At 44.2% G+C, this 115343-nt stretch carries 96 protein-coding genes and 1 riboswitch (2 of these 97 only partly in view); of the genes, 42 read left to right on the plus strand and 54 right to left on the minus strand.

What is annotated here, in order from left to right:
• Window positions 1–294 carry the 5' portion of a DUF3016 domain-containing protein gene (locus Q4561_RS01455; protein ID WP_303456933.1) on the minus strand. Its footprint begins 252 nt before the window's first position, so the window shows 294 of its 546 coding nt (coding positions 1–294); the start codon lies at window positions 292–294; its stop codon lies beyond the left edge, outside the window.
• A gap of 350 nt (window positions 295–644) precedes the next feature.
• On the minus strand, window positions 645–1010 hold the full coding sequence (locus Q4561_RS01460) for a hypothetical protein (protein ID WP_303456936.1): 366 nt from the start codon (window positions 1008–1010) through the stop codon (window positions 645–647).
• A gap of 319 nt (window positions 1011–1329) precedes the next feature.
• Here Q4561_RS01460 and ccoG point away from each other — a divergent pair, with 319 nt between their 5' ends.
• The 5 genes from ccoG (at window position 1330) to Q4561_RS01485 (ending at window position 7704) form a co-directional block, all read left to right on the plus strand.
• The gene (ccoG, locus tag Q4561_RS01465; RefSeq protein WP_303456938.1) at window positions 1330–2763 is read left to right on the plus strand and encodes a cytochrome c oxidase accessory protein CcoG; all 1434 of its coding nucleotides are present in this window, start codon (window positions 1330–1332) and stop codon (window positions 2761–2763) included.
• Window positions 2760–3731 carry a serine/threonine protein kinase gene (locus Q4561_RS01470; RefSeq protein WP_303456940.1) on the plus strand — a complete coding sequence of 324 codons (972 nt, stop codon included), beginning with the start codon at window positions 2760–2762 and terminating at the stop codon, window positions 3729–3731. The genes ccoG and Q4561_RS01470 overlap by 4 nt, the downstream gene beginning before the upstream one ends.
• Before the next feature lie 181 nt (window positions 3732–3912).
• Window positions 3913–4126: riboswitch (cobalamin riboswitch) on the plus strand.
• Window positions 4127–4177: 51 nt separating this feature from the next.
• Window positions 4178–6106 carry a TonB-dependent siderophore receptor gene (locus tag Q4561_RS01475; protein ID WP_303456942.1) on the plus strand — a complete coding sequence of 643 codons (1929 nt, stop codon included), beginning with the start codon at window positions 4178–4180 and terminating at the stop codon, window positions 6104–6106.
• Window positions 6107–6350: 244 nt separating this feature from the next.
• Window positions 6351–6983 carry a thiol:disulfide interchange protein DsbA/DsbL gene (locus Q4561_RS01480; RefSeq protein WP_303456944.1) on the plus strand — a complete coding sequence of 211 codons (633 nt, stop codon included), beginning with the start codon at window positions 6351–6353 and terminating at the stop codon, window positions 6981–6983.
• A gap of 118 nt (window positions 6984–7101) precedes the next feature.
• Window positions 7102–7704, plus strand: a complete 603-nt coding sequence (locus Q4561_RS01485; RefSeq protein ID WP_303456946.1) for an HD family hydrolase — start codon at window positions 7102–7104, stop codon at window positions 7702–7704.
• A gap of 129 nt (window positions 7705–7833) precedes the next feature.
• Here Q4561_RS01485 and Q4561_RS01490 read toward each other — a convergent pair whose 3' ends face one another.
• The 11 genes from Q4561_RS01490 to Q4561_RS01540 all read right to left on the minus strand — a co-directional run bounded on the left by Q4561_RS01490 (window position 7834) and on the right by Q4561_RS01540 (window position 24284).
• The gene (locus Q4561_RS01490; RefSeq protein WP_303456949.1) at window positions 7834–9090 is read right to left on the minus strand and encodes an alginate export family protein; all 1257 of its coding nucleotides are present in this window, start codon (window positions 9088–9090) and stop codon (window positions 7834–7836) included.
• A gap of 177 nt (window positions 9091–9267) precedes the next feature.
• Window positions 9268–10134, minus strand: a complete 867-nt coding sequence (locus Q4561_RS01495) for an ABC transporter ATP-binding protein (RefSeq protein WP_303456952.1) — start codon at window positions 10132–10134, stop codon at window positions 9268–9270.
• Window positions 10135–10150: 16 nt separating this feature from the next.
• On the minus strand, window positions 10151–11146 hold the full coding sequence (locus Q4561_RS01500) for an ABC transporter permease (RefSeq protein WP_303456955.1): 996 nt from the start codon (window positions 11144–11146) through the stop codon (window positions 10151–10153).
• A 36-nt stretch (window positions 11147–11182) separates the two neighbouring features.
• The gene (locus Q4561_RS01505) at window positions 11183–12598 is read right to left on the minus strand and encodes a CmpA/NrtA family ABC transporter substrate-binding protein (protein WP_303456958.1); all 1416 of its coding nucleotides are present in this window, start codon (window positions 12596–12598) and stop codon (window positions 11183–11185) included.
• Between the two features lie 478 nt (window positions 12599–13076).
• Window positions 13077–14393 carry a methyl-accepting chemotaxis protein gene (locus Q4561_RS01510; protein ID WP_303456961.1) on the minus strand — a complete coding sequence of 439 codons (1317 nt, stop codon included), beginning with the start codon at window positions 14391–14393 and terminating at the stop codon, window positions 13077–13079.
• Between the two features lie 210 nt (window positions 14394–14603).
• Window positions 14604–15599: a glycosyl transferase family protein gene (locus Q4561_RS01515; RefSeq protein WP_303456964.1), complete on the minus strand. Its 996-nt coding sequence runs from the start codon at window positions 15597–15599 to the stop codon at window positions 14604–14606.
• Complete coding sequence (gene cobA / locus Q4561_RS01520; RefSeq protein WP_303456967.1) at window positions 15583–16482, minus strand: uroporphyrinogen-III C-methyltransferase; 900 nt, start codon at window positions 16480–16482, stop codon at window positions 15583–15585. The genes Q4561_RS01515 and cobA overlap by 17 nt, the downstream gene beginning before the upstream one ends.
• A 79-nt stretch (window positions 16483–16561) precedes the next feature.
• Window positions 16562–19369: a nitrate reductase gene (locus Q4561_RS01525; RefSeq protein WP_303456970.1), complete on the minus strand. Its 2808-nt coding sequence runs from the start codon at window positions 19367–19369 to the stop codon at window positions 16562–16564.
• 73 nt (window positions 19370–19442) lie between these two features.
• On the minus strand, window positions 19443–19796 hold the full coding sequence (nirD, locus tag Q4561_RS01530; RefSeq protein WP_303456972.1) for a nitrite reductase small subunit NirD: 354 nt from the start codon (window positions 19794–19796) through the stop codon (window positions 19443–19445).
• A gap of 13 nt (window positions 19797–19809) precedes the next feature.
• Entirely contained in the window at window positions 19810–22359 is a 2550-nt protein-coding gene (gene nirB / locus Q4561_RS01535; RefSeq protein WP_303456975.1) for a nitrite reductase large subunit NirB, read from the minus strand.
• A gap of 359 nt (window positions 22360–22718) precedes the next feature.
• Entirely contained in the window at window positions 22719–24284 is a 1566-nt protein-coding gene (locus tag Q4561_RS01540; RefSeq protein WP_303456977.1) for a SulP family inorganic anion transporter, read from the minus strand.
• A gap of 314 nt (window positions 24285–24598) precedes the next feature.
• Here Q4561_RS01540 and Q4561_RS01545 point away from each other — a divergent pair, with 314 nt between their 5' ends.
• Together Q4561_RS01545 and Q4561_RS01550 are read left to right on the plus strand one after the other, a co-directional pair.
• A complete protein-coding gene (locus Q4561_RS01545; RefSeq protein WP_303456979.1) occupies window positions 24599–24883 on the plus strand; it encodes a hypothetical protein in 285 nt (94 codons plus the stop codon).
• A 327-nt stretch (window positions 24884–25210) separates the two neighbouring features.
• Window positions 25211–26581 (plus strand): nitrate regulatory protein, encoded by a 1371-nt coding sequence (locus Q4561_RS01550; protein WP_303456982.1) that lies wholly within the window; start codon window positions 25211–25213, stop codon window positions 26579–26581.
• 29 nt (window positions 26582–26610) lie between these two features.
• On the opposite strand, the gene Q4561_RS01555 is transcribed toward Q4561_RS01550, so the two are convergent.
• The 4 genes from Q4561_RS01555 to Q4561_RS01570 all read right to left on the minus strand — a co-directional run bounded on the left by Q4561_RS01555 (window position 26611) and on the right by Q4561_RS01570 (window position 28974).
• Window positions 26611–27216: a nucleotidyltransferase family protein gene (locus Q4561_RS01555; protein WP_303456984.1), complete on the minus strand. Its 606-nt coding sequence runs from the start codon at window positions 27214–27216 to the stop codon at window positions 26611–26613.
• A gap of 54 nt (window positions 27217–27270) precedes the next feature.
• The gene (locus tag Q4561_RS01560; protein ID WP_303456986.1) at window positions 27271–27945 is read right to left on the minus strand and encodes a phosphatase PAP2 family protein; all 675 of its coding nucleotides are present in this window, start codon (window positions 27943–27945) and stop codon (window positions 27271–27273) included.
• A gap of 77 nt (window positions 27946–28022) precedes the next feature.
• A complete protein-coding gene (locus Q4561_RS01565; protein ID WP_303456989.1) occupies window positions 28023–28337 on the minus strand; it encodes a BolA family transcriptional regulator in 315 nt (104 codons plus the stop codon).
• Window positions 28338–28344: 7 nt separating this feature from the next.
• Window positions 28345–28974, minus strand: coding sequence for an alpha-ketoglutarate-dependent dioxygenase AlkB (locus Q4561_RS01570; protein ID WP_303456992.1), 630 nt, complete (start codon window positions 28972–28974; stop codon window positions 28345–28347).
• 30 nt (window positions 28975–29004) lie between these two features.
• Between Q4561_RS01570 and Q4561_RS01575 the strand changes: the two genes are divergently transcribed.
• Together Q4561_RS01575 and Q4561_RS01580 are read left to right on the plus strand one after the other, a co-directional pair.
• On the plus strand, window positions 29005–30231 hold the full coding sequence (locus tag Q4561_RS01575; protein WP_303456994.1) for a methyltransferase: 1227 nt from the start codon (window positions 29005–29007) through the stop codon (window positions 30229–30231).
• A 9-nt stretch (window positions 30232–30240) separates the two neighbouring features.
• On the plus strand, window positions 30241–30864 hold the full coding sequence (locus tag Q4561_RS01580; protein ID WP_303456996.1) for a peptidylprolyl isomerase: 624 nt from the start codon (window positions 30241–30243) through the stop codon (window positions 30862–30864).
• Here the strand turns inward: Q4561_RS01580 and Q4561_RS01585 are convergent.
• From Q4561_RS01585 to efp, 5 genes are all read right to left on the minus strand, one after another.
• Complete coding sequence (locus tag Q4561_RS01585; protein ID WP_303456999.1) at window positions 30861–31379, minus strand: GNAT family N-acetyltransferase; 519 nt, start codon at window positions 31377–31379, stop codon at window positions 30861–30863. The two genes, Q4561_RS01580 and Q4561_RS01585, sit on opposite strands and share 4 nt — an antisense overlap.
• Window positions 31380–31382: 3 nt before the next feature.
• Window positions 31383–32060, minus strand: a complete 678-nt coding sequence (locus Q4561_RS01590) for a gamma-glutamylcyclotransferase (RefSeq protein WP_303457002.1) — start codon at window positions 32058–32060, stop codon at window positions 31383–31385.
• 40 nt (window positions 32061–32100) lie between these two features.
• Window positions 32101–34515, minus strand: coding sequence for a TonB-dependent receptor (locus Q4561_RS01595; protein WP_303457005.1), 2415 nt, complete (start codon window positions 34513–34515; stop codon window positions 32101–32103).
• A gap of 289 nt (window positions 34516–34804) precedes the next feature.
• On the minus strand, window positions 34805–35773 hold the full coding sequence (gene epmA, locus Q4561_RS01600) for an elongation factor P--(R)-beta-lysine ligase (RefSeq protein WP_303457008.1): 969 nt from the start codon (window positions 35771–35773) through the stop codon (window positions 34805–34807).
• A 298-nt stretch (window positions 35774–36071) separates the two neighbouring features.
• Complete coding sequence (efp, locus tag Q4561_RS01605; RefSeq protein WP_303457011.1) at window positions 36072–36641, minus strand: elongation factor P; 570 nt, start codon at window positions 36639–36641, stop codon at window positions 36072–36074.
• Window positions 36642–36677: 36 nt separating this feature from the next.
• Here efp and epmB point away from each other — a divergent pair, with 36 nt between their 5' ends.
• Entirely contained in the window at window positions 36678–37703 is a 1026-nt protein-coding gene (gene epmB, locus Q4561_RS01610; protein WP_303457014.1) for an EF-P beta-lysylation protein EpmB, read from the plus strand.
• Between the two features lie 2 nt (window positions 37704–37705).
• Here the strand turns inward: epmB and Q4561_RS01615 are convergent, their stop codons facing one another.
• Window positions 37706–37897 (minus strand): hypothetical protein, encoded by a 192-nt coding sequence (locus Q4561_RS01615; RefSeq protein WP_057793966.1) that lies wholly within the window; start codon window positions 37895–37897, stop codon window positions 37706–37708.
• Window positions 37898–38087: 190 nt separating this feature from the next.
• Between Q4561_RS01615 and Q4561_RS01620 the strand changes: the two genes are divergently transcribed.
• Window positions 38088–38402 (plus strand): hypothetical protein, encoded by a 315-nt coding sequence (locus Q4561_RS01620; protein ID WP_303457017.1) that lies wholly within the window; start codon window positions 38088–38090, stop codon window positions 38400–38402.
• Between the two features lie 51 nt (window positions 38403–38453).
• Here Q4561_RS01620 and Q4561_RS01625 read toward each other — a convergent pair whose 3' ends face one another.
• The 9 genes from Q4561_RS01625 to nudF form a co-directional block, all read right to left on the minus strand.
• Window positions 38454–39758: a hypothetical protein gene (locus tag Q4561_RS01625; RefSeq protein WP_303457019.1), complete on the minus strand. Its 1305-nt coding sequence runs from the start codon at window positions 39756–39758 to the stop codon at window positions 38454–38456.
• Between the two features lie 103 nt (window positions 39759–39861).
• The gene (locus tag Q4561_RS01630) at window positions 39862–40539 is read right to left on the minus strand and encodes an HAD family phosphatase (protein ID WP_303457022.1); all 678 of its coding nucleotides are present in this window, start codon (window positions 40537–40539) and stop codon (window positions 39862–39864) included.
• Window positions 40540–40767: 228 nt separating this feature from the next.
• The gene (locus Q4561_RS01635) at window positions 40768–42270 is read right to left on the minus strand and encodes a GAF domain-containing protein (protein ID WP_303457025.1); all 1503 of its coding nucleotides are present in this window, start codon (window positions 42268–42270) and stop codon (window positions 40768–40770) included.
• A 1-nt stretch (window position 42271) separates the two neighbouring features.
• A complete protein-coding gene (locus Q4561_RS01640) occupies window positions 42272–46780 on the minus strand; it encodes a chemotaxis protein CheB (protein WP_303457027.1) in 4509 nt (1502 codons plus the stop codon).
• Between the two features lie 532 nt (window positions 46781–47312).
• A complete protein-coding gene (gene parE, locus Q4561_RS01645) occupies window positions 47313–49208 on the minus strand; it encodes a DNA topoisomerase IV subunit B (RefSeq protein ID WP_303457029.1) in 1896 nt (631 codons plus the stop codon).
• A gap of 145 nt (window positions 49209–49353) precedes the next feature.
• Window positions 49354–49938, minus strand: coding sequence for a YqiA/YcfP family alpha/beta fold hydrolase (locus Q4561_RS01650; RefSeq protein ID WP_303457031.1), 585 nt, complete (start codon window positions 49936–49938; stop codon window positions 49354–49356).
• Window positions 49935–50690 carry a metallophosphoesterase gene (locus Q4561_RS01655; protein WP_303457033.1) on the minus strand — a complete coding sequence of 252 codons (756 nt, stop codon included), beginning with the start codon at window positions 50688–50690 and terminating at the stop codon, window positions 49935–49937. The genes Q4561_RS01650 and Q4561_RS01655 overlap by 4 nt, the downstream gene beginning before the upstream one ends.
• Window positions 50687–51082, minus strand: coding sequence for a DUF1249 domain-containing protein (locus Q4561_RS01660; RefSeq protein ID WP_303457173.1), 396 nt, complete (start codon window positions 51080–51082; stop codon window positions 50687–50689). Before Q4561_RS01660 ends, Q4561_RS01655 begins: the two co-directional genes overlap by 4 nt.
• Window positions 51083–51123: 41 nt before the next feature.
• Window positions 51124–51750 (minus strand): ADP-ribose diphosphatase, encoded by a 627-nt coding sequence (gene nudF / locus Q4561_RS01665; RefSeq protein ID WP_303457036.1) that lies wholly within the window; start codon window positions 51748–51750, stop codon window positions 51124–51126.
• Window positions 51751–52084: 334 nt separating this feature from the next.
• Between nudF and tolC the strand changes: the two genes are divergently transcribed.
• Together tolC and Q4561_RS01675 are read left to right on the plus strand one after the other, a co-directional pair.
• Window positions 52085–53452, plus strand: coding sequence for an outer membrane channel protein TolC (gene tolC / locus Q4561_RS01670; protein WP_303457038.1), 1368 nt, complete (start codon window positions 52085–52087; stop codon window positions 53450–53452).
• A 235-nt stretch (window positions 53453–53687) separates the two neighbouring features.
• Window positions 53688–54512 (plus strand): ion transporter, encoded by an 825-nt coding sequence (locus tag Q4561_RS01675; protein WP_303457041.1) that lies wholly within the window; start codon window positions 53688–53690, stop codon window positions 54510–54512.
• 177 nt (window positions 54513–54689) lie between these two features.
• Here the strand turns inward: Q4561_RS01675 and prsT are convergent, their stop codons facing one another.
• Window positions 54690–57467 carry an XrtA/PEP-CTERM system TPR-repeat protein PrsT gene (prsT, locus tag Q4561_RS01680; RefSeq protein ID WP_303457043.1) on the minus strand — a complete coding sequence of 926 codons (2778 nt, stop codon included), beginning with the start codon at window positions 57465–57467 and terminating at the stop codon, window positions 54690–54692.
• A 215-nt stretch (window positions 57468–57682) separates the two neighbouring features.
• On the opposite strand from prsT, the gene Q4561_RS01685 reads away from it, so the two are divergent.
• The 3 genes from Q4561_RS01685 to Q4561_RS01695 all read left to right on the plus strand — a co-directional run bounded on the left by Q4561_RS01685 (window position 57683) and on the right by Q4561_RS01695 (window position 62176).
• Window positions 57683–59446 (plus strand): DEAD/DEAH box helicase, encoded by a 1764-nt coding sequence (locus Q4561_RS01685; protein ID WP_303457045.1) that lies wholly within the window; start codon window positions 57683–57685, stop codon window positions 59444–59446.
• Window positions 59447–59571: 125 nt separating this feature from the next.
• On the plus strand, window positions 59572–60957 hold the full coding sequence (cysG, locus tag Q4561_RS01690) for a siroheme synthase CysG (RefSeq protein WP_303457048.1): 1386 nt from the start codon (window positions 59572–59574) through the stop codon (window positions 60955–60957).
• Between the two features lie 286 nt (window positions 60958–61243).
• Window positions 61244–62176, plus strand: coding sequence for a hypothetical protein (locus Q4561_RS01695; protein ID WP_303457049.1), 933 nt, complete (start codon window positions 61244–61246; stop codon window positions 62174–62176).
• Window positions 62177–62301: 125 nt separating this feature from the next.
• Here the strand turns inward: Q4561_RS01695 and Q4561_RS01700 are convergent, their stop codons facing one another.
• Complete coding sequence (locus tag Q4561_RS01700; RefSeq protein WP_303457051.1) at window positions 62302–63699, minus strand: PhoH family protein; 1398 nt, start codon at window positions 63697–63699, stop codon at window positions 62302–62304.
• 370 nt (window positions 63700–64069) lie between these two features.
• Between Q4561_RS01700 and rapA the strand changes: the two genes are divergently transcribed.
• The 6 genes from rapA (at window position 64070) to Q4561_RS01730 (ending at window position 73018) form a co-directional block, all read left to right on the plus strand.
• The gene (gene rapA / locus Q4561_RS01705) at window positions 64070–66898 is read left to right on the plus strand and encodes an RNA polymerase-associated protein RapA (RefSeq protein WP_303457054.1); all 2829 of its coding nucleotides are present in this window, start codon (window positions 64070–64072) and stop codon (window positions 66896–66898) included.
• The gene (locus Q4561_RS01710) at window positions 66898–67725 is read left to right on the plus strand and encodes a pseudouridine synthase (RefSeq protein WP_303457057.1); all 828 of its coding nucleotides are present in this window, start codon (window positions 66898–66900) and stop codon (window positions 67723–67725) included. The genes rapA and Q4561_RS01710 overlap by 1 nt, the downstream gene beginning before the upstream one ends.
• Window positions 67726–67897: 172 nt before the next feature.
• The gene (locus tag Q4561_RS01715) at window positions 67898–68755 is read left to right on the plus strand and encodes a hypothetical protein (protein ID WP_303457060.1); all 858 of its coding nucleotides are present in this window, start codon (window positions 67898–67900) and stop codon (window positions 68753–68755) included.
• A gap of 135 nt (window positions 68756–68890) precedes the next feature.
• The gene (locus tag Q4561_RS01720) at window positions 68891–69214 is read left to right on the plus strand and encodes a hypothetical protein (RefSeq protein ID WP_303457062.1); all 324 of its coding nucleotides are present in this window, start codon (window positions 68891–68893) and stop codon (window positions 69212–69214) included.
• A 133-nt stretch (window positions 69215–69347) separates the two neighbouring features.
• A complete protein-coding gene (locus Q4561_RS01725; protein WP_303457065.1) occupies window positions 69348–70676 on the plus strand; it encodes an MFS transporter in 1329 nt (442 codons plus the stop codon).
• Window positions 70677–70810: 134 nt separating this feature from the next.
• Complete coding sequence (locus tag Q4561_RS01730) at window positions 70811–73018, plus strand: response regulator (protein WP_303457068.1); 2208 nt, start codon at window positions 70811–70813, stop codon at window positions 73016–73018.
• A gap of 135 nt (window positions 73019–73153) precedes the next feature.
• Here the strand turns inward: Q4561_RS01730 and Q4561_RS01735 are convergent, their stop codons facing one another.
• From Q4561_RS01735 to rppH, 7 genes are all read right to left on the minus strand, one after another.
• On the minus strand, window positions 73154–74113 hold the full coding sequence (locus tag Q4561_RS01735) for a diguanylate cyclase (protein WP_303457070.1): 960 nt from the start codon (window positions 74111–74113) through the stop codon (window positions 73154–73156).
• Window positions 74110–75138: a response regulator gene (locus Q4561_RS01740; protein ID WP_303457072.1), complete on the minus strand. Its 1029-nt coding sequence runs from the start codon at window positions 75136–75138 to the stop codon at window positions 74110–74112. Before Q4561_RS01740 ends, Q4561_RS01735 begins: the two co-directional genes overlap by 4 nt.
• A 9-nt stretch (window positions 75139–75147) precedes the next feature.
• A complete protein-coding gene (locus tag Q4561_RS01745; RefSeq protein WP_303457074.1) occupies window positions 75148–75981 on the minus strand; it encodes a thymidylate synthase in 834 nt (277 codons plus the stop codon).
• Window positions 75982–75993: 12 nt separating this feature from the next.
• A complete protein-coding gene (gene lgt, locus Q4561_RS01750; RefSeq protein ID WP_303457076.1) occupies window positions 75994–76797 on the minus strand; it encodes a prolipoprotein diacylglyceryl transferase in 804 nt (267 codons plus the stop codon).
• 4 nt (window positions 76798–76801) lie between these two features.
• Window positions 76802–77608: a sulfite exporter TauE/SafE family protein gene (locus Q4561_RS01755; protein WP_303457078.1), complete on the minus strand. Its 807-nt coding sequence runs from the start codon at window positions 77606–77608 to the stop codon at window positions 76802–76804.
• 59 nt (window positions 77609–77667) lie between these two features.
• The gene (ptsP, locus tag Q4561_RS01760) at window positions 77668–79959 is read right to left on the minus strand and encodes a phosphoenolpyruvate--protein phosphotransferase (protein WP_303457175.1); all 2292 of its coding nucleotides are present in this window, start codon (window positions 79957–79959) and stop codon (window positions 77668–77670) included.
• 77 nt (window positions 79960–80036) lie between these two features.
• Window positions 80037–80579: an RNA pyrophosphohydrolase gene (gene rppH, locus Q4561_RS01765; protein ID WP_303457081.1), complete on the minus strand. Its 543-nt coding sequence runs from the start codon at window positions 80577–80579 to the stop codon at window positions 80037–80039.
• A gap of 116 nt (window positions 80580–80695) precedes the next feature.
• Between rppH and mutH the strand changes: the two genes are divergently transcribed.
• On the plus strand, window positions 80696–81370 hold the full coding sequence (mutH, locus tag Q4561_RS01770; RefSeq protein ID WP_303457083.1) for a DNA mismatch repair endonuclease MutH: 675 nt from the start codon (window positions 80696–80698) through the stop codon (window positions 81368–81370).
• Here mutH and Q4561_RS01775 read toward each other — a convergent pair.
• Window positions 81367–82452: an AraC family transcriptional regulator gene (locus Q4561_RS01775; RefSeq protein ID WP_303457085.1), complete on the minus strand. Its 1086-nt coding sequence runs from the start codon at window positions 82450–82452 to the stop codon at window positions 81367–81369. The genes mutH and Q4561_RS01775 overlap by 4 nt on opposite strands.
• Before the next feature lie 37 nt (window positions 82453–82489).
• Window positions 82490–83995, minus strand: coding sequence for an inorganic triphosphatase (locus Q4561_RS01780; RefSeq protein WP_303457087.1), 1506 nt, complete (start codon window positions 83993–83995; stop codon window positions 82490–82492).
• Between the two features lie 177 nt (window positions 83996–84172).
• On the opposite strand from Q4561_RS01780, the gene Q4561_RS01785 reads away from it, so the two are divergent.
• Window positions 84173–84775, plus strand: coding sequence for a TIGR04211 family SH3 domain-containing protein (locus Q4561_RS01785; protein ID WP_303457090.1), 603 nt, complete (start codon window positions 84173–84175; stop codon window positions 84773–84775).
• An 83-nt stretch (window positions 84776–84858) separates the two neighbouring features.
• On the opposite strand, the gene Q4561_RS01790 is transcribed toward Q4561_RS01785, so the two are convergent.
• From Q4561_RS01790 to Q4561_RS01810, 5 genes are read right to left on the minus strand one after another with little or no spacing between them, the layout of a single operon-like run.
• Complete coding sequence (locus tag Q4561_RS01790; protein WP_303457093.1) at window positions 84859–86229, minus strand: histidine kinase dimerization/phospho-acceptor domain-containing protein; 1371 nt, start codon at window positions 86227–86229, stop codon at window positions 84859–84861.
• Window positions 86222–86902 (minus strand): response regulator transcription factor, encoded by a 681-nt coding sequence (locus tag Q4561_RS01795; RefSeq protein ID WP_303457095.1) that lies wholly within the window; start codon window positions 86900–86902, stop codon window positions 86222–86224. The genes Q4561_RS01790 and Q4561_RS01795 overlap by 8 nt, the downstream gene beginning before the upstream one ends.
• A gap of 14 nt (window positions 86903–86916) precedes the next feature.
• On the minus strand, window positions 86917–90048 hold the full coding sequence (locus Q4561_RS01800; RefSeq protein WP_303457097.1) for an efflux RND transporter permease subunit: 3132 nt from the start codon (window positions 90046–90048) through the stop codon (window positions 86917–86919).
• Entirely contained in the window at window positions 90041–91408 is a 1368-nt protein-coding gene (locus tag Q4561_RS01805) for an efflux RND transporter periplasmic adaptor subunit (protein ID WP_303457099.1), read from the minus strand. The genes Q4561_RS01800 and Q4561_RS01805 overlap by 8 nt, the downstream gene beginning before the upstream one ends.
• Window positions 91405–92778, minus strand: coding sequence for a TolC family protein (locus tag Q4561_RS01810; protein ID WP_303457101.1), 1374 nt, complete (start codon window positions 92776–92778; stop codon window positions 91405–91407). The genes Q4561_RS01805 and Q4561_RS01810 overlap by 4 nt, the downstream gene beginning before the upstream one ends.
• A 165-nt stretch (window positions 92779–92943) precedes the next feature.
• On the opposite strand from Q4561_RS01810, the gene Q4561_RS01815 reads away from it, so the two are divergent.
• Entirely contained in the window at window positions 92944–94173 is a 1230-nt protein-coding gene (locus Q4561_RS01815; RefSeq protein WP_303457104.1) for a YHYH protein, read from the plus strand.
• A 233-nt stretch (window positions 94174–94406) separates the two neighbouring features.
• On the opposite strand, the gene putA is transcribed toward Q4561_RS01815, so the two are convergent.
• Window positions 94407–98204, minus strand: a complete 3798-nt coding sequence (gene putA, locus Q4561_RS01820) for a bifunctional proline dehydrogenase/L-glutamate gamma-semialdehyde dehydrogenase PutA (protein WP_303457107.1) — start codon at window positions 98202–98204, stop codon at window positions 94407–94409.
• A gap of 443 nt (window positions 98205–98647) precedes the next feature.
• On the opposite strand from putA, the gene Q4561_RS01825 reads away from it, so the two are divergent.
• The 11 genes from Q4561_RS01825 to rpoS all read left to right on the plus strand — a co-directional run bounded on the left by Q4561_RS01825 (window position 98648) and on the right by rpoS (window position 108778).
• The gene (locus Q4561_RS01825) at window positions 98648–100270 is read left to right on the plus strand and encodes a methyl-accepting chemotaxis protein (RefSeq protein ID WP_303457109.1); all 1623 of its coding nucleotides are present in this window, start codon (window positions 98648–98650) and stop codon (window positions 100268–100270) included.
• A gap of 140 nt (window positions 100271–100410) precedes the next feature.
• Window positions 100411–102129 carry a TIGR03545 family protein gene (locus tag Q4561_RS01830; protein ID WP_303457111.1) on the plus strand — a complete coding sequence of 573 codons (1719 nt, stop codon included), beginning with the start codon at window positions 100411–100413 and terminating at the stop codon, window positions 102127–102129.
• Window positions 102130–102236: 107 nt separating this feature from the next.
• Window positions 102237–102527 carry a cell division protein FtsB gene (ftsB, locus tag Q4561_RS01835; RefSeq protein WP_303457113.1) on the plus strand — a complete coding sequence of 97 codons (291 nt, stop codon included), beginning with the start codon at window positions 102237–102239 and terminating at the stop codon, window positions 102525–102527.
• Window positions 102528–102532: 5 nt separating this feature from the next.
• The gene (gene ispD, locus Q4561_RS01840; protein ID WP_303457115.1) at window positions 102533–103300 is read left to right on the plus strand and encodes a 2-C-methyl-D-erythritol 4-phosphate cytidylyltransferase; all 768 of its coding nucleotides are present in this window, start codon (window positions 102533–102535) and stop codon (window positions 103298–103300) included.
• Window positions 103291–103764: a 2-C-methyl-D-erythritol 2,4-cyclodiphosphate synthase gene (gene ispF / locus Q4561_RS01845; RefSeq protein WP_303457116.1), complete on the plus strand. Its 474-nt coding sequence runs from the start codon at window positions 103291–103293 to the stop codon at window positions 103762–103764. The genes ispD and ispF overlap by 10 nt, the downstream gene beginning before the upstream one ends.
• Window positions 103761–104831, plus strand: a complete 1071-nt coding sequence (gene truD / locus Q4561_RS01850; RefSeq protein WP_303457118.1) for a tRNA pseudouridine(13) synthase TruD — start codon at window positions 103761–103763, stop codon at window positions 104829–104831. The genes ispF and truD overlap by 4 nt, the downstream gene beginning before the upstream one ends.
• 10 nt (window positions 104832–104841) lie before the next feature.
• A complete protein-coding gene (surE, locus tag Q4561_RS01855; RefSeq protein ID WP_303457119.1) occupies window positions 104842–105585 on the plus strand; it encodes a 5'/3'-nucleotidase SurE in 744 nt (247 codons plus the stop codon).
• Window positions 105586–105627: 42 nt separating this feature from the next.
• Window positions 105628–106263 (plus strand): protein-L-isoaspartate(D-aspartate) O-methyltransferase, encoded by a 636-nt coding sequence (locus tag Q4561_RS01860; protein WP_303457121.1) that lies wholly within the window; start codon window positions 105628–105630, stop codon window positions 106261–106263.
• Complete coding sequence (locus tag Q4561_RS01865) at window positions 106260–106838, plus strand: YqaA family protein (protein WP_303457123.1); 579 nt, start codon at window positions 106260–106262, stop codon at window positions 106836–106838. Before Q4561_RS01860 ends, Q4561_RS01865 begins: the two co-directional genes overlap by 4 nt.
• Before the next feature lie 10 nt (window positions 106839–106848).
• Complete coding sequence (locus tag Q4561_RS01870; protein WP_303457125.1) at window positions 106849–107712, plus strand: peptidoglycan DD-metalloendopeptidase family protein; 864 nt, start codon at window positions 106849–106851, stop codon at window positions 107710–107712.
• A 73-nt stretch (window positions 107713–107785) separates the two neighbouring features.
• The gene (gene rpoS, locus Q4561_RS01875) at window positions 107786–108778 is read left to right on the plus strand and encodes an RNA polymerase sigma factor RpoS (RefSeq protein WP_303457128.1); all 993 of its coding nucleotides are present in this window, start codon (window positions 107786–107788) and stop codon (window positions 108776–108778) included.
• Between the two features lie 62 nt (window positions 108779–108840).
• Here rpoS and folA read toward each other — a convergent pair whose 3' ends face one another.
• A complete protein-coding gene (folA, locus tag Q4561_RS01880; protein WP_303457178.1) occupies window positions 108841–109329 on the minus strand; it encodes a type 3 dihydrofolate reductase in 489 nt (162 codons plus the stop codon).
• Window positions 109330–109658: 329 nt separating this feature from the next.
• On the opposite strand from folA, the gene Q4561_RS01885 reads away from it, so the two are divergent.
• The 5 genes from Q4561_RS01885 to Q4561_RS01905 are packed head-to-tail and all read left to right on the plus strand — an operon-like array spanning window position 109659 to window position 111641.
• Window positions 109659–110024: a hypothetical protein gene (locus Q4561_RS01885; protein ID WP_303457131.1), complete on the plus strand. Its 366-nt coding sequence runs from the start codon at window positions 109659–109661 to the stop codon at window positions 110022–110024.
• A gap of 15 nt (window positions 110025–110039) precedes the next feature.
• Window positions 110040–110570 carry a hypothetical protein gene (locus tag Q4561_RS01890; RefSeq protein WP_303457132.1) on the plus strand — a complete coding sequence of 177 codons (531 nt, stop codon included), beginning with the start codon at window positions 110040–110042 and terminating at the stop codon, window positions 110568–110570.
• Window positions 110571–110602: 32 nt separating this feature from the next.
• Entirely contained in the window at window positions 110603–110812 is a 210-nt protein-coding gene (locus tag Q4561_RS01895) for a hypothetical protein (RefSeq protein WP_303457134.1), read from the plus strand.
• An 11-nt stretch (window positions 110813–110823) separates the two neighbouring features.
• The gene (sodN, locus tag Q4561_RS01900) at window positions 110824–111321 is read left to right on the plus strand and encodes a superoxide dismutase, Ni (RefSeq protein ID WP_303457136.1); all 498 of its coding nucleotides are present in this window, start codon (window positions 110824–110826) and stop codon (window positions 111319–111321) included.
• Window positions 111322–111323: 2 nt separating this feature from the next.
• The gene (locus Q4561_RS01905) at window positions 111324–111641 is read left to right on the plus strand and encodes a S26 family signal peptidase (RefSeq protein WP_303457139.1); all 318 of its coding nucleotides are present in this window, start codon (window positions 111324–111326) and stop codon (window positions 111639–111641) included.
• Window positions 111642–111674: 33 nt separating this feature from the next.
• On the opposite strand, the gene cgtA is transcribed toward Q4561_RS01905, so the two are convergent.
• The 3 genes from cgtA to rplU form a co-directional block, all read right to left on the minus strand.
• A complete protein-coding gene (cgtA, locus tag Q4561_RS01910) occupies window positions 111675–112871 on the minus strand; it encodes an Obg family GTPase CgtA (RefSeq protein WP_303457141.1) in 1197 nt (398 codons plus the stop codon).
• A gap of 172 nt (window positions 112872–113043) precedes the next feature.
• A complete protein-coding gene (gene rpmA, locus Q4561_RS01915; RefSeq protein WP_013785541.1) occupies window positions 113044–113301 on the minus strand; it encodes a 50S ribosomal protein L27 in 258 nt (85 codons plus the stop codon).
• Between the two features lie 15 nt (window positions 113302–113316).
• Window positions 113317–113628, minus strand: a complete 312-nt coding sequence (rplU, locus tag Q4561_RS01920; protein ID WP_013785542.1) for a 50S ribosomal protein L21 — start codon at window positions 113626–113628, stop codon at window positions 113317–113319.
• Window positions 113629–114336: 708 nt separating this feature from the next.
• On the opposite strand from rplU, the gene ispB reads away from it, so the two are divergent.
• Window positions 114337–115311: an octaprenyl diphosphate synthase gene (gene ispB, locus Q4561_RS01925; protein WP_303457143.1), complete on the plus strand. Its 975-nt coding sequence runs from the start codon at window positions 114337–114339 to the stop codon at window positions 115309–115311.
• A 4-nt stretch (window positions 115312–115315) separates the two neighbouring features.
• On the opposite strand, the gene Q4561_RS01930 is transcribed toward ispB, so the two are convergent.
• Window positions 115316–115343 carry the end of a ZIP family metal transporter gene (locus Q4561_RS01930; protein WP_303457145.1) on the minus strand. Its footprint extends 692 nt past the window's final position, so only the last 28 of its 720 coding nucleotides appear in the window; the start codon falls outside the window, past its right edge; the stop codon is at window positions 115316–115318.

Below are 115343 nucleotides of genomic sequence, written 5' to 3' on the forward strand. Positions count from 1 at the left end.
AAACGAAGCCGGCCAAACTTGACCCGCCAAATCTAAATCAGTCACTGTAACGGACAGTTTTTGGTTTTCAGGGAGTTTTGCAGCGAGCTCTGTGAAAAAACCATCAAGCTCTTTAAAAGTACGTTCTCTAAAGCGAGTGCGAGAATCATTTGCTGGCCTCACATCTCGATAAGACTTAGGTTCTTCCCAGTTAACTTCGACTTGCGCGGCTTGCACTAGGCCCGAGATCCCTAAGCTTGCTAACACGACTGGAACCAAGCTCATGGATTTGATATTTGATGTGATAATTTTCATGAAACCTCCTGCCTACATTAAAATTAACCGGTAACAATCCACTGACAAATTGAGAAGACGGTAAATTTAGCCAAATTGTACTTAGCTACAAGTTTTACTTAACAAAATATGGTTCGAAAAAATGTCTATTTTGCTATCACTAGCACAACCTTGTGCTCAATAATAGCACAGGTACCTGAACCTAAAGTGAATAGGTTGCAAACCAATGAGGTCTATAACACTAAGAAGTAAAACGCTCAGGGCTGTAGTAACGCTCAGGGCTGTTATTTCGCTCAAGGCTGTTTATCGCTCAGATCGCTCAGGGCTGTAAATGAACGAGCCTAGAGGAAGCATTGTGGATGCTCGGTAGACTAGGTTTCGGTAGACAAGAGCTTAGATTGTTCGATAAGAGAACATAGCTGCTTACGCTTACCATGTGTAAAATTAGGGTTAATGTCGGTTGTTTCACAATAGCCAACATGGAATCGCATTACGCTTGTGCGACTTGCTAGAATTTTCTCTAAGTAATTTACCTCAAACTCTTTAAGAGGCGAAAGTTGTGAATTCGTTCGTTCTCTTAGCTGGTCTAGTTCACGGTGCTCAGGAAGTTCTGAGATTGAAACAAACCATTGTGAAACAGTGCTTTGTACATCTGAAAAAAAGTACTGCACAAACGAAGAGCGTAGCACAATTATCAATAATACGATTTCAGCAAAGATTATAAAGAAACGAAGCATTTTAAAATTCCATTACAAATACATTAGTTCAAACAGCACGGCCGTCATTGGCCAAAGACAAGCAACAGTTTCTTTACCAAAATCAGCAAGATAATTGCCTGTACAAATTTCAGACTGTATTAAAAACTATTTTGCCCATAGTAGTCAACTAGCTTTAAGTAAAGATTAAATTAACAATTTAATTTTCTGAACTTTCAGTATTGACTGAAAGATAAATAAAGCTGATCATATGCACTATCATTGATCTAAGTTAAACACGCTAAAATATCAGCTGTTATAATGCGCCGCGCAGTAAAAGAAGTTGGCTAAGGTTTAAAATATGAACGAACAAATTCCAGTGAAAAACGTTACCCCAGTAAAGGTTCACAAACCTGCATCCACCACTGAAGGGAAGCGATACGATTCGCGTAGTCGAATTTACGTTCGTGCAGTAAAAGGTCCACTGGAAACATTCAGGCGCTTTTTCGGTTTGTTTTTTCTTGCTATTTTTGCCGCTATTCCGTGGTTGAGATTTAATGGTCAGCAAGCAGTGCTACTCGATATTGTAGAGCAGCGCTTTTCTATTTTCGGGTTAACGTTATGGCCACAGGATTTAACCTTACTGGCCTATATTTTTATCGTGGGCGCATTTGCGCTATTTTTTGTAACCACGTTTGCAGGCAGAGTATGGTGTGGCTTTATGTGCCCTCAAACCACCTGGGTATACATTTACACCTGGTTCGAAGAGAAGATAGAAGGCCCTAGAAATAAACGAATAAAGCTCGACGGTAGAAAGATGGATACCGACAAGTTTGTACGCAAAACCCTGAAACATTCAGCCTGGGTTGCCGTTGCATTACTGACTGGGCTGACATTTGTAGGTTACTTCACGCCTATCGGCCCCCTCTTCATCGACTTCTTTACATTTAACACCAGCTTCTGGGCAGCATTTTCAGTGCTCTTTTTTGCGGTATGTACCTACGCAAACGCAGGTTACATGCGTGAAATAATGTGTACCCATATTTGCCCTTACGCACGCTTTCAATCTGCTATGTTCGATAAAGATACCTTCACCGTATCTTATGATGCGAAACGAGGCGAGCAACGAGGCCCTCGCCCCCGTAAACTTAGCCATGAGGCGGTTCACGAGAAAGGTTTAGGTGACTGTATTGACTGTAATTTATGCGTACAGGTTTGTCCTACCGGTATTGATATTCGCAACGGCTTACAATATGAATGCATCAACTGCGGCGCATGCGTAGATGCATGTAACGGCGTAATGGATAAAATGAACTACCCTAAAGGCCTAATTAGCTTCACCTCTGAAGAAGAGTTAGCAGGGGGTAAAACTCATATTGTACGGCCTAAGCTTATTGGCTACCTTCTCGTTCTTATTGTAATGGTAGGGCTATTAGTGGCCGATATCGCCACACGCGTTCCCCTTGAGATTGATATTATTCGCGATCGTAACTCGTTATACCGTGAAACCAATGAAGGGTTAATTGAGAACGTTTATACCATTAAGGTATTGAATAAATCTCAACAAACTCATACCTATACTATCTCTGTACAAGGGTTGCCTGAGTATACCTTTATTGGCAATCAAGAAGTCACCGTAAGTGGTGGTGAGGTTTACAGCACGCCGATTTCGGTTGCAACCGACCCGTATAATCTGGAAGATGTGGTAACAGAAATTCAATTCACCGTTACCACTACCACAAATACTGGTGAAGAAGTGACGGTCAATGAGCCAACCAAATTCCTTTATCGATGAAAGACTTTTCGTTTTCTGGATTAGATCCAGACACCATATTAGATGCCCTGGAAACTCAGGGCATTTTTCTTCAAAGCGGCTTACTAGCACTAAACAGCTACGAAAATCGGGTTTACCAATTTCAGGCCGATGACAACAAACGCTATGTGGTTAAGTTTTATCGCCCTGCCCGCTGGACTGATGCGCAAATTTTAGAGGAACATAGTTTCGCTAAAGAACTCGCAGACAGTGAAATTCCCATTGTGGCGCCCCTAGCGTTAAATGGAAAAACACTACATCACCATGGCGATTACCGCTTCACGGTTTTCCCTTCAGTGGGCGGTAGACAATTTGAGAACGACAACTTAGATCAACTTGAATGGATGGGGCGCTTTATTGGTCGTATTCACCGCGTGTCTCAAGCAAAGACATTTGAACAACGCCCTGATATTGATATTCAAAGCTACTTAGATGAACCTCGTCAGGTGCTTGAAAATAGTACCTTGCTTCCAGATCATCTTAAAACCGCCTTCTTTGCTATTTTGAACCCCGTTATTACGGCGGCGTCGTCTGCTTATAAAGCCACTGACGTTATACGATTGCACGGCGATTGCCACCCAGGAAATATCCTTTGGCGCGATGGCCCAACCTTTGTTGATTTAGATGACTGCAGAATGGGTCCTGCCATTCAAGATTTGTGGATGATGCTAAGCGGTGATAGGCAGCAACAATTGTTGCAACTTGATACGTTAATTGAAGCTTATGAAGAATTCCAGCCATTTAATAGTAACCAACTTGCGTTAATTGAACCCCTTCGTGCCATGCGAATGGTGCACTATATGGCTTGGTTATCTCGCCGCTGGGAAGACCCTGCTTTCCCGAGAGCCTTTCCCTGGTTTGCCGATGGTAAATATTGGGAAGGTCAAATATTGGCTTTAAAAGAGCAACTTTCAGCGATGCAAGAAGCCCCCTTAAAGCTTGGGTACTAGTTCAGGTACTAATTCCGGTATTTGACCGGATATTTAATCGTATTTTGACTAGGTCTTGAGGTCGGGTTTTACTTAGATTTAGGCTTGCATCTAGGTTTGGGCTTCGGCTTAGGCTCGGATTTACGCTCATATATTAGCCTACCTTCATTTATCCTTCTCGCAATTGATTAGGCACTTAAGCTATACTCTTCCGCGCTTAGGTGCCCCCTTAAGGGTTAAACGGGAAATCAGTGCAATCTGATGCTGCCCCCGCAACGGTAAACTCAGTGTGAACACACACATTCTTAAATTTACGCCACTGTGTCTTAGCTATTTTTAGCAACATGGGAAGGCTGAGAAACCATATTTTTCATGGTGAGTGAGCCCGGATACCGGCCTAGCTTCACGGCAGTTATTCTGCTTACATTCACCCTTGTACTCGGGCGGAGTACATAGCGAGAAACACAATGAAATTTCAAACACACTTTACCTGCACTGCAGTTTGCGCTGCCGTGGCGACACTTCTATCTGCGCCGGTTTTGGCTCAAACCCCTGACACTATTGAAACACTCACCGTTACTGGTACTCGCTTACCTGTACAACTGGCTAAGCTTCCTGCTTCAGTTAGCGTACTTACCGAGGAAGATATTCAAGCTTCTGGGGCAGTGCAATTAACCGAACTCATTCGCGGATTGCCTGGCGTAAGCCTCTCTCAATCAGGCAGCCCTGGCGGTCTTACTGAACTACGAGTTCGGGGCAGTGAAAGTAATCATTTACTTGTGCTCATCGATGGCGTGGTATCTAACGATATAGGCCAAGGAAGTTTAATTGATTTAGCACATTTAACCTCTGCCAATGTAGTACGCATCGAATTACTACGTGGCCCGCAAAGTGCCCTTTGGGGAAGCGGCGCGGTAGGTGGCGTATTAAGTATTACCACTAAAGCCGGTGAAGGAACTACAGAAAAGCCTAGCCTGAATGTAAGCGCAGGAATAGGTACACAAGGTACTTATCAAGGTAGCATTAATGCCGCTACCCGAAATGGCGACGTAACCGTACGCACGTATGCGAACTATCTAAAAACCGATGGCGATAATATTTCCCGCACCGGCAACGAAGATGACGGTTATGACAACATGACCGCAGGCATAAACGTTGATTATGCAGTAGCAGAAGCTCACACATTAAGTGCTAAATTCCGCAGCACCCATTACGAAAACGATTACGATGGGACTGATTATGTCACAACTGGCCTGCCAACTGATGCAGATAATGTCACCGACGGCAGTCAGATTAGTACTAAACTAGCCTGGCGTTATGCCCCAAGCACATCAGATTACGCCTCTACCCTCGCTTTCGATTACCGCAAAGATGAAAACGACAACACCACTTCGGGCGTCGATGCAGGTGGCACCACGGGTGAGCGCTTAGCCCTAAACTGGACAAATTTTTACAACTTTGATAACTGGCAAGTAGCGGGCGGTGCTGAATATTTGCAGCGTTTATTTGAACAGCGTGGCCCTGTTGTGTTTGGCGATCCTAATCAAAAGCAACACGACAACACCACCAGTTTGTTTGGTGAAGCCACAGGCGACCTTGTTGACAATGTTTTTGCTACATTAAGCGCCCGCTTCGACAACAACAGTGAATTTGACGATGCCGTAAGCTACCGTGCTGGCTTAAACTGGCAAGTAACTAAGACTTATGCGTTGTTTTCAAGCTACGGTAAAGCGATTAAAACCCCTACCTTCACAGAAAGATTTGGCTATTACCCTCAAAGCTTTATAGGAAATCCAGACTTAGTGCCGGAAGAAAGTGAAGAGTGGGAAGTAGGTGTTAAAGCGAACTGGGATTCGGTAACGGCACAAGTTAGTGGCTATACCGCAGACCTCGAAGATGAAATTAATGGTTTCGTTTATGACACTACTCAAGGGGTATATACCGCTGCCAACGCTAACGGTGAAAGCAGCCGTGACGGCGTTGACGTAGAAGTAAAGTGGCTTGCTTCTTTCGCCAAAATTTCAGCTTCATATAGCTATTTAGATGCTGATCAAGTGAGCTATGGGGTAACCAGTACCGAGCTTCGCCGCGCACGCCATCAAGGTGCTGTGTCTGTGCAATCTGATTTAGGCACTGAAAAATTCAGCCTTTATGCCAAACTGGCTTATACGGGAACCCGTTACGACACCTATTATCCTCCATACCCAGCATCAGCAGAAACCTTAGGGCTTTCGGCTTACACTCTTGCTTCAGTTAATCTTGGCTATCAAGTGTCTGATCAGTGGGCGTTATCGCTGAAAGTAAATAACCTATTTGATACCGATTATGAAGATATTGTGGGATATGCGGGTCAAGAACGTCGCGCAGTGCTGTCTGTTAGTTATAGCTACTTATAAGATACGTGTCACCCACGTTTAAGGTATAGCTGACGGTAAGTGAAAACGGCTAAGATCAGTTGCCATTTCATCTACCGCCTGTACTTTATGTTCGCTTCTTCACCTGAAGAAGCGAAACTTTCCGCTCTTTTATCATCCATTCGTTGCATTTTTCCGCTCGCTTGTCGCGTAAACTAGTGCCCAATAAAAGCCTGTGGTAACCTCAGCATTGATAGATAGATTTGAAATCAAAGGATTCAATTACATGAAGAAGTTTGCAGTATTGTTTGTAATGGCAATGCTTTTGCCATTAACCGCATGCGCACAAGAAGGTGCAGCTAAGTGGAAAGAAGGTACCCATTACACGGTATTAGACGAAGAAGCGACCAAGAAGCCGGTTATTACCGAGTACTTCTCTTTCTGGTGCCCACATTGCTTCCAGTTTGAGCCAATTGTAAAACAGATTAAAGAGAAAAAAGGCGAGAACACCAAGTTTGAAAAAGTGCACGTGAACTTTATGCGCTTTACTGGCCCTGATGTGCAAGATGCAGCCACTCACGCCATGTTAATTGCCCGTGCGATGAAGCAAGAAGACGCGATGAACACAGCTGTGTTTAACTACATTCATAAGCAACGTGCAACCATTACCAACCTTAAAGACTTACGAAACATCTTTGTGGTAAACGGCGTAGATGGTGCTGAGTTTGATAAGTTGTCTACCAGCTTTGGTGTGAACAACATGATTCGCAAAAACCAGCAGTTAATCGACAAGAACCGTGACTATCTAAGTGGCGTACCAAGCTTTATTATCAATGGTAAATATCAGCCTAAATTTACTTCTGAAATGACGTTTGATGATATTGCTGACCTTATTGTTTGGTTGTCTGAGCAAAAGTAATTAGCCTATATAGTTGAGCTAGGCGTCAATAAGCCTACTTCAATGCAAATTTAATGGGCCTTTGCGGTAATCGCTAAGGCCCATTTTTATTTTTTAATGCGTAAAGCCGGAGCTATTAATGTCGTTTTCACCAGAAGATTTCAGTGCCTTTATATGCGAATTAGACCAACTTAAAAGTGTTAAGCGGCAGATTACTCTACCTTGTGATGGTGACCGTCAGGAGAACTCTGCTGAACACAGTTGGCATGTAGCATTAATGGCAAGTTCCATTGCACATTACGCTGAAAAGCCAATAGATATTGCTCGCGTTATTCGCATGATACTCATTCATGATGTAGTAGAAATAGACGCTGGCGACTTATTTGCTTTTAACGAAGCGGCGGAACACGACGCACAAGCAAAAAAAGAGCTTGATGCCGCTAAGCGAATTTTTGGGCTACTACCTGCCCCTTATGCCGATGAATTGTTGTCGTTATGGCTAGAGTTCGAAGAAGCTAAAACGCCAGATGCAGAATTTGCAAAAGCGATGGACCGTGTGCTTCCCGTTTTCCAAAATATGCAAAACCAAGGTGGCAGTTGGAACAAACATGCTGTGACCAGAGATAAGATAGAAAAACGTAACCTTCACTTGAAGCATTGCGCGCCTAAGTTATGGGATTATGTTACTCGACAATTAGATACTGCCGTTGAAAATGGCTGGTTACTCCCTGCGAAAGACTAGAACAAATAACTATTTTCAAGCTAATACGCCCAGCATTTATTAGTTAGCAGTAACAAAAAAGGTTCTAAGGAAGATTTCCATAGAACCTTTTTTATTTAGGGCTTTAGTCACTAAGTTTTGGGCGCACGCCTAAAAACGCGTGCCTACCCATACCCACAATTTATTGGCATCAACTTTAATATCACCGGCTGAATAGCTTCCGTACTTAGCACCTAATGTCACCTTATCCTTTACTTTGGTGACGTACTGCACGTTGATTTCACTCCCCAAGTCATCTACTTCAGCAGACGCGTCATCGGCACTAAAATCATGGTAAGCCAAAAGCCATTTGCCCCCACCTAGTTTGCCCGATAGTGAAACATTAATATCTTGTAGCCCCTGCGCAGGCGTAGCTAAGAATTGGTCCGTCCAACCGTTAAACTTGTGCAGCGTTGCAAGGGGGGTTGCAAAACCATACGCGCCATCGTCAGAGCCCAGCACTTCGTAATCAATTTTAGCGGTTATACCAGAAATAGTGGCCGCTAGGTTCGCGTTTATGTAACTGGCATCATAATCGGTAGCCGTTTCGCCAGAGCCTGACTCACTGCTTTGGGTCGCAAATTCAGCACCATAAGCCCAGTTAACCGTTTCGCCTTTCATGCTACCGCTATAACGGATACCATAAGTATCAAGGGCGTTATCAATGTCATTATCTATTTCGAGTAGGTAACCGTAGGCAGTGAATTTACCCACCGCAGTTTTAAAGCTAGCGTTGAATACATGATCTTTTGAATCAAAGTCAGCGGCTTCTGCAAAAATACGGTTGCGCTGAGTTAAATACCCGTAGAAGAAATTCACTTTTTCATTAAGGGCATAGGTAGCGGTTACACCGTCGAAGGTTTGCCTATCTTGACGCCATCCAACGTGTCCAACAAAACGATGATTATCAAGGGCGATAACTTGTCTACCCCCCTTCAATGTTAACTTTTCATTTTTATACTGAATGAAGGCCTGGTCTACTTCAGTGGTTTCAGGATCTGCAATAACTGAATACTCACCTACGTTGTACCCTGTAGGCCCTACCGTGTAATCGCCTTGGCCCATCACAATGCGGCTATCTTCTACTTCTGCGGTAAAAGAGAAGCCATTTAATGTACCCGATTTAAAACCCAATCGAGTACGCAGCGTTAAAGCACTGGCGTCATCAACGGCATTATCTTGATCTACTGATTCATAACGTAAATTTAAGTCAGCCCACGCTGATGCTTCGCTTAGAACATCGTGCCAGCTTTCTGCAAACGATGGTGCACTAAAACACGCTAATAAGGCGGTAGTGATAGTGGCTTGAGCAAAGCGCTTGTGTGTTTTTAACTGCGCGACTGATTGTTTCGTTACCTGCGTATTCATGTGCGTTCCCTTGTTATCAACTTTATAAACTTCTTAACGTTTAATGATTAGCGTTCTTATTGACGATTTTTAAGTAAGGGGCTCCCTCCCAGTGAAAACTGGGATAAGCACCTAAGCGGTTAAATCGGATTAAGCTCTATATAGCGCCGAGTTGTGTATTAGCGAATTTCACCTAACTCACGCTGCGTCGGATTTACTGTTCGCTTTTTTTGCAGAACCACCTCCGGCTTTACTAGATTTGATGTGGGAAGACACCGGTTCAATTTTTTTTTGCTTATCGTACAAGAAGGTAAGCACTTCATGCCGGTAATGATTATATTCAGGGTTATCTGCTAATTTGAGCCTATCTCGAGGCCTAGGCAGCTCAATATTAAGTATTTCGCCGATAGTGGCTGCTGGGCCGTTATTCATCATTACAATGCGATCAGATAGCAATACGGCTTCATCTACATCGTGGGTAATCATAATAACGGTATTGCCTAAGTCAGCATGAATCTCCATTAAGGAGTCTTGAAGATGTGCACGGGTTAGCGCATCTAGCGCCCCGAAGGGCTCATCCATGAGCAATACTTTTGGTTCCATAGCTAACGCGCGGGCGATACCAACACGCTGCTTCATACCACCTGATATTTCGCTAGGTAATTTATCTAGCGCATGAGTCATATGCACAAGCTCTAGGTTGTGCATGATCCAATCGCGCATCTCTTTTTTAGATTTTCCACGCATGGTGTGTTTTACCGCAAGCTCTACGTTTTTATACACGCTTAACCAAGGTAACAATGAGTGGTTTTGAAACACAACGGCACGTTCTGGCCCTGGTGTTTTCACTTCAGCACCGTCTAAAATGACACCGCCTGTAGTAGCTTGGTGTAAACCAGCCACAATATTCAGTACGGTAGATTTACCACAACCTGAGTGACCGATTAGCGAAACAAACTCACCTTTCGCAATTTTTAAATTAACATCAGTGAGTGCAGTAAACGGCCCTTTTGGTGTAGGGAAATCGATGCCTACTTGTTCTAGCTCCAAGTGTTTAGCTTGCATAATCTATTCTCCTTAATTACCGTAAAACGCTGGATTTGTCCCAGCTCACTGCACGCTGAACTGACAGCATGATTCTGTCTAATATAAAACCGATAGCACCTATGGTAAGCACTGCAACCATAATGCGCGCTAACGATTCAGAACTCCCGTTTTGAAATTCATCCCATACGAACTTTCCTAGTCCAGGATTTTGCGCCAGCATTTCAGCGGCAATCAATACCATCCAGCCTATGCCAAGAGATAATCTCAAACCGGTAAAGATCATAGGAATTGATGACGGCAGAATAATTTTTGTAAGGTGCGAAGTAGGCGTTAAACGTAATACTTTACTCACATTGAGCAAATCGGTATCAATGGCAGACACACCAACTGCGGTATTAATTAACGTAGGCCATAAACAGCATAGCGATACGGTTAGCGCAGAAGTAACGAATGACTTTGAAAACGTAGGGTCATCGCTAACATAAAGTGCGCTTACTACCATGGTGACCAAAGGTAACCATGCTAAGGGTGATACGGGCTTAAACAATTGTATAAGCGGATTGATGGCGGCGTAGGCAGATTTACTGAGCCCACATAGAATACCCACAGGTACCGCAATCACAGACGCAATAATGAACCCCACCATGACGGTGTAAAGACTAGTCCATATTTGGTCAAAGAAAGTTGGAGCACCAGTAAACTCACGAATTTTTGGTTCGTAGGTGGGATCTTGTGCTACCCGAGCGGCATTACGCTCTTCTTGCCGAGTGTAAAATGCGTCAGCGCTATCTCGCTGCGCACCGTGCTCAGTAATAAGGGAACCAGCTTGCTCCCATACTTGAGCAGGACCAGGAAATTGCCCTAGAGAAGTATCAATACTTTTAGCCACACCATTCCAAACAGCGAGGAACATCAAAAGTCCAATGAGTGGCAATAACAAAGCTGGCGCTCGGCTATAAACCGCTCCCATTGGGCCGCTCATTGGTGATTTGGCTGGCGAAAAGCTTAATATATTTGCCATCTTACTCATGTTGTTCTCCGCTAATTTAGGGTGACTATGAAACCGTTAAAGAACGGTTTCACCTTTTAGCCCAATACCAAACTGTTCAAGATACGCATTAGGCTTGCTGCCGTCGTACGTAACACCATCGATAAATTCAGATTGAGGTGGCTTAAAGCCGGTTTCAGTGGCAAACGCTGGGAAATCTGTTGCTTTAGCTTTGCCTTCGGCAATAAGTGCTTTTGCAGCCATAGCGTAAACTTCTGGTTTGTACACTTTACGGGCAGTTTCTTTATACCAATCGTCAGATTTAGGCTCTGAAATTTGTCCCCAACGACGCATTTGGGTTAAGTACCAAATCGCATCACTGTAGAACGGGTAGGTTGCGTTGTAGCGAAAGAATACGTTGAAATCTGGCACGTCACGTTTATCGCCTTTTTCGTATTCAAATGTGCCTGTCATGCTGTTGGCTAATACATCTTCATCTGCGCCAACATAGTTACTTTTGGCTAAGATTTTTACCGCTTCAGGACGGTTAGCATTGTCGTTTTCATCTAACCACATGGCTGCACGAATTAATGCTTTAACCACACGAATATGGGTATTAGGGTACTTTTCAGCCCACCCCTGGCTTACACCAAATACTTTCTCTGGGTTGTTTTTCCAAATTTCGTAATCGGTAATAACGGGTACACCAATACCTTTAAATACAGCTTGTTGATTCCATGGCTCGCCTACGCAATACCCATAGATAGTGCCGGCTTCCATGGTGGCTGGCATTTGAGGAGGGGGGGTAACTGATAGCAAAGCTTCAGCATCTATCTGCCCAGCATTATCACCTTTGTGCGGTGCATAGTAGCCTGGGTGAATACCACCAGCAGCAAGCCAGTATCGAAGCTCGTAGTTGTGTGTAGATACAGGAAAAACCATCCCCATATTAAACGGCTTACCCGCATCACGATATTCTTCAACGACAGGCTTTAAATAATCCGCTTTAATAGGGTGCACTGGTTTGCCATTTTCTACCGGAATATGGGCTTTCATTTTTTCCCATATTTCGTTTGAAACCGTGATGCCATTACCATTTAAATCCATACTGAACGCCGTCACAACATGTGCTTCAGTACCAAAACCAATGGTTGCGCCAAGAGGTTGCCCTGCCAGCATGTGAGCGCCATCAAGTTGACCGTCAATCGTTCTATCAAGCAAAACTTTCCAGTTTGCTTGCGCTTCCAGAGTCACGTACAAACCTTCGTCTTCAAAAAAGCCTTTTTCGTAGGCAATAGCTAATGGCGCCATATCGGTAAGCTTAATAAAGCCAAATTTTAATTCTTCTTTTTCAGGCCAACCTATCTTTTGCTCACTTTGTGCAGCAGCTAACGGCGAGCCTAAGGCGAAGGAAAGCGTCATCACAGTAGTTAATCCAACCGTAATCTTTTTCTTTAATTGTTTGAGCATTGAAACGTTCTTTAACATGGTCATTTATGTTTCCTTTAGCCAAAAAAAAACCCACCAGCGAAGACGAATTAACGTCGCGCTTGGTGGGCTTCGATGCCGAGCCTGTAATCATTTTAAAATGAGATACAGGCGAACTTATTGTTTGGGTGTTCTATTCTTACTAATAGTACTTAAAGTACTTTATTGTTTTGATGTAGCTTTAGTCTGTTACTGATTCTCATAAAGCAGGGTTCGTGCCAAAAACCTAAACAACTGAAATCACTGCATTTAGTAAAAATAGGATTCGTAAACATAACTTTGCATGAACAATAAGAGTGCGTTTATTGCACTAATAGTGTTCGATGTGAAGCATTCGCCGTGAAGCGGTCGATGAGAACATCTAATGAAAATACATTGAAGTGATGCGCATGATGTGAGGAAGAAATGCGTTTCTCCCTCACATTATAGGTATAATAGTAACGGTAGTTAATGAAACTGCTGCTAATGGGCAACTACACTTAAGTTAAAGCCGCTGAGTAAATTGTCCAATAGCATTAACCACTTCAGTCGCGCCATTTTGAATTTCGTTCATTACTTTACCCGACTCAGTTGAGTACTCCAAAGCTTCTCTTGCTTTATCTTGCCCAGCCTCGATGAGTTGTACGGCATTTTCAGTAAGTTTACTGTTTTCAACAACTACACTCACAATCTCCTCGGTTGCAGTACTAGTGCGTGATGCAAGTTGGCGCACTTCATCAGCCACTACAGCAAACCCCCTTCCTTGATCCCCCGCTCTCGCTGCCTCTATCGCCGCATTAAGGGCAAGTAGGTTAGTTTGGTCGGCAATACCGCTAATGCTTTTAACCAGGTCTGCGACTTTTTGCGACTGCTCATCAAGCTCTCGAATTCCCTCACTAGCCGTTCCCATTTGCGAGGTGAGTTCCCCCATGATACGCACCATACTGCCAACAACTTCCTTACCTTTTTGCGCCTGTTCGCCAGTGCCTTGGGATATACTAAATGCCACATTGGCCGCTTCGGAAATAGCAAATTGTTGCTCCATTTGCTCGGTTATTACGGTGGCAAATTTAACCACTTTATAAAGCGCACCTTGGTCGTTTCTTATTGGGTTATAAGATGCTTCCAACCATAAAGGATTACCTCGACTGTCTATACGCTTAAAACGATCTGAAAACATCTTGCCTTGCGAAAGATCGCTCCAAAACTGCTTGTATTCTGGCGTATCGACATCCTCCGCGGGGCAAAATATTTTGTGATGTTTACCCTGTATTTGCTCCATCGAATAGCCCACTGCGGAAAGGAAGTTATCGTTGGCCTTTAGAATTTTTCCCGTAAGATCAAACTCAATGACCGCGGTAGAGCGATTCAATGCCTCGAGCATATCGTTCATTTCACGGCTTCTATTAATATTTTTTGTTTGCTCTGCCATATACAGCGCAAATCGACCCACGCCGCCGCCTTCACTAATAATCGGCTGCAGTATGCCTCTGAACCAACGCTCTTCATCATTAGCATTACAAAGGCTAATGGCACCATGCCAATGTTGGGTTTGCTTAATTGCTTGAAGAAACTCTTTTGTTGCAGGCTGGCTCATTACCCCTTTTGGAATAATGCTTTCGAGTACCTTTCCCGATAGATGGTTCGAAGAATAACTCATAACATCGGAAAAGCTATCGTTAACCCTTGTTATCCTGCCGCCACTATCTAGCTCGACATAGATCATTTCGGCTCTGAGTTCGCTTTCTACCGTATGAAAAGAATCAACCTCTTTTCTTAATCGCTCCACTTCTTCTATCAATTGTTTATTTTTAAAAAACATCCCGTGATCCTCAACATTCGGGCATAACACCTCACTCGCCTCTACTGCTAAAAATGCTAGTGAGAAAACGTGAAGTACAACATTGTTATTAAATTCATTGACTGCTTTAAAGATAGCAGAGGATTTTCAAGTTACTTAATTATTGGAATAAAATGAGGAAAGGATAATGAGCGAAAACGAAAATAAGAAAGTGAAAGAACGCCCAATAACCTATTTAGGGCCAAAGGGCAGTGCTGTTTTGTTTCTTTGTGACCACATTTGCGTAGCCACTTCATTGGCTTTAGCAAAATCGTAATTTTCTAGCAGAATAAGATAACTCACCAAAGTAGCCTGAATAGCTTGCTCGCCGTAGAGATGAGTAGACTCTCCTCGCCAAAGCGCTAGCATATCGTTAACGTCCATTTGAGTATCTTTTAGCGCCATTTTGTCAGTGAGTTCAGGCAGGATGATTTCTTCGGTACTTCCGTTACGGGTGATATAAAGCTCTGTTTTGCGTTCGCTATTAACTTCAGGATCGCCGCCATCGCCGCGAAAACACAAGGCTTGAAAGGCCGGAAAACTTTCGTTTACTCGGCAATGCTTATGATCCAGATGCATATGGTAAACACCCTGAACACAATAAGGCGCTGAGGTTGGGTTTAGCAAACGTGCTAACGTATTCGCGCAGGAGCGTAACGCAAACACTTCCCTTAGTTTTATTAACGTATTTAATGCAGGAAGTAAGTGAGATAAATCCAAGTAGGTAGCGCCGTATTCATTCATTTGGTCAGACGCATCGGCGATGTTGCTGGCTTCTGGTAACCCTAAAGCCGGCAATGCTTTACTAGCGTATAATCTACCCGAACCTGGCTCATGGGCGCCGTGTAACATAATGGTGTAACCATTGTTGGCCAACACAGCGATAGATAGTAGGTACCATGGAAGCTGACGTCGCTTACCGGCATAACACCCAACATCTAACGTGGGCGTTAAATTAGCGAGTTCAGGTTCAAGCAATTCTCTGCACGCATCTACAAACCCAATCACTTCCTCAGGGGTTTCTTCTCGTGTACGTAACAACATTAAAAACGCGCCACGTTGGTCGCCAGTCACTTGATTAGACAGGACCATTTTCATCGATTCGTAAGCTTCTTGGCGGGTAAGACTGCGCCCCCCTTTCTGACCCTTGCCGATAATTTTTATGTAGTTGCTAAATTGCTGAGACATGCTGCTTATTATGTAAAAGTGAAGTATCTACCCATTGTCGAGACTCTATCACCTTTCCAAAAATAAGTAACGTAGGGCCACTCACATTCGCTTGAGATACCTGCTCACTAATTGAGTTTAAGGTACCTTCAATAACACGTTGCTGAGGGCTGGTTGCATTTTCTACCGCGGCAACCGGCCAATCATCGGCAATACCTTGTTTTTTTAGCTCTTCACATAACGTAGATAAGCGGCTCAACCCCATGTAAACCACCACTGTTTGAGAGGCTACATTTTTAGCTAACTGCACCATATCTGGCCATTTTTCTGGGTTTTGAAAATGAGCAGTAATAAAGCTAACCGCTTGTGCGCAGCGTCTATCAGTAAGGGGGATACCTGTGTAAGCTGACATGCCAGAGGCTGCAGTAATGCCAGGCACAATAGCGAATGGAATATTCGCCTGTGTAAGAGCGATTGTCTCTTCGCAAGTTCTTGCAAATAATGCAGGGTCGCCGCCTTTAAGACGCACTACACAAAGTCCTGCTTTTGCTAATTCAACTACTCTAGTACTAATATCTTGCTGTTTCATACTGTGTTTGCCACAGCGTTTGCCAACATACTCACGTTTCACATGGCGAGGAATTTCAGCAATAACATCTTCACCCACCAAGGCATCAAACAACACAATATCGGCTTGTTTTATTAGCCTAAGAGCTTTTAACGTAAGTAATTCAACATCACCTGGGCCTGCGCCAACAATATAGACTTTACCTTCACTTTCATTGGTCTTACGGTTTTTGTCGCCACCTAACAAACCACTGAAGAAACTTGTCTTAGGCTGACGAACAGGGTGCGATAAATTTTCGCGGAATAACAACTGAAATTTGTTAGCTAAAATGTTCATGGTAGTGTCTCCAGAGCCTACGCTCTCGGTATTAGTTTCTTCAGGTATTTACTAAGCAGTGGCGAATGTAGTATCCGCATTAACGTTCGCGAGCAATGTCTTCTATCGGTGCAATGTAATCGTTTAACAATGTTGCCAACGCAGGCTTACATGAACCACAGTTGGTACCGCATTTTAGCTTGTCGCCAAGTGCTGTTACCGAGCTACAGCCTTCAGCTATCGCTTGATTAATGGTTTTCTCTCTTACCGTGAAACAGCTGCATATCACTTGGCCATTTAAGAAACTTTCATCAACTTCACAGCGCAAAAAACTGGCTAATGTTTCTGGGTCAAATGCTTGCTTCAAGGTGCTGTCTACCCAGCCATTAGGCACACAGTACTTTGGCTGTGTGCTTGGGTTTTGTTCCCCAACAAACGCCATAAAACAAAATGCGTTTTCATAAGTACCAACAAGTACATGGCTATCGGCACTTTTGTATTGATAACACACCCAATCTTTAGGCAAGCTGGCGAGCAAACGTGACATCAATACGTGGGGCGTGAACTGGCTGGCAACAGATAAACTGAAACCATTATCCATGAGATTTTTGGCCCAAAAATCACCCGTATTGTCGAAAATAGCCGTAAGCTTTTCCACTTCGTAGGAGGTAACGTTTGCAGAAGCTCCATCAGGAGAAACAAAACTTGGGGCTGTGCAATCATCACTAATGTAAAGGTTGCCGTAGCTTGCAAAATCGGCTGGCACGATAGAAACCGCACCATGCTTTAATTCTGGTTGCCCTGAAATTGGGTCGGTAACCGGTGCATAAAGCTTAGCTAACTTACTGTGCGATCCCCACTCACCTGACCAATGAATAGGAACAAATACATCACCTTGACGTTGGCGCTTGTCCACATGCACGGGGAAAACACACGGAGTTTCACCGCTCACTTTACTGCTTAAGGCTACATAATCGTTTTGCATTACCCCTAGCTTCGTTGCATCTTCAGGGTGGATATGCACATTCGCGTGAGTTGCATGTGCATGCAATATGGCGGCTTTACCGGTTCGGGTCATGGTGTGCCATTGGTCACGCATTCGTCCGCTGTTAAGCACAAACGGATATTCATTGCTGGTTGCTTGAATAGGCGCGTTAAATGTTACCGCAACAAAGTTTGCCTTGCCAGAAGGCGTAGAAAACACTTTGTTGTAATAGGGGCGAACCGGCGAGCATGTTTTGTTTGTATCAGCTTTAAGCGGCCACGTTACAGGTGCCATTACATTATATTCTGCCTCTGACTTACCCGTTAATGGCGCTAAATTTAGCAAGCGCGCACCATCATTTTTGTAGGCAGTTAAGCGAGCATGCTCATCAAATATTTCACTAGGATGTGAATACGAAAATGCGCTATTGAAACCCATTTTCCTTGCCACATCGCACATGATTTGCCAGTCGTGTTTAGCTTCGCCTGGTGGCGGCATAATGCCTCGTTGGCGAGAAATTCTGCGCTCCGAGTTGGTTACAGTACCGTCTTTTTCAGACCACCCTGTTGCCGGTAATGCGATATCTGCAAAGGCAAGAGTATCGTTACTTTGTACGATATCTGATACCACAACCATGTCGCATTTCTTAAGCGCTGATTCAACTTGCTCACGGTAAGGCATGCTGACTACAGGGTTCGTTCCCATTATCCACACGAACTTAATTCGCCCTGCATCCATGGCCGAAAATAAATCTACGGCTTTTAATCCACCCTGCTCGGGTATGGACGGAGATTGCCAAAACGCTTTTACATTCTCACGATGTTTAGGGTTTTCTATATCACAATGCGCCGCTAACATATTTGCTAAACCGCCTACTTCCCTGCCCCCCATCGCATTGGGTTGACCGGTAATAGAAAAAGGCCCACAGCCTGGCTTGCCGATAAAATCGAGCGCCAAGTGACAGTTAATAATGGCGTTAGCTTTATCTACCCCTGCAGAGGATTGATTAACCCCCATGGAATAGAAAGTAACGGCGCTTTCGGCGTTGATAAACCATTGATAAAAAGTAGCCAAATCTGCTTCATTTAAACCACACAAACCCGCAATATCTTTCGAATCTATCGTGTTTGCTGTAGCTAAGGCATCATCAAGGCCTTGGGTAAACTCACCAATTGAAGCGGCATCAATAGCATTGTTAGCGTGGGCGAACTGCAAAAGCCCGTTAAACAAGGCCACATCACTGCCCCCTTTAAGCGGTAAGTGTAAATCGGCGATAGTACATGTTTCGGTTTCACGAGGGTCTATCACCACCACTTTCATATCTGGATTACGAAGTTTGGCCCGTTGAATGCGCTGGAACAGTACAGGGTGCGCCCATGCTGTATTACTGCCGGTTAGCACCAACAGCGATGTACACTCTAAATCTGTGTAATCACAAGGCACTACATCTTCACCAAATGCACGCTTGTAACCCGCAACAGCAGATGACATACAAAGGCGAGAGTTGGTGTCTATATTCGCGCTGCCAATAAACCCTTTCATCAGTTTATTGGCAACATAATAATCTTCAGTTAAAAGCTGTCCCGATACATAAAATGCAACGGCATCCGACCCGTGTTCGGCAATAGTCTGCGAGATTTTATCAGCCACTGCGCGGGTAGCCGTGTCCCAATCTACCTTCGCACCTGCTATGGTTGGGTGAAGCAAACGGCCGCTAAGATCGTTTGTTTCAAGCAGGTTTGTGCCTTTAACGCACAGACGACCATAATTGGCCGGATGCTCTGGCGTACCAGTAACCTTGTCCAGGGAGGTAGTACGCTCACTTACGTTGCAACTTACATCTACACCACAACCTACACCACAATACGGGCAGGTGGTTTGCCGCAATTGTGCTTTAAATATCTCAGGTTTCGGTGTAGCCATATTCATATGGAATGCCTCTAAGTAACTAATTGTAACTATGGGGGTAACACTCTGCTAGTGCAGTAAATCAGCGTTATAGCGAGATTAAAATGCGTCCGCCATCTATCTTTACGGGGAATGAGATAACACTAACGTCATCCCTTTCTACGCATTTTCCAGTGGCTAATACGTAATGCTCTTTGTAAAGAGGAGAAGCCACCACCACATCATCACCAATTGAACCAATTAGGCCGCGGTAAAGCACATTCGCTTTACCAACAGGATCCCAATTACTGATTGCATACAGGTACTGCTGTTTGGCTTGCAACACACTGAAAAGCGCAATTTGTTGGTCGTTAATTAGGGCACAAACCCCACTGTTTGTTACTACATCATCAATACCACATACATCGTGCCATTGGGCTGCCACTTCCGTTTTTGCTGTCATCAGTATTTCCTCGTTAAATTACTTCAACCGCAATTAAGTTTTCAGCCCCTTGAGACTTCTCCACCTCAGTGGCGGGTCGCACTTGGCCTCGCTCAGATACAAATTGAATATTGCTATCTAGGTTGTCACTGTTTACAAACTGACGGAAACGCTTGCGTGATTCTTCACTGTCCAAAGTGGTCTTCCACTCACATTGATAAGCGCCCACTACGGTTTCCATCTGTGCTTCTAAATCAGCATTGATATTCAACGAGTCGTTCATCACTACCTCTTGCAAGTAGGCTAAACCACCTTCTAGGTTGTCCATCCATACCGAGGTACGTTGAAGCCTGTCTGCAGTGCGTACATAGAACATCAACACACGGTCGATATACTTCACTAAAGTTTCGGTATCTAAATCGGTAGCAAATAAATCTGCGTGTCTGGGTTTCATGCCGCCATTACCGCACACATATAAGTTCCAGCCATTTTCCGTGGCGATTACCCCTATGTCTTTGCTTTGCGCTTCGGCACACTCACGAGTACAACCCGAGACACCAAATTTAATTTTGTGTGGTGCGCGTAAGCCCTTGTAACGATTTTCTAAATCGATGGCTGTTTTCACTGAATCTTGCACACCATATCGACACCAAGTGCTCCCTACACAAGACTTAACCGTACGAAGCGATTTCGCATAGGCGTGACCGGTTTCAAAGCCACCGTCGATTAGTATTTGCCAAATATCGGGAAGTTGCTCTACACGAGCACCGAATAAGTCGATACGCTGACCACCGGTAATTTTTGTGTACAAGTTATATTTCTTGGCCACTTCACCTAAAATAATCAGCTTCTCTGGTGTTATCTCACCACCAGCAACCCGCGGAACCACAGAGTAAGTGCCGTCTTTTTGCATATTACCTAAGTAAATATCGTTGGTATCTTGCAGGGGTAAATGGTCATTTTTAAGAATATAGTCGTTGTAAACCGAGGCTAAAATTGAGCCCGCTGCTGGCTTACATATTTCGCAGCCTAATCCTTTACCATGCTTTTCTAGTAACTCATCGAAGGTAGTAATACCGTTTACTTTAACGATATGGAAAAGCTCTTGACGGGTATGATTGAAGTGCTCACAAATAGCTTTCGATACTTCTACTCCGCGCTTTTCAAGTTCGCTGTCTACCACGTTTTTCAACAGCGCAGTACAACCACCACAGCCTGTGCTGGCTTTCGTACAACTTTTTACATCACCAAGGCTGCAACACCCTTCGTCGATAGCGGTAACGATGTCGCTTTTAGCAACGTTGTGACATGAACAAATTGTCGCGGTATCAGGCAGTGCATCAGCACCTAATGCCGGTGCAGAACCAGAACTAGGTAAAATGAGGCTTTCTGGATTCTCAGGTAAATCAATATCGTTCAGGGCGTACTGTAAGAGGGTATCGTAGTCACTGGTATCCCCTACCAGAACAGCACCAATCACTTTTTGTTGGTTTTCATCAACCACTAGCTTCTTATAAACGCCTTCGGGTTGATTAAAATAGGTGTAGCTTTGCGCGCCAGTGGTACGTTCGTGCGCATCACCAATCGAGCCAACTTCAACGCCCATCAATTTGAGCTTGGTACTCATATCTGCGCCAGTAAATACGGTGTCGCCACCAACTAGTGCGCTTACCGCGGCGCGTGCCATGGTGTAACCCGGGGCAACTAAACCAAATATACGGTTTTGCCATAATGCACATTCGCCAATCGCGAAAATGTCTGGGTCTGAGGTTAAGCAGTTATCGTCGATAACGATGCCGCCACGTTCACCAAGGGCTAGATTGGTTTTGCGAGCTAACTGATCGGAAGGGCGAATACCGGCTGAAAACAACACCATGTCGGTTTCAAGAAAAGTATCGTCAGCAAATACCATGCGATATCTAGATTGTTCACCCGCTTCAATCACTTGAGTCGCTTTTTGGGTGTGAACGGTTACGCCGAGTGATTCAATCTTGTTACGCAGCACATCACCGCCAGTCTCGTCTAATTGCACGGCCATTAATTGCGGAGCAAATTCAACCACGTGGGTTTCAAGACCAGCTTGTTTTAATGCATTGGCTGCTTCAAGACCTAGTAAGCCACCACCAACAACAACGCCCACTTTGCTTTCTTTAGCCGAATTTTCAATAGCCACTAGGTCATCTATGGTGCGATAAACTAAGCAGTGGTCTTGATCATTGCCAGGAATAGGAGGAACAAAAGGGTACGAGCCCGTGGCAAGCACCAACTTATCGTATGAGAAAACTTGACCATCTGCGGTTAACGCCTTTTTTTCATCACGCAGTAAATCTGTCACCATGGCGTTAGTAACCACGTTTACGCCCCAATCACGATAGACGTCTGCGGTGGTAAGGGCTAAATCATCAGCACTCGACCCGCTGAAATATGACGACAAATGTACTCGGTCGTAAGCTAGTCTCGACTCGCCACAAAGTACGGTTATGTCAACGTTCTCACTGCTTTGATGAAGCTGTTCAACGAAATGATGGCCTACCATTCCGTTACCAACTACTAGAATTCGCGTTTTAGATGCCAAGGTTGTCATGGTCTCTCCCATTTATTCGGGACAAAAAAAAGCCCGCATCAACTTTCGTTGATGCGGGCTTCGTTGCCTGTCAAGCGCTACGAGTTATCATAGCTATCAAATTTTATGAGCGAGGTCGCTCTAAACATACACAATGTTTCACACTACTAAAGCATATCCAATATTAGTGCCAGATCATTACCAGCCTGTTTTATAAAGATTTATTTAAAAAACAACCTGTATGCACAACCTCAATTTGCACCAAACAAAAGCAATTGCGATATCATTTGGTGCATCATCATAATGTCGATTTAACGCAAGGCATTCTTATTTTGCGCCAATGACTTTGGTAAATTCACCAAAGCCACTTTGTTTGAAAACTAGGCTAACTTATCTGAGGCAACGCGATAACGTGGATCTTCATTCACGTTAATTTCTACGAACTTGTCCGCTTTACGCAGTAAGTTACGGCACTCATCACTAATGTGACGAATATGCAGTTTCTTACCTTGCTGTTCGTATTTATCCGCCAACGTATCTAACGCATCAATACCTGAAGAGTCCCAAATTCTAGACTCTTTAAAGTCGATAACTACATGCTCTGGGTCATTAGCAATATCAAACAAGTCTTTGAAGTGGCTAACTGAACCGAAGAACAAAGGCCCTTCTAAGTCATACACTTTCCAATCGTCGCTATCGATATGGCTCTTAACCTCAATGTGGCGAGCATGCTTCCACGCAAATACCAAGGCAGAAACGATAACACCTACCACAACTGCAATCGCAAGGTCGGCAATGACCGTGACAGCGGTAACTAAGAACAGAACAAAAGCATCTTCTTTATTTACACCACGAATAATACGGAAAGAGGCCCATTCAAAAGTAGCGATAACCACCACGAACATTACGCCAACCAATGCCGCTAGCGGGATCATTTCAATTAATGGTGCAGCGAAAAGGATAAAGGCAAGCAATACCAATGCAGCAGTAATACCTGATAAACGCCCACGACCACCAGAGTTAATGTTAATCATACTCTGACCAATCATGGCACAACCGCCCATGCCGCCGAAGAAGCCATTTACAGTATTCGCTACGCCCTGACCAACACATTCTTTATTGCCACGGCCACGGGTGTCTGTCATTTCATCGATAAGTGATAATGTAAGGAGTGACTCAATCAAACCAACCAAACATAAGATGATTGAAGTAGGTAATACAATCATTACGGTTTCCCACGTGAACGGCACCATAGGTATAGCAAACGTAGGTAACTCACCCGCAAGCGTAGCGCTGGCTTTTTGGGCTTCAGGTAATAAATCACGCACAAAATCGATAACCGTACGCGCTTCTAAATCAAGCCCGTGTACCATGGCGGTTACCGTTACAATAGCCACTAACGACGCCGGCACTGCGGTGGTGAGCTTAGGCAGTAAGTAAATAATCGCCATGGTAAGCGCGACAAGTCCAAGCATCCAATACAACATAGACCCTTGCATCCAGTCCAACTGACCTAACGCATTAACCACTTTAAACTGGCCTAGCTGAGCAAGGAAAATCACAATGGCTAAGCCATTTACAAACCCTAACATTACCGGGTAAGGCACCAATCGGATAAACTTACCGAGTTTAAATATGCCGCAAAGTATTTGCAGCAAACCCGCTAAAATGACGGCGGCAAACAGATATTGCACACCGTGCTGCGCCACTAGCGCTACCATTACAACGGCCATGGCACCTGTTGCACCAGAAATCATTCCAGGGCGTCCGCCGATGGCAGAAGTAATAAGTCCCATCATAAAGGCGGCATACAACCCAATCATGGGCTCAACACCAGCAACAAATGCAAAAGCAACCGCTTCTGGTACCAGTGCAAGCGCAACGGTAATACCAGACAGCACGTCATTTTTTACATTACTATCTCGATTAGTAATTAAATCAAACATGTTTTCTCAGGAGTCTAAAGGTTTTTAGGATTCGTGCGGTGTCAGTATAGCTGTGGATGCTGTAAATAACTGCCATGCACAATTTTTGGCGATTCTATCACCATTAGCCCTTAAAATCTTTTAATAGAATGTTAAGGGTGGCGTTGATTTTAAGCTGACAATGCTGGCATTCCATGGCATCGTATCGGGCTTAATTTATTGCTCTTGTGGTACGCATTGCTTTTATTGCCCTTGATAGAAGCCGGAATCTAGTAGCCCGAATCGTATTCACCTTGCATGGTCTTCATTATTTCTTCGACTGATAAGGAGTTAAAGTGGTCCCTTATTTATTAACTATTTTATGTGTGCTTGTGGCAGGTGCCATTCATTGGTCATTTCCAAAAACGTTTTGGAAATCAACGCTAATGTCTACCGCGGTCATTTTGCTATTTTCTATTGCTGCCTTATTTATCTTCAAAGCCTCTGGCATGCTAATGAATGAAACTGGCGAAGATCCCGATTTTTCCGGCAAGCTGCTAATGATTACTGCATTAACGTCTTTTTTCGGTCTGCTGATTTCTATCTTTGTCGGATGGTTTCTTCGTGTGATAAGAGCGTAATAACTAGCGTTTAAATTAGGTGTTTTGGCACAAGCCCTTAGCGAATAGGCTTGGCTAGAATACTGGCTGAATACAAGGCTAGGCTCAGACTTAAATGCCGAGTGAAACAGATCATCTTGCACTGTTATCGAGCATTTTTCGTAATGCCTTAGCAAATATCTCTGTTATATCGGTTAAAAGCCACTCCCCACACTTAAAAAATATAAAAATTACTCAATTAAATTCAAACAGTTAAGTTGAAACCGATAACCACCTGGGATTAAGGCACAAGCATTGCTTTTATTCTTTATCAACATTATCTAATGTACGCTAAATTTATAACGTATTATGCAAACAGACCATGAGATATCGGCTGCCACGCATTACAGTGATGCCACTAAACGCTTCTTGCTTGCCGCAAAACGCGCTGAAATAACGGTACTAGAGCAATTATCCAGTAATTGCCGTATTGTGATTTCAGTTCGAAATATGGTGCACGCCCTGCAGCGAGAGCGTGGTGCAACCAATATTTATTTGGCATCGAAAGGTGAAAGGTTCGCTCAACAACGGGCAAAGCACATTGAAGCAAGCTGTGATACTGAGTCTATGCTTCGAAGCCAACTCAAGTCACTGTATTTAACCGACAGTCACGACGCCGCTAACCCCCGTCTATTGAGCAGTATTACTTTAGCGTTACAAGGTATGGACTACCTGCCTGTACTACGTAAACAAGCAAAAGATTTAACCCTATCCCCGCTAGATTCAACTCGAGCATATTGCCGCTTAGTCGCTGGGCTACTCACCGTCATTTTTGAAGCGGCAGATATTGCCAGCGACCCGGTTATAACGCGTATTTTGGTGGCATTGTTTAATTTTATGCAAGGCAAAGAATATGCTGGGCAAGAACGGGCGTGGGGGGCAATAGGCTTTGCAGAAACCCATTTCGATAGACGATTATGCGATAAACTTAACGCCCTGCAACACGCACAGCAACATCACTTCACCGTATTCACTGAATTTGCTCGCACTTGTCACAAAGATGCGTATGCGCTGTTAGACGAAAGTCCGGCTGCACACGATATCAATCAGCTTCGTAAGATGATTGCCCAGCTTGCCGATGGCAGCCCTATTGCTGCTGAAATTAGTGAAGTCTGGTTTGATGTCGCGACTCGGCGCATTGATGCAATGCAGGAAATTGAAAACAAACTTACCGACAGTTTGACCAAAGAAGCGCAAACTAAAGTTAACGATGCTCATCACGAAATGAAGAACCATCAACGGTTAATAGAAAGCTTCACCGATGACCACGCACAAGATGGTTCACCGCTTACTATGCTGTTCGACCCCACTATGCCTGGTTTAGTAGAAGACAATGACCCTCTTCTAACCTCTTCTAATTTACCTGCTGTTAGAAAACCTGCAGATATTAGCGAACAGACGCAAACGTTGTCAGCACATCGCTCGTTTTACGATTTGCTAAGAGGACAAGCACAGTATATTGAAGATATGAGCCGCGAATTAGAAGAAGCGAAACGGGCCATTACTGAGCATAAATTAGTAGATAGAGCCAAGCTTATTCTTATGCAGCAATTCCAGTTAAGTGAGAATGATGCCTACCGCAAACTTCAAAAGCAGGCCATGAATGAGCATAAAAAGCTGACTGACATCGCTGCTATCGTGGTTGAAATATCTAATAAAGCCAACCAGCGCAGCACTTAAGCTGCACCTAATTCACACCCGTACTACACCTAGACTGCACCTAAAATTAATTTTGGCCATGTGTCCATCCACCCTTTAGATACCACCCGCTGCGTAAATACCTCAGCTCTAGGGTAACGAGGGTTTATTGAAATAGTACCCACGAAATTATTAACTAAGCCGTAAGGTGCGAGAATATCGAATTCATTCCCGTGAGCGCTACACCGAATGGCGACACAGGTCTCTTTTTCTATCCAATAGCTTATAGCGTCTTCGCAATCTTTATAAGCCTTATGCCCATGATGTAAATGCATACGCGCTTGATTCTTCACCTGCCAACACGCAGAAGGTACCTTCGCCGCCAACATCTGCTCTATGTTTTTGTCTGCTTGTTTGGAAGTATCGGAAGGGTTGAAGTAGATAACATCAATGTCATTTAACGGGGTGGCTTTTCCATAGCCATGGATATCATCCCATATCGCATTACGTAAAAAGCCTGCGGCTAAGTACCCTTGGGGCAGATTAAGCACGTTGAGCGCAGCTAAACACTGCATGCGATAGAGATCTTCGGCAATAATTCGACTAACAGCTAATCGGGCTTCGCTTTCTGTAATTTCTATAATTGCTAAGTTTTGGGTGCTTTCGGTGTTCATCATAATAGAAGCCATTTTTCTGTGGAAGCTAATATAAAAAAGCTTATACAAAAACGGCTATGGGTTACTACGAATACGTAAGTTTCGTTGCCACTTAATTACATAGAAACTAAATGCGGCTATCGCCCCGCCTCCTAACCATCCGGCTATTACGTCGGTCGGCCAATGTACGCCTAATTGCACTCGACTCAGGCCAATCACAAATACCAATAGTGTAGTCAGAGAATATACCCAAACTTTTAATTTAACTTTTGTGATAGAAAAGCAAAACAGCCTAGCAATACAGAAGTAAACAAGGGTAGACATCATGGCATGGGCAGAGGGAAAGCTTTGCGTTAATACGGTAACTTGATGGCCAGACAGCGGCGGTCTAGGGCGGTCTATACCGGCTTTAAGAACAAAGGTAATCACCAAACCTGCCGCTACCGCTATTAATAGCGTAAATGCTTTTTTAGGATGCCCGGTCAATTTCAACCAACCAGCGACGGCAAGTGAAAAAAAGATAAGTACTTCATTACTGCCAAGTGCGGTGAAATTTTCAAAGAAGCGTTGAACCACCCCCGGCATATCGTCCCACACCAACATTTCAATGACGGCTTTATCAAAAGGCGCTAATACTTCCATGGTGGCAAACAGCATTAGCAGCAAAAAGCCACCACCTAATAACACCACCTGCACCGTGGGTGTTTTTACTATTTGCAAATACGCGTTGACCGAACTTCTTACTTCCATGTTACGTAGCGCTCCTATTGGGGCTATAGAAAATTAAAATGAATACTTAATAAAAGAATGAAACGAATAAATATGCGTTAAGACTTGCTGCCACCTAAACACGCTGGGGATGTTAGCGCTTCGCCACCTCGTGCTACCCACTCTGTTGGGGTATATGTGTGTAATGCTAGCGCATGTACGGGCCCTTTCAAGGCTTCATCGACCAATGCATTGATTTCACGATGACGAGCAATTAAGCGTTTGCCTTCAAAGGCCTCAGTCACCACGGTTACTTTGAAATGACTTTGTGCACCGTCAGGCACATTGTGCATAAAGCTCTCGTCTTCTACCTTCAATAAAGCAGGTGAAAGTGCGCTGGTAATGGTCGATTCTATAAATTCTTTAACATTCATATGAAAACTACTTGGTTGAAATTAAATGCCGGAAAGTAAGGTTAATTCTACCACCGATATGTTTAGTCGTCTTAGCAATACCGTGCAGATAATGCGATTGAGTGGTTTCGCCCATAACCAACAGACTACCGTGCTCTAATATTTGGGTATAACGCGCACCGGTTTCTTTGTGTTTGAACACAAAAGGCCGAGACTCGCCAAAAGTTACCGACGCAACCACAGGATTTGGCCCGAGTTCAGGCTCATCATCAGCATGCATACTCATGCTGTCTTGACCATGTCGATACCAGTTTGCCAGCACACTGTTAAAAGGAATATGACAAACCTCGATGCATTTATCCCGAATAGCTGCCAACTCTTGAGTCCAGTGTTGTGGTGCAAGCTTAATGCCTGAATATTTATAAAAACACTCAGGATCACCATGCCAAGCCTGTAATCTAGGCACGTCTAGGCGCTTTCCATACATGCGGATAGTATCTTGTCGCCATGGCAATGTGCTTTCAAACACACCTTGATAGTCATTCGCTTGCTCTGAGCTAAGCCATTGCGGATAATAGCGCACCTCAGCTTCTGGCAACGGTAGCGTAATGGGTGAGTTTTTCGCTGCTTTCGCGTCAGTAAAAAGTGGTAATTGCATAACCCCCCGATAACTTTAGACAAGAAAATAATGAATACAGAATTTTCAATGGCAGAGCGCCAGTTTACCTTAATTCGCTACCCTGAAAAACATCAGCACAAAAGCCTGCAAGCGTGGGACAGTGCCGATGAATTGCTTATTGAGCATGTTGACGCGCACCTTGGCGCGCTTCTTCAATCCCAAAATGAATCGTCATCTACCTTGGGGCCCATACTCATTTTTAATGACGACTTTGGTACCCTTGGCTGTTGGTTTACGCAGTATAATCCTATTTGGATTTCAGATTCGTATATTAGCTTGCGATCATTACAAGAAAACCTAAGGCGTAACCATTTAAAACCGGTTATGAATGAGGAAGGCGCGCTAGCGTCACCCGTGACAAGTTTAACCAGTGTTGAAAGCCTTACTTTCATGCCAGAGAGTGCCCCAAGCGTAATTATGCTTAAAGTGCCTCGCACATTGGCATTGCTTGAACAACAGCTTATCGATATTAAGCGATATGCAGCGCCAGGTACGCATATTGTAGCGGCAGGTAAAATAAAAGCCGTGACCAAGTCGGTATCCGCCTTGTTCGAGAAAATCATTGGCCCTGCTAAAACGTCCTTGGCAAAGAAAAAGTCACGACTGGTTTTTAGTACCCTTGATGAAAGTATTGCCCCAATCCCTTCTCCCTACCCAGAAACCTGGGAATGCAAGGGCGCCACAGGCCAAACCTTCGTACTAAAAAACCACGCAAATGTATTTTCTCGCCAGTCGTTAGATATTGGTGCCCGCCTTATGCTTGAGCACATGACGGTAAGCGCCAATGAAACCGTGGTCGATTTAGGTTGCGGCAATGAGGTGCTAGGGGTAAACGCCTTAGCCTTGGCCGGCGACTGTAAGGTAATATTCATTGATGAGTCGTTTATGGCAGTGGAAAGTGCACGATTAAATGTACTTGAGAATTTTCCAGACAAAATTGATCAATGTGAGTTTATTGCCAGTAACTGCTTAGAATGCTTGCTAGAACAGCAACAATCGCCTTGGGTAACCAAGATATTGTGTAACCCCCCTTTCCATCAACAAAATGCCATTACCGATCATATTGCATGGCAAATGTTTAACGACTCAAAACACGCTTTGGTTAAAGGTGGGCAATTGGTGGTGGTTGGAAACAGGCACCTTGAACATCACGTTAAACTTAAACGCATGTTTGGTGGTTCAGACGTACTGGCAAGCGACAAAAAATTTGTTATTTTGGGCACCGCTAAACGATAAGGAATGCACATGTTAAAACCGCTTATAACGGCCTTAATCTTCTCAGCTTTCGTTTTTACGTTTGCAGCAATTAGCCCCAATGCATTGGCGGCTAAAAAAGATGATGGCTCGCAAATTCAGCCTGATAACTATTACCCTAGAGTTAAAATTGAAACCACCATGGGTGATATTGTGGTGGAATTAGACCGCCGCCGAGCGCCTCTCACGGTGAATAACTTTTTACGTTATGTAGACAAGCGCAGTTATGAAAACACTATTTTTCATCGTATTGTGCCGGGGTTTGTCGTGCAAGGCGGCGGCTATACTACTGATTTTGAGGGTAAGTCTAACTACCCTGAAATATTCAATGAGTCAGGCAATGGGCTTACCAACGATTTACACACTATCGCTATGGCAAGGCAAGATGACCCGCATACTGCCAATCGTCAATTTTTCTTTAACGTTAATGACAACGAAACCTTAAACCCAGGTCGAGACTGGGGCTATGCGGTTTTTGGCATGATTGTAGAAGGTGAAGATATTGTGGATGCGATGTCTGAAGTAGAAACCGAATACTCGTTAGTACTCAACACCAACAATGTACCCATTGAGCCTATTATCATTAAAAAGGTTACTGTACTTCCGCCGTTCTAACGGCTGGTGTAATCGCTGTTGCGCCAGAATAGGGTTTGAACCGGTGTGGACTTATCAATAAAATAAGGGCCGCGTTTTTTAAATCCTAGCTGGTGTAATAGATGTTGAGAACGCGTGTTCTCGGGATGGGTAGAGGCGGTTATGAAATGCATATGTTCTTCCATCTCCACCCAATCAATAACCGCTTTAGCGGCTTCTAACGCTATCCCCTGTTTACGGGCATTCGGTAGCAGCGCAAAACCTAAATCAGGGCAGCTGAAAACAAACCGATTGATAAGCCCACACACACCATGAGGCGCGTTGGTTTGCTTATTTCTTATTGCCAGCAACCCGTATCCCCACTCGTTAAGTTGCGCGTTAACCCGGTCAATATAATCGGCAGCATCGTCAACACTCGCCACACCGCGATTTCCAATAAACTGTTTCCATAACGGGTCTTGATGCATCTCCACTATCCACAGTTTATCTGCTTGGGTTAATGGGCTTAATTCCAATCGCTCGGTTAATAACAACATGAGTTAATACGCCTCTGGTGTTGATTGTTTTACTTTATTCATCAGCATATCGATTTGCGCTAATTGTTGCTGTGAAATAGCGGCAGCTCTTGGGTAAATCGGGTTTGCTCTGTCGTTAATTCTAGGGTGTTCCCAGCCATGAGTATGCTCAATAAAAGCGGTAGCTTCACTTACCCCACCATGCTCTAAACAGCCTACAAGACAGGTGTCGATATAAGATTGTGAAACCGGGAAGTCGGTACTAGCATGATGACAAAGTAAGGTTTCGCATAACCAGAGTTGGTGCTGGCTTAACGCTTCGCGAAGCGCAGGGGTGAAAGAAGGTTGATTGCACAAGAAGGAACTTACATGTTCAATTGCACTTGCTGGCACTTCCACAAAGCGATAATTCTTTTCTCGCGCCCGTAATGAAGGGTTTACCTCGGCGGGAATAAGCTGTGCATTTAATTGAGATGTTTGGTCGGCAACGGCGCCTACGTAGGTTTGTTTTTCTTGCAGACTACGAGTAACCCATGCGCGTTTAAAACCTGAAACACGCACGGGTAAACCTTGAGTATAAATACCAGAGTAACGTTCTCGAGAACCTCGACTTAGCAAACTGCCATAACCCAGCACAATGTGCTTACTTTGCTGGCTAGCTAAGGTAGCTAACCAACTGTCTTCGGCCAAGTCTTCTAGCATTTTTCATCTGCCAAACGTCACCCCGTTTTTTACTGTAGTTCTAGAACAGCGCACGTACTCCTAGCGTAAGGTTACGACCAGGTAGTGGCGCTTGATCTTTCAAAAATGATGTATGAACGCGAGCTTCTTCATCTGTTAGATTGTTTCCTTTTGCATAAACAATCCACTCAACGCCTTGGCCGCCAAATTCGTACTGAACACTGGCATCTAACAAGGTGTAACCATCGGTTTGTGTTTCGTAAGACGCCACGTCGTCTTGGTCATCATACCAAGTTACGCCAACATCAGCACTTACGCCATTGCTCACATAACTGATGTTACCACCAAATCGCATAGGTGGCGTACGAGGAAGGTTATCATCATCAATTTCTGCGTTAATGTAATCGCTAAATACCGTCACGCGTACTTGCGCATTTACATCGTAGTAGGCTTCAGCTTCTAAGCCCCAAATATCAGCATCAGCTTGCTGGAAGTAATAGATAGGTGTGCCTTCCTCTTCTTCTTCCTCATGATCTTCGTGCTCTTCTGTTATTGCCAATAACCCAGTATTCGTTTGATAAATATAATCATCCGCTTGGTTATAGAACAATGAAACGGTATAGCCCCAATCACCAGTGAATTTACGGAAAGTAACATCGATATTGGTACTAACTTCTTTTTCTACGTCTTTTAAGTCTTCTTCAATATGACCGTCTTCATCTAAATCGAAAACCAAACCGAGCTCGTAGCTTTGTGTGGCTAAATGCTGGCCTGCAGAGAACAACTCTTGTTGGCTCGGCGCACGCTCACTACGTGAAAGTGTAGTGGCGATTGAGCGCCCTTCTGCATATTCCCAGTTTAAACCAGCGGATAAAGACGTACTGGTGAAGTCATACTTGTTGAAGCTATATGAAGTCACTTGCTCTTCATGTTCTTCGTGATCCTCTTCCTCTTCGTGCTCTTCTTCATCAGCATGAGTCACTTCAAGAGATAATTCACTGTCATCGGCATCGTATTCAGTATATTCAACACGACCACCTAGTTCGAAGGTCACGTCTCCCACAACTTTTTGCTCTACAAGGTAGACCGCATAGTTAGAAGAGGTATTTGCTGGCGTAAAGGCTTCCTCCCCCTCAGCTTCATAGTCGCTGTGTTGGAATTGAACACCTAGCACACCATGCCAGCCATCCACTTCTTCGTGAGACACTGACGCGCGAATATCGCTAGATTTGTTTGAGAAGATAGTACCTTGCTCGCCATCTTCAATTTCGACGTGTTCGTAATCGGTATAAGCCGCTGCAAACTTAGCATTGGTTAACCCTCTGATAGGTGAATGCCATTCACCCGCTGCTTGATAACGTGTCATATCTACGTCAATCAATACGCCTTCTTCTTCGTGTAACTCTTCATCATGATCTTCTTCGTCGTGATCTTCTTCATCATGGTCTTCTTCATGCTCGTGACTGTGACCAGGCACGCCATAACGGTTATCAAGTTGCTCTACCGCAAAGCCAAAGTAACCTTCTTCACCAATGTAAGACAAGCCAGCCGTTATATCGCTGGTTTCCATCGCGGTGCTTTCTAGCACGCCGTAGGCTTCGTCTTCATCAGGTTCTACTGATGCATAACCAGGAATATCCGTATCATCTGTGTTGCGAGAATAACCATCAATATGCCATGCAAAGTTACCGCTGCCACCTGTGACATCGCCGCGAGCGTACTTACCGTTATCTACTGTGCTGTAGCTCACTTCGGCTTCGCCTTCAACACCGTCCATTTGATGTTGCACAATACGCTTATCAACGATGTTCACCACACCACCAATAGCGCCACTACCATATTGCAATGTTGCAGGACCGCGAAGCACTTCTACTTGCGTGGCGCTGGCCAAGTTACTGGTTACATTGTGGTCAGGGCCAACACGAGATACATCAGAAACATCTAATCCGTTTTGAACAATTTTAACCCGCGGGCCATCGTTACCACGAATAATTGGGCTACTTGAAACCGGACCAAAATACGTGCTTTGTACCCCAGGAGTATTCTTTAACGTTTCACCTAATGTAGGCGCTTCTATACGTCTTAAACGCTCAGCACCAATAACTGTAACTGGCGTAACAGATTCAAGTACTGAAGATTGTAATGCGGTGGCAGTTACTACAATATTTTCAACTGACGAAGGAGTAAGTGAAAAATCAACGGTTTTATCACCAACGATTTCACCAAGGTCGTTGTCACCATGAATATATTGGCTTGAAAATACGTGAAGATGCACATGAGTTTGCTTAACATCGCTAAAACGGTAAACACCATTTTCATCGGTGGTAACGACTCGGCGAGTACCTTCAATGCTAACCTCGGCACCTTCAACGGGCTGACCTGACACATCGGTAACTTTACCGCTGATAACAGTCGCAAAGGATGGAGACGAGAGTAGACCTGCTATCGTAAGACTTAGCAGTGAACGCATTTTCATAACGGTTTCCCTAACAAATTTCTATTTTTTTGACCATTTACATAGCCATTCTTGTGATGTTATAACATTTTGTAGGTTGAGTCGTTTATTGTCAATGGTAACGTGTCTATGATTTGGATTCGTTTAACCAAATAGTCTTTTCAAGCCGCGCTTTAGTTTGTGAATGACAGTTTGAGAATAACGTGATGCGCTTGGATGAGCACCTGATATGGCACTTTGCAGTGATGCTCTTGAGTAAGCTTCTGTTCAATAACCTAGGGTAAACGTTTGAGAAAACTAACGGTAAGTCCTAAGCTCGACTAACAGGGAAGTTAAGCACCTCCTGAATATGCGAAGCGCCTATTTTAAGCATTAACAACCGATCTATACCTAACGCTACCCCTGCGCACTGTGGCAAGCCGCTTTTCAGTGCTGACAAAAGTCGCGTATCAATGGGCTTTTCGGTCTGGCCATTATTACGACGCTTCTCATTGTCTTGCTCAAAACGTTGCTTTTGTTCTGAAGCATCGCTGAGTTCATGAAATCCGTTCGCCAACTCTGCACCTTTAAAATACACTTCAAACCTGTCGGCAGTACGTGAGTCTTGTGTATTGATGCGGGCAAGCGATGCTTGTGAAGCAGGAAACCCAAATACAAAACACGGGCGTTCTTGGCCTATAACGGGCTCAATCTCCATTGCAAAAAGCAATTGTAGCTTACTGTCTTTATCAAGTTTTTCAGGGCTTGAAATATCAATGTTACAGTCAGCCATTTTAGCCAAAAGCATCTCATCAGTAGTGGTTAGTGGGTCAATGCCCAACCGAGATTTGAACACATCTTGATAACTCACTATCTCGCCAGTGTCTGTGCCAAGCGTTTCTATTAGCAGCGCATCAACTTCTTGCATTAGGGCGTGATGATCGAAACCCGGTCGATACCATTCAAGCATAGTGAATTCAGGATTATGCCAGCGCCCTTCCCCTTCATGGCGAAATGCTTTGCAGATTTGATATATAGCGCCACTTTGATCACACAACAGGCGTTTCATAGCGAATTCAGGAGACGTCTGCAGGTATAAGTCTACCGGCTTACCATCCTGCGAATAATTAAATCTAGTATGGAATCCGTCTAGGTGTTCATCGGTTACCGTACCGCTGGACAACAATGGTGTTTCTACTTCAAGCACATCACGGGTATAGAAAAAATCCCTTATGCTTCGAAGTAAGTTTGCTCGCGCAATTCGAGAATCATGTGATGAGGTAGGTTGCCAGTCGTTCATGAACAGATGCGTCTTTACTTGTTGAAAAGAGTGGTGATAAATACGATAAACAGCGTTGGGGTTATCAACTCTTAACCGTACGAGATTCGAGCTTGCGATGCTTTACCTAAAGAAGCTTTACCATACGATGCTTTACCTTAATATGTTTAACTTAAGGGGCTCAAGCTGCTTAAGCTTACAATACTTGGGCTTAATCTGGCGAATAACGCATAAAAAAATGCGTAACGATAAGCGAGTTACCGATGCCAAATACGGCATCGGCTAACTGCAGCTTTTTCTACTTACTTTTTACTTGTTCTTACTTCTGCGCGCGAGACGCATATTCACCAGAGCGAGTATCAACTTTAATTACTTCACCTGTTTGCACAAACAAAGGAACACGTACTACTGCGCCCGTTGTTAGTGTAGCTGGCTTACCACCTGTACCCGCTGTATCGCCTTTAAGGCCTGGATCAGTTTCAGTAATTTCAAGTTCAACGAAGTTAGGTGGCGTTACTGTAATTGGCGTACCGTTCCATAACGTAATAACGCAAACATCGTTTTCGACTAACCACTTAATACTATCGCCTACTGCTTTTTCGTCAGCCGCGATTTGTTCGAATGTTTCGTTGTTCATAAAGTGGTAGAATTCGCCGTCGGTGTACAAGTAAGCAAGCTCAGTGTCTAAAACATCTGCGCCTTCTACTGACTCACCAGAGCGGAAGGTTTTTTCTAAAACTTTGCCTGAAATAAGTTTACGAATTTTAACGCGGTTGAATGCCTGACCCTTGCCCGGCTTCACGTATTCGTTTTCTAAAATGTTACAAGGTTCACCGTCCAGCATAATTTTTAGGCCGGCTTTGAACTCGTTAGTGCTGTAATTAGCCATAATTCCTCTGTCTAAACATAAGGTACAAAAAATTTCGTGGAACAAATAATACCTAAAAAAGCGATTTCTGTAGAGCATAACTGGCAAAAAGAATTAGCTAATAGCTTTACCAGCCCTGAAAAGCTGTTGTCTTTTTTAGATTTACCTGCCGAAGACTACGAACAAGACAGTAAAGCACGACGCCTTTTTCCAATGCGTGTTCCACGGCACTTTGCCTCGTTAATGGAAAAAGGAAACCCAAACGACCCACTTTTTCTGCAAGTGATGCCCCTTAAAGAAGAGTTTAGTATTGAACCGGGTTACACGAAAGACCCGTTAGAGGAACACGATACTGCGGGCAAAGGTTTGTTGCACAAGTACGACTCCCGTGTGTTACTCATGGTTCGCACTGGGTGCGCCGTTAACTGCCGCTATTGTTTTCGCAGGCACTTTCCTTATGCTGATAACGCGGTGAATAAAGCCCAGTGGCAAGAGGCAATAGATTACATTGCTGGCAACCCAGCCATTAACGAAGTGATTTTTTCAGGCGGCGATCCGCTAATGGCAAAAGATGATCACCTAGCTGAATTAGCAAAGGAAATTGCCGCAATACCTCATATTAAACGACTTCGCATTCACACTCGTTTACCGGTTGTACTGCCCAAGCGCCTCGATAACGCTTTTTTTGACTGGTTTACTCAGCTGTCTATTCAAAAAATACTCGTGTTGCACGTAAACCATGCCAGTGAAGTATCACCAGCGCTAAAGCGCCGCTTAGAGAAGCTACGCACTCAAGGAGTTACCTTGTTAAACCAATCGGTGTTACTTGAAGGTGTAAATGACTCAGCAGATGCATTGTGTGAATTAAGTGAGAGTTTATTTGATGCGGGGGTTCTGCCTTACTATTTACATGTACTTGATAAAGTACAAGGGGCAAGTCACTTCTATGTCAGTGATGACAAGGCAAGACAAATTATGCAAGAAGCGATAAAGCGCCTACCAGGTTTCCTTGTGCCTAAACTCGTGAGAGAGATAGGCGCTCAGCCTGGCAAAACGCCCATCGACTTACATTTACATCCCTAACCTTAAGCGAAAGTGTTTATATTTCCGCCTACAGCAGGATTAGAAGATGTTGATTTTGGTACGTCAGCTGAATTTTCTAAAAGCTGAAGCGCCGCTTTTCCTTCTTGCTCTTGTTGACCCTTGGCCAACTTAAGTGAAGCGAGTTCAAGTGACGCACCGGACGTTCCAGAGGCACTAGCACCTTGTAGATCCATACCGTTTTCCTTTGTTGCTTGAAGCAAAGTAAAAAAATAGGCAAAATTGCCCACCTTCGAGGTTATCGGCTAGTGATGCTGAAACTTTAATCTAATTTTACACTGCTTTTTTCAGGCGACTTATGTAAGACGTCTTTTAAGGCGCTTTTTATGAGGCTTCTTTTATTGGGCTTCTTTTACAGGAAAAGATATGCAAGCTATTCACCAACAACTTCAAGATACTATCCAGACCCTTTATCGTAAGGCAGTGGATGCAGATCAGGCATTGGATCGCTTGCAAAAAGACAGTCAAGGCAAGTTCGCCGCCGTGTTTGCTGAAGATAGCCCGTTCACCACACAAGCTAAACGCTTTGGGCCTTATGTAGAAGAGATTGCGTTAGATTGGCAAGCGCTAAAAGACATGACAGAAGAAGAAGCAAAGGCAGCCTTACCTGCGCTTGTTAAGAAAATTGAATTGGCGCTCACCACGGTATCGCAATTTCAGCAATCATTAGCAAGTAAGTAATAGGTCGCAAGTAAACCTGTTCGCGTTTTGCAAACAGGTTCCTGCCGAATGTTATTTTGACGCGTCTTTAGAATACATAGGCACTTGTTTGATAAGGCGCTTAATCTCAGCCACTTCATTTAAATAGGCTTCGCTGTCTACTTGCCCATACTTTTCGGTAAACGCTTGCTTACTTAATCCTTCCGGAAAGACTTTTATTGCAGGAACAATGTCATTGTCAGATTGAATTCGTGCCACGGCATTTTGTGTACTTTCTGCATGCTCAGGCATGGTTGCTATTCGCGCAAATTGTGCACCAGACATATCAGCCCCTAAATCTACAAAACTGTAGCCTGAACCACCTGCACCTCTGTCCATTAACTCTTTAAATTCACCAATAGCCCACGACATATCTTGCTCGGCAAGCAACTCAAGGGCAGCTGAAATAATGAAATGGCGGGCTAAATCGTTACGCTCCAATAAAATAGCAGGGGCACGAGGCTTTAGTGCTTTTGTTGGGTCAGGCTGTAAATCACCCACTAAGCTGCCAATACGATAATGCCCTACATAAGCAGCAAGGGCTAAAATCACCGCTTTGTTATGTAGTACTGCCTCTTGCGGCGAGTTACTTTGCTCTCTTGCGCGAGCCATGCCTTCGCGTAAATACTCTATAAGTGGCACTGGCTTCTTAGATAAGGCTAAATCTCGCCCTGAGATATACCGTAAATAATAAGCGGCTAGGGTTTGAAGCTCTGTTTCTTCTTCAACGCCCATATTATTAGACACTACAGTGAGTTCTTCTAGCAACGAGGCCAGTGGCGCGGTATGCAAAGATACTTCACCCGGGCGCATAGTCACTTTTTCAACCCGCGTTAGGGCGATGGTAGCAATTTCAGATTTAGTCCAATAGTTAATGCCCTTTTCTGCAAGTTCTAGCATGAGCGGGCCGGGTAAAGATAAATCTCCTACACTGATGTAGTCAATTTGCAGGCTGTCGCCTGGTAAAATTAATGCTGATACATTGAAATATAAATCGACGCTACTTGGCGAAAAAGTAAAAGTGATGGTACTGCCAATGTCAGTAACGTTCACTACACCACTGAAATTAGGTACCGCCCGCTGTAAAACACCCACCAAGCTTTCGATTTGGGTTTCCGTTAAATTAATGACATGGTTTGAACTGCGTTTTGAAAACGCATTCTGCAACTGAGCAAGCAAGTCGTTTACGCTATCTGCACCATCCAATTGGTTGGGCGCATTCGCCACCACCAAAGGCGTTCGCTGAACCACGGCTACCGTTACCCCAATAAGTACTACAAAGGTAACGATAAACAGGGTAACGATGAGTCCAAGTACCCAACGGCTCACACTTTTCATGATTTACTCACTTCCCAAACACCATGAATACATTCAAAAAACGACCTTACTTGTGCGCGACTTTGTGAAGATAAGAAATAGTAGCTAAATCTCGTGTTTATGACTAGCGCCCTGTGATTTCTTGTTCTAACCATAATTGTAAGCTTTCGTAACGAGAGGTCGCTCTCGAAAAATCATGGGTGGCTGATTGTGTGGTTGGAATAACCACGCAAGGTAACTCTGCCGATACCGCAGATTGCATGCCGGTGTAGGTATCTTCAATGGCGACACACTGTGCTGGTGAAACCCCTAACTTTTTCATTGCTAGCTGATAGCAATCTGGCGCAGGTTTACTGTGAGTCACGTCTTCTACTGCCACTACGCAAGAAACGTAGTCAGCCAGTCCATAATTTGAGAGGGTTTTCTCTACCGACAAAGTACTTCCCCCAGTCACAATTCCTATTATGTAGCCTTTATCAGCGCACTCTTTAATGGTTTCAGCCGCCCAAGGCATTAGCGGAAACGCCTGCTCAGATAAATACGCTTTTATTTTTTCTTGCTTCTTTTTCGCCAGTTGCTCGGGCACGGCGTCTAAAGAAAAATGCTTAACGACATCCTTGGCATTTTGTTTAACCGGAATACCTGCCATGACTTTGCAGTAGAACTCATCGGGTAATTCAGCCCCATGGCTAGCCACAATTTCTTGCCACAAAGTAAAATGAACACGCTCTGAATTTATTAAGGTTCCATCGTGATCGAACAAAAGCGTGGTAGTGGTGCGAGAAACTGAAGAATTAGCCATCTGTTTTACCTCGAATGCGGTTAGTTAACGGTTACTTATGTGTCGAATACTCATTTAGTCAACGACTGGTTTGGTGACTACTGGCTTAGCCGATTTTTAAATACTAATGCAAGCACCTAGAGAATAATTTAGATGAATACGTATTTGTGTGACTCATAGATGTAACGGTGGAATGAACTCATAAGCGCCTCTATCAAAAGGCGCTTTAAAGTACGTCATGGGAACAGCTTAGCGGGTTAACGTTCTAATTAACGATGCCCGAAGCTTTTTAGCGAACAAGATATCTCTTTTGGTCCAAGGTATGCTTTGCTCCCCATCAACTTCACTCCACCGCTCAAAGGACGCCCTAGGCGATAGTGTGCCCTGTTCGTTAATGTCCTTCTCTGGCTTGCCAGCCCAATGGGTTATTTGTGCCTCTGGCTGCCTAAACACATATAGACGTGCCTTCGCCAATTCGTAGTTCATACGAATGAGCATTACACCTCTTACGTTTTCTGGGTCTAATGCATTTAATCCTTTGTACTGGCGAATGTCTTGAGTATGTAAAATGACATCAGAAGTATCTGATTGAAAGACTTTATCAATACGTTTTAATTGATTGGTGTCGTAGCCGTCACCCTCACTCAGGAACCACTGGCCGTTAATGTAAATCGCGGCACCGCAAGCGGTAAAATCTCGCTTTACGTCTTCTAAAAACCCTTGGGTAGCTTGGGCATCTTTTAAACGTAGTTTATGGGTTATAGCCCCTACTTTTTCATCAAGGGATGTCAGTAGTTGAAGTCGTTTTTTCGAGTTGTGTGTGGAATACACCATAGAGAAATACTTAACCAGCATTTCAGCCTGGTTACGCAAATGCGCATCAATATGTGATTCAGCACTATTGTGACAAGATATTATGCCCCACAACTTACCAGTTTGAATAATAGGAATAGAAAACGAGGTCCCCACTCCCATATTTTGCATGTACTCAGCATGAATAGGTGACACACTACGCAAATCCGAATAGGTCAAATTCAGCGGCTGCTCCGCTTGATTTAATAAGTCTGCGGGTAATGCAGTCGTACTGGCAATATATCGGGATGGGTTTTCGAAATACATTTTACGGGCAATTGCAGGTATATCCGATGCTGGAAATTTCAATCCGATATATTTTGGTGCGTCTTCAATCACTTTTTCTGCTACTACTTCCCCACTCCATAGCTCATTAAAGCGATAAAGCAGTATACGTTCACAGGGTAAGAACTCATCTAAGGTGGAAACCAATTGCCCCCAGAAGTCTTTATCTTCCCAGTGCTGTTCTATGGTAGGGAGTATGGCTGATCTTAGTTGCAGATATTGCCGTTGAGATACATTGGCAATGCTTGCCTCTATCTCAATTAAGATACCTTCATCGCTGCGGTGGCTTCTAAAATTTAGCACATCATCGTCGAATGGTTCATGGAACGCGTGAGCTCTATCACCTGCTTTTGAGCCTAAATTGTAAAGCAAGCTCAAGGGCAGCCAGTCTAATGACTTTACTGGGCTTCCCACCAACTGGTCGGGCGAAATATTAAGGAAGTCAGCTAAGTTACTGCTAGCTGCAGTAACTTGTAGCGATTCATTTTCAATAAAGAATGCCGCACCAAATTGCTGAATCTTGCCACTTAAGTGCAGCGCTTCTTTTTCGCAATTTTCAACCAAGGCGTCTAAATCATCGTATTGCTTAGTACGGGTAATAATATCGGTATCCATTTCATTGTTTGCTTGTTAAAGCATTGAGCTCTGAGCAATTAAGCATAGGCGACAAAACGAGCCCTTGCGCTACATCGCAACCTATCTCCCGTAAATACGCCAGTTGCTGTTGCGTTTCCACTTTATCGGCAACCACTTTCAGGCCTAAAGCTTTGCCCACATCCACAAGTGCTTTTACCAACTTGGAGTTGTCATTTGCCTCGCCAGCTTGCTTCAGTAAAGTGCTGGAAATTTTAATTTCACTGGCTCCATTCTTCTGAAGCTGAGATATCGCGCTACCGTATAAACCGTAGTCGTCGATACTAATAACACTGCCCATTGACGCTAGGGTTCTTAAGCGATGGTAAATTCGCTCTTCGCCACTTTCAATATCTTTTTCAGATACTTCAAATTTAAACAACCCAGCGGTGAGTTCATAGTGTTCAAGCACCGTGGTAAAGTTTTTAATGAAATCTGATGTTAAAAGCTGCGCCCCTGACAAATTAATCGCAATAGCGGGTAGTTTATTCCCCATTTGTATGTATTGAGAAATTTCCCGAGCCACAAGCTCTACGGCTTCAAAGCCAATACTTTCAATTAACTTTCCGCGTTCAGCCACGTTAATAAACGACTGCGCGCTTAACAGTTCTCCATCACTGTTTGTGTAACGTAATAATGCTTCAACGCCCACAATGGTATTAGAGGTAATTTCAAATTGAGGCTGATAAACCATCGAGAACTGTTTACCTTCTAACGCCACTTTAAGTTGCTTCTCAACTTTTAAGCGGGCCACCGCTTGTTCTTTCATTTTAGCGGTAAAATACTGATATTGATTTCGTCCTGATGACTTCGCTAAATACATCGCCTCATCAGCGTGCTGCAATAGTATTTCTGAGCTAATACCATCGGCAGGATAAACTGCTATGCCTATACTGGCCGATACGGAAATAGAATGAGTAGATACATCAAACTCTTTTTGAACTTGGCTGATAATGCGCTTCGCAATATCATCTATCTCGTCTATGTTAGTAGCCGATATTAAGGCCACAAACTCATCACCACCAATACGCGCTAACGTGTCAGTATCCCGAATACATTGCTGCAAACGCTTAGTTACCTGTTTGAGCAATAGATCACCTATCTTGTGACCTAAATTATCGTTAACCGGTTTAAAATTATCTAAGTCGATAAACAGTACACCACACAATTGCTTGCTTCGTTTCGCGGCGCTTATCATTAAGCCAAGGCGCTCTAACAACACTGACCTATTAGGCAACCCGGTTAATTCATCATGGGTAGCAAGGTATTCAATGCGCCGTTGCATATTCTTTATTTCGTCAATATTGCTGTAGGCGGCGACGTAGTTAACCACCTCACCGTTTGCGCCTTTTACGGCATTAACGGTAAGCCACATTTTCACATGACTACCATCTTTAACTTTGTTGATTACTTCGCCTTGCCAAAAGCCTCTTTCAATTAATGAGGCTTTCATTGCAGCAAAAAATTCTTTTGAATGCTCACCCGACTGAAGTATCTTAGGTGTTTTACCTGTTAATTCCTGTTGGGAAAAGCCGGTAAGTTCAGCAAAAGTTTCATTAGTAGTCAGAATGCGTTGGTTTGCGTCGGTAACAAGAATGGCTTCACTGGTGCGCTCGAATATCTTACCCGCTAGTCTTAACTGCTCGTTGGCGTGCAACTCTTTGGAAATATCGGTGGCTTGGGTACAGATAGATTTTATTGTGCCTTCGGCATCAAAAATGGGAAAGCGAACGCTTTTAACAATAACTTTTCCGGTACGCAAGGTGAACTCATCAAGGGTTTCCACCGGTGATAAGGTACGCATAGTATCTAAGTCTTTTTCACGGAATTGCCTAGCAATATCACGGTCAAAAATCTGTAAGTCAGTTTTACCGATAACATCTTGCGCGATTACTCCAAACACTTCCTCGAATCGTGAGTTAACAAACTCATACCGGCCCGCATTATCTTTAAGTGCAATCAGTGCCAGAGAGTTATTCATTATGGATAAAAGCTGCTCTTGGCTTTTTTCAATGCGTTCGTGCGCAAGCACTAGCTCTGAATTATCCACAATCACCAAAATAGCCCCAGTGATACGGTCTCGATTGTTTAGCACAGGCGTAATGAAGACATTATAAGTCTCTTGGCTGGAAGGCTTGATAACCATGCTGGTTTTCACACCGTTACGCAGGGTTTTGCTTAAGCGCTTTTCAATATCTTCAAAGTAATCGGGAAAGTTTAACGAGTAAATGGGCTTTCTGAACGATCCATTGTTTAAGTGAAAACGTCGATTCGCGGCGTCGTTGGTTCTGCTCAAACAGGTATCCGTATCGAACACTAAGATGGGGAAGTCTAAGGTATTGTAAACGCTAATCATCTCGCTGTTTACAGCGCTTAAATCAGCAGACTTACGCATACTCTCTTCGTTTACACTAATAAGCTCTTCGTTAGTGGCTTGCAACTCTTCGTTGGTGGCTTCTAGTTCTTCGTTATTTGCCTGTAGCTCTTCGTTAGCAGCTTGCACTTCTTCATTCAGTGCCTGCATCTCTTCAGCCGAGGCCGCCATCTCTTCGGTAAGGGTTTGTAATTGTTCCCGCGCCGCAATTAGCTCGGCAATATCCGCCTCGGTATTTGCAACCGCGTCTTTAGGCTCAGTGTCGATGATGGTCTCATCTTCATAGAAGCTGACCAAATAATGCTGAGGGTTTTGATTTTCAAGGGGTAATACCCGCAATTTCCAAAGCTGACTATCGTCATTAGACAAACGCTTAGCTCGACTTACGGTTATCTCACCTGTGCGGCTGGCTTTATTTACGCAAGAAATTAAATCTGCCGCAAAGGGAGCCGCAATAAGCTTCGATAAATTGAGATCTGGCACCCCGGATGGAAAAGTAATAAAGCGCTGCAAATTCCCATGGGAATGCAAAATGGTGTATCTGTCACTTATGAGTAAACTTGGCCCGAAACAATCAAGCACTGAGCGGGTAAAAATGTTTTCGTAGCTGTTAGTGATAGCGGCTTTGGTCTTTTTTGTATCAACGTGGCTTTTAAACATTTTAGGTAGCGTGGGCGCTTTCGTAGCTTCGCTTACTTTAAAAATTCGACTGCGCCTATCAAGCGCCACAAACATATCTTCAGTAGAGCCTATCGACTCTGACTTACCTAAAAATAAAATCCCTTCGCTAGTTAATGAGTAGCGAAACAGTGATAAAACACGCTGCTGCAAGTCACTATTAAAATAGATAAGCACATTTCTAAATGACACCATATCTAAATGTAGAAACGGTGGGTCCCGGGTAATGTCTTGACGAGAAAACGTAATCACATCACGAAGTTGTTTTTGTGGGTAATAGGCATTATCTGCGTAGCGAAAATACTTGTCTGTTAAATCTGACGAAAGACTAGCAATAGCTTGAACAGAATAGGCACCTTTGCGCGCGACGCTGAGAGCATGTTCGTCAATATCAGTAGCAAATACTTGTAAGTTCGCTTCTACCCCTTGGGCTTCCAATGCTTCCAAAAATAAAATAGCTAAAGAGTAGGCCTCTTCACCGGTGGCACACCCCGCGACCCACAACCTAATAGCATCACCATTATTTTTTCGCTCAACGATAGTATCAATATGCTGCTTAATCGCTTTAAAGGCCACGTCGTCTCTGAAAAAATCTGTCACTGAAATTAATAACTCTTTCGATAACGCGATAATTTCATCGGCATTGTCGTCTAAATAAGCAAGGTAGGTAGGCAAGTCTTCTGTTTGCGTGGCAATTAAGCGGCGGTTAACTCTGCGCAATAAGGTAGATTGTTTATAAAAACTAAAATCTATTTTGGTCGCGTTTCTTATTTTGCCATATAGCTCGCTCATTAATTCACTACGAGTGTCATCCTGAACGGCCAAAAAATTCCGCGCAATATTCTGTGATATATTCGCGATTTCCTGCCCCATTTCTTGAGGCTCTAAAATGGAGTCTACGGATACATTATCAAGGGCCGCTTTGGGCATACCATCATATTTCGCAGAGGCTGGGTCTTGCACAAAAGCAAATCCACCCACACTTTTAATCGCCTTAAGACCTCTTGCGCCATCGCCGCCAGTACCTGAAAGCACCACACCAATGGCATGGTCGCCAATTTCATCTGCTAACGATTCAAACAAGAGATTAACTGACGGCTTAGGAGAGAGTTCGTCTGGTGACTTATCTAAGTGTAGATACCCTTCTTTATATTTGAGGTGGTAACCTGGAGGGCCAACATAAATGGTATTTTCTTTTATTTTGCAATGAGGCGAAGCTTCAACCACGGGGTAATCAGTTTCCCGGGCTAATATTTCTGACATTTGGCTTTTATGGGTTGGAGATAAATGCTGCGCAATAATGAAAGAAGCATTAATTGATTTAGGCAAGTTGCTGACTAAATTAATCAGCGCTTCTATGCCGCCGGCTGAAGAGCCTACACCCACAATAAAAGGAGCTATCTCTGGTCTAGCCACCCGCGATGATGGTAAAGATTCCATACTACATTTAGCTCCATTTGAGTTAACTGAATGCCAATGCGAGCACTCAGTATTTGCGGCATCTTCACCGCATCTAATACACTTACTATACCAGCAACCTAGACTTCAGAAATATACTAAAGACTAAAAATTATTAAGTTAAATAAAACGCTATTTTTACTTAAAAGGTTCAAAAATTGACTTAATTAATATATCAGCGACGTATCGATATAGAAAAAACATGAGCTTAGCAGCACTTGAAATATCACTAACCAATTGATATTTATTAAGTTGAATTAACTATAAACCATTTCTTTTGTAGTAGTGAAGTAGATTTTGCTGGGGATGAGGTTCTGCTTAGCTAGTATAAGTCTGCTTAGTAAATGTGAGCCTGCTTAGCTGTTTTAGAGAAGCAAGTGCATACGTATTCATAGACCTAGGGCAGATTGTAGCGAACAGTCGCGGATTAGCGCGGTTTAAAGTTGTTCTAATAACGGAAGCGAAATTAACAAGCCACACGGTTACCGATATGGCTTGTCAGGCAATAGAAAGTTTACAGGCCCACTTCGGCCATATTACCTTTACTTTCAAGCCATATTTTTCGGTCGCCAGAGCGCTTTTTAGCTAACAGCATGTCCATAAGCTCTAGCATTTCTGCCGAGTCTTCTATGGTGAGCTGAACTAATCGGCGAGTATTAGGATCCATTGTAGTTTCGCGCAGTTGCAACGGGTTCATTTCACCTAGCCCTTTAAAGCGCTGAACATTCACTTTACCGCGCTTCTTCTCGGCCTCTATACGATCCAAAATACCTTGTTTTTCGCTTTCATCGAGGGCGTAATAAACGTCTTTGCCCACATCAATTCGAAAAAGTGGTGGCATGGCTACATACACATGACCTTGGTCGACCAAGGTTCTAAAGTGCTTCACAAATAGCGCGCATAGCAAGGTCGCAATGTGCAGTCCGTCTGAGTCGGCATCCGCCAATATACAAATCTTACCGTAACGTAGGCCAGACAAATCCGTAGAGTCGGGATCGATACCTAGCGCTACTGATATATCATGAATTTCTTGTGACGCTAGTACCTGTGAAGAGTCTACTTCCCAGCTATTTAGAATTTTACCGCGAAGAGGCATAATCGCTTGGAATTCTCGGTCTCTGGCTTGCTTGGCAGAGCCACCGGCTGAATCCCCTTCCACTAAGAAAAGCTCAGAATAAGAAATATCTTGAGACGAACAATCGGTTAACTTACCCGGCAGTGCTGGCCCTTGGGTTACCTTTTTACGCGCCACTTTTTTGTTTTGACGTAAACGGCGTTGTGCATTGTTAATACACATATCAGCCAAGGCTTCAGCCACTTCAGTATGTTGGTTCAACCATAAACTAAAGGCATCTTTCACTACCCCAGATACAAACGCCGAGGCTTGGCGTGACGATAAGCGCTCTTTAGTTTGTCCTGCAAATTGTGGGTCTTGCATCTTGGTTGAAAGAATATAAGCACATCGGTCCCAGATATCATCAGGAGACAGTTTCACGCCACGAGGCATTAAGTTTCGAAATTCACAAAACTCGCGCATAGACTCTAACAAGCCTTGACGCATACCATTTACATGGGTACCGCCTTGGGCAGTAGGAATTAGGTTGACGTAGCTTTCGGTAGTTAATTCACCGCCTTCAGGTAGCCACATTACCGCCCAATCAGCCCCTTCAGTATTGCCTGTAAAACTACCTACAAAAGGCACATCGGTAGGAAGGGTTTCATATTCTTGTACCGCTTGATACAGGTAATCTTGCAAACCATCTTCGTAATACCACTCTTGCGAGTCTTTGGTAATTTTATTGTCAAAACGAATACGTAAGCCTGGACTTAGTACTGCTTTAGCACGAAGGTTATGGATAAGACGGCTAGCTGAAAACTTTGCCGAGTCGAAATACTGTGGATCGGGCCAAAAGTGCACACGGGTGCCAGTATTGCGCTTACCGCAGGTGTCGATAATTTCAAGTTCTTCAATTTTATCGCCATTAGCAAAAGCGATTTGATATACGTTACTGTCCCGGCGAATCGTCACTTCTACTCGGGTAGATAGGGCGTTAACCACCGAAATACCTACACCGTGCAATCCCCCAGAAAACGCATAGTTTTTATTAGAGAATTTTCCCCCAGCGTGCAGCTTACTTAAAATAAGCTCAACACCAGAGATTTTCTCTTCAGGGTGGATATCCACCGGCATACCACGACCATCATCAGTGACTTCCAGAGATTGGTCTTCGTGCAAGATAACTTTAATGTTGGATGCATGGCCAGCTAAGGCTTCATCCACACTGTTATCGATAACTTCTTGGCCCAAATGGTTGGGTCGAGTAGTGTCGGTGTACATGCCTGGGCGGCGTTTAACCGGGTCGAGACCGTTTAAGACTTCAATTGCATCAGAGTTGTATTGATTTGACATAGTTATGATTATTATTTAGGCCAGCAACAGGGTTTAACGTACGCAGAAGAGAACTGCAACGCAAGATAAATTGATGTTACCAAGGCTTGCCTACCCTCGCAATGAAAAGGCGAACGTAGGCAAACGTGGTTTAAGCGAAGTGCGACTAATCGTTAAGTAGAAAATCTGCAATCGCCGGTAAGTGATCTTCAAAGCCAATAAAGCTGTGATCGCCTCCTTCCTCAACCACTAGCGTACTCATTGCGTATTTGGTTTCTGCTAAACGGTAATCTAAGGTTTCATCCTCAGTTTGCAATAACACTTTGTAGGCTGGTGCATGCTGTAATTCTTTAGCGTCTAGCTTTTCTATCACTTCAATATCGCTCTCAACGATATGAAACACTTCCCCCGTATACGGGTTGGTATGTTCACCAATAAAACCTTGCAGTAATTCATAAGGTTTGACCGCCGGGTTAATCAACACCGCCTTTCCAGAAAACTTTTCAATTAGAAACGTAGATAAATAGCCGCCCATTGAACTGCCAATAACACGCAGCCCGTCTTTGATTAATTCAGGGGTGTTTGTAATCAGCGCTAACAACTGGCTTTCCACTTGGTTAGGGTAGTTTGATAGCGCGGGAATATGTAAAGTGACATCAGGATGATGCTGCTCAAAATAGGCTTTGGTGGCCTGTGCTTTTACTGATTTTGGCGAGCTCAAAAAGCCATGAAGGTATAAAACGTGTTTCATATTGATTTTATTCTCTTTATGTCGCAAGTTAACGTTCCATCGTCGTGTAACTTAATAAATTGATAACCGGGTTGTTCGTTACTTAGCGCAAAATCTGATGTCATGCCCCATTGCCAACAACTGGCGGGGCTGCCCATGACTGGAATAGGGTTGTTTGCTCCTAGCGTATAACGAAGGGGCGAATGTACATGGCCGTGAATGATTGCCGCCAATGGCACACCGCTATCTAACCATTGTAAAAATACATCGGCGTTGGCCAAGTCGTGTTTGTCCATCCAACTATTTGAAGGCGTAGCGTGATGGTGCATAGCAAGTAAGTGGTGATGTTGGGGCGCTGCTACCACCTGTTTTTTAATAGCCGCGAGCTCTTGATTATTCACCAGCCCCCTTCCACCTTCAAAACGGGTATCTAGCCCATGAATATGCCAGCCATTTAATGCAACAGGCTTACCTGCAATAAGGTGATGCTTAGATAATGCATTAAAATGTGGGTTGTTATCATGGTTTCCCGCTATCACATAAACGGGCGCTTTCGAATGGTGTTCGATTAATGCGGAAAAATGCTGATAACTGGCGAGTGAATCATCGCCGCTAATATCCCCAGTAACGATAACCGTATCAATGTCTTTTGGGTGTTCAAACGCTTCAATCAGTATTTGTTTTAAGCTTTCGTAGGGATTGATTTCGCCATAACCTTGAGTAGTGGTATCACCAAATAAATGGCAGTCACTAATATGAAGCAGATTACTCACGCTAGCGATGTCACCTTGGGGCGTAGCTTGCGGCAAAAATCTAACCACTCGGCAAGAAAAATATTCACCATTTGCTTTTCATTTCGCTGACGCATTTTTAAATTGGGGTATTCATACGAGGGTTCGAGGGCCCCGGTATTTTGGCTATTGATAACCTCAGCCATACGGGCATCGTGGTACAAACGCACAGTCATTGACGGCGTTAAATAGCTGGGCATATCGTTAGAGGTTTGCTTTAAGCTTAACGTACTGGTGTAACGAGCCGACTCGATGATCTTAATTTCATAGGTAAGAGCATCGCCCACGGTAAATACGTAGTTTAATTCCTCAGTATCGCAGTCGGGCAGTATGCGTAAGATGTGCGCGTAATTTAACTCGCACAATGCCTGCATTGTCGGTAGATGAGGGACGTATTTTCTATGGGTACGTTGAGTCACGATTTCTGCCATTGCTCCATAAGCGTAGATTTATTCATAAAGAACCATTGTAGCGCAATAACTGCCGCTGCGTTGTCTATATGGCCGTTTTCCAGCCATTCAAGGGCAGTTTGCTCCGCTACTCTATGTACTTTGATATCTTCCGACTCAGTCTCTAATCCGTGAATGCCGTGGGCTTTTTCTGCATTGGTTTTGGCAATAAAGATATGAATACGTTCGGTAGTACCACCAGGACTAGATAAATAACTCATTGCTTTGGTAAGGTTTTCGAGCTTAATGCCCGCTTCTTCCATAGACTCTCGATGGCATACATCGATTTCTGTTTCACCTTCATCAATCATGCCGGCAATAATTTCTATCAACCAAGGGGTTGAAGATGTGGCTAATGCCCCTATTCTAAACTGCTCAATAAGAACAAATTCCTTCAAAACTGGATCGTAGGGCAATACGCCTACGGCATGACCGCGTTCAAATAGCTCTCGTTTCACTGTACCGCTTTGGGTACCGTCGAAGCATTTGTGCGTAAACAGATATTCTTGCATGGTGAAAAAACCATTATATACCGGCTTAACACTGGTGATTTCAACGTCGTTTGAGGTAAATGAAAGGATTTTCTTGCTCATTTGCAGACACTTTTGGTTCGAAACGATTTATCATGCATAGTACATACACATACTACTTTTGTATACGAAGCCTAAGCTGGTATAAAAGTAGAAAAATTAAAAAAAGTTAAAAAAGTACCACCGAATTTCTCTGTGCTAAATTTGCACTAGACCTGTATCTAATGTGACTAGTGGTCTTGAATAAGTTCAGATCACATATTCTGTTACAGTTAAAGTAACACTGTTACGACTCTACAGTTTCGGTTTACGAATAAAATTTATACACTTCACAATATTATTTATAATTATTAGCAGTCACTTAGACTCACACTAGACATAACAGGAAGACGTAAGCATGAATCGAACACTTCTGTCGCTGGCAATCGGTTTTTCAGTAACAACCGGTGCCCTTGCCGATGATCTGACGCAGGTGTATCAACAAGCACTCGCCAATGACCCTTTGGTAAATCAAGCGAAAGCGCAGCGTGATGCTGCATTTGAAGGGATCAGCATTAGTCGTGCAAACCTTCTTCCTCAAATCTCTGGGTCTATGTCTTACACCACCTCAACCTCAGAGAGTGCACAAACACTAGGTACTAATGCAGATGATCTGCAAGTCGTCACCTTTGAGACAGACAATGACAGTATCGATTACGGTATTTCGTTATCTATGTCGTTGTACGACCATGCGAACTGGGTTGGGTTAGATCGCGCGGAAAAAGTAGCTGAGCAAAGCGATGCGCAGCTTGCCGCTAGCATGCAAGATTTAATCGTGCGTACGGTTACCGCTTACTTTGATGTATTGCGTGCACGAGATAGCGTTGAGTTTGTAAATGCAGAAAAACGTGCCATCGAGCGCCAGTTAGAACAAACCCGTCAGCGTTTTGAGGTAGGCCTTACCGCTATTACTGACGTACACGAAGCACAAGCTAACTATGACAGCACGGTTGCCCAAGAAATTCAGGCCGAAAACCAGCTAGAATTTGCCCTTGAAGCGTTACGAGTGATCACCGGAAAATATCACGACCGATTGTACGGCCTAGACAAAGAGACGTTCTCTGCCACTATGCCAGTGCCTGCAAAAGTCGATAACTGGCTTGAAACGGCGCAAGATAAAAACTTAGCATTATTGGTAGACCGCTTAGCGATGGATATTGCTAAAGAAGATATTGCGGCAGCCCGTTCAGGCCACTTACCTACCCTAGATTTATCGGCAAGCTGGGGGCGCTCTAAAAATGACGTAGATTCTCGCCTTATTCAGTACGAGACGCCTTACCTTGATAGCGAGTCAATCGGTCTATCAGTGTCAGTACCGATTTACTCTGGCCATCGTGTGAGTTCGCAAACTGACCAAGCGAAATACCTTTACGTATCAGCGAGTCAAGCCGCTGAACAAACGTATCGCGAAACCGTACAATCTATTCGTAGCTCGTTTAACAATGTTAAAGCATCAATTTCAACCATTCGTGCCCTTGAGCAGTCTGTGGTTTCTGCTAACAGTGCATTAAAAGCCACAGAAGCAGGCTTTGACGTGGGTACTCGTACTATTGTTGATGTACTCGATAGCACTCGTAACTTATTTGATGCGCGTAATAACTTGTCAGGCGCGCGCTACGACTTCATTCAGTCGGTGATTACCTTAAAGCAAGCTGCTGGTACGTTAACTGGTGAAGATGTCGCTATTGTCAACCGTGGTTTAAAGCCAATGGAAGACACTGAATAACCGACTAAGTCATTGACATACTAGACGGTAATTTTTACTAAAGAAGGCGGCTGAGAAGCCGCCTTCTTTACAAGTGACATACGGTGAAGCATAGACTGCCAGCAACACAATTTTACTTGCAACCAACACAACGCATCGTCCATGATGTTGTCCCTTTTTTATTATCCCAAAATAAGCCTATTTATCTTAAATGATCAGCAGCGCTTATTTGTTTGCAATATGAGCAAAGAGAAACATGCAAACTTCTGAGTTACAAAGTCGATTCGAACGCATTCGAGCCAACAAGTGGTTTGAAGCCTTTGTGGTAAGCGTTATCGTAATTTCAGCATTATTAGTAGGGGCGAAAACCTACGAACTGCCAGCGGGCTTTGGCAGTGTTACCCTAATTTTAGATTGGTTTATCAGTGCGTTTTTCTTAACTGAAATCACTATTCGCTTTTTAGGCGAGCGCCGAAAGCGAGACTTTTTCAAAAGCTTCTGGAATGTATTCGATACCCTAATTGTTGTTATCAGCCTTATCCCTGCCGATGATACTGAACTAGCATTGATAGCACGGTTAGTCAGGGTATTTAGAGTACTGCGAATGATTTCTATCATTCCTGAGCTACGCATCCTTTTGGTATCGCTGGTGAAAGCGTTGCCTCAACTGGGCTACGTGATGTTGCTCATGTTTATCATTTTCTACATATACGCCGCAGTGGGCAGTACCCTGTTTGGTGATATTAACCCTACGCTTTGGGGCGACATTACCATCTCATTGCTTACCCTCTTTAGGGTAATGACATTCGAAGATTGGACCGATGTCATGTATGAAACCATGGAAGTTTATCCGCTAAGTTGGGTGTATTATCTCACCTTTATTTTCTTTACTGCTTTTGCGTTCTTAAACATGGTAATTGGTATAGTGGTGAACGTGATGGAGCGTGAAAACGAAAAGGCAAGGGAAGAAAAGGAAGCGCTGCTAAGAGCTGAATTAGAAGCTGAAGGCCACTTGGAACCATCACTTCAAGATGTGATGGCAGAGTTAACTGCGATAAAAGCAAAACTCGATAAACAGTAATCAGCAGTAACAAATAGTAATAAACAACGACCAATAAAAAAGCGCCTAGGGAAGATTGGAGTGATCACCTAGGCGCTTTTTTCGTTTGTATTAATTTAGCTGTTAAGTTCGCTACTGATTTAGTGACTACCTTAGCAACTAATTTAACTATTAGCTTCTAACCTAACAGAAACCCTATTACAACCCGTAGCTTGTTTTCAGCGTTTCAATACGCTGAAGTGATACTTCTTTTTCAAACTCTCGACTGGCAAGACGGCGTTTCGCTAATACCACTTTATCCATCTTCAACAGCAGCTCTACATGATTAAGGTAAACTTCGTCGTTCAAGATAGGCCTTGTTGCAACATCGGTATACAGCTTAAGGGCAGCCTCGTTATCACCTTTAGCAATCAGTATTTGTGCCAGCGTATCTACCGAATCTGCATTTTCAGGTTGTAATGACACGGCTTTTTTCGCCATGCTTTCCGCCTTATCTAAGTCGCCACTTTGAAAGCTTAAGAACGCTAAGTTATTCAACACAACAAAATTATTCGGCGTTTTAGCCAGAATATTTTCGTAGGTAGCTATGGCTGTCTCTTTATTGTTACCAATTTGACGTTCGGCTAACAGCATGGCACTACGAACATCTGTTGGCGTGCTATCAACATGCTTTTCTAAAAAGGCAAAGGCCTCGGCCTGTTTACCTGTCGATTCTAAAATGGCAACCATTAATAGCGCCATATCAGAATTAGGGGTTGCTTCATAAGCCGCCACCGCATGATCTAATGCTTTTTCTGGCTGCTTATCGATAACATACAAACGTGCAATGATACCGCGAACGAAAGGTAGCCCTTGCACTTCATCAGACGTGCCTTGGATAATTTCCCATGCAGGTTTACTTTGTCCCATCATAGAATGAAAGTAGGCTTTCAATAGGCTGATTTGCGCATCTGGGCGCTTAGCCAATACTTTCTCGGTTAGTGCTAAGCCCTCTCGGTAGTTATTCTCTGAATCAAGAATAAGCAGCATGCCTAGCACGGCGTTTTTATCTTGCGGATAAAACTCAACCCAACGCTCGAACAAGGCTTTCGCTTTTTCAACTTCGTTTACTCGAACCAGCCCTTGGCCTTTTAAATTCCAAAATGCCATTGGGGTGCTCTCGTCACCTTGTACGGAAGCTAGCAAACTATTGTTCTTCGCAATGTCACCCATTCGCGAATAAATACGTGCTAATAACAAACGTAAGTTAATATCGTCGCTTTCTTTCGCTACTTGTTTTTCAAGGTAATCAATAACAACAGCATCGTTTTCATTGCGGGTTTCAATAGCGTACCAAAGGGTTATCGCTTGTACATCAGAAGGATTATCGTCGATATGCGATTTAACGAATTCGATTGCGCTGTCGTACTGCTTTTGTGCAATCAGTAACTTAATTCTTGCGTAGGCCACTTCGTTAACAGCACCATCAAGGTTGTCAGCACTATCAAGCAATTCACTTGCTGTAGAATACTCTTCTTCAACAATGGCAATGCTTGCTAGATAAACCAATGGCAATGCTTCTTTAGGGGCTTGTTCACGCCATTCACTTGCTGCCACTTTTGCTTTTTCAAGTTCGCCAGTCGCAATGTACGCACGCAATAATGTATTTTGAGATGCCGTAGATTCTGGTGCCCGTTGCACCGCCTCTTCAATATTCACCAAGCCAGTCACATCGTTTAACGATAGTTGAAGTACACCTAAACGGGCGAGATCTTCTGGTGAGGTATCTACAACCGCTTCGGTTTTTTCAACCATTTGCTTGGCACCCAGCACGTTACCTTCGCGAAGCAATTGATATCCAGCTTTAGAAAAAAGTGCTGCATCTGCGGTAGCGCCACCTTCTACACGATTTAGCACTTCGAGCGCTTCGTCGTTTTCACCTAATTGCAGCATACTATCTGCTAGCATTTTTAAACCTGGGTGGTTTTCAGGTAACCGTGAGGCCACCATTGTAAGATGACGTTGAGCGGCTTCAAAATCTTGAATTTGATATGCACTGAAACCGGCGACCAATCGAACCACTTGGTCATTACGGCCATTTTGCACTGCGGTTTCTAAATGCGCCAACGCACTGGCGTGGTTACCATTGGCCGATTCAATAATACCTTTAAAGGTATTTAGTAAAGGATGCGCTTCATTTAACACGAGAAGTTCATCAACCACAGGCTCGGCACGTTCAAGATCACGCTGTTCTATTAATAAAGCAGCGTACGCAAACTTACTGGTCACATCATTTGGGTAGGCTTTAGTGTAATCTTCGTATACACCTATGGCTTCTGCCTGCTTCTGCTCAAGTAAATAAAGGCGCGCAAGTTGAAGTAGCACATCTTTATTGGTGGGCGCTTGCTCTCTAAGTGATTCAGTGGCACTAAGTGCCTGTGCATAGTCTTCAGTTAGTATGTGTTCGTAGCTTTCAATTAAACCTTTATACACAGATGAAGTGTCTAGGGTGATTAAATCATCAAGCAGCGTTTCTGCTTCTTCGAGTTTTTCTAATTGCACTAACGCTTGTAGCTTATAAAACCCAACTTCTGCTGATTCTACTGCGGTCATGCCCTCAGCACGGTAATCAACCTCACCCAATGCGTTCTCAGCACCAGATTGTTGATAGGCAACAGAAAGTAGAGGAATAACTTCACTTGCAGGATGGCCAAGTTCGAGCGCTTTATTCAGCTCTTTTTCAGCCGACACGAAATTATCATTTTCTAAATATAACTTCCCAAGTTCAAAGCGAGGCACGGCTGCGCTAGGGTCTAGCTGAATGGCATTTTTGTATTCTACGATGGCCGCAGCGCTATTGTCGTTTTGCACATAAGCGCGCGCATCTTCTAGGTGAGCGTCTATCGACTTATCACCACATCCGGTTAAAAGCGTGCTCAAAAGTAAAATAGCGACAGAAGATCGCTTAAAAATCTGGTGTGGGTATTTCTTATTCATTGTCGTTCCTTTGCCCTACATCATTTAATTCCAAGGTATACCCGAAGTTTACACTATGCATTGTGCATTTTTTCATCATTAATGTGCAATTTCGTGGCAACCTGACCATTATTCGAATATAATAACGTTTTTTGCAATACCGCGAGCACACTCCGACGTTTGAAGGCGTCCTTTTGTATGCCGCACCCTCCTTACTTAAAGCATCAGGACCCTTAATGACAACAACTGTCGACATGACATTTAAAGATCTAAAACTACCAGAACCTATCTTACAAGCCCTTGAAAAAGTTGGCTACGAGAAACCGTCACCTATTCAAGCCGAGAGTATTCCATTACTGCTTGAAGGTCACGACTTACTCGGTCAGGCCCAGACAGGGACAGGAAAAACCGCAGCGTTTGCCCTTCCAATGTTGGCAAATATCGATCCTGAGCAACGTAAGCCGCAATTACTGGTACTAGCCCCTACTCGCGAATTAGCGATTCAGGTAGCAGAAGCGTTCCAAGTGTACGCTAGTTTCAGCCATAAAATTAAAGTACTGCCTGTTTACGGCGGTCAATCTTACGACAACCAAATTCGCCAGCTTAAGCGCGGCGTTCAGGTTGTTGTAGGTACACCAGGTCGTGTAATCGACCATATCAAACGTAAAACGTTGGATTTAAGCGAACTTAAATTCCTCGTACTTGATGAAGCTGACGAAATGCTACGCATGGGCTTCATTGATGACGTTGAGCTTATTTTGAGCCACGCGCCAGCTGAACGCCAAACGGCGTTGTTCTCGGCCACTATGCCTGGTCCAATTAAGAAGATTACTCAGCGTTATCTTAAAGATCCTAAGCACGTAAAAATTGCGTCTAAGGTAAGTACTGCAAGTACTATTCGCCAACGTTACTGCCAAGTAGCACCTCACCATAAACTTGAGGCGCTTACTCGCATAATGGAAGTAGAACGTTTTGACGGCATGATTATTTTCGTGCGTACCAAAACAGCTACCGTTGAACTTGCTGATAAACTTTCTGCACGTGGATACGATGTTGAACCGCTTAATGGTGATATTCCTCAGAATGCTCGTGAGCGTACTGTTGATAAACTTAAGCAAGGTAACATTGATATCTTAGTAGCAACGGATGTTGTTGCACGTGGTCTTGATGTTGAACGTGTTAGCCACGTAGTTAACTACGACGTACCTTACGATAGTGAATCTTATGTTCACCGTATTGGTCGTACTGGCCGTGCTGGGCGTCAAGGTGATGCAATCCTTTTCATCTCTCATCGCGAAAAGCGTATGCTTTTCTCAATTGAGAAAACGACTAAGCAGCCAATTGAAGCAATGCCAATTCCTTCAATTAGCGAAATCAACGAAACCCGCTTAAGCCGTTTCAAGCAATCTGTTATTGAAGCTACGCAAGATGACAGCATTGAATCACTTATTCCATTGGTTGAGATGATTAAAGAAGAAGCTGAAGCTTCTCCTGAAGTGCTTATGGCAGCATTGCTTAAGATTGCCCAAGGTGATGAGCCGCTTATCCTTAAAGAGAGCGACCGCCCTGATCTTCATAGCAAACCACCTCGCGATAGCCGTGAACCTCGTGGCGATCGTAGAGATGGCCGTGACGGTCGTGAACGTAAGCCTAGAGCGCCTCGCACTGGCCGTAAGCCAGAAGCAGGTATGCAGCGCTTCCGTATCGATGTAGGTCATACACACGGTGCTAAGCCTGGTAATATCGTTGGCGCAATCGCAAACGAAGGTAACATGGATTCTAAGCACATTGGTGCTATCGAAATTTATGATAACTTCAGTACTGTTGATTTGCCTGAAGGCATGCCAAAAGAGACTAAAGATAAGCTTCAAGGTACTCGCGTAGCGGGTCAACGTTTATCTATTCGCGAATGGTCGGATACACCACCGGCTAAGCGTGAGCGTGGTGACAACCGTGGTGAAAACCGCAGCCGTGATAACCGCGCACGTCGCAAGTCGTAATATCGAAATAAAAGCAACTTCTGCCTTTATATAACGTTGTGGAATATAAAGGCTGATTTCGTTGTTTCTAATTAAAAAGAATTAGCGCAAAATAGCGTTAGTTCTTTTTTTTTATGTGCCCCTTAATGGATTATTTTCCCCTATTTTTAGATGCTCGCTCTCTTCGTTGCTTAATTGTTGGCGCTGGAGAAGTAGCCGCCCGCAAACTTGAGCTCATCATGAAAACCCCTGCTCACATTACTGTGGTGGCGCCTTGGGCGTGCGACACGGTAAAACGTTTGGCGCAAAACGAGAAAGTAACCCTTATTGAGCGGGAATTTATCGATAGCGATTTAACCGATAAAGACATGGTTTTTATTGCCACTGATAAATCAGAAACTAATCAAGCTATTCACGATTTAGCTCGCGAACAAAAAGTGCTAGTGAATGTGGTAGACAACACACCACTTTGCCAATTCATTACCCCTTCTATTGTAGACCGTTCACCCATTATTATTGCCATGAGCAGCGGCGGCGTAGCGCCCGTATTATTGCGCTATTTGCGCCAAAAGTTGGAAACCGTGCTGCCTGCTAATTTAAGTAAATTGGGCGCGTTCTCTGAGAAATTCAGAGAAAAAGTAAAGCAAGCCTTAAATGGTGTTACTGCAAGACGTTACTTTTGGGAAGACGTATTAGACGGTGATATTGCTGAAATGGTCGAAAAAGGCCAAGACAGCAAAGCCGATGCAGCTTTTGAGACTGCGCTAACGGCAGCGGCTGAAAATAACCAAGTTCAAGGTCAAGTTTATTTAGTTGGCGCAGGCCCTGGCGATCCTGATTTATTGACGTTTCGCGCATTGCGCTTAATGCAAAAAGCCGATGTAGTGGTTTACGATAGACTAGTGTCGCCGCAAATTTTAGAGTTAGTTCGCCGCGATGCCGAAAAGATTTACGTGGGTAAAGCAAAGAGCAACCATAGCTTACCGCAAGATGATATTAATCAACTAATGGTTGATGAAGCGAAAAAAGGTAACCGTGTAGTACGCTTGAAAGGCGGAGACCCGTTTATTTTTGGCCGTGGCGGGGAAGAGATTCAAACCCTTATTCAACACGGTATAGAATTCCAAGTGGTACCCGGTATTACCGCGGCTAATGGCGCATCCAGTTATGCAGGAATTCCTTTAACCCATAGAGATCACGCCCAGTCCGTGGTGTTTGCAACAGGTCACTTAAAAGATGGCACCATCGATTTAAATTGGCAATCCCTCGCGCATGCAAACCAAACGATTGTGTTTTATATGGGGTTAACGGGCTTGCCCATTATTTGCGAAAAGCTAATTGAAAATGGCCTTACCGCAGATACTCCTATTGCCCTTATTCAATCGGCCACCACTGAAAATCAGGTAGTTGTAACAGGCACGCTTAGCGATATTACACAAAACCCAGCTACATCTGCGTTAAAGCCCCCTACGCTCATTATCGTAGGAACAGTAGTAAGTTTGCATAAACAACTCAGTTGGTTTGGTGACTAGCTCTCACATTCATTTAAGTGCAATGTAACCCTTAACTTATTTGTTGCAAATTGCTCGTGTACACCCATACTGAAATACTCAGATAGGTGGCTAGTTGCCACCGATGAATTAGCCCGAGCAAATTGGTATTAACACAGTGGCAATAGCGTCAAGACGTAGGTTTTTAAGAGCAAAGCCAACAAGCCTTTCTTGTAAGAGAATGCTTAAACCTCTGCTGCACTCCCCATTCCGCCTATTTGCCTTATCTGACCTGCGCCCTTTCTCGTTGCCACTCTTAAGAGTATTAATGTATCTAATGCTTCTATGTCTGTCGCCTATGGCAGCTTACGCATCACAGCTTTCCTTCGACAAAACGACTTCACCTACCGAAATTCAGTTTCAGTACCGTTGGACCGATGTACAAGGCAACGAACAACATATTGGATTTACGTTACCCAGAGGTGCGTTAAATATTGCCCCTACTATGCAAACCAATTACAAACCAGAAATAGCACAGCGCTACGTTATGGTGTCGTTGCAGCAGGAAGCAAGAAAGGTGGACCCTCGAGATGCAATTGTTTCGGTGGCGCAAGAAAACGAAAAAATTAATATTAGTGTGAGATCAAAAAAGCCTGACATGGCCGACAAGATATTTGCACAATTAAAAACGGTGCAGACGACGGCTTATAATGACTACCTAGATAAGCATTACTACACTCGATTCACGACTTTGTTTAACCAACAAGCTGTTAAGCCCGATCACCTTCGCTATGTTGCAGAAACGTATGAAGCTCTTCGGCCCATATCAGAAGCCTTTTACGACAAAATAGATCGCATTGAAAATAACCGTGCTTATTTACAGCTTTTACTCAGCTGGGTTCAAAGCATTCCTTACGACACGCTGGAAGATAGAGTTGCCAGTAACGGCTCAGGGTTTGCACCGCCTTTAGGGTTACTGATGCAAAACAGGGGCGACTGCGATAGCAAAGCGGTGCTGACCAGCGCGTTGGTGCAGGCTTTTCTTCCCTCCACCAGCTTGATCATGGTGTTTTTACCTAACCATGCTTTGTTGGGGGTAGCAATTAATGCCGCATCCGAAGATGAAAAACTAGAAGTTGAGGGTAAGACTTACGTGCTTTTTGACCCAACCGGCCCAGCCCTTATCCCCTTTGGCGATATTTCAGAAGACACCAAACGCTACATCTCAACTGGCCGCTATCAAGTGGAGACAATTGATTGAAAAGGTGTTGAATAATTAAAGCGTTATAGACCGGTTTAAAATACAAATAAAAAAGCGCATTCGGGAGTTAAACCGCAAATGCGCTTCGTTTTGCTTATTGTATTTTTAGAGTTCGTATTCGCGTGTTACAAGTTCTCTTCTGCAAAGCTGGCTAAACGGCTTCGTACTACCCCATCTAAGTTCAGTGTTGCACTACCGGAGAAGTCTTTGAACTTCTCTACCAAGTAAGTTAACCCCGACGTTACCGCGCTTAGGTAATTACTGTCGATTTGGGCCAAGTTTCCACCCACAATAATTTTCGTACCCTCACCGCATCGGGTGATGATGGTTTTAAGCTGTGACGCAGTTAAATTCTGAGATTCATCCAAAATTACGATAGAATTTTGAATGCTTCGCCCGCGCATAAAGTTAACCGACTTATACTGAATATTGGCTTTTTCCATGATGTAATTCATAGAGCCTTTCACGTTTTCATCGTGTTTATGCAACACTTCTAGCGAATCGGTTATTGCCGCCAGCCAAGGCAACATTTTTTCTTCTTCCGTACCCGGTAAGAAACCAATCGACTCTGCAATTTCTGGTGTGCTACGTGTTACGATAATCTTATCGTACATGTTGCGCTCCACCACCATTTCAAGGGCTGCTGCAAGCGCTAACAAGGTTTTACCACTTCCTGCCGGCCCACTTAGAATAACTAAGTCGATGTGAGGGTCGAGCAACGCATGAAGTGCCATTGCTTGACCAATATTCTTAGGCGTTATTCCCCACGCATGACGGCTCATTAAACGCTCATAGCCTAAATCAAGTACTTCTAGAGAATCACCATTAATGGCTTCAACTATCCCAGCAAAGTCGTTGCTTTCGTCAAGCAAAAACTCGTTAATGTAAGCTTCTGGCAGCATGGCTTTTGGAATAGTGTGAATGGTGTCACGACCTTCGGTGCGACTGTCTACACTTTTCACTTTGTCCCAGAAGTTGCCTTCAAAACGATGGAACCCCCGAGATAGATATTTAATATCGCTAATAAGTTGGTCGGTGCGGTAATCCTCTACATGAGCAAGACCAGCCCCTTTGGCTTTAAGGCGCATGTTGAGGTCTTTGGTAACCAACACCACTTGTTGCGGTGCATTCGCTTTTTGTAAATGCAAGGCAACGTTAATAATACGGTTGTCGTTCTCATTACTGGTGAACACTTGCTGCGATTGCGCCATGCCTAAATCGGTGTAAATAGACAATGAACCTGTGGGCGCTGTTTCACCCGCCCCCATCCCTACCATAGACACGCCCGCCACCATGTTTTCAGGTGAGGCATCGTGCAGTAAGTCTTCCATTGCACGAATAGATACACGCGCATCTCGGGCAACGTCTTTCTTACTGTCTTTGATGTAGTCTAGTTCTTCGAGCACTGTCATTGGGACAACGACATCGTGTTCTTTAAAGGAGAGAAATGCGTGAGGTTCATGCAGCAGAATATTAGTATCGAGGACGTATATTTTCGTATCTGGGGAATTTTTTCTTGGCATCCTTCACTCCGGTAATTAAGGCCAGGCACGCAGTAAACTAGCGTGCTAGGAACAGTTCCGCAAAAGGAGAAGAAGTTGTCGCTCGAACAGGACTTCCACTCCTTGTCACGTCGACCGAAAAGTGGCAGCAACATAAACACTACCACTTCATACGCTTGCCCAACTAACAATCACAAGCGTTAAATCCACCATAATCCAGATTTTAATTATTAGCACTGTTTTTTTTGTTAATAATTTTTCTTACCTCCAAATCTCCCTCCTCCAACCACATTCTTCTGGCCAAGATTAAAACGCACAATTGGGCTAGTATTAATGACTTATTAATACACAATGCGTACAATACCGCCCCCGCAAAAAAGGTTGGTGATTTATGAGTTCAGGAAATCCGTTTTCCATTGGTCAGCGTTGGTTAAGTAATACTGAAACCGAATTAGGTTTAGGCGCTGTGATTAGTGTTGATTTTCGCTCAGTTGAAGTGTTTTTCCCTGCCACGGGCGAAGCGCGCATGTATACAAAGCAAGATGCTCCACTTACCCGTTTAGTGTTCGATATCGGCGAAACCATAAAGAGCCAAGACGGCTGGCAAATGACTATCTCTGAAATTGAAGAGAGTCAGGGGGTTTGCATTTATTTTGGTATTCGTGAAGACACCAAAGCCCAAGTTCGCCTTTCTGAAACCTTGCTTGATCACCATATTCGATTAAACCAACCTGAAAAACGCTTGTTCAGCGAGCAACTCGACCACCCTAAATGGTTCGACTTACGTCTTAATGCGTTGAACCACCAATACGATTATTTACGTTCTAGCACCTTAGGTTTAGCGGGTGCTCGTATCTCGCTTATTCCCCACCAGCTGCATATTGCCTCTGAAGTGGGTAGCCGTCATGCACCACGGGTTTTACTTGCCGATGAAGTTGGTTTGGGTAAAACCATTGAAGCGGCGCTTATTATTCACCAGCAACTGCGCACGGGGCGCGCTCAGCGAGTGCTAATTTTAGTACCTGATTCTTTGGTGCATCAGTGGTTGGTTGAAATGCTACGCAGAATTAACCTGCCTTTCGCTATTTTTGATGAAAGCCGATGCGAAGCCTTAGATGATGACGGGGAAACTAACCCGTTTGAGAACGATCAGTTAGTGCTATGTAGCATCGACTTTTTGAGTCAAAGTGAAAAACGTCAGCAACAAATTCAAGCGGCCTCATGGGATTTAATGGTAGTTGATGAAGCCCATCACCTTGCATGGTCTGCAGATGCCCCTTCTGCTGAATACACCTGTGTGGAAGCGTTAGCTAATGAAACCCCTGGGGTATTGTTATTGACCGCAACACCAGACCAACTTGGTCACGAAAGCCATTTTGCTCGGTTGCGATTACTCGACCCAGCTCGCTTTCATAGTTACGAAGCGTTTTTAACCGAAGAGTCGCGTTACAGTCAGCTTGCTGACGCGGTAGCGCCTTTGCTTTCTGACACCACGCCGGATGAAAAGCAGCAAACAAAGCTAACCGACTTCGCCCCAGATGTGATGGAAAATGCTGGTGATTTAACCCAGCCTGAAGCTCGCCGAGAATTGGTACATCAGCTTATTGATTGCCACGGTACTGGCAGAATGCTGTTTAGAAACCGCAGAGCCAATATTGAAGGCTTCCCTGACCGCGTATTGCTTGGCTACCAACTTGAACTGCCAGAGGTATATGAAAGTGCAGTAACCGGTGGTGATTTAACCCATGCGTTATACCCTGAACGTATGCCAAGCGTGGTGAATAGCTGGATGGATGAAGATCCTCGGGTTGGTTGGTTACTTGATTTTATGCAGTCGGTAAAACCGGAAAAAATACTACTGATTTGTGCCAGTGCGCGCACCGCACAAGAACTTGGTGAAGTCATTCGCACTCAAACCGGTGTACGTCATAGCGTATTCCACGAAGGCATGACCATTGTTGAGCGAGACAAAGCCGCTCATTATTTCTCTGATGAAGAAGACGGCGCACAAATATTACTGTGTAGCGAAATTGGTAGTGAAGGTCGTAACTTCCAGTTTGCCCATCATTTGGTATTGTTCGATTTACCAGTAACACCCGACTTACTTGAACAACGAATTGGACGCTTAGATCGTATTGGTCAAACTCAAACCGTGGAAATTCACGTGCCTTATTTGAAAAACACCGCTCAGCATGTGTTGGTGGATTGGTATCATGAAGGGCTGAATGCGTTCGAGAAAACCTGCCCCACAGGCTCAGGCGTGTTTGACGACGTAAAAACCTTGTTAATTGGCGCGTGTTTGCACCCTCACGATCTTCATACCCGTGATGAACTTATTAACTTAAGTACCACGTTAAATAGTCAGTTAGTGGCTCAGTTGGAAGCCGGCCGTGACCGTTTATTAGAACTTAATGCCTCTGGTGAAGGTCGCGTTGAACAGTTACTTGAAGACATTATATTGCTTGATAACTCACAAGATTTATCACGCTTTATGGGCCGTTTGTTCGATGCTATTGGGGTTCAGCAAGAAGAAAAAGGCAGCGATTGCTTTATTCTAATGCCTACCGAGTCTATGGTTGCCCAGCTGCCAGGTCTTGACCCTGAAGGCATGACGGTAACCTATAAACGCCGGGTTGCTACCACTTTAGAAAATGTGCAATTTTTAAGTTGGGATCACCCTCTTGTACATACCGCTATCGATTTAGTGCTAAGTGATGTACATGGTAAAAGCAGCATTGGTTTTATTGCTGATCCGGACTTACCTAAGGGTGCTTACTGGTTAGAGGCGTTATTTGTGCTAGATGCAAACGCCCCTAAAGCACTTCAGCTTGGGCGTTTCTTACCGCAAACGCCACTGCGCATTTGTTTAGATGCACAAGGCAACCAAGTTGATTTAACCTTTGAGATAAAGCGTAAAGTGAACCGCAAAATTTCTCATCAGCTGATAAAAGCGCTGCAACAGCCGCTTACGTTAGCGATTGAGAACAGCCGCAAATTGGCACATCAACAGGCGAATCAAAAGCTACACGATGCACTGCAAGACATGCACAAAACCCTAAACAGTGAGATTCAGCGTTTAGTCGATTTGCAAAAGCGTAACCCGTCAGTGCGTGACAGTGAAATTGAGTTTATTGAAAATCAAATGAACGCGTTAGACAAAGTAATACAAGGTGCTGACGTGCAGTTTGACGCCCTTCGATTGGTAGTGAACAACCCTTAATGGCTAATCCAGCGTTTGTTTACAACCCGCCCTTACAGCCCTATTTAACCATTCTCTACCAAGATGATGACATCTTGGTAGCGAATAAGCCCAGCGGCTTGTTAAGTGTGCCAGGTAAGGCACAAGAACATAAAGACTCACTTATTAGCAGAGTAAAGACCGTGTTCCCCACTGCCACTGTGGTGCACAGGCTTGATATGGCGACATCGGGCATTATGGTGATGGCGCTCAATAAAGAAAGCCATCGGCATATATCAAAGCAATTTGAATTACGTAAAACCAAGAAGCGCTATTTTGCCCGTGTTTTCGGTAACGTTAAAGACACTAGCGGGGAAGTGAGCTTACCCCTTATTTGTGATTGGCCTAACCGCCCTAAGCAAATGGTGGATTATGAGCGAGGCAAAAAAGCCCTTACCCATTATGAAGTGGTAGACGTAACGCCTGCCAAATCACATCGAACGGTTAATTCAAAAAATGTTGATAGCTTTGATACTAGTCTCGTTGCTAGCTCCGCCATTGGCTCTGTAGCGGGCGAGAAGAACGAAATTACCATAGCTGGCAATGAAACCGAAACCCTCGTAGCTTTGTACCCCGTTACAGGGCGCTCCCATCAATTGCGGGTGCATATGCTTGAGTTAGGCCATCCTATCTTAGGTGATAGGCTGTATGCGCATTCTGAAGCGCTAAGTATGGCTGAACGATTACAGTTGCATGCAGAAAGCCTGAGCTTCGCGCATCCTGCATCTGAAGATTGGTTAACGTTTCAAACGCCTATTCCGTTTACGGGTTATTCCCACTACTCACCTGCCCCTCTTTCTATAGACTAAGCTTTATGGCTCTATCTACCACAGAGCTTTTAGTTAAGGGTTTTCAATTAAGTGCATTTAATTAAGTAAGTTTAGTTAGGTGCGTTTAGTTAGCGAAAATATTCAGAGTTCTCACTGAAGTTTTTAAAGGCTTAGCCGATAATATTACCGTTGAACAGTTTATCGGTATGCCATGTTACGCTTATTTATTAGCACGCTCGTGGTGGGTTGCAGTTTTAGCTTTTTATTTTCCATGGGGCCTTTTGCGTCTTGTGCGCAAGCCCAAAGCTTGTACGAAGATATTACCCACGCTTTTTTACCAGAAGACATTACTTATGTGATGGCTGGGGAAATCCGTGTGCCTATTTTTGAGAGTTCATCTGCATTGCCGGTTTCTCGCGGTGTGGCCATTATTTTAGCCGATGCCTCTCCTTCAGGGCTTTCTATTAGGGATGCTCGTCACCTCGCCAGCCTACTCAATGAAAAAGGATGGCATGCGGTAGTTAGCCCAGTTTCATTTGCGCTTGAAGAAGAGCCTGACCTTCCCGTAGAAGAAGCCACTCACCCAAAAGCCGACAGCCGACTTCAACAGCTAAATTATGTAACGGCTAGTCAGCATCTCACAACACTGATGAATGCACTTAATACCCATCTTGAAAGCCATCAAGGCTTCAGAATGAATATCGCCTATGGCATGCAGGCAGCACAAATGCTCGATTTAGGCTCAAAAGGGATTATCCCATCTCCTGATACCTTGGTTACCATTGCGCCTTTTTGGCCCAATGTTGATATAAACCGCAGCGTGCCTGAATTTATTGCTGGCACAGAATTCCCTGTTTTAGATTTATCAATTAACGATACCAATCCATGGGCAACCCAAACAGAAGTGAAACGAAAACAACTTGCCGCCACTTCCCTCAAGCTCCATTACCGACAACAGTCTCTCGCCACGCAAAATTCAACCTTTGGTCTAATGGAAAATGAAAATAGCGCGAATATTCAATTAATTGGTGCAAATATCCTTGGATGGGCGCAATATTTAGGCTGGTAATTGCAACCTAAACCATTTAGTCTAATTTGCAGCTTAAAACAGTGCCTTATCTCAAGTGGGCTTTTTCTCTCGAGGTATCACTGAATATTCTGACTATAATTCATTTTAATCTTATTTAACGGCGGCTGTGTGTCTATGACTGTTCAATCATTCGTAAACAAAAAAGCCAAGCAGCTGTGTTTTTATCTGAGGTCCTTTTGGCAAGGAGAGCTACCCGTCGAGGAGATTGAGCTATTCTTCTGGGATAGCATGGAAGAGTGGGGGCAGATAGAATACACATTTACCCAACCTTATACGTATAAGGAGCGGGTGTTTTGGCATTTGCTTCATCAAGTCCATTTTTGGCAAGAAGATAAATTGCGTTCAGATCAATATCTCGTCGATGAGTTGATGAATTGCGTATTATATTTGGAAGGTAAGGGGCATTGCCCTATCGATTGTGTCGGTATTCGACCGTAATCTCTATTCTTTAGCTGCTAACTCTTATTTGTTAAATAAGTAATAATTCCATTCTTTGTCGCTCGTTTTCATTGAAACTCTAGCGTGATCATGGCTCAATACATAACGATCACGCTTTGGCCATGGAACGCATTTGTTAGACTCTCTTAAAACTTATCACGATCGACGTTACCTCAGTATTTTTCTTTTTGGCATTACCAGTGGCTTTCCATGGATCTTAATTGGTTCAGTACTCTCAGCCTGGCTAAAGGATGAAGGCCTCTCCCGCTCTGCCATTGGTTTGTTTGGCGCTATATTTGCGGTGTACTCATTTAATTTCCTCTGGTCTCCGTTAATTGACCGAGTAAAACCTCGCTTTCTTGGCCAACGGCGAGGTTGGATTTTCATTATGCAAGGCGGCATTACTTTGTGTTGTGGATTAATGACGCAGCTATCCGCTCAAAGCCACTTATTTTACCTAGCATTGGTCGGCTTACTCATTGCTATATTTTCATCTACCCAAGATATCGCTATTGATGGTTATCGCATTGATGTTATAGAAGCGAATGATAATGATGGCTTATCGGCAGCCTCGTCTGTGGCTACCGCAGGCTGGTGGACAGGATACGGTGGACTTGGTGCCATTCCGTTTTTTATTGCCGATAACAGCAGTTGGTATTGGCCTGATATTTACGGCTTGCTGGCCCTCTTCATGCTAGTACTCATGATTACGACACTGTTTGCTAAAGAACCAGACATAGATCGTGATTTATTGCGTAGTCAAGTGATGGGGAATTCTATACAAGGCAATACAGACGAAGGTTCTGCTAAAATAGCCTTTTGGTTTAAACAAACCATACAGGCCCCTTTTTCAGAGTTTTTCTCCCGTAATGGGGTGAAGCTCGCTTTATCGTTTTTGCTGTTTATCTTTCTGTTTAAAATTGGGGAAGCTTTCTTAGGCAGGATGAGTATCGTTTTTTACAAAGAAATCGGTTTTACGAATAGCGATATTGGCACCTACTCAAAGCTGCTTAACTGGTGGGTGACTATTATATTTGCGCTAATTGGTGGTCTGGTCAACATTCGCTATGGCATTTATAAAGGTTTGATGACAGCGGGCATCGCTATGGCGGCCTCAAACCTCATGTTTTCACTTATTGCCACTACCGGGCCTGATGTAAAACTTCTTGCCGCTGCGGTCATCATCGATGGATTTACTGCAGCCTGGAGTACAGTTGCCATGGTGGCGTTTATATCTTTACTGTGTAATCGCGCCTTTAGTGCCACGCAATATGCCTTAATGGCATCGTTAAGCGTGGCTGGTAGAACGTTAGTAGCCTCTAGTAGTGGCTTTGTAGTTGATTATCTAGATGGGAATTGGAGCCAGTTTTTTATCGTTACCGCCCTTATGGTTATACCTAGCCTACTCTTTTTACATAATATTCGAGACAAAATAACAGACTTAGAAAAATCAAAAACATAGGTGCAAATAATATTGCAATAACTGGTTTCCCATCTACAGTTAAACTATTCCGCATACGACTATAATTATGAGGATGTAAGCGCGTTAAAGTATTAATCGGTTGCCTAGCTTAGGTGTTGTAGCAGGGAGTGGCTATGAGTGGAAATCATCGAGTGGCTAAAAGTGGAAATAAAGTACCCTTGAATAATGTAAAACATTGGAATTTATATTTAGCCACGGGCGTCTCTGTAGTCATACTGTGCTTTTTTTCCTACCTTTATTACTGTTTGCATTCACATTACAAATTATCCCAGTCATTAAATGCGAGTAACTCTCTTCATCATGTGCTCATTGAAATAGATCAGCATATTGATACGCTTTCCGAGCCTGCGCCGATGGCAAAAATTGCCGCATCGCAAAAACAATTACTCCCGCTAACCGTAGAAGCTGATTACTATTTTCAACAGGTATTTCAAATTGACGATAGTCATTTTGATGGCATTAGTACCCAGCCATTAAGTGTAGAAACTTTTACTACGGAGCGACAGCGAAGCTATTCCCTTTCCCTTCCAGAGCAAATAAAAGTCACTTTATCCTTACTAGCAACCATCGTTGATTTGCCTCCCAACGACGTGGTTGATTACTTAGCCAGCCCGCTTAGTATCACTTCGCTTATTGAAGATTTAAGGCATGAAGAGCAAAACACACTAAACTACCTAAGTGCTAGTGCACAAAATGTAAAGATCAGCCTTATTATTATGGCTGCATTATTAACCCTTTTACTGGCCGGGCTATGGCTATTTACGTTTTCAAAACAAGAAAAGCACCAAATCCGCCCTATTGATAGTAAGAAAGGCGCCTCATCTAAAGCACTGCAACACCAAGAAATAATAGAAGCGGAAAAGAAAGACTTTCTCAACTTAATGAGCCACGAATTTAGAGGTCCAATAAGCGCTATCATTACCGCCCTTGAGCTCATTCCTAACATGAAGCAGCAGCAAGGTAAGTTGTTACAGCAGGCAGAGCAATCCTGTTACCGGCTACTTCACTTATCGAATAATTTGCTTGATATTTTATCGATAGACAACGAACAAGATAAGCATATTGGGCGAGTTGATTTAATTAGTCTGCTAGACGAATGTATTGCCCCTTATTCCGTGCAGGTAAGAGGTAAAAAAGTTGAATTCACGATGCATTGCAGCCATAGCGTACCTCAATTTATTGAAGGCGACGCAACCAATTTATCAAAAGTCATCCGCAACTTGTTAGACAACGCTGTTAAGTTTACCCCTAATGGCTTCATTGATGTTGGGATAACCACCTTAGTAAAAAACAAGAAGGTGTTTTTAATCATTAAGGTTAAAGACTCTGGCTTAGGCATTGCTGATGCCATAAAGCCCAGAATATTTGAACGCTTTTTTCGCGGGGAACAACCCCTCAATCATAGATACCCGGGTGCAGGGATTGGCCTAGCCGTAGCGCAAAAAAGTATTGAGCAATTAGAAGGTAGTTTAACCTTTACGAGTCAAGCTGGTTCTGGCAGCGAATTTACTGCCAATATTCCCATTATGCCTTTACAAGTTGATGAAGCGCCAAAAGCGAGCACAAGCACTGCTCGATTTGCCATTGTTGACGATTTAGAAATTTCACGACTTCATATACAGAACATTATTACCAATGAAGGCTTTGAAGCGCGATGCTTTGCCTCAGGCTCAGACTTACTGAGTTTGCATGATGAATTACTTCAATATACCGCCATTTTCGCCGACCTTTATATGCCTGGCATTGATGGTTTAGAACTTACCCGAACGTTACACGCTATTTACGGTAAGCGAACGCCACCTATTGTGGTGCTATCAGCTACCCCTGACATTGCTAATGTTATAGCAAACAGTCAGTTAGAGATTTGGCAGTCATTCGTTAAACCCGTCGATAAAAACCGCATAATAGATAGCCTTCATCACTTAGCCCAACCTAATAAATCTACCTTTCAGGCACCCACTTATGCCAAAATATTGGTGGTTGAAGATGAGCCAATTAATGCAGAAATGCTTGAAAATATGCTGATTTGTATGGGCTACTCACCGAAGACGGTCAATAACGGGGATGATGCCATTATTCAAGCTAGAGAAGAGTCTTTCGACGCTATCTTGCTAGATATCAACTTGCCCGACATAAGCGGCTTAGAAGTAGCAAAGATAATTAAAGAGAAAAAACCGCATATCCCTATTATCGCTGTTACTGCTAACGCGCATAAAGATGACAGGAAAGCATCAGAGCTTGCGGGTATTCGCTATCACTTGGTAAAACCGGTGACATTCCAAGAGTTGAAAAACACCCTAGGACTAACGCTGTTGAAGTAATAGCACAATAACGTATCAGCTTTGGCAATGTATCAGCTTTGGCCATACTGCAAAAACAAGGCTACGCAAGCTAGGTCATTGGAGCCTAGCCTTGAAAGCTATAGCTCGAAAGCTATACCGCTAAAACTATACTAATTAAGCCTCGGTAAGTGGGTTAATACAGTACTTATTGCGGCCCGTTTCTTTAGCTTCGTAAAGAGCCTGATCTGCTTTTTCAAGCCATGCCATTGAGCTTTTGCTGTTAGCGTCTAACTGTGCAAGGCCCAAGCTTACAGTAAACATTATTTCTTGCCCTTCATGTTCAACCACTAAACGCTCTGCCAACCGACGAATACGCTCAGCAACAATAGCAGCCTTTTCAACCGAGGAATCGGTAAGAATTACCGCAAACTCTTCGCCACCATAACGGCCGGCTAAATCCGTTTCGCGTACACAGCGTTTAATTAACGCTGAAAGCATTTGAATTACCTTATCGCCAGCTTGATGCCCATAGGTATCATTCACTTTTTTAAAGTGGTCAATATCTAACATCATGGCAGTACTGGCTTTGTCTTGACGCTTGGCTAACTTGTACGAATACTCAAAGCGCTCTTGCCAATAGCGACGATTAAATAGGCCTGTTAGGCCGTCAATACGACTGGCGGTTTTCAACTCGTCGTTAAGCCTGTCCATACCTATTTTACTGAGCGCTTGGTCGGTTACATCGTAAACCAACATGCAAAACTGATCGACGCTGCCAGTTTCAGACACTAAAGGAAACATAGTCACGTTCTGGTACATAAAGCTGGCTTCACATGTGATGGGTCTGTTACTGCCAAATTTAAATAAATACTGACGCTGCTCCCAAATAATAAAAACTGGGCTTTTTAGGTTAAATATAGGGTTAGATTTGAGCCTTAACCATTTTTCATCTATTTCTGGAAAGTGTTCAAATAGGGAGGTGCCAATAATACTTTTAGGCACAATGGATGAATGGTTCTCCATGAACTTATTCCACCCTTCAACCTTGAAGTTTTTGTCTAATACCACGATACCTGCTTCTATAGAATCGAGCAGTACCGCAGACAAATCACCGTTTTGGTTTAGTGAGATCATGATGATGGATCCTTTGCTACATCCACTAACCGACTATAAATATTGTTCATCGCTTCATCAGGGAATAACAATAATAAATCGAAAGCAATATCTCTGGCTTTAATGGCGTAGCCAATTTCGATGGCCATTACCGTGCCCCACTTCTTCACGTTGTCGTTAAGTAGCGCAGCAAGCCCTTGATGACGTCCTAACAGTGCAGGTAGTGTGTGACTGAACGACACATTTAATTGCTCTGACAAGCCATTTAGACAGGCGCCAATAAGAATATTAGAGACATCCATTAAGGCTTCAAGTTCTAAACTTCCCGTAGATTGGTGGGCGTCGTACTTCAGCAACTCAACTATATTTTGGGAATTAGTGTCGTTAAAGATAACCAGCGCTTCGCCGCGAATACCGGCACTCACAAAACCTTTTGAAACCGCAGATACACAATCGTTTCGATTTATCTCGGCAATCGCCATCGACAATTCGTTGCTTTCAAGCAAGTTAACGTTAGGAATAGGCAGGTCAACAAACTCGCCCATAAGCTGCGCTAAGCTCTCGCCCGCCCGTCCCATGGCAATATTCACCATTTCACGATAAGCGTCTAGCTTGTCGTCTAACGATGACGTTTCAGTGTCTTTTGAATCAGCTTCTCGTTGCTGAGCGCTTGTTACGCCACTGTAGATGCCATATGAGGTTAAAATGTTGGATAGTTTTTCGTTATCGATGGGCTTACGAATAAAATCAATGGCACCCAAGCCCAGCATTCGCTCTCGCGCTTGAGCTTGTACGTCGCCTGAAACCACAATCACTAGGCAAGGTAAGTCTTCCTGGCGAATGGCTTCCATGGTTTCGTAACCGTCCATGACCGGCATGTTTAAATCGAGAAAGACCACATCGCCCTTTCCAGCACGAATAATCTCTAACGCCTCTTGTCCATGGCCTGCAAATGAGATTTCCACATCCCAACCATCCGGAATACTGCGCGCCATCTGGCGTCTTGCAAAGCCGGAATCGTCACATATAAGAATAGGTGTAGACACAAAACCTCCTTATATAGCGACTGGGGCTTTAATATGAGGGTGAGACTGGTAGCCTTTTAGCGTGAAGTCTTCGAAGGAAAAGTCAAAAATATCTTTAACGTTTTGGTTTAATTCCATAACCGGTGGCGCAAAAGGCTCTCGACTTAATTGAAGCTCTACTTGCTCTAAGTGATTGCTATACAAATGCGCATCACCTAAGGTCAAAATGAAGTCCCCGGGTTCTAAATCGCACACCTGAGCAATCATCATGGTAAGCAAGGCATAACTGGCAATATTAAAAGGAATACCAAGGAATATATCGCCGCTACGCTGATATAACTGACAGCTGAGCTTGCCGTTAAGTACGTAAAACTGGAACATGGTATGGCAAGGCGGTAATGCCTGTTTACCCATTTCTGCATTTTCTTTTGGAGAATATTGGGTGTCGGGCAGAACTGATGGATTCCACGCACTCACGATGAGTCTGCGAGAATCAGGATTTGTTTTTATTTGTTCGATAACATCTGTTATTTGATCGATAGTGGTACCATCGCCGTTATCCCAACTGCGCCATTGTTTGCCATATACAGGGCCAAGTTCACCTTCATCGGAGGCCCATTCATCCCAAATGCGCACGCCGTTTTCTTTTAAATAGGCGATATTGCTCTCGCCTTTTAAAAACCACAACAACTCGTGAACAATCGACTTAAGGTGACATTTTTTGGTAGTCACCAAGGGAAAACCTTGCTGCAAATCGAATCGCATTTGATAGCCAAACACGCTTAGCGTACCGGTTCCGGTACGGTCTTCCTTTTTGACACCTGTATCACGTACATGGCGCATTAATCCGAGATATTCTTTCATCTTTCTTCTTATTTATTGTTTAATTCGTTGTTGCTGGCTAGCGTAAGCTCGCACTATTAATCCTATGCCTAATGCAATCATAGGTAAACATAATAGCTGCCCTTGGCTTAATCCCATTTGGTATAAACCAATGTGGGCATCAGGCTCTCTGAAGAACTCCACAATAAAGCGGAAGCTGCCATAACCAAGTAAAAAGACACCACTTATCGCACCAACCGGACGAGGTTTTGCCGAATACAGCCATAAAATAACAAACAATAATACGCCTTCCAAGGCAAATTCATATAACTGGGATGGATGACGAGGCACATTGCCAGCACTAGGGAAAATGATAGCCCAAGGCACATCAGTGGTGCGGCCCCATAATTCAGCATTTAAGAAGTTTCCGATGCGTCCTGCGCCTAAACCAATAGGCACTAAAGGTGCAACAAAATCGCCCAGACGTAAGAAAGTCGTTTTCATGCGTTTGGCTTGCCACATTAACGCCACTAGCACACCAATAAGCCCACCGTGGAATGACATGCCACCGGCCCATATCTTGAACAGGTAGAGGGGGTTATCTAGGAACATCCCAAATTGATAGAAGAACACATAACCAATGCGCCCACCTAAAATCACCCCAACAAAACTCCAGAATAATAAGTCGCTGAGTTGATCGCGTGACCATTCAGTACGAGATAACCGCTTTTGCGCTAGCAAATACGCGGCAATAAAACCAACGAGGTACATCATGCCGTACCAACGGACACTTAATGGCCCGAGGCTAAAAATAATAGGGTCTATACTGGGAAAAACCAAATAACTGCTTTCGGCCATACGCTTAATTAATTCCTACAAACATTTTGATACTTACCAACACCAGCAAACACGCCAGCATGGCTTTTAAAACTCGAGTATTTACCCGCTGTCCTAGCTTAGCGCCTATACCTGCGGTAAATATTGATGTGGTGACAATACCTGCCGTGGCTGGCAAATATACGTAACCTAAACTCCACTGAGGCATACCTGCTTGTTGCCAACCTGCAGCCACAAAACTGGCGGTGCCAAAAACTGCAATTAACAATCCGCTAAACGCAGCGCAGCCAATTGCTAATCTTATATTAATTCTGAACCACACTAAGGCGGGCACTAATAAAGCGCCACCACCAATACCCATCAGCGCACTAATTAAACCAGTGCCACTTCCTACACAACTTAGCACCCATGGAGAGGCTTCACTGCCTGATGTTTTTTGCTTACCGAATATCATTTGTGCGGCAATAATTATCACCAGTACCGCAAAGATATCTTTTAGCAATGCACCTGAGATATGACTGGCAATTTGCGCGCCTAAAATAGCACCCACAGCAATGCCCAACCCCGTATAAAATACCGTTGGTTTGTGAATATTTCCTAACCGATAATGTGCAAAAGCTGACGACATGCCAGTAAATATGATGGTAGAAAGCGATGTAGCAATGGCCACCGGCATTACTGTTTCCACTGTCATGCCAGCAAAGTGGATCAGCAGGTAAGAGAGTACAGGAACGATGATAAGACCACCACCTATACCTAACATGCCGGCTAATAAACCGACGACCACGCCAAGCACCAGGCAGCTCACAAAAATGATGGTTAACGGTTCCATTAAAAATCCTTTAACACACAGCAGAAACCAACACCTAACGTGCTAGCGCCATGTCTACTTTAAGCACCCGCCCGTATTAACCCACCTAAGCCCTTAGTTTCCAAATATTCGTTGAGATGGCCGAATACTTGTTCATGACTATGTGACGTTAATGCAAGAGAAAGGAGCTGTTTACTTTCCGTCAGTGACACCTTGCGGATAAGCCAGTTAATCTTTCGAATATTAAACGCATTCATGCTTAAACGTCGATATCCCATGCCCATCAGTAAAATGGCACCTGCAGGTTCACCCGCAATCTCGCCACAAATGGTAACAGGCACCTGATTTTCATTTGATTGCTTCACAATATCGTACAGTGCTGCCAATACCGCGGGATGATAACTGTTGTATAAACCAGCCACCCGGGTGTTATTTCTATCTACCGCTAACAAGTATTGGGTTAAATCGTTACTTCCCACCGAAAAGAAATCGACTTGTTTTGCTAGCTGCGGCAGTTGATACAACACTGACGGCACTTCTAACATAATACCTAACTTAGGCCGCTGCAGTTCATTGCCCGACCCAGAAACCTCGTCACATATCTCAAAATAGGCTTGATTGACTAAGCGTTTGGCCTCTTGCACTTCTGACACCGTAGATATCATCGGCAACATAATACGGAGGTTTTTAAGCCCAATGCTGGCTCTAAGCATGGCCCGCACTTGTACCAAGAAAATCTCTGGATGATCGAGCGTTAAACGAATTCCACGCCACCCTAAGAAGGGATTCTCTTCATTGATGGGGAAATACGGTAGCGGTTTGTCTCCGCCCACATCAAGGGTTCGCATAGTAATGGGTAAATCTGGCGCAGACTCTAAAATTTGGCGATAAAGCTCTACTTGTTCTTGCTCTGAAGGAAAACGTTCGCGAAGCATGAAAGGAATTTCAGTACGGTACAGTCCAATTCCAGCACCAATATGGCCCGCATTGAGCTCGGCTTCAGCAGACAAGCCCGCATTGATGTAAAGCGACATGCGGCAACCATCTACGCTTTCACAAGGCTGTCCGGCTTCGGCGTCTATCCGTTCGGTTATCGCCGACTCTTCTTCAATCAGCTGAATAAACTCGGTTTTTATATTCCGCTCGGGAGATACAATAACCTCCCCTGCATAGCCATCGAGTAAAAGCTCTTTGCCTTCTAGCAATGCAGGCGACACGTTCTGACATCCCATTACCGCAGGCACACCCATCGCTCTTGCTAGAATAGCCGCATGGGAGTTATTCGACCCGCGAATAGAAATAATGCCTTTGAGTTTGTCTCGAGGGAATTCTGCCAGCATGGTTGCCGACACTTCATCGGCCACTAAAATGCTGTCTTCGCTAGCCAGCTTTTCGACCAGCTTTTGCCCTTGTCCTTCGGTTAAAATATTAACCAGAATACGATCTGAAAGGTCGACTATATCAATGGCACGCTCTTGCATGTAAGGGTCGTCCATCGCGCGAAAACGTGCGGCGTAATTTTCGACCACCATTTTAAGCGAAGAAGCCGCATCCCATCCTTGCCTAATTTTCTCTTCGACTTCGCGGCCCAAGCTGTTTGCATCTAGCAAGTGATGGTAAAGCTGAAATATAGATTTTACGTCGTCAGGAATATCATCATCTAAGCTTTGCGATAAGCCATCCACGTGTTGTCGAGTGACTTCAACACCTTTGCGGTACACCTGAATTTCGTCGTTTGGATTCGTCGAGCGTTTCACTACCCAGTTTTTCAGGTTTAGTGATTTATCTGGGGAAAAGCCTTTGCCTATCGCTAAGCCAGGGGAGCCGGCTATACCAGATACATTTTTTTGCAGCGCAATACTATTAACGTTTGTAGCATTGTTGAGTGCGCCGCGCATGTCGGCATTGGTGATTTCAAGGGCAAGTTGTGCTGCTAGGGTAACTAAGAAGGCTTCTTCGTCTTCGCTAAAGCGGCGCATTTCACTTTGTTGTAAGGTAATGACCCCAAGCACTTTTCGCTGGTGAATAATCGGCGTACCTAGAAATGCGTTGTAGTTTTCTTCTTGAACTTCTGGATATTCTTTAAAGCGAGGGTGATGTTGGGCATTAACGATATTGAGCGGTTCTTCCCGCTGGCCTACCAAGCCTATTAAGCCTTCAGAAAAGCCAATATGAACTTGCTCAACGGCATCACGGTGAAGGCCGTCAGTGGCCTTTAGAATAAAGGTTTGTTTGTCGTAGTCAGCAAGGTAAATGGAGCACGAGTCAACATCTAGCGTTTGTTTAACGCGAGATGCTAGGCGAAACAAGGCAGTATCAAGGGCAGGAATTTGATTCATTTCCTGCACGATACGTTTCAGCGTTGTTAACATTGCGCCTTTATGACCCTGAGTGTCCAATCGATGCTCCCTATACCTTACGCCTTTACTTTTGCGTCCTTAGCGTACGCCTAGCCCCTTCTGCGTTTTTTACCACGCTTGTGCGATGACGTATTGTGACGCTGTGGTGGTCGCTGTTGAGCAGCCATAACTATAGGGGAAAACTCCTTCATTACCCTACGATAGACGTCTCGCTTGAACGACACGACATTTCTAATTGGATACCAATAGCTCACCCATCGCCAATCATCAAACTCTGGGTGCCCTGTTTTCAACACGTTAACGTCCCGCTCGTCACAGTCTAGCTGTAGCAGGAACCACTTTTGTTTCTGGCCTATACAGACCGGATTGCTTCCCTGACGAATTAATCGCTTAGGTAACTTATATCTAAGCCAGTTGCGGGTAACACTTAGAATGGTGACATCTTTCGGTGTCAGTCCCACTTCCTCGTGCAGCTCGCGGTACATAGCTTGTTCGGCAGATTCCCCTTCATCAATTCCGCCTTGAGGGAACTGCCATGAATGTTGACCATAACGCCTTGCCCAAAATATTTGACCCATTTTGTTGCAAATCACTATGCCCACATTCGCACGGAATCCATCGGCATCTATCACATAGACTCCCGGGCAAACTATACTTTTATATCTCTGCATTCTTCCATAATATATACACCATTCAAAGCATTAATCGAAATTCATGCTTTCCTTATAGAAAATTACTGAGCTTAACTATGCGTCCACCAGAGTCTCCACCTGAAAATCCCACCACATTATTGGCCCGTTGCGATGCGATTGCGGGCTTAACCTTGGGAGAATTGGCCGCTATGGCAGAGGTCGCCATACCAGAGAACTTACAACGTCATAAGGGTTGGCCGGGTATGTTGATTGAACGCTGGCTAGGTGCCAGTGCAGGCTCTAAGCCTCAGCAAGACTTCCCTGAGCTAGGCATTGAGCTTAAAACAATTCCTATCGATGCCAACGTTATGCCCCTTGAAACCACCTATGTGTGCTACGCCCCCTTACTCATGCAACCAGGGTTGACGTGGGAAACCAGCAATGTGCGTAACAAGATTCAACAAGTGTTGTGGATGCCCATTGAAGGAGACAGGCGTATTCCATTGGCACAACGAAGAGTGGCTAGTGCGTTTTATTGGCAACCCAGTGCACAAGAAGATGCAATATTAAAACAGGACTGGGAAGAATTAACGGAACAAATAATCACGGGGAACGTTGAATCGATTACTTCTCGCCAGGGCGAGGCGCTACACCTTCGCCCTAAGGCTGCTAGCGGCAAAGTATTAACCGACGCCTTAGGACCACAAGGAGAACGAATAAAAACCCGCCCTCGTGGATTTTATCTGCGCAAAACCTTTACTCAGCATGTGCTGCACAACGCCTTTCGCTAATGAGGCTCTTGGCTGTTACGCAAATACTTAACCAAAACATCGCCCATGAACTTGTCAGAGTTGAGCCCTAAGCGTTTCGCGACTTTTGCTATTTTGGCGTCACTCCGTAACAGCACATTTTTGGCATAGTCCAACCGGTACTGATACACGAAGCCTCGAAAGTTTTTCTTAAGTTCAAGGTGCAGGGCGATGGCCAATGTAGTTGGGTCTACACCTGCTTCATCACTGAAGTCTTTCAAGGTTAGCCCAATTTTCTTATAATTTTTGCCATCAATCATGGCCCGTTTCGCTTGACCAATCACTGCTCGCATTTCTGCGGGCTTTGCCGCGCCTTCATCAAGGCGCTCGTAATGAAGCGGAGAAGGAGACGTTACTCTAGGAAAAGTAAGACCGAATAACACCACCAGCAATGAAACACCCAAAGCCATATGATGTAAGCTTTCCCAAAACGGCACTATAAAAAAGCCAAAGGTGGCGGCAGTCACCAGCAATATACTGGCAAAAGCCACAACCACAGTATTTGCCATTACACTGGCGAGTCGTGGCACCCGAAACTCTTGAACATCAGCCACCTGCTCAGGTAAATTTCGATGGTACATTTGAATATGCTCGGTAATGAGTATGCCAATTAGTAACACACAAAACCCGGTAGTGAGGGATGCCAAGTAAGCAGGCCATAGCAATAGGGGGTGGCCGCTAGGTGAGGCGTCTAACCACTGTAGTTTGTCTGCAGTAGGAATGAGCAATATCGTAAACTGTATTATTACCGCTACCCAGAAAGGCACCCACAGTCGTGATCGTGTCGAAGGATAGGCCAATAGCATCGGCTTAACTACTCGGTAACAGCATGTCATTAGCAGCACCGCAAATACGTCTGACAGTCCATACAAAGGCGCCAGTTGCGTTAATTGCCACAACCGCATCCATTCATCTAGCATGAAGACTGGCCAGCAGAGTATGGCAGCTGCTAGCCAACGGTTTTGAAAAATGCGGTGACGATAAAAAACGAACCTTGCTACCACAATAAAATAGAATAACAGCGCCGTATAAAGGGCATAGTTATACACCATATCTGTTCTCACCTAAGCGCATCCTTGTTTCGCGATGTATCTGGCATCATTACCAGTAAATATCCCGTTCTAACGCCACTTCTCGGGTTCTCTCCATGACTTTAACGAGTACGGTTAGCTTGCTGCTCGTCCACTTACTTAACTCATCTTGCGTTTCCAATTCGGAGTCTTGTACCGCTTGGCGAAGCATAAGTAACGCGTTCAGCTCCTCTATACCGGTTAATAAATCTAACCAAGGCGCTCTGAAGTTACCCCGCTCTTCTAAAAATAAGTCACCCAGTAAAAAACCACTCCATAAGGTTTGTCGAAGCACAACTTCTACCAAGGTGTAGTTGGCGGGGCCCATGGTTTTATTCGCAGGCATACTTTGTTGAACTGTTTGCCAACCTTGAGATAACCACCCTTTAGCATGATCTGATACCAGTAAGTCATACCCAGTCGCTTCTCTACGCCAAGGTTTGGCATTAATGAGGTCGATAGCTTGCAGCTTAATATCGGTCGCCATGCTATCGAAAAATAAACTCGCGGGATCATGGGCATGCAACAGCCCTGCTTTACGCCCCTGCAAATAACTGACAATAGCCGGGTGTTTGCTTAAGGTTTTATGAAACAAGCTCTTTTTAGACAATAAGTACCGTAAACTCTGTAAATCGTCTTGCCATGCCCACTGCTGTGCATACGCAATGAGCTTTTTATGCAACGCAAGCATTTCAGGGCACTGTAAAACAGGTAAATACAGCGAAACACTTTGTAGCAACAAGCGTACGCTTTTGGCCACCTCGGCTAAGGTTTTAATAGAACCACTTTCAATAAACACATGTTCGTGATGCTGCCAATGAGCTAAGGCCAATTGCAGTGCACTTGAAAATGCCTCTTCGGTAGACGTCTTAGGATCGAGTGCTAAGAAGTCTGGCAAAGGTTTTACTTTGGCGTTAAAGCCATGCAATAACTGGTAACCCTGCGCCGCTTTAGAGACGTCACTTAACCTAACATCCATGCAGCTGTTAATATGGGTTGCCAATATAAACAGGCTATCTAAGTCACCTGTTTGCAGTTCAAGCTCAATTTCGTTAATAGGTGAGCTGGCTTTATCTGTGGCTGCTTCGCCGCAATCAAGCACTACTTCCACACGACTTTGCTCTACCTCAACAATATAAGCATGGCGAGTAAAGTGAGTACTGAATTGCTTCTCCAGTTTGCTATTCATGCTGGCGATATTCCAGCGAGATGGCCACACGGAACTATCAAACAGTGTTAAGTCGGGTTCTGGCGTATCGAGGTCAACGTTATATTCTGCCCGTTGATGCAACCCACCACTGACTTTGCCGTTGGTTTTAAGGGTTTGCTCGTAGCGACCATTATTGCCACGCACACGAAAGCCCATCTTACTTTCTTGAAAATCGTGCCCTACGGTATCGTAGTAGTCGTTTTCAAGACGCAGTTCGGTGTGAGATACCAATGTAATATTATTTTTCTCAAAAAGAGGAAGTACGCGGTCTTTGAAAGCGTGATGCGCACCTTCTTGAGTTACAAATTTCAGTTCAATTTCAGACATATTTGCGCAGGGGCACACGAGATAATATAGCAACCTTACCTGTGTCCAAACTAATTCGCAATGGCACTGTTAACTGGTTGCGATGAAATTAACCAGTAGACAAAAGTGGAACAAACTTGCCTTTATCGCGGTCAACCAATACCATCTCCATGTTTTAGACGAGTATTTGGACTACCTATGATTCGAAAGTGGTTAGCAGTTGCCCTTTTTGCATGCTCTTGCCAAGCGCTGGCTCTTCAAGAGAGCGATACGCTAGAAGCGTCGTCGTCGCACTATATTCGCGACGATTTATTTATTTTCCTACACACTGGACCGGGTCGGAACTACCGTATTCTAGGGTCTGTAGAGGCAGGCACCCCGATTACTGTGCTAGACCGCGATGCTGATGCTGAGTTCACGCAAGTGACCGATGATGAAGGTCGTAAAGGGTGGGTTGAATCTAAGTTTGTGAGCACAGAAATGTCGCAAGCGGAAAAACTTCCCATGCTAACTGAACAGTTAGCTCAAAGCCAAACCAGCTTACAAACTACGCAACGTGAAAATGCGAACCTGCGCCAGCAACTTAATGATGCTCGCCAGCAGATTACGCAACTCAGCACTGACACTGAGCAACAAAGCAAAGATATTCAACGCTTAAGTGCGCAGGTAGAAAGTGCAGATAAAGATGAACTGGTCACCTGGTTTACCCGTGGCGGTATTGTTGCTGGTGCAGGTATATTGCTTGGCGTATTGCTAACTTATATGCCGAAAAAGCGCAACCGCAGTAAAGAGTGGATGTAATCAGCCTGCGTTTCACTTCATGGGTGACGTTAGCTAAATAAAACAAATAAGCGGCTAAAAGCCGCTTATTTTTTGTTTTTTCTCTAGTTGGCTAGATTAGCCGGTTCGTGAAGCTCTAGCCTAACATGGTAACCATTGGTTACTGCACCAGCTTCAAATTCCCACTTAAGTTTATCGGTTAATTTACTGATTAACTTCAACCCAAGTCCATAGCCAGTATCATCTAGTGAAGGAGCATAATCGCCCTCACCCGCCGTCTTCTTCCCCTCTTCGCTAAAGCGGCTTAGCACTTCATGGTTTTCTACCGTTAACGTATTGCCATCGAGTTCAATTTTTACCAAACCACAATCCGTGTGTTGGAAAGCGTTTCGAATAACATTGCCGATAATAATTCTGCATGCGGTTTCTGGAAGATACATCTCGGTTTTAGGAATATGCAGTTCAACTTGAACGCTTTTGCCTCTTAATAAGTACCCTAAATCATCACAAAGCTGCCCCACCATCTTAGACACCTCTACGTTATGATAGGGTAAGGTTTGATCGTTATCACGGGCTAGCCACAGAAGGGTTTCAGTTAAATCAGTCATGGTTTTAGATGCATTATCAATGCGTACTAGGGCGTTCGTACCTATGCTGCTTTTCATGCCTGACGGGGCTTTTTCAAGCTGTTGCTGCTCTTGCTGCTGTTCCTTAATTAACACCCGCTGTAATAGCTCGGTACTGCTTCTAATGACTGCTATAGGGGTGCGAAGTTCATGACTTGCATGATTTACAAAGGTACGTTCACGTTCTAGGGTTTGCTTAACACTTTGCAAGCTATTGTGAATAAGGGAAGCTAACACATTAAGTTCTTGGTATCTAAACCTAGGAATGGGGGCATCCAGTTGTTTTTCATCTAACCCAGCGGCCCACTGCTGAAGCATTTCAACGGGCTTAGTAACGCTTCGCATAATCAAGAGCAGAATAACGGCGAAAACACCCAGTGCCGTTAGCCCAATAATAATACTCACTAATTCATGGCTTAACCAAATAGGCCTATGCCTTTCGCCTTTAGGCGCGCCGAATACTTGTGACACATAGCGAACCTGCCCGTTTTCAAGGGGAACCATTACCAGAAAACGCGCCGCGTTAGGGCGAGTGAAAAACCAGTCTCTTTCTAGGTTTTTTTGTAGTTCATAGGGAACCAGCTTTTTGCCTAAGAATGCTTTTTTGATTTCTTCAGGCTGCTGCTCAAACGTAGCGCTAATGTAGAAATTCAATACACTTTCGGGAGAGTCTTCAGAAATATCTGAATTGGCTGCCACTCGGGTCATGGTGACGCGCATCATGCCATCCATGCCTTCAAAAAAACGGTCGGCAGAAAAAATTGAAAATAGAGTAATGAGCACACTACCTACCGCCAGCAATGTCCATAAAACATACCGTCGTAAGCTTAAATGCAAGCCTTTAACCATGACCTGCATCCTCGGCTAGATAGAAGCCACTATTCGGCTTACTTAATACTGAAATAGAGGCATTAGCTTGCTCTAAGCCTTTGCGCAGATGATGCATATGCACCTTTAACACGTTGCTTTCTGGCACACTGTCTTTCCAAGCCGCTTCAATAAGACGCTCGCGACTCACTACATCCCCTTTGGCCTGCATTAGCTTTTTAAGTAACGCATAAGTAATAGGACTGAGTTTAATGTCGTTGCTTCCCGCTAGCGCTTGTTGGCCATTGATTTTTAAGGTGACGTTACCCATAACTACCTGATTCACTTGTGCAGAACGGCGCCCCGATAACGCGGTTACCCGTGCGACTAATTCCGCCATCGCAAAAGGTTTAATTAAGTAGTCGTCAGCCCCTTTTTGAAATCCGGTGAGCTTGTCTTCTAGTTGGTCACGGGCGGTAAGCATAATAACAGGTGTATCATTACCTTCATTACGCATGCGTTCACATACGCTAAAGCCATCTAAACGAGGTAAATTGATATCAAGCACGAGTACATCATATTGATGCTGATTTATAAACTGCAGTGCCGCCACGCCGTTACTGGCATGGTCGCATTGCATATCTTCTAGTTCTAAGTAGTCAAGAACGTTACCGGCTAACCCAATATCATCTTCAACTAACAACACCCGAATCATTACTTTCACCTTATTTAACCCGCCACTTGTATGGCAGCGTCTTTGGTTTTCTTACCTAGCTTCGCTACATCTTCATAAATTAACAGCAATGCTGGAATTAATACTAGTGTAATGGCTGTGGCAAATAAAATACCGTACCCCAAGGATGCCGCCGCAGGTATTAAGAACTGTGCTTGTATAGAGGTTTCCCCCAATATGGGGTACAAGCCTAAGAAGGTGGTAACGGACGTTAATAATACTGCTCGTAGGCGACTTGAGCAGGCTTCTACTACTGCGTCTTGCACCTTCAAACCGGCTTCTTTTAATGCATTGTAGCGAGACACCAATAACAAGCTGTCATTTACCACCACACCGCTTAACGCCAATATACCATTCAGTGACAGTATGCTAAGCATTAACCCGTTACTCCAATGTCCTAGTACCGCGCCTACAATACCGAAGGGTATGGCGGTCATAATAATCAGCGGTTGAACGTAGGATTTAAGCGGAATAGCAAGCAGCGCGTAAATAGAAATTAACGCTAATACAAATACACCTTCCATTGAGCTTTGTGTTTCTTCTTGCTGCTCGGCTTCACCAGCAAAATGCAAAGATAAATCTTGGTACTGACGAGATAACGTCGGCACAAAGCTTTCGTTTAAGTAATTCACTAGTTCAGTGGCGGTTATCACGTCACTGTCTACCGATGCACTAACAGTCAGTGCTCGAAGGCCATCAATACGGACTACCTGCTTTTGCTGTACGTCAGGGGTCATGGTTGCAATTACACTTAATGGTACAACGGTACCATCGCCTAAACGAACCCGCGTATTCATTACATCAGATGGGTCTCTTCTGTCTTCTTCTGGGTAACGCACGCGGACTTTCACTTCATTTTTATTACGCAGGTAACGCTGTACTATTTCACCACCAAAGGCTTTTAACAACTGCTGTGATAAGCTTTGGGTGTCCATGCCCATAGCTCGTCCTTCAGGCGTTAACTCAAAGCGCATCATGGCTTCACCTGGCGTTAGCGAGCTTTCTACACCAAATACACCATCAATGTTATTTAAAGCTTCTTGAAATGCTAAGTTTGCAGCCGTTAACGTAGCGTCGTCGATACTTTTAAGCTCTACGTTAAACGCATCAACTAATTCCCTTCTCGCCTGAATTTTTAGCTTTTTGACCGCTTCTAAGTTTCCGCTTAGGGCGGTCCAGCGCGCAGCCAACTCATCTAAGGTGTAGGGCTGCTCTTCTGCTAGTGATATTGTAATCGTGCCACTTTGATCGCCGCTAGCTGTCACCTGCAGGCTTTTCATACCACTTTCATCTGCACCTTTTTCTTCTACCAATTGTTTATCTGCTTCAATGGCAGCGCGTTCCAGACGTAGTAAATTTTGTTCGGTTTGACCAAAACTAGCATCACTATAAAGAGACAAATTCGCTGATACAGTATCGCCCTGCATACTAGGGAAAAAGCCCACTCTTACCGCACCGGTTAGCGGTAGACTCATCACCAATATGAACAGTGCAATAAAGAGCAAAACAGCAGCATAACGATATGTAATTGTGGCGCTTAGTGCCGGTTGGTAAAGCTTTTCGTTGAACCAGTTTAAACCCTTGTCAGCGCCATCTTGCACTTTACCCCACAGTCCAGCAATACCGCTTTTGGTGGTTTTTTTGGTGGGTAAATGCGCTAAGTGAGATGGTAGAATTAACTTAGACTCTACTACAGACAACAAAAGGCAAAGGGTAACAATAGTGCCGAACTGAGAATAAAGAGTGCCAAGGCCTCCCGATACATTAGACAACGCAAAGAAAGTTGCAACAGTGGTTAACACACCGAATATTGTTGGAACGGCAACCTTTCTGGTACCTTCAATAGTGTTGGCCAGTGTATCTCCATAGCGCTGTCGTGTGGAATAAACACTTTCACCCACGACCACCGCGTCATCAACGACAATGCCTAACGCCATAATGAAACCAAAAGTAGTCATTTCATTAAGGGTCATGCCCGTGTAAGAATCGGTCATGAAATATAAGGCGCCGAAGAATATAAACGGTAAACCTGCAGCAACCCAAAATGCCACGCGTAAATTTAAAAATATGGCTAAGGTGATAAAAACTAGCACTATCCCCATTAAGGCATTGCTGGTTAGCAAATCCAAACGCTCGGTAATTAGGGTGCTTCTGTCATACCAAGTTTCAAGTTCAACGCCCTCAGGTAATAACCCTCTCTCGTGCCAATCATCAACCACAGCATGAGCCTGAGCAACCATATCGGTGACATCACCGTACTTGTCCATTAATATCTGTAAACCGTAACCATTTTGACCGTTATATCTTGCTAAAGAGTAACTATCGTCGGCAAAAATATCGGTAACTTCGGCAATATCGCCTACAGTTAATACAGTACCATCATCACTAGTAACTAAGGGAATTTTAGCAAAATCAGCGGCGTAATAAGCCTGCTCTGATGCCTTTAATCGAATGACTTTTTGTTCATTGCGTAAGCTTGTAGTAAGCGCTGTACTGGACTCTTCATTAATACGGTCTGCAACGTCAGACATGGTTAAGCCGTACGCTTGCAGTTTCGCTTCGTCAATTTCTATCGACATCATAGGGTCGATGAAGCTAGCGGAATCAACATCTCTAATATCATCTTGAGCAAGCAGATCACGCTCTAATTGCTCACCTAAATATTGCAACTCAGCATGACTCGCATCACCATATAATTGTACCCAAAGTACATGTTCATCTCGGGTAGCCTTGTCGATAATGGCGTTTTCAGCATCAGAAGGTAAATTGGAAATACTGTCGACTTCATTCTTAATGTCATCAAACAATACATCCAAGTCGTAATCGGTTTCTTTTTCGACCCGTACATTTGCCCCCGATGAATTAGATGTTGACGTAATGCGCTTGATACCCGGAACGGTTTCTAACGCGTTCTCTATTTTAATCGCAATACCTTCTTCGGCCTGCTCGGCGTCTCCGCTATCATAAACCATAGAAATAGTGACAAATCGAGGATCCATGCTTGGAAAAGCTTCTTTTCTAATGTCACTGTATGACACCATGCCTAAGATTATTAGACCCACCATCAAAAGGTTTGCTGCTACCGAGTTTTGTGCAAACCACGCGATTATCCCCTTGTGACTATTCATTACCAGCACCTTCAATCACGGGCTTAACGCGGGTGTTAATAAGATAGTTATTTAATGGTCTGGCAACAATTAGAGCCTGTTTTATTTCGTTAATTGGCGCAATATAAGCAAACCCTTCGTATTCAAAATACACCTCAGGCGTAAACTTTTTAAGGAGATTAGTTTGTGCGTCGACAAACCATACCTCTTGTTTTTGCGAGATTGCAGATGACGGTACCTTCCATACATTTTCAATAGCTCGCCCTTCAATTTCAGCGACTAAAAAAGTACCAAAATACAGAGGATGATTGAGGGTTAATGGTCGCTCTACTACCGCAACAGCTCTACGCTGACGAGTTTCTTCATCTTGATGAAGCTCTACCCTTTCAATTGTGGCCGACCAATGGTTCTCTCCCATTGTGTCGGTTAGCGTTACTTTCCAACCAGGCGCTTCACCCGTTGTAACATCTGGTAATTGTGCCCACTGGCTAGGCGATAATGGAATAGAAATTTCTGCCAAATCAGCAGAGTATAAATTTGCTATTTCGGTGCCCACTTGAACATAGCTACCAGGCTGAACACTTCTACCGACTACCAACGCATTAAATGGCGTACTAATTTTTGAAAACGCTAAGTCACGTTTAGCCGCTAATACATTTTGCTCAGCTTCCCGAAGCGCAGCTTGTGCAGACTTCAATTGCGGCGCTCTAAGTACCAAAGCCGATTCGGGTTCACCAGTTAATCCTGAGCGAGTCCACTCGTCTTGTGCTTGCACACCTTGAAGACGCTCTTCTTCAAGTGCAACGTAGGCGGCTTCGTAAGTTGCTTCTGCAGCGGCTAACGCTTGTTGATAATCGGTTTCATCAACAAAAGCCATTACCTCTCCTTTATTTAACAGTGCGCCGGTTTCAAAGCGAGGAGACAATGATGTAATTTGTCCACTTACCTGTGCTGATAACGTAAGTACGTGGGTTGCACTTGCTTGCCCATATCCTTTAACTGTTGCGTTGTAGGTGGCACGAAATACCTTTACCACCCCCACTTCTGCAATATCTACGCTATCATCGTCTGTTGGCGCCCCCGATTTAGCGCTTCGGTTGCCTTGGCGTTCGCCGCCTGCCCCCTCCCCTTTTATTGCGCTTGGTTCTTGGCGAGGCGTGCGCATTTGAGACGCGGTGTCTGGAGCAACAGCTTGGTTGCCTTTATTTTTATCTGCAACTTGCACCATTGCAGTTTCATGACTAGCGTTTCTTGGACCTTTTCCGCCTTTCGGCCCTGCCCCCATGCCTGCACGGCCACCCATTTGACTCATTACATACAGCACAACCAGAATAATAGATATTGCTGCGGCCAAAGTTACGATAATTTTTTTCTTGTTCATTGTGACACTCCAAGGCCTAGCGCAAGGCCCAAGTCGATACGATTACTTAGTTGAGAATATTGAAGCTCGACGCGCTGCGCCTGCAAATTAAAGGTGGTGTCGTAAACTGACAGTAAATCTAAAATGTCTACCAAGCCTTGGCGGTATTGCCCCGAAAAAGTTTCGGCGCTATTTAATGCATTACGGTAAGCAATGTCGGTGTAATACTGACGCTGAGTAAACGCCTTTTCATTGTCTAACGCATCTTGCACTTCTTGCACCGCGTTAAGTAATGTTTCGCGATATTGCCACCAGCTATTCAACGAGGTTAATTCAGCATCATCGATTTGCGCACGTAAAGCACCGCCTTGAAATAGAGGCGCGGTTACCTGCCCCAGTAAATTCCACAATGGGTTGGTAAATAACGATTGAGAAGGCGTAGTGCCATTATCGGTAAGGCCAGCTGATAAGTTAATGCTGGGCAATAAGGCTTTATAAGCCACTTTCACATTCGCTTCACTGGCTTTTATGGCGTAGTAAGCTGATTGTAAATCGGGGCGTCTGGCCAAATCTTGCTCGGGTAAGGCAAGCAATGGCTCAAGCACATCCGGAAACTCATTAACTGAAGGGAAATCTGACAGCGTTTGGTCTTGGCGACCAAGCAACACAGCTAACGTACGCTTGGCAGTACTGATCGTATTTTCGTACAAGGCTATAGAGGCGCGGGTATTGGCACTGCTGGTTTTCGCGTTATCTAGATCATCAAGAGAGCCAAGCCCAGTGCGGTAGCGCTTAAGGATGATACTTTCGCTATTTTCATAAACGCGCAAGCGTTCCTGCTCAATAGCCAGTAATTGTTTCTGCGTGATAATGTCTAAGTAACTACGAATAACACTGGCTACAAGCGCATCACGAGAAGAGTGATAAGCCGAACGAGCACTGGCAGCATCAAAACTTGCGGCAGTGACGCTGTCGCTAATTTTTTGCCATAAGTCTACTTCCCAACTTACGGTTACCCCTGATGTGTAGTTTGCTTCACTATTTTCTGTTTTAGTGCCTGAAAAATTCGCATCTACATTAAGGTTATCTGCCGCATCAGCCGACTTGATTGCCACCTGCGCTTTTCTTAAGGTAATAAGCGTCTGCTGCAAGCTTGCATTATTTTCAAGCGCTTCATCAATATAGCCTTGCAGTCCTTCTACCGACACTAAGTCGGTTAACGCTGTAGCCGTTGAAGCGCTCTCTGATTGCGCTTGCCATATTACTGCTTCACCTGTCATTACAGAGGCCGACTCGCTAAGCGAAGCGGTGTCATGACTGGCACACGCGGTTAACCCCGCCAGTACAAGTGCCACAAATGGCGTAAATGAAATTTTACCTAACCCGATCATTGTTATTCGATTATTGCCTACCATGCATACAGGATGTCACAGCGGGGGTTAAGGCAGGGTTAACGTACCAGCTTGTGTAAAGAATTGTGATTTAATGAACACAAATATGCACTAAGCTGTAATGAATATTGCGAACTATTTTCATTTTTAAAAGGATACCGATGAATGCATAACTCACTTAAATGTGTGCCCTTTGCTGTCGCTTTTGCGCTAGCAGGTTGTAATGGCGGGCAGCCCGAGCCTAAATCTACAACACAAGCCGCCCCTCAAGCTAAAAAAGAAAATTTCGACTACGCTGACATGTTTAAGAAAGCATCATTAGTAGAGCCAGTGACAACCGTGGACTGCACCCTAGAAGATGGCACCAACAGTACTTGCATGAAAATAACGGTTAAGCATGTACCCGACGAGTTAGACATTGGCCCTTTTTGCCCAAAAACGCTTGATGATGAAGGTGGGGTTTGGGGTTGGACAGGCGAAAATGCGGGCACTTATCGAATAAATGCCTCATTCCTTAAAATGCTAGATGAGTTGGGTTATCACTTCTATGACGACGACGGCACTGTGCATGTGGTTGATACCCTGTTAACGGCCCCTGAAGATGACAACACCTGTATTAATGTGGCCTTAGATGACACCGTAACCATGACCATGCTAATTCCCACCATGCCTAAAAAAGCGGACTCGCCGGCTGATTTAGATACGGTGGCTAAGGTGGGCGTAGCGTTAGATGGTGTACCTATATTCGCAGATGCACCAAGCATTCAAGCCACTGGCCATATGCCAGCACTAGATGTTTGTGGAGGACATGTAGACCCAGGAGGTTATTACCATTGGCACGCTACTGCAAGTGACATTGATACCGCTTACGCCACTGAAGGTGTTACCGCTGAGTGCCATGTACATCAAAATAGTGCCGCCCAATTTGGCTATGCCTTTGATGGCTACCCTATTATGGGAAGTAGAGAATACACTGACCTTGAACCTGAAGATTTAGATGAATGTAATGGTCATGTTGGCCCGCTAGTAGAAGACGGAGAACCTCAATACCACTATCATGCATCGGTTGAATTCCCTAACCTACCTAAGTGCTTAGTGGGCGTTTCAGCAGAAGAGAACTTTTCTACTACTGCGAAAATAGGTATTGGTTCTGCACAACCTGTAGGGCAAGACGGCCCCAATGGCGGGCATCAGCAAGGCGGAGGCCCGAACGGCCAAGGCATGCCGCCAGGCTTTAGCGAAGCGGCTGAAACTTTAGGTACTACCGAGCAAGCACTGATGGAAGCATTACAATCGAACGGCGGAAGAAACGCTGATTTATCAGCCGTTGCTGCTGATTTAGGTGTAAGTGAAGCGGAACTTAAAGCTGCACTTCCTAAACCGCCTCAGCGTTAATAAGCGGTATTAGCTACACGCTTTTAAAATGAAAAAGCCAGTCTCTCGCGAGACTGGCTTCAATTTTTTGTGTTGTCTAATAACTTCTAAACACGTGTTACTAAACGCTCTCTTATAACTATCGCGTAGTAGACACCGTGTTATAAGCGCTTCGCATTAAATTGACCACCAAGCGATTTGAACTTAAGCCTGCCCGCTAAGCGCTTAGCCATGTACTAAAGATAAGCTATAACTTACTCATCATCTTCAACGAGTGTCATTAGCGATGTGTTACCACCAGACGCGGTAGTATCAACACTAATAGCTTTTTCAGTCATAAGGCGCTGTATCAGTTTATCGTTATACTCTGCTGTGATCACAGGCAATATAGCCCCTTCTCTCGACGATAACATTGCGGTAATACGTGCCGTACGCTCAGTACTAGAATCTACAACCACGCCGGCTAAATCTTCATCCATTAACAAGGCATCGAAGTGACCTAATCGCGCTACTTGGAATACGCCTTTTGGCGCACCAGTAGACTCAAACTTGGTCTGAATCTCGATAGCTTCTTCGTAGAAGATTTCAGATACTACCGACACAACGGTGTTACCGGTTGCCAATGCGGTCACAATAGACAACATCCAGTATTCAAAGGATACGTCTTTATCGGCAAAACATACCAGCGTGCCTCTTGGCTCAAGATAAAGCTTGTTCGATTCACCTGTTGGCCCAGGCAATTCTAATGGCTTAGCAAGCTTGCGCTCAACACTAGTAAGCTGCTGACGGGCAGTGGCCAAAGTACGGTTTAAATCGTCGGCTAAATCGTCAACAATATCTACTTTTGCAATTTTAGCTAGTAACTGACGCACCATAGAAATACGGTCGTTCAATGCCATATGACGCCACTGCGATTCTACTGCTTTTGCTTGGTCCATCACTACATGGGCACGTTCTGCAATTTTCTCATCGCCCACTAGCGCATTATCGGTAGCATCTACATCGTCAATTAATGTTGGTTTCGGCGTAGCGCGCTCCATCATTAAGCGAGGCAAGTAGTTTGGACCACCCGCTTTAGGGCCAGTACCAGATAGACCGCGACCACCAAATGGCTGCACGCCAACAATGGCACCAATCATATTGCGGTTAATATAAACATTACCTGCGCGGCTCTTCGCGGCTAGCTCGTACGCACGCTCTTCAATACGAGAGTGAATACCCATAGTAAGGCCGTACCCCGTACCGTTAATTTGCTCGAGCACGTTATCAAGGTCTTTTGATTTAAAGCGTACCAAATGCACCACTGGGCCAAACACTTCTTTTTCAAGCACACTTAAGTCGTCTATTTGAAACAAGGTCGGTGGGAAAAACGTACCGTTTTCAGTGCCAGCTGGTAATTCTCGGCGGTACAACAACTTACCTTTGCCTTCCATAAAGGTGTCGTGATCGGTCAAGCTTTTTAATGCTTTTTCATCAATAACTGGGCCTACATCAGTTTCCAACATAGTTGGGTCGCCAATGGTTAGCTCTTTCATGGCACCGGTTAGCATAGTGATAAGATCATCGGCAATTTCTTCTTGCACGAATAACACTCGAAGTGCGGAACAACGTTGCCCCGCACTTTGGAAACCAGAATGAATAACATCATCAACCACCTGCTCTGGTAGTGCAGTTGAATCCACGATCATGCAGTTTTGGCCGCCAGTTTCAGCAATAAGCGGTACTTGTTCGCCCCCTCGGTTTGCTAATTCTTGTGAAATTAACGTACCGGTTTGGGTAGAACCCGTAAACATCACTGCTTTAATCCGTTCGTCAGAAAGTAAGGTTTCACCCACTTCTTTACCCGGCGCAATAATCAGCTTTAAGGCATCTTCTGGTAAACCTACCGACTGCATAATATCTACTGCACGCTGCGCTATCATGCTGGTTTGTTCAGCAGGCTTGGCAAGTACGGTGTTACCTGTCACTAAGGCTGCCGACACTTGACCTAAGAAGATAGCCAACGGGAAGTTCCACGGGCTGATACAAAGCACCACACCACGAGGAAGCAAGCGTTTATCTTCTGCTAACTCTTGTGCTCGCGCTGCGTAATAACGACAAAAATCTACCGCTTCACGCACTTCATCAATGCTGTCTTGTGCCACTTTACCGGCTTCACGCATACAAATGGCAATAAGCTCTGCCATGTGGCGCTCTAGTGCATCGGCTGAGCGGTTTAGTATTTCAGCACGTTCAGATACGTCACGTTTAGACCATGCATCAAAACCCGAATCGGCATCATCTAGCGCTTTGCGCATATCTTCAGGCTGTGCGTAATAATGGTAACCCACCACATCGTTGTGGTTCATTGGGTTGCGTACGGCAGTTGCGCCCTCTGGCACGCCGTCAGTTACGCTGTAATATTCCTGCCAGCGCTCTAATTCGTGCTGAAGCGCGGTAACTGCGTTTACGTCGGTTAAATCTAACCCACGAGAGTTATCACGCTCAGGGGCGTACAAACCACGTGGGGTTTTAATAAGCTTATTGAAGCGCACTTTAAGGCGCTGAGTTTTTTCAACCGGATCTTCAAGTAATGATTCAACCGGTTTTTCATCATCGACAATGGCGTTTACAAACGATGAATTAGCCCCATTTTCTAATAAACGACGAACTAAGTAGGCTAATAAGTCTTCGTGTTCACCCACAGGGGCATAAACACGGCACTGAATTTTCTCTTCGGTTACCACGGTATCGTAAAGGGTGTCGCCCATGCCGTGTAAACACTGGAATTCGAACCCTTCTTTGTCATCACCTGCTAGTTCAATGATTACCGAGGCAGAATACGCATTATGCGTAGCAAACTGTGGGTACAAGGTATCGCGATATTCTAACAAACGGTTAGCACAGGCATGGTAAGACACATCGGTAGATGACTTACGGGTAAAGACAGGGAACTCTTCTAAGCCCGCTTGCTGGGTAAGTTTAATTTCTGTATCCCAGTAAGCACCTTTAACTAAGCGAACCATGAGTGAACGGCCTACTTCTAAAGAAAGTACACGTAAGTGTTCAATAACGTGAATGGCACGTTTTTGATACGCTTGTACCGCAAGACCAAAGCCCGTCCAACCATTTAGGTCTTCGTCCCGAAATACCGCTTCAATAATATCTAACGATAGCTCTAAACGGTCTGCTTCTTCTGCATCTACCGTTAAGCCGATATCGTATTTTTTCGCCATCATACACAATGCTTTCAAGCGCGGCGGAATGTCCCGCATTGCGCGTTCACGGTGTAAAAATTCAAATCGAGGGTGAATAGCGGAAAGCTTAACGGAAATACCCGGCGAGCGCTTAGGGCCACGGCCATTTGCCGCTTTACCAATAACTTCGATAGCTTTTACATAAGAGTCGTAATAACGATCGGCATCTTCCATGGTGCGGGCACCTTCGCCCAGCATGTCGTAAGAATACACATACCCTTTCTTCTCTTTTTCTTTCGCTCGTTCTACTGCGTCTTTTATGGTTTCACCCATAACAAACTGACGCCCCATCACTCGCATCGCAATATTCATTGCACGGCGAATAACCGGCTCACCTAAGCGGCCGAGGGTTTTCTTCAATAAGCCAAACTGTTCTTGCTTACGTTTATCGGCATAATTCACCATATTTCCGGTGAACAATAAGCCCCATGCAGAGGCATTTACGAACAAAGAGTCTGAATTCCCTAGATGGGGAGTCCACTGGCCTTTTGAAAGTTTGTCACGAATAAGCTCATCTTGTGTTGCACCGTCTGGCACGCGAAGCAAGGCTTCGGCCAAACACATCAACACCACACCTTCAGAGGTAGACAATGAATACTCATTTAATAGTGCATCTACCCCACCATGACCTTCTTGGTCGCGGCGAATCTGCAACACCATTTTACGGGCTCGTTCCCAAGCGCGACTTCGTGCGCGAGGGTTTACCTCGGCAATCGGCAAAATTTGATCCACAGCCACAGACTCACTAATTCGATAGTAGTCTCGAATGCGCTGGCGTAGAGGTGAAGAGGTATGAAGTGTGTCGTTAATGAGCATTGCAACCCTTTATTCGAAAAGCTGTAGAAAATGGTTTCAGTAACGGATATATGAACAACGTTACATAGAAAAAGTGAATTAACAAGTAAAGCCATGCTTTGCTTGAAGCGCCACATTTAACTTACCAAAGTAAGTTAAAAAGTCCGTGTCACGCTTACGTATCTAAGTATTTAAACTTCGATCTTCACGATGAAGATCACGATATCGCTGAAATTGCGCGGATACTAGCATAATTGCTTGTTTCGCCAAGCCTCTGCTGTCAACTTTTTGCACCACTGTGATAGGCAGTCTAAGAACCTCGATGAATAACATTTGAAGCACATCAGGTAAAATACCTAGCACGCTAAAACGTTAAATATATGTTTAAAAAAGCTTCATCCATTACCTGCTAATGAAAATAAGGGTCTACACTTTTAGAGTATAAAAAGTGAAGGCTTACGCTTATGTGGTTACGTAATTTTAGTTTAATTCAACGGCTGTGCATCATTGTGGCGCTTACGGCCCTTTTATTTTTAATACTCACCGGTGTGGTGTTGAACCAACACTATCAAGCACTAAAAGATAAATCCTATAAAGAAAATCAGCACCTCGTAGAGGTCGTGCATACCTTGCTCGCAAATTATGCAGGGTTAGAAGGGGTCGATGAAGCCACGGCAAAGCAGCAAGCTTTCTTTGCGGTAAGTCAGTTGAGGTACGACGAAAATAACTACTTTTGGATTCAAGATGCCACCCCCGCCATGGTCATGCATCCTATTAAGCCATCACTAAATGGGCAAGATTTGCGAAGCTTTAAAGACGGTAACGGTAAAGCCTTCTTTGTTGAAATGGCGAGCATCATAAAGACAAAAGGAAGTGGCTTTGTAGATTATGTGTGGCCACTGCCCGGCGAAGAAACGCCTGTGGATAAGATTTCTTACGTTAAGGAATTTAAGCCATGGGGCTGGACGGTAGGCTCGGGTATCTACTTGTCGACGTTGGAAGCGGAGTACGCACATTTACGTAACCTGCTTATTATATTTTGTATTATTAGTGTTGTATTGGTGGTGGTGCTCGTTTTCTATATAGGCAGCAGTATTGTGAAGCCCGTGCATGAAGTTACCGAGCAAATGAAGGATATTGCGATGGGAGAAGGCGATCTCACTCGCTCACTTCCTGTTTCAGGAAGCGATGAAATTACCCGCTTAGCCCGCTACTTCAATGAATACACCAACAAAATGCGCCATTCTTTTTTAGGTATACGGGAAAATATCAGCGCCCTCACTCAACAAGCTGTACTGGTTGAAACCGTAAGCCAAGAGAGCAATGGGCAAGCCCAAAACCAGAATGCAAACATGCTGCAAGTTGCGGTAGCCATGGAGCAAATGACCACGCAAATACAACAAGTGAGTCAAAATGCGGATACCGCAGAATCTAACACCAGCGGCGCACGGTCCAATGTGAAGCAAGGCACCAACGTAGTAGAAAGTACCGTGAGTGATATTCGCTCCCTAACCTCGAACATTGAAAGTGTGAGCCATGTGGTAACCGAGCTTGCCGAACAAACAAGCAGTATTGGTGCGGTGTTAGACGTTATTCGAGGTATTGCCGACCAAACCAATCTTCTGGCACTAAATGCGGCAATTGAAGCCGCCCGCGCCGGAGAGCAAGGCCGTGGGTTTGCCGTGGTGGCCGATGAAGTGCGAACTTTAGCCAGTCGAACTGGGCAAAGTACCGACGAAATTCAAGCCATGATAGAAAAATTACAAAGCAACGCGAAAGCCGCTGTCGATGCGGTACAAGTCAGTCAAAACACCTCTGCTAGCACCGTGGATAACGCGATTAAAGCTAACGATAGCTTAAAAGAAGCAGACAGACTCATGAATGAAATTGCCGATATGAGCAGTGAAATAGCACGAGCAACAGAACAGCAAGCTGAAGCGGCCAACGAGGCAAATGCTCGTATCAATGATTTATCTGGGGCTGCCGACCAGAGTTTAAAAACAGCCGAAAAGTTAGCCAATGCCAGTCAAGCACTTAAAATTAGCTGTGTCGCTATTCAAGAAATTGCCAGTAAATTTAAACTTTAGTGATCCAACCTAGTCATAAAAAGGAAGGTATTCACAGATTTATACTACTTCCTGCGTATGGAAGTATGCTAAGCGGTGCTTTAGACTGGGTTATCTAGTTGTTAGATAATTGGCGCATCGTCGTTTACAAGGAGTGATATATGAGCAGTGACAGTAAAGGGATCCCCTTTAAGTATTGGGTGTTGGGCTTTTTTGTTCTACTTATTTTGGTTTATGTTTTATTCGCAAATACTATTATTAAAGCCGTACTAGAATCGAAACTAGGTGAATCTTATGGCGCCGAGGTAAACATTGCCGAGTTTGATCATTCCTTATATCCCACCACAGTCACTCTTAAAGGCATTGGCTTAACTAACGCCACTAAACCTACTCACAATCAGGTATTGGTAGGCGAAGCTAATGCAGATGTAGCTCTTATGCCCTTGTTATCCAATCAAGTTGTGGTGAATAACCTCAATTTACTTGATGTACAGTTCGACCAAGTGCGCGAGCACGAAGGTGAAGTCTATCGGGTTCCTGAAAGCTCGTTAACCTACGACGAGCTAAAAGCGAAAGCAAAAGGCGCAGTGCCTTCTGTAGATGAATTACTCGCCCGCAACCCTTTAAAAACAACAGCAGCAGTTGCCGAAGCGAAAGAAGCCTACGCCACCTATTCTCAAGGCCTAAAGCAAGATTATGAAAGCTTGCCTGATAAAGCGCGTATCGAGTATTACAAAACCCAAGTTGCTGAGCTTAAAGAGACTGACTACAAAGACCCTCAAGCGCTCATTCAAGCGAAATCAGCCTTAGATAAGTTGAAGGAAGAAATGAGTGCAGATCGCGCGCTTATTAGCAGCTTTACCGATAAAGCATCGAACGCTAAAGACGCGTTAAGTAGTACGGCGAAAGCCTTAAAAGAAGCCCCAGGTCAGGATTACGATTTACTGAAAGGGGTTATTGCCGGCGATGAGGCTGCACTGTCTCAAGTGACGTATTTCGTATTTGGTGATAAAGCCGCTGAATACACTGAGTACTTAATGTCGGCCATGCAAATTGTGATGCCACTGCTTCAAGGCGGTGAAACCACTGAAGAGCCCGCAGCCGATATGCCTTCTATTTTGGTGAAGCAAGCCAATGTATCTGTGCTTTGGCAAAACGAGTCGATAAGCAGTTCGTGGCAGAACATTACCAACACCCACAGTGTCTTTGGCGACCCCACCACCTTCACTATTGAAGCGGCTGGTGACATGCTTAAGCAATTTACCTCAAGCGGTGAATTCTGGATTGATGAAAGTGGCGTAGATGCTAGCCAAGTTTGGGAGCTAGCGGGCGTGAACATGTCAAACATTCCAGTGAGCGGTAACGAGACCCTTAATGCTGTGATGAAAACGGCGTTAATGGCCACCACAGGTTCAATGGAAGTAGTAGATAACCAGCTTAGCGGTAACGGTAAAGTTAACTTGCAAGAGTTAGTAATGGAAGCCACAGGCACCAGTGATGTGACTAGCGCTATTGCTTCTGCCCTGCAATCACTTAGCAGCTTATCGATGACCATGTTACTTGATGGTACGGTGTCAGACCCTGGGTTTAATATTAAATCAGATTTAGATAACAAACTGGCGCAAGCGGCGTTATCTCAGTTAACCGATTCTCAGCAAGGCAAACTAGATGAGCTTAATAATAAGTTAAACGCCATGGTTGCCAGTGAACAAGATATGCTTTCTGGAGAGTTGGTAGATATCAATTCCATGTTAAGTGCGGCGCAAGGCGACAGCAGTGCCCTGCAAGAACTACTTCAAAGCCAGTTAAGCAGTGTAATTGATGAACAAAAGAATAAGTTGTTCGACAAACTGAAAGGGAAATTAGGACAAGGTGAATAAAGCACCTTTGATTCCTTAGCCCTTCGCGGCATAATAGGTATTAACGTAAAGGGCAGTTTACTGCCCTTTTTAAATTTTTCCTCCGCTTACCGGTTTCAGGTGGTTCTGTGTGGCAAGATAAATGGCTTCCAATTGTACTCATCACCCTTCTTGGGTTGTTGCAGTATCGTCTTTGGTTTGGGAAAAATAGTATTCCTGATTACCTTAGCCGAGAGCAGGAAGTAAAAGTTCAAGCGCAGCAAAACGCGAACCTCGCGCAGCGCAATGCTCTGTTAAATGCGGATATCACCGACCTTAAAGTGGGTTTAGAAGCCATTGAAGAGCGTGCTCGCAACGAACTGGGGCTGATAAAGCACGGGGAAACTTTTTACCGGATTTTACCGCCAGAAACTAAGTGAGTAACATGACATCCTCCCCTGTGGTTGCGGTTATTCCCGCAGCTGGAATTGGCAGCCGAATGCAGGCTGACCGCCCCAAGCAGTATTTAACCCTTCAAGGGAAAACCATTCTTGAACACACCGTTGAATTACTACTTAACCATCACGCCATTGATTACCTTGTTATAGCTATTAGCCCTCACGATAACTACTTCCCTTCTCTTTCTATTGTAAATAATCCGAAGGTGAAAGTGGTGGAAGGCGGCAATGAACGGGCTGATTCTGTGCTAAATGCCGTAAACACACTGCCAGAAAATACGTGGGCGTTAGTGCATGACGCCGCGCGACCTTGCGTAAGTACTCACGACATTACTAATTTGTTGGCCGTGATGGAAAACAATCAGGTAGCCGGTGGCATATTGGCTTCTCGGGTACGAGATACCATGAAGCGTGGCGTACAACAGAAGACGGAAGACACTGGTTTATCTGCCGTTTCAGCTACCCTCCTTACCGCCAGTATTCCCACTGTTCTTCATACTGAAAGCAGAGAAAATTTATGGCATGCCCTCACGCCGCAGTTATTTCCTACGGCTTTGCTTAAAAACGCGCTAAACAGCGCCTTAGCCGCAGGCGCTATTATTACTGATGAAGCGTCGGCCATAGAATACAGTGGGCATAAGGTTGCGCTTATTGATAGCGATCCTGCAAATATCAAAATAACCCATCCAGGGGATTTACCTTTGGCAGATTTTTACCTACATCAACGACAGAAGGCGCAAGCAGCATGCGAATAGGACACGGTTTCGACGTTCATAAATTTGGTGGCGATGGCCCCATTGTTATTGGTGGTGTAAGTATTGATTATGACCAAGGCCTTATCGCCCATTCAGATGGCGACGTGTTGCTACATGCACTATGCGATGCTTTACTAGGAGCCGCAGCGCTAGGAGATATTGGTAAGCACTTTCCTGATACCGATGACGCTTACTCAGGAGCCGATAGTCGCGTTTTACTGAGACACGTGATGCAGGTGGTAAATAAAAAAGGCTATACCTTAGGTAATGCCGACATGACAATAGTGGCCCAAGCTCCCAAAATGGCAACGCATATTCAAGCCATGCGCGAAATCATAGCCCAAGACTGTCACTGTGAACTTGATGCCATTAATGTAAAGGCAACAACCACAGAAAAGCTTGGCTACACAGGCAGAAAAGAAGGCATAGCCGCTCACGCGGTGGTGCTATTGGAAAAAATATGAAACCTTTAGATACACAGCATTGGAATTATTATTACAGCAAGCCCGTTTCAACTGGCTTATTTAAGTTCCAACCTGACGACTTTCAGGTTGTTGAAGACTTAGGTTATGAACCTTGTGGTGAAGGCGAGCATCAATTTATATTTGTAGAGAAAATTAATACCAATACCGCCTTTGTTGCCGAGCAACTTGCTCGCTATACCAAATTACCCCTTCGCCAAGTAACTTATGCTGGCCGTAAAGACAAGTATGCCCTTACTCGTCAGTGGTTTGGCTTACACGCACCTGGGCAAGCCGACTTTGATTTTAGCGATTTTGACCTAGAAGGTGTTCGAGTTATAAAGCAAACCCGACACAATAGAAAACTTCGTACCGGTCAGCTAAAGGGGAATGCTTTCACCATTACGCTTCGCCAGGTTGTGCATCCTGAAGCCATTGAAGAGCGCCTTCAGGAAATCGCCAAACATGGTGTGCCTAATTATTATGGCGAACAGCGGTTTGGCGTAATGCGCGTGAACGAACAAGGTGAAGTGCAACGTGGCGGTAACCTTGCTATGGCCGAGCGAATGATAAATGGTGAAACTATTCGTCACAGAAACAAACGCTCAATGGCGCTGTCTGCGCTACGTAGTTGGTTATTTAACGAGGTTATCTCTACTCGCTTAGAACACGAGACTTTTGATACGGTACTTGCTGGTGACGCTTTGGTATTAACTGGTTCAAACAGCTTTTTTATTGATGATGACAAACAGCAAGATAGCCAACAACGCTATAAAGACAAAGACGTTTGCCCTTCTGCACCGCTGTGGGGGAAAGGAAACTTGATCACCACATCAGAGGCAAACGCTACAGAAGATAAAGTCGCGTCGGGTCATCCTGAAGTGATCGACTTTTTAAGTCAGTGTGGATTCGAGCAAGAACGCCGAGCAATAAAAATATGGCCATCGCAACTTGAATGGCAAAGTAAGGGTGATACATTAACCCTGTCTTTTTCATTGCCTAGCGGTTGTTTTGCTACATCCGTGCTTAGGGAATGCGTTGAAACCGTTTCTCCCATTCACAGTATTTAGTTGAGAGTGTATGAAGATACTAATGAGTAACGATGATGGTGTGTTTGCAAAAGGCTTAGCTGTTTTGCATGAAACCATTGCTAGCGAGCACGATATTACTGTTATCGCCCCCGATCGTAACTGTAGTGGCGCAAGTAACGCCCTTTCGTTACATCAACCTCTTCGCGTCCAACGTATGGACAGCGGGTTTTATTCAGTTAATGGCACCCCCTCAGACTGTGTGCACTTAGGTATTAGCCGAATTTTAAAAGATGATCCCGAGTTAGTGGTATCTGGCATTAATCATGGTGCTAACTTAGGTGACGATGTGGTGTATTCCGGTACCGTTGCCGCTGCAACGGAAGGCAGATACATGGGTTTACCCGCTATTGCCGTGTCGCTTGCTGGTAAAAAAGGTGAGAACTTTGAAACGGCGGCACGGGTGGTGCTAGATATAATCCGCAAACTTGAAACGCATCCACTGCCTGCAAATCAAATTTTAAACGTAAATGTTCCCGATATACCTTATGATGAGCTTAAAGGCATTGAAGTTACCAGACAGGGACGCCGCCATCGTGCTGAACCTATGTTTGAAGATAAAGACCCGTTTGGGCAAACCATTTATTGGTATGGCCCTGCTGGTTCAGAACAAGATGCCGGGCCAGGTACAGACTTTCACGCAGTGGCTAACGGGTATTGCTCCGTTACCCCATTAAGCGTAGATATGACTGCCTACCAAAGTTTAGATAATATGAAAGAATGGTTAGCCAAATAACCCCATAGTGCGCGGTCGATAAAAAGGATAAGAAGCAACACCATGAGAGCCTCCAGAAAAGGGGATGCGCTAGCACAGCTGCTTTATGACGAAGGAATACGTTCGCAGCCCGTGCTCAATGCTATTGCAGGTACACCCCGGGAAACATTCTTACCTGATGCGCTTAAACATAAAGCCTATCAGAATACTGCGTTGCCTATTGGGCAAGGACAGACTATTTCGCAACCTTACATAGTAGCGAAAATGACTGAACTCCTGCTAGATAGCCCTAATAAGCCGGAAAAAGTGCTTGAAATAGGTACTGGCTCTGGCTATCAGACCGCCATTCTCGCACAGCTTTTTTCAACGGTTTTCAGCGTAGAACGGATTAAATCACTACAGTTTCATGCTAAAAGACGGATGAACCAACTCGATTTACACAATATTGCCATGAAACATGGTGATGGGTGGAAGGGGTGGACATCTAAAGGTCCTTACGATGCCATTATTGTGACGGCTGCGGCCAGTAGTTTGCCGCAAGATTTATGTGATCAATTAAAAGAAGGAGGCCGCCTGATCATTCCTGTTGGAAATGAACAGCAGTCTCTATTGTGTATCGACAGGATAGAGGGCGAATTAAAAACCACCACCATAGAAGCGGTGCGTTTTGTTCCCTTAGTAGCAGGAGAGCTATTGTGAAATTGTTCGAGCCAATGTACGACATGGCAATTCGATGGGCTAGGCATCGCCATGCAGTGAAATACTTGGGGGGCTTGAGTTTCGCTGAGTCGGTATTTTTCCCTATTCCGCCAGATGTCATGCTAGCCCCTATGGCATTGTCTCAACCAGACAAAGCATGGCGCTTTGCCCTTATCACTACACTTGCGTCTATTTTAGGCGGCATTGCAGGTTACTGGCTGGGTTATTTTGCATTTGATGCATGGTTATCGCCTATCATCGAAAGTTGGGGTTATACCCACAAGATAGAAACTGCTACGCAGTGGTTTGCTGACTACGGCGTATGGGTGGTGTTTGTCGCGGGGTTCTCACCTATACCCTATAAAGTCTTCACTACCAGTGCTGGCTTTCTGCAAATGGCGTTTTTCCCCTTTCTTATTGCCTCGGCTGTGGGCCGTGGCGCCCGGTTCTTCTTAGTCGCAGGGCTAATGCGCTGGGGCGGCGCGCCTATGGAAGCCAAACTACGTCAGTACGTTGAAGTACTTGGCTGGGCAGTTGTACTAATGGCTGTTGCCGCTTATTTAATCTTGCGATGATAGTGGCTCGATGTCATACCGCTTATTTCTGACTGCTGTTGTGTTACTGCTGCTACAAAGTTGCAGTGGCCGTAGTGCTCCAGCACCTGTCGTTTTATTAAATAGTCAAGCCGTGCAAGAATCTGGTGGATTCATATCAGATACTTATAAAGTACAGCCAGGAGACACCCTTTTTGGTATAGCTTGGTATACCGGAAATGACTATCGAGACATCGCTAAATATAACAGTTTATCAGAACCTTACCGCATCTATCCTGGTCAAGAGTTACGCATATCTCCTCCCCCTACAATTGTAAAGATCCCATCAAGGTCCGAACCGCAGACCATTCAGTCAGCAGATCCGACCACGACCTCAATAGACAAAAGTTTGATTGACCCCCCTATACCACAGGGGTATGGTGAAGGTGAAAAAGTTGTTAAGCGACAAAACGTTACGAGCGTCAACAAGTCGTCAGAAAGCGTCAAAATTACGGCGCAAAACAGTTTTCCTGAGAAGGTAAAACGATGGGTTTGGCCAGCAACAGGTAAAGTTGTTGAAACGTTCAGTAAATCGGAGTCAGGCAACAAAGGAATTGATATCGCTGCGGCAAAAGGTACATCGATACACGCGGCAGCAGATGGAAAAGTTGTTTATTCAGGAAGCGCCTTAAGAGGCTACGGTAATTTGGTTATCATCAAACATACCGACACCTTTTTAAGTGCCTACGCATACAACGACACCATTATCGTCAAAGAACGAGACTGGGTGTCAGCGGGGCAGAAAATTGCAACCATGGGTGACAGCGGAACAAATTCGGTAAAACTTCACTTTGAAGTTAGATATCGTGGAAAATCTTTAGATCCACTGCGTTATCTGCCAGCTACACGACCATAATAATAATAAATAACAATAAGAAACGAATAAAGGAGAAACGTCGAAAGGTAAACCTTGAAGCAGGAGATTCATTGTGGGTCATATAAATAAAAACCTCGAATCAAATACGAAAGATGACTTAAACGTCATTGAAATGCCAGCCGATCTGAAAGCAGATAAAACTTTATCTGATGACACTGACACCAATTCAGAAGAATTAGTGTTAAGCCAAGACGACCAACCAAAAAATCTAGACGCCACACAGCTTTATCTAGGTGAAATAGGTTTCTCGCCTCTGCTAAGTGCAGAAGAAGAAGTATTTTTTGCTAGAAAAGCTCTACGCGGATGTGAAGCCTCACGCAAGCGCATGATTGTTAGTAATTTACGCCTAGTAGTAAAAATAGCGCGTCGATATAACAACCGCGGACTTGCTCTATTAGATCTTATCGAAGAAGGGAATCTAGGACTTATACGTGCGGTTGAAAAGTTCGATCCCGAACGCGGGTTTCGTTTTTCAACGTATGCAACGTGGTGGATAAGACAGACTATTGAACGCGCTATTATGAACCAAACGCGTACTATTCGTTTGCCTATCCATGTCGTTAAAGAACTTAATGTGTATTTACGTGCAGCTCGTGAGTTATCCCAAAAGCTCGATCACGAACCAACTGCAGAAGAAATTGCCCTTGCCTTAGACAAACCTGTCGAAGACGTTACCAAAATGCTGCGACTTAATGAACGTATTACGTCAGTAGATACTCCAATTGGTGGCGAAAACGATAAAGCGTTGTTAGATATCTTGGCCGATGAAAAAGAATTCGGTCCTGAAGAGAACTTGCAAGACTCAGACATCAAATCAAATATTGTTGGCTGGCTGGAAGAACTTAATCCTAAACAACGTGAAGTATTGGCAAGACGATTTGGATTAATGGGTTACGAGCCCTCAACGCTTGAAGATGTAGGTGCCGAAATTGGTCTTACTCGTGAACGAGTTCGCCAAATTCAAGTAGAAGCACTACGCAGATTGCGAGACATTCTAGGCCATCAAGGTCTGTCGCTAGAAAACTTATTTAATCAAATGAATTGATAGCGCGTTACCACCATTACATGCCGAGGCGTAGTTTACCCTCGGCATTTTTATATGTAGCACTACCCTCTTATTAAACTAACAAAAGTATAATTGTGTGGGTTTTTCTCATCAGCACTATGCGCTTCACGGCTTATTTCTTTCCAATTACCCTGAGCTTCATAATCAGGAAATTGCGTATCGCCTTCTACCGCTAAATCGATATACGTTAAGTGTAAAGTATCAGCTTTGTCTAAAAAAGCCTGATAAATAGTGCCGCCCCCAATGATCATGACTTCATCTGTCTGGTTGTCTAACGCTGAAGCATACTTAATGGCTGACTCAGGTGATGCGACAACATTAGCATCTGGCAAGCTATAATCGCTATTGGTGGTGATAACAATATTAGGTCTACCCGGTAAAGCACGTCCAATAGACTCATAGGTTTTACGCCCCATAATAACTGGCTTACCCATAGTGACTTTCTTGAAATGCTTTAAATCTGCTGGCAAATGCCAGGGCATGTCGTTATCTGCACCGATAATACGTTTATTAGCCATTGCGGCAATCATGGCAATTTTCATAGTATTTCGAACTCATCATGTTGTTATTTCTCTATGATAACTGATTAGCGCTATGACGATAACTCTTGCGTTAACAACAGTCCATTTTCCCACCTTTCTTTCCGAACTATCCTTTTCATAACGCCATGCCTTTTGTGTTTACTTATCTTGTATCTATTAGCCTAGCTAGGTGGGCTATGTATTAACCGTAAAAGTTTTTGTCCACTGTTAGTAGCTTCCCATGTGATAGACCTTAGATTACACACATGCAAATAATAACAATTATCATTTGCGATCGTGTTTTATATCGACTAGGGTGTATCTAGGAGGGCAAGCAAATGCAAATAACTTACCTGTGTGCAAAACACGAAGATTGGATTTACAGTAACCCGAAGCAGGCGCTTCATTTTATGGCCAGAGACGAGTTGCAAGGCACGCTTTTACTGCATTGCGGCCAATACACAGAAGCTATTCCTTACTTAGGCTGCGCTTTTGATATTGCGGTTATTCTTTTAGAAGTTGATGGTGGCGAAAATGAAGCGATAAAAAGCAAAGTTAAAAGTTTAGCCGGATTACTTGAAGAAACCTATTACCACCTGAAACTGCCAGAGTATCGAAACGCCATTTTAGATAGAGCAAATTCCGTCTTACAAGCCACAGAATCAGCAATGTTGTCAGCTTTTTTGCTTAACTCTGTGTATTAATAAGTTGAAAATACTATGCATACTTATCTTGCAGCAAATCATAAACGCAACGTTAAGCAGCGCGAAACTACTGACTTTAAGGCATTGTTAGGCCAGTGGGAACGGCGAGTTCTTAGTGCCAATAAGGCGTTTTCAAATGGTCAATGGCTCTCGACACTAGCGTTGTATAACCAAGCCATAGCGCTCGCCAACCAGTTAATAGCGATATCACCCTACCGCAAAGAAGCCATGTTTTCGTTACTGGTGAGTTTTCATAACCTTTCCGACACCTACTTGCAGTACGCCAGCGAGGCGCCCCCTGAAGAAAGAACGGCTATTTACCATATGGCACTTGCTACCTTATCTGAAGTACAAACACGCATTGATACCCAAGCAATGCTATTACCTGACAACACTGAAGTACTGCGCGCTAGGCGAATTGCGCATCAACAACGATGGTTACTTTTAAAACAGCATCCCGAGTTGGAGAATGCGCTAAGTAATACCCCTTCTATCGACAATTCATTCACTGTTTTTGCTGCTACCGCAGGCAAAGTTAGTCATTAGCTAATTCTATTTTCCATTAACTAGGAGTTTATATGAATAACACGATAAAAAATGTCACTTACACCGTCGCGTCTGTGGCTGTAACCTCTTCCCCCGTCTTTGCACATGCTGGTCACGATCATAACCACTGGAGTAGCCAGTTCATGCACGGCCTTTTCTATTTGTCACTAGCTGCGGTAGGTGCAGCATGCGTTTTCGCAGGCTACAAGGCCTATTCTCGCAAACAATCTTCATCTAAATAGGGAAAGTAATCATGCTAAACAGCTTACTGAAGACGCTTCACCGTAGCAAACCCTTTGATAAAGCGAGTGCTCACTGTGATATTCCATGCAAAATCTACGATCCTATTTCAGCCCAACTTGCTGCGCTCAGTGTTATTCGTTTTGTTGATTTACTTAATGAGTTAAGTGAGAAAGAAAACCTCTCGTTTGCTGATCATGCCCAATTCAGCCGCCTAATTAGCGAAAAAGAGACCCACGCGGAAAAAGTAAAACATGAAATTAGGGTTATTTGGGGTGATTACTTCAAAGCGCCTCAATTTGAGAAATACCCAGATACTAACGAATTGGTACATAATATTATGCTTACCGGATCGGCGTGTAAGCAGCATGTTTCACGGGAGAAAGCAGAAGCACTACTCACATTGGTGAATGAGTTCGCTGCAAGTTTCTGGGCCACTAAGGGTGTTGAAACTAAGACAGCCACCTGCCCTTATCCGCCTGCGGAACAAGTGGTATACCCTAAACTTTAATCATGCTTCGATTATTAGCGATTGAAGGGAACAGTATGCAACCCATGCTGTTTGCAGGCGACTTTATTTTAATTTGCAAGTGGCCAAAAGCGTGGCTGCAAATAGGCCATGTATTGGTAGTTAATAGCGAACAATATGGTGTTATTGTAAAGCGCGTTACCCAAGTATGCTCTGTTAAAGGCGTTATGCTACAAGGTGATAATGCACTAGAAAGCGTAAGCACGTCGGCTATGGGCTGGATAAAGCCAAGCGCCATTATTGGAAAGGTTATATTTACTTCGTCTTCGAGAAATCAGAAGCTGTTAATGAAAAACCGCTAGTTTTAGTAAACTAGCGGTTTTAATGTTGTTCAATTAGCGACGGTACTCTACTTCTACATCGTAGTCATCGTCGTCCCAATCTTCATCGTCATCTAAGTCATCACTTAAATCGTCTTCGAAGTCTTCGCCTAACTCAGCGTCTTGTGCTTCTAACGTATTACGATGATAAGTATCCCACTTGAACTCAACATCTTTCGTTTCTTCTTCTGCGATAACTTCGGTTGGAAGTGTATCGATGAAGTTCATGATTTCTCGGCAAAGCGGCTCTAAACCAATCTTCTGGAAAGCAGAAATTTGGTATATTGGGCCTTCCCAACCAAGTTGTGCGGCAATTTCTTTGCAGCGCTCGTTGGCTTCTTCTTCAAGCATCAAGTCAACTTTGTTAAACACTAACCAGCGAGGCTTGCTTGCTAATTTAGGGTTGTACTTTTCAAGCTCTTCAACAATAGCTTTAGCGTTTTCAGCAGGATCGCTTTCATCTACTGGCATGATGTCTACAACATGAAGCAGTATACGACAACGCTCTAAGTGCTTAAGGAAACGAATACCTAAACCTGCGCCGTCTGCTGCACCTTCAATAAGCCCTGGAATATCGGCTACGACGAAGCTGCGCTGTGCGTCTTGACGTACTACACCAAGGTTTGGCACTAGCGTAGTAAACGGGTAGTCAGCCACTTTAGGCTTAGCTGCAGATACAGAACGAATGAAGGTAGATTTACCTGCATTCGGCATACCTAGTAAGCCCACATCGGCCAACAGCATTAATTCGAGTTTTAAATTACGAATTTCCCCTGGCGTACCATTAGTTTTATGACGTGGTGCACGGTTAGTACTGCTTTTGAAGCGCGCATTACCTAAACCGTGAAATCCACCTTGTGCCACTTTAAGCTGTTGTCCATGGCGAGTAAGGTCGCCAAGTACTTCACCAGTATCGCTATCGGTAGCACGGGTTCCTACAGGAACACTTACGGATAAATCTTTACCGCCACGGCCGATACAATTAGCGCCTTGACCATTTTGGCCACGCTCTGCACGGTGAAAACGCTCGAAACGATAGTCGATCAATGTATTCAGGTTTTCATCGGCAAGAAGAAAAACACTACCGCCGTCGCCCCCATCGCCACCATCAGGGCCACCTTTGGGAACATATTTTTCCCGTCTAAAGCCAATTACGCCGTTGCCACCGTCACCGGCTTCAACACGAATTTCAGCTTCATCTACAAATTTCATTTATCACTCCGGGCATAGTTGCCGTAGGGGTTATTTATACTCAGTATTTAGCTACTAAGTTTACACCAAATTGTTATGTACTGCCCGAATACTAAAGCGCGGGTTTCCATAAAACAAAAAACCCCGCAAGCGCGGGGTTTTTCTAAGCCTGTTCGGCGAGTAGCTAAAGCGCTTACTCTGCTACGATGCTTACAAATTTACGGTTGTTCGGTCCTTTAACATCAAACTGAACTTTACCGCTTTTTAATGCAAACAACGTGTGGTCTTTACCGATACCCATGTTGTCACCAGCGTGGAAACGAGTACCACGTTGACGAACAATGATGTTACCAGCAAGAACAGATTCTCCACCAAAGCGTTTAACACCTAGGCGTTTACTCTCTGAATCACGACCGTTTTTGGTACTACCACCAGCTTTTTTATGTGCCATGTGTTCGTGCTCCTATTAAGCGTTAATGCCAGTAATTTTCACTTCCGTGAACCACTGACGGTGACCCATCTGCTTACGTGAATGCTTACGACGACGGAACTTAACGATTTTAATTTTATCGCCACGACCGTGTGTAACCACCTCAGCAGTCACCTTACCACCAGCAACGTTTGGTGTGCCGATTTTTACATCGTCACCGTTACTAACCATTAAAACTTTGTCGAATTCAATCGTGTCACCTGGGGCAACTTCGATTTTTTCTAGACGAACGGTTTGGCCTTCGGCCACACGGTGTTGTTTACCGCCACTTTGGAAAACCGCGTACATAGTTAACTCCGCTCTGCGTCACTGACGCAATCAATTCAAAAAACAGGGCGCGAATTGTACGTGAAACATCCGTAAATCACAACCCCGATTCTGATAAAAGTAGATTATTTTTCCAACATGGGTGAATTTTCGCGTGAATTCACCCAAAAATGCACGATGTCACACTTAGAAAACAGTACTAAGTAAATGACAAACGGTAAAATTCAAGATGATAACCGCCAAATTCGATAAGCATTAATGCCTCTAAAAAAGGCATAAAATAGATTACCTGTAGATGGAAAATCGAATACGATTCAATCGCGCCGATCTGATCATGAAAAACGCTCAAGAATAGCGCCTTTAAATCACAATGATCAAAACGATCGAATAACAGATCCGAGATTGTAGCATTTTGATCTGTACTTCGCAGCTAGCAAAAAGAATTTTTCTGAAAATACATACTTCAGGTCAAAATTACGCGATAGCACCTATAATAAGACATAAGGTAACAACGAAATGAACGATTGGCCGGTCGGCGGTATATAAATTTCCATAAAATGTATTAACCGTGATTTTTCATGACAATTCGGCGACGAATCATTAAATATGGCGGCCAATGCGTTTAATTCGGTGGCTAATACGTTTAATTCGGTGGATAGTACGGCACATTCAGGTACAATCAGCCCCTATAATTGCCTAAGAAATGAATAAGTTTTTACGCCGATGCCAATGGATATAAATCAAATACGTGCGCTATCAGATAATGATATGCAAGCGGTTAACCAACTGATTCAACAGCAAGTCGACTCTGACGTTGCGCTTATCAATCAATTGGGATTCTACATTGTAAATAGCGGCGGTAAGCGCCTTCGCCCACTACTTACTGTGCTAAGTGCCCGTGCGATGGGAATAGAGAATACAGACCATCACACCCTTGCCGCTATTGTTGAATTTATACATACCGCTACTTTGCTGCACGATGATGTGGTTGATGAATCGACCATGCGACGTGGCCGCGAAACCGCTAACGCCGTGTTTGGCAATCAAGCTTCGGTTTTGGTAGGTGATTTCTTATATACCCGCTCATTTCAGATGATGGTAAGTTTGAAACGCATGCGTGTGATGGATATTTTATCTGAAGCAACTAACCAAATTGCTGAAGGCGAAGTGTTACAGTTAATGAACTGTAATGATGCATCTACCACAGAAGCCCGTTATTTCGACGTTATCTACGGTAAAACAGCCCGCTTGTTCGAAGCAGCGACACAATTGGCTGCGGTATTAACCGACCAGTCAGAAAGTGTTGAACATGCCATGCAAGAATATGGCAAGCACTTAGGCACCGCTTTTCAGCTAGCTGATGATATTTTAGATTACATGGCTGACAGTGATGAAATGGGCAAGAACGCTGGCGATGATTTAGCGGAAGGAAAGCCAACGCTGCCTTTGCTATACGCAATGTGGAATACCGACAGCGAAGATGACAAGGCACTAATTCGTGACGCCATAGAGCAAAGCAACGGTTTGCCTCACCTTTCTCGCATCCAACAAATCATGGAAAGCACTGGGGCATTAGATTACACCCGTACGTGTGCCAACAATGAAGTGAAAATGGCCATTGATAGTTTGTCTATTATTCCAGATTCACCTTATAAAGAGGCATTAATTGCCCTTGCTCATATTTCGGTAGAACGCACTAGCTAGTGCGTTAACCCGCTTCAAGCATAGCGCCTACC

It is taken from the genome of Alteromonas sp. 1_MG-2023, from assembly GCF_030547075.1.
GTDB lineage: Bacteria > Pseudomonadota > Gammaproteobacteria > Enterobacterales > Alteromonadaceae > Alteromonas.

What these genes read in the sequence shown, in the direction of transcription:
- Q4561_RS01685 (WP_303457045.1), top strand. Translation starts at nt 57,683, where the DNA reads ATGACAACAACTGTCGACATGACATTTAAAGATCTAAAACTACCAGAA.
- tolC (WP_303457038.1), top strand. Translation starts at nt 52,085, where the DNA reads ATGAATCGAACACTTCTGTCGCTGGCAATCGGTTTTTCAGTAACAACC.
- lgt (WP_303457076.1), bottom strand. Translation starts at nt 76,797, where the DNA reads ATGGCCGAAAGCAGTTATTTGGTTTTTCCCAGTATAGACCCTATTATT.
- cgtA (WP_303457141.1), bottom strand. Translation starts at nt 112,871, where the DNA reads ATGAAATTTGTAGATGAAGCTGAAATTCGTGTTGAAGCCGGTGACGGT.
- Q4561_RS01470 (WP_303456940.1), top strand. Translation starts at nt 2,760, where the DNA reads ATGAAAGACTTTTCGTTTTCTGGATTAGATCCAGACACCATATTAGAT.
- mutH (WP_303457083.1), top strand. Translation starts at nt 80,696, where the DNA reads ATGCGTCCACCAGAGTCTCCACCTGAAAATCCCACCACATTATTGGCC.
- folA (WP_303457178.1), bottom strand. Translation starts at nt 109,329, where the DNA reads ATGATTGCCGCAATGGCTAATAAACGTATTATCGGTGCAGATAACGAC.
- Q4561_RS01730 (WP_303457068.1), top strand. Translation starts at nt 70,811, where the DNA reads ATGAGTGGAAATCATCGAGTGGCTAAAAGTGGAAATAAAGTACCCTTG.
- Q4561_RS01785 (WP_303457090.1), top strand. Translation starts at nt 84,173, where the DNA reads ATGATTCGAAAGTGGTTAGCAGTTGCCCTTTTTGCATGCTCTTGCCAA.
- sodN (WP_303457136.1), top strand. Translation starts at nt 110,824, where the DNA reads ATGCTAAACAGCTTACTGAAGACGCTTCACCGTAGCAAACCCTTTGAT.
- Q4561_RS01590 (WP_303457002.1), bottom strand. Translation starts at nt 32,060, where the DNA reads ATGCTAGAAGACTTGGCCGAAGACAGTTGGTTAGCTACCTTAGCTAGC.
- Q4561_RS01615 (WP_057793966.1), bottom strand. Translation starts at nt 37,897, where the DNA reads ATGGATCTACAAGGTGCTAGTGCCTCTGGAACGTCCGGTGCGTCACTT.
- Q4561_RS01735 (WP_303457070.1), bottom strand. Translation starts at nt 74,113, where the DNA reads ATGATCTCACTAAACCAAAACGGTGATTTGTCTGCGGTACTGCTCGAT.
- Q4561_RS01505 (WP_303456958.1), bottom strand. Translation starts at nt 12,598, where the DNA reads ATGACCATGTTAAAGAACGTTTCAATGCTCAAACAATTAAAGAAAAAG.
- Q4561_RS01905 (WP_303457139.1), top strand. Translation starts at nt 111,324, where the DNA reads ATGCTTCGATTATTAGCGATTGAAGGGAACAGTATGCAACCCATGCTG.
- Q4561_RS01500 (WP_303456955.1), bottom strand. Translation starts at nt 11,146, where the DNA reads ATGAGTAAGATGGCAAATATATTAAGCTTTTCGCCAGCCAAATCACCA.
- Q4561_RS01795 (WP_303457095.1), bottom strand. Translation starts at nt 86,902, where the DNA reads ATGATTCGGGTGTTGTTAGTTGAAGATGATATTGGGTTAGCCGGTAAC.
- efp (WP_303457011.1), bottom strand. Translation starts at nt 36,641, where the DNA reads ATGGCTAATTACAGCACTAACGAGTTCAAAGCCGGCCTAAAAATTATG.
- Q4561_RS01580 (WP_303456996.1), top strand. Translation starts at nt 30,241, where the DNA reads ATGTTAAAACCGCTTATAACGGCCTTAATCTTCTCAGCTTTCGTTTTT.
- Q4561_RS01715 (WP_303457060.1), top strand. Translation starts at nt 67,898, where the DNA reads ATGTTACGCTTATTTATTAGCACGCTCGTGGTGGGTTGCAGTTTTAGC.
- ispF (WP_303457116.1), top strand. Translation starts at nt 103,291, where the DNA reads ATGCGAATAGGACACGGTTTCGACGTTCATAAATTTGGTGGCGATGGC.
- Q4561_RS01555 (WP_303456984.1), bottom strand. Translation starts at nt 27,216, where the DNA reads ATGATGAACACCGAAAGCACCCAAAACTTAGCAATTATAGAAATTACA.
- Q4561_RS01810 (WP_303457101.1), bottom strand. Translation starts at nt 92,778, where the DNA reads ATGATCGGGTTAGGTAAAATTTCATTTACGCCATTTGTGGCACTTGTA.
- Q4561_RS01650 (WP_303457031.1), bottom strand. Translation starts at nt 49,938, where the DNA reads ATGAAACACGTTTTATACCTTCATGGCTTTTTGAGCTCGCCAAAATCA.
- Q4561_RS01475 (WP_303456942.1), top strand. Translation starts at nt 4,178, where the DNA reads ATGAAATTTCAAACACACTTTACCTGCACTGCAGTTTGCGCTGCCGTG.
- Q4561_RS01825 (WP_303457109.1), top strand. Translation starts at nt 98,648, where the DNA reads ATGTGGTTACGTAATTTTAGTTTAATTCAACGGCTGTGCATCATTGTG.
- nudF (WP_303457036.1), bottom strand. Translation starts at nt 51,750, where the DNA reads ATGAGCAAGAAAATCCTTTCATTTACCTCAAACGACGTTGAAATCACC.
- nirD (WP_303456972.1), bottom strand. Translation starts at nt 19,796, where the DNA reads ATGACAGCAAAAACGGAAGTGGCAGCCCAATGGCACGATGTATGTGGT.
- Q4561_RS01860 (WP_303457121.1), top strand. Translation starts at nt 105,628, where the DNA reads ATGAGAGCCTCCAGAAAAGGGGATGCGCTAGCACAGCTGCTTTATGAC.
- Q4561_RS01710 (WP_303457057.1), top strand. Translation starts at nt 66,898, where the DNA reads ATGGCTAATCCAGCGTTTGTTTACAACCCGCCCTTACAGCCCTATTTA.
- prsT (WP_303457043.1), bottom strand. Translation starts at nt 57,467, where the DNA reads ATGAATAAGAAATACCCACACCAGATTTTTAAGCGATCTTCTGTCGCT.
- Q4561_RS01885 (WP_303457131.1), top strand. Translation starts at nt 109,659, where the DNA reads ATGCAAATAACTTACCTGTGTGCAAAACACGAAGATTGGATTTACAGT.
- Q4561_RS01745 (WP_303457074.1), bottom strand. Translation starts at nt 75,981, where the DNA reads ATGAAAGAATATCTCGGATTAATGCGCCATGTACGTGATACAGGTGTC.
- Q4561_RS01525 (WP_303456970.1), bottom strand. Translation starts at nt 19,369, where the DNA reads ATGGCTACACCGAAACCTGAGATATTTAAAGCACAATTGCGGCAAACC.
- Q4561_RS01630 (WP_303457022.1), bottom strand. Translation starts at nt 40,539, where the DNA reads ATGGCTAATTCTTCAGTTTCTCGCACCACTACCACGCTTTTGTTCGAT.
- Q4561_RS01485 (WP_303456946.1), top strand. Translation starts at nt 7,102, where the DNA reads ATGTCGTTTTCACCAGAAGATTTCAGTGCCTTTATATGCGAATTAGAC.
- Q4561_RS01565 (WP_303456989.1), bottom strand. Translation starts at nt 28,337, where the DNA reads ATGAATGTTAAAGAATTTATAGAATCGACCATTACCAGCGCACTTTCA.
- Q4561_RS01550 (WP_303456982.1), top strand. Translation starts at nt 25,211, where the DNA reads ATGCAAACAGACCATGAGATATCGGCTGCCACGCATTACAGTGATGCC.
- rpmA (WP_013785541.1), bottom strand. Translation starts at nt 113,301, where the DNA reads ATGGCACATAAAAAAGCTGGTGGTAGTACCAAAAACGGTCGTGATTCA.
- Q4561_RS01660 (WP_303457173.1), bottom strand. Translation starts at nt 51,082, where the DNA reads ATGCAGGCATTGTGCGAGTTAAATTACGCGCACATCTTACGCATACTG.
- Q4561_RS01495 (WP_303456952.1), bottom strand. Translation starts at nt 10,134, where the DNA reads ATGCAAGCTAAACACTTGGAGCTAGAACAAGTAGGCATCGATTTCCCT.
- ispD (WP_303457115.1), top strand. Translation starts at nt 102,533, where the DNA reads ATGACATCCTCCCCTGTGGTTGCGGTTATTCCCGCAGCTGGAATTGGC.
- Q4561_RS01595 (WP_303457005.1), bottom strand. Translation starts at nt 34,515, where the DNA reads ATGAAAATGCGTTCACTGCTAAGTCTTACGATAGCAGGTCTACTCTCG.
- putA (WP_303457107.1), bottom strand. Translation starts at nt 98,204, where the DNA reads ATGCTCATTAACGACACACTTCATACCTCTTCACCTCTACGCCAGCGC.
- Q4561_RS01460 (WP_303456936.1), bottom strand. Translation starts at nt 1,010, where the DNA reads ATGCTTCGTTTCTTTATAATCTTTGCTGAAATCGTATTATTGATAATT.
- Q4561_RS01480 (WP_303456944.1), top strand. Translation starts at nt 6,351, where the DNA reads ATGAAGAAGTTTGCAGTATTGTTTGTAATGGCAATGCTTTTGCCATTA.
- Q4561_RS01755 (WP_303457078.1), bottom strand. Translation starts at nt 77,608, where the DNA reads ATGGAACCGTTAACCATCATTTTTGTGAGCTGCCTGGTGCTTGGCGTG.
- nirB (WP_303456975.1), bottom strand. Translation starts at nt 22,359, where the DNA reads ATGACAACCTTGGCATCTAAAACGCGAATTCTAGTAGTTGGTAACGGA.
- Q4561_RS01675 (WP_303457041.1), top strand. Translation starts at nt 53,688, where the DNA reads ATGCAAACTTCTGAGTTACAAAGTCGATTCGAACGCATTCGAGCCAAC.
- truD (WP_303457118.1), top strand. Translation starts at nt 103,761, where the DNA reads ATGAAACCTTTAGATACACAGCATTGGAATTATTATTACAGCAAGCCC.
- parE (WP_303457029.1), bottom strand. Translation starts at nt 49,208, where the DNA reads ATGTCAAATCAATACAACTCTGATGCAATTGAAGTCTTAAACGGTCTC.
- Q4561_RS01635 (WP_303457025.1), bottom strand. Translation starts at nt 42,270, where the DNA reads ATGGATACCGATATTATTACCCGTACTAAGCAATACGATGATTTAGAC.
- Q4561_RS01625 (WP_303457019.1), bottom strand. Translation starts at nt 39,758, where the DNA reads ATGAAAAGTGTGAGCCGTTGGGTACTTGGACTCATCGTTACCCTGTTT.
- surE (WP_303457119.1), top strand. Translation starts at nt 104,842, where the DNA reads ATGAAGATACTAATGAGTAACGATGATGGTGTGTTTGCAAAAGGCTTA.
- ccoG (WP_303456938.1), top strand. Translation starts at nt 1,330, where the DNA reads ATGAACGAACAAATTCCAGTGAAAAACGTTACCCCAGTAAAGGTTCAC.
- Q4561_RS01570 (WP_303456992.1), bottom strand. Translation starts at nt 28,974, where the DNA reads ATGCAATTACCACTTTTTACTGACGCGAAAGCAGCGAAAAACTCACCC.
- Q4561_RS01575 (WP_303456994.1), top strand. Translation starts at nt 29,005, where the DNA reads ATGAATACAGAATTTTCAATGGCAGAGCGCCAGTTTACCTTAATTCGC.
- Q4561_RS01620 (WP_303457017.1), top strand. Translation starts at nt 38,088, where the DNA reads ATGCAAGCTATTCACCAACAACTTCAAGATACTATCCAGACCCTTTAT.
- cysG (WP_303457048.1), top strand. Translation starts at nt 59,572, where the DNA reads ATGGATTATTTTCCCCTATTTTTAGATGCTCGCTCTCTTCGTTGCTTA.
- Q4561_RS01560 (WP_303456986.1), bottom strand. Translation starts at nt 27,945, where the DNA reads ATGGAAGTAAGAAGTTCGGTCAACGCGTATTTGCAAATAGTAAAAACA.
- ptsP (WP_303457175.1), bottom strand. Translation starts at nt 79,959, where the DNA reads ATGTTAACAACGCTGAAACGTATCGTGCAGGAAATGAATCAAATTCCT.
- Q4561_RS01695 (WP_303457049.1), top strand. Translation starts at nt 61,244, where the DNA reads ATGTATCTAATGCTTCTATGTCTGTCGCCTATGGCAGCTTACGCATCA.
- Q4561_RS01890 (WP_303457132.1), top strand. Translation starts at nt 110,040, where the DNA reads ATGCATACTTATCTTGCAGCAAATCATAAACGCAACGTTAAGCAGCGC.
- Q4561_RS01700 (WP_303457051.1), bottom strand. Translation starts at nt 63,699, where the DNA reads ATGCCAAGAAAAAATTCCCCAGATACGAAAATATACGTCCTCGATACT.
- cobA (WP_303456967.1), bottom strand. Translation starts at nt 16,482, where the DNA reads ATGAACATTTTAGCTAACAAATTTCAGTTGTTATTCCGCGAAAATTTA.
- Q4561_RS01720 (WP_303457062.1), top strand. Translation starts at nt 68,891, where the DNA reads ATGACTGTTCAATCATTCGTAAACAAAAAAGCCAAGCAGCTGTGTTTT.
- Q4561_RS01780 (WP_303457087.1), bottom strand. Translation starts at nt 83,995, where the DNA reads ATGTCTGAAATTGAACTGAAATTTGTAACTCAAGAAGGTGCGCATCAC.
- Q4561_RS01490 (WP_303456949.1), bottom strand. Translation starts at nt 9,090, where the DNA reads ATGAATACGCAGGTAACGAAACAATCAGTCGCGCAGTTAAAAACACAC.
- Q4561_RS01895 (WP_303457134.1), top strand. Translation starts at nt 110,603, where the DNA reads ATGAATAACACGATAAAAAATGTCACTTACACCGTCGCGTCTGTGGCT.
- ispB (WP_303457143.1), top strand. Translation starts at nt 114,337, where the DNA reads ATGGATATAAATCAAATACGTGCGCTATCAGATAATGATATGCAAGCG.
- Q4561_RS01805 (WP_303457099.1), bottom strand. Translation starts at nt 91,408, where the DNA reads ATGAACAAGAAAAAAATTATCGTAACTTTGGCCGCAGCAATATCTATT.
- Q4561_RS01870 (WP_303457125.1), top strand. Translation starts at nt 106,849, where the DNA reads ATGTCATACCGCTTATTTCTGACTGCTGTTGTGTTACTGCTGCTACAA.
- Q4561_RS01540 (WP_303456977.1), bottom strand. Translation starts at nt 24,284, where the DNA reads ATGTTTGATTTAATTACTAATCGAGATAGTAATGTAAAAAATGACGTG.
- Q4561_RS01510 (WP_303456961.1), bottom strand. Translation starts at nt 14,393, where the DNA reads ATGTTTTTTAAAAATAAACAATTGATAGAAGAAGTGGAGCGATTAAGA.
- Q4561_RS01515 (WP_303456964.1), bottom strand. Translation starts at nt 15,599, where the DNA reads ATGTCTCAGCAATTTAGCAACTACATAAAAATTATCGGCAAGGGTCAG.
- Q4561_RS01640 (WP_303457027.1), bottom strand. Translation starts at nt 46,780, where the DNA reads ATGGAATCTTTACCATCATCGCGGGTGGCTAGACCAGAGATAGCTCCT.
- rapA (WP_303457054.1), top strand. Translation starts at nt 64,070, where the DNA reads ATGAGTTCAGGAAATCCGTTTTCCATTGGTCAGCGTTGGTTAAGTAAT.
- Q4561_RS01830 (WP_303457111.1), top strand. Translation starts at nt 100,411, where the DNA reads ATGAGCAGTGACAGTAAAGGGATCCCCTTTAAGTATTGGGTGTTGGGC.
- rplU (WP_013785542.1), bottom strand. Translation starts at nt 113,628, where the DNA reads ATGTACGCGGTTTTCCAAAGTGGCGGTAAACAACACCGTGTGGCCGAA.
- Q4561_RS01790 (WP_303457093.1), bottom strand. Translation starts at nt 86,229, where the DNA reads ATGGTTAAAGGCTTGCATTTAAGCTTACGACGGTATGTTTTATGGACA.
- Q4561_RS01585 (WP_303456999.1), bottom strand. Translation starts at nt 31,379, where the DNA reads ATGTTGTTATTAACCGAGCGATTGGAATTAAGCCCATTAACCCAAGCA.
- Q4561_RS01815 (WP_303457104.1), top strand. Translation starts at nt 92,944, where the DNA reads ATGCATAACTCACTTAAATGTGTGCCCTTTGCTGTCGCTTTTGCGCTA.
- epmA (WP_303457008.1), bottom strand. Translation starts at nt 35,773, where the DNA reads ATGAACGACTGGCAACCTACCTCATCACATGATTCTCGAATTGCGCGA.
- Q4561_RS01800 (WP_303457097.1), bottom strand. Translation starts at nt 90,048, where the DNA reads ATGAATAGTCACAAGGGGATAATCGCGTGGTTTGCACAAAACTCGGTA.